Genomic DNA, 113736 nt, shown 5'->3' with positions numbered 1-113736 from the left:
TCAAAAAGGCCCGCTCCTCGTCTCCACAATATGTAAATGAACTTCCTAAAACCCCAAGGGCATGCCCCCAAAGCGGCTGCAAATATAAACCGGTTTTTTGAATTAAAAATGGTTTTTTGATTTTTTTTGCAGCTTATTTTTTCAACCCTTTAGCTGCCAATAAATTAGAATATTTTCCAGCCAAAAAAAGGATTTTGAAATTACTACATTTTGTTTGTTTATGCAAATAATCCGCCTATTCATTATACACAATTTTTAAGGACGGTAGGGGCCCATGCATAAAAGTGCAAACCTCCAAAAACATCCCCATATATTGTTAGCCTGATTATAAGATGTTATCTTTGCGGATCTATTGCCAAAAATTAGATATGATCAAGATAACGTTACCGGATGGCGGGATAAAGGAATATACCGAGGGAAGTACTCCAATGGATGTTGCCAAGAGCATTAGTGAAGGTTTGGCCCGAAATGTTATCTCGGCAAAATTTAATGAAACCACAGTTGAAACAACCACGCCATTGCACGAGGACGGCTCTTTGGTTTTATACACGTGGAACAATAAAGAAGGTAAAAAGGCCTTTTGGCATTCTACATCACATATTGTTGCGCAAGCCTTGGAAAATCTTTACCCCGGAATTAAATTGACCATTGGACCGGCCATAGATAATGGGTTCTATTATGATGTGGATTTTGGGGAACATACTATTTCCGAAAAGGATTTTCCAATGATTGAAAAAAGGGCCATGGAAATTGCACGTGGTAAGCACGATTACAAAATGCGCCCAGTATCCAAAGCCGATGCATTGGCCTTCTACAAATCACAGCATAACGAATACAAGGTAGAGCTCATAGAAAACCTGGAAGACGGCACTATAACTTTCTGTGACCATGACACTTTTACAGATCTCTGCCGTGGTGGTCATATCCCCAATACGGGCATTGTGAAGGCTATAAAGATACTAAGCGTTGCCGGAGCCTATTGGCGTGGTGATGAGAACAAGCCTCAACTAACCCGTGTATACGGGATATCTTTTCCCAAGCAAAAAGAACTTACCGAATATCTGGAGCTTTTAGAGGAAGCCAAAAAACGGGACCATAGAAAACTGGGCAGGGAGTTGGAACTGTTTATGTTTTCCAAAAAAGTAGGCCAGGGATTACCTTTATGGCTTCCCAAGGGTGCGGCACTGCGCGAACGATTAGAGGATTTCCTTAAAAAGGCACAAAAAAAAGCAGGGTACGAAATGGTGGCCACTCCTCATATAGGACAAAAGGAACTTTATGTTACCTCTGGTCATTATGCCAAATATGGCGAGGATAGTTTTCAGCCTATCCGTACCCCAAAGGAAGATGAGGAGTTTTTGTTGAAACCTATGAACTGCCCTCACCACTGTGAAATCTACAATTCCCGACCGTTCAGTTACCGTGATCTTCCTAAACGCTATGCAGAATTCGGTACCGTTTACAGATATGAACAGAGTGGTGAATTACATGGACTCACTCGAGTTCGTGGATTTACACAAGATGATGCGCATATTTTTTGTACAAATGACCAGCTGGATCAGGAGTTTAAAAATGTTATCGACTTATCCCTATATGTTCTAGGCTCTTTGGGGTTTGATGATTTCACCGCCCAAGTTTCCATACGGGATTTAGATACGCCTGAAAAATACATCGGTTCCATAGAAAATTGGGAAAAGGCGGAAAAAGCAATCATAAATGCGGCAGAGGCAAAAGGTTTAGATTTTGTGATAGAAAAGGGCGAAGCAGCTTTTTATGGTCCAAAATTGGATTTCATGATCAAGGATGCGTTAGGCCGAAGCTGGCAATTAGGTACCATCCAGGTGGACTATAATCTACCCGAACGTTTTGATCTCACCTACAAGGGAAGTGATAATGAAGAACACCGTCCCGTTATGATCCATAGAGCTCCTTTTGGAAGTATGGAACGTTTTATAGCCCTTCTACTGGAACATACTGGTGGGAACTTCCCATTATGGTTGATTCCCGAGCAGGCTATTGTACTGCCTGTTAGCGAGAAACACGAAAAATATGCGGAAAAAGTTTTAAATTCCTTGGAAAATAACGAAATTCGCGCGCTCATTGATAACAGGAACGAAACTGTAGGAAAAAAAATACGTGAAGCGGAAATGAACAAAATTCCATTTATGCTTATCGTAGGTGATAGTGAAGAAAAAGACAAAACCATCTCGGTCAGAAGACATGGCGGGGACGATTTGGGAACTATACAGATCAGTGATTTTACTCACTTGGTAACTAAAGAAATAAATAGTACCTTAAAGTCGTTTTAAAAAATTTAAAGTTTAATTAAAAAACACAAGTCATAGCAATACGAAAGAGATTTAGGCCCCAACCTAGAAGGGAGAACAAGAACCCCCACAGAATCAATGAAAAAATTTTAGCGCCAGAGATAAGACTGGTAGGTGACAACGTGGATGTTGGTATTTACCCTACTCGCAAAGCGCTGGACAAGGCCGAGGAAATGGGATTGGATTTGGTTGAAATATCACCAAAGGCTGAGCCTCCCGTTTGCAAAATAATGGAATACAAAAAATTCCTTTATGAGCAAAAGAAGCGCGAGAAGGCTATGAAAGCCAAGGCCTCCAAGGTAATTGTAAAGGAAATACGGTTCGGCCCCAATACGGACGACCACGATTATGATTTTAAAAAGAAGCATGCGGAAAAGTTTTTAAAGGACGGGGCCAAATTAAAGGCTTATGTTTTCTTTAAGGGCCGTTCCATAGTTTATAAGGACAAAGGCGAAATATTATTGTTGAAACTGGCCTCGGAACTGGAAGAAGTTGGCAAAGTTGAGCAAATGCCCAGATTGGAAGGGAAACGTATGACCATGTTCATAGCTCCTAAGACGAAAAAATAAAGAATAGTTGCCGTTTTATACGGTATTTAACGGATACTGAATCAAGCCCTTGTCGGCTTGTTCAGCATAAACAAGCGAGATTGTCTTTTTACAACCTTTCCAGTGCACTCAGAAAGGTCTAAATTCGATTATTAATTAAAAGAGTGCATTTAAATTAAATAGGAAGAAGATGCCTAAAATGAAAACTAAATCCAGTGCCAAAAAGCGTTTTAAGCTAACCGGTACAGGAAAAATCAAAAGAAAGCACGCTTTTAAAAGTCATATTCTGACAAAAAAATCCAAAAAGCGAAAGCTTGCTTTAACACATTCCACATTGGTACATGAGTCGGATGTGAACAGTATTAAAGAACAGTTGCGTTTAAAGTAAACTGCAATTGAGGTAAATTAATAGTAACCCTGGAGTCGGGCAATACAAAGTGTTTCAAATTATAGGTTCTAAATGTTGATTTAAAAAAATCATTCAATAGTTAAAACCGGATTCCAAGTAATTTTAAACCGCCTGCTACAAAAAATTAAACATTATGCCAAGATCAGTAAATTCAGTTGCTTCCAGAGCCCGGAGAAAAAAGGTGATGAAGCAGGCCAAAGGATACTTTGGAAGACGTAAGAACGTTTGGACAGTCGCTAAAAATGCGGTAGAAAAAGCAATGCTTTATGCCTATAGGGACCGTAGAAACAAAAAAAGAAATTTTCGCTCCTTGTGGATTACCCGAATTAATGCGGGTGCACGATTACATGGAATGTCCTACTCGCAGTTCATGGGCAAGGTAAAGGCGAAAGATATTGAGCTAAACCGAAAGGTTTTGGCGGATTTGGCCATGAACCATCCAGAAGCTTTTAAAGCCATAGTTGATAAGGTAAAATAATCCATTGAAAATATCTCGCTTTAAAACCGGTCCATAGGGCCGGTTTTTTTATGTTCCCATTAGAGTGATTACCAAATTCCTTCCAGAGGCATTGTTCCGATGTTCGCAAAGATAGATGCCCTGCCAAATGCCTAAATTCATCTTTCCATTTGTAATGGGTACTTGGACCGAAGATCCCATCAAAGAAGCCTTGATATGTGCTGGCATATCATCGGGTCCTTCATAGGTATGAATATAATAGGGCGTATCTTCCGGTACCATTACATTCATATGACTCTCAAAATCCATACGAACAGTAGGATCGGCATTTTCATTGATCGTTAAACTTGCCGAAGTGTGTTTGATAAACACTTGTAACGTGCCAATTTTTATACCCTGAAGCCCCGGAACGGCCTTTAAAATAGATGCCGTTATCAAATGGAATCCTCTAGGAAACGGAGGTAGTCGTATTTCATTCTGAAAAGACTTCATGAATACTCAAATATAAATTAAATGTAAAACTTTATGACCACAAAGCATAATTTGAATCCTTTGGAATACCTTTGCAGCTTTAGCATTTAAGGCATATGGATTTATCACAGATCAAGATGGTGGTTACGGATATGGATGGTACCCTATTAAACTCCAATCATGAGGTTAGCGAACGTTTTTTTGACCTTTTTCAACAGTTGCGCAAAAAAGGGATTCTTTTTACAGCGGCCAGTGGCAGACAATACAATAGTATTGTGGACAAATTGGATTCCATAAAGGAAGATATCATCGTTATCGCCGAAAATGGAGCCCTTGTCAGGGAACGGGAAACCGAATTGCTCGCCACTCCCCTATCCCCAGGGCTAAAGAACAGCCTACTTACAAAAATTGAAGAGATAGAAGGGGCACATGCCATGCTCTGTGGCAAATACAAGGCCTATTTTGATGGAAGGTCCACTCCTTTTTTAAACGAGCTTAAGGAATACTATGCCAATTTTGAAATCTATGAGAATCTGAATGATGTTGCGGACGAAATCGTTAAAATCGCAGTCTATCACAACCGTAGCGCCGAAGAATTCATCTATCCGGAAATGAAAGATCTGGAACATTTGGTGAAGGTAAAGGTCTCAGGACAGCATTGGGTAGATCTGAACCATGTTGATGCCCATAAAGGGCACGCCCTTGGAAAGCTTATGGAGCGTTATGAGCTATCTTCAAATGAAGTTATGGTCTTTGGCGATTACAATAACGACTTGGAAATGTTGGCCCTGGCGGATTATAGTTTTGCGATGAAAAACGCCCATCCTAGGGTCAAGGAAATTGCCAAATATTCAGCTGGCGGCAACAATGATTTTGGAGTAGAACGGGTTTTGGAAAGATTGTTGGATGCTTGATGTTCGGTATTCAAAGAAAAGTTTGTGGTCTTTCCATACTACTATTTTTCCCTTTGAAGTCCAAAAACTTAGTGCTAAACAAAGTCTATTACGTTTTTTGTTTCTTTTTCCTTGCAGCGGGAAATAGCACGTTGTTCAAAATTAAGCGATACCCTGGCGAAGTAGGATGTAATTCCAATTCAGTTTTTGGGTCACCTACGCGGTGTTGATAGTCCTCGGGATCATGGCCCCCATAAAAGGTAAAAAAGCCTTTCCCTTTTATTCCATGTATGTAACGGGCCTCCCCATTTATCTTGTTCTCGCCCAGTACCATAACCGTAGGCTTCACCTCATCCCTTGTAAACGACGTGGTCTGTCCCATAAATCCCTTGACCAATGCCGTATGGTTCTGGCAAAGCATGGTGGGTACAGGATCCCATTTTGCGGAGAAATCCATTAAGGAAAAATAATCGGATTCCTTGGGCACGTTGCCCCGCTTATTGGTCATGTCTATGGATGAAAACTCGTAGCGCAATGGACTGCGTTCCAACGTAAAATCCTTGAAAGCAAAGGTTTTTCCAAAATCCAACTTGCTTTGATAGTTGGCATCGGAAGGATCGCCATCGAACATGGGTTCACAAATATCGATCCCATCGGCCGCAAGGGCAATATCAAAACTGTCTGTTGCCGAGCACATGGCAAACATAAAACCTCCTCCAATTACATATCTCCTTATTTTAAGGGCTACAGCCCTTTTTGCTTCCGAAACTTTGGTAAATCCCAATTGAGAGGCCAACGATTCCGCCTCTTGCTTTTGTTCAATATACCAAGGTGCGGCGCGATATGCCCCATAAAATTTACCATACTGCCCGGTAAAATCCTCATGGTGCAGGTGAAGCCAATCGTATAGCACCAATTTATCACCCAAAACTTCCTCATCATATACGGTTATATAGGGAATCTCGGCATATGTAAGTACCATAGTCACCGCATCGTCCCATGGCTGGTTACCCTTGGGGGAATACACGGCAATTTTAGGTGCCTTCTCCAATATCACCGCCTCCTGATTTTGGGAAGGGCTACTGATATCGTCTAGAATGGCCTGGGCCTGATCATCGGACAGAATCTCGAAGGATACGCCCCTAATCTGGCATTCCTTACGTATGCTTTCACCATCAGGCAACAGAAAGGAACCTCCCCTATAGTTCAAAAGCCACTGTACTTTTTGCTGTTTGGTAAGGACCCAATAGGTTATTCCATATGCCTTTAAGTGGTTTTTTTGTCCTTCGGCATCCATGGGAATAAGAATGGAAGAGGCAGAAATCTGAAAAGAAAAAAGAATGAAAATAGAGGAGAACAGAATCCTATTCATACTACGGCTATTAGATTCCAATCAAAGTTAAGCGAAAAATCGGGGATATCCCTTAGGTTATACGTTAATCATTCCTGAAAAACGCTCTTAAAGCAACCCTTTAATACTGAATTTTTGCCTAAAAAGGAACGTCGTTATCATCCTCTGGATCTAGAGTATCGTTCATGGAACTTCCGAAAGCTTGGTTGGCATCGGGTAGGTTTTTGGTCAAAAATGGATTCTCCTCATCCGCATTCATTTTGGATTGAAATTCAAATGGTGAATCAAAATCATCCAAATTATCGAATTTACCCAATTGTCCGATGAACTTCAAGCGAATGTTGTCCAATCCGCCATTTCTATGCTTGGCCACAATGAACTCCGCTTGACCTTGAGTAGGTGTACGTTCTTCATCGTCCCATTCATCTATTTTGTAGTATTCCGGCCTATAGATAAAGGATACGATGTCCGCATCCTGCTCAATAGCTCCAGATTCCCTTAAATCCGAAAGAATGGGTCTTTTGCTGCCTCCTCTGGTCTCAACGGCCCTTGAAAGCTGGGACAGTGCAATGACAGGCACGTCCAATTCTTTTGCCAAAGCTTTTAAATTTCTGGAAATAGTTGAAATTTCCTGTTCCCGGTTACCCCCCTTTTGGCTTCCACCGGCAGTCATTAGTTGCAGATAATCTATAATAATCAGCTTTATTTTATGCTGTGACGATAACCTTCTTGCTTTGGCCCTTAGATCGAAGATGGAAAGAGATGGCGTATCATCAATAAACAACGGAGCTTTTTCCAAGGCCTTAACCTTAACGTTCAGTTGTTCCCATTCATGCTTTTCCAGTCTTCCGGTCCTCAATTTTTCCGAAGATAGGCCGGTTTCCGAGGATATTAACCTTGTAATCAATTGTACGGAGGACATTTCCAAAGAAAAGAAGGCCACGGGCACATCCGCATTAACCGCTATATTCCGGGCCATGGAGAGTACCAAAGCGGTTTTACCCATACCAGGTCTTGCCGCAATAATCACCAAATCGCTGGGTTGCCACCCGGATGTGAGTTTATCCACCTTGTCAAATCCCGAAGGAATACCACTTAAACCCTCTTTATTGGCAATCTCTTCTATGCGTTTCTTGGCCTGTATGACCAAATTTTGGGCGGTTTCCGCTGAACGCTTTAGGTTCCCTTGGGTAACATCGTACAACTTGGATTCTGCATTGTCTAGAAGGTCAAAAACATCCGTCCCATCATCGTAGGCCTCCTCAATAATTTCATTGGATATTTTGATAAGACTACGTTGAATGTATTTTTGAAGGATTATTCTCGCATGAAATTCAATATGGGCCGAAGAGGCCACCTTTTGGGTCAATTTTATCAGATAAAAATCCCCTCCAATGGACTCTAGCCTACCATCTCTCCTTAACTGGGTAGAAACGGTTAATAAATCCACAGGTTCGGACGTTTCGAATAATTTAAAGATGGCTTCGTAAATGAACCGGTGGGCATCCTTATAAAAAACCTCAGGATGTAGGATATCGATTACTTCGTCCACACCTTTCTTATCGATCATCATAGCACCAAGAACAACTTCCTCTAAATCAACGGATTGGGGTGGTATTTTACCCCTTTCCAAGTTGATTATGGTAGTTTTGTCTATTTTACGTCCAACAATCGGATTCGGTTTTTCCATGGCTACGAAAATATAGAATTAACCTTAAGTTAACTTTACAAATGGAGAAACGATATTCACCATTGGTTAACATTTACCTTGTTTATAAGTTACGAAAAAGTGTTGATAACAAAAAAAAACCGGAGACCTGGGCCACCGGATTTTTTTTGGTATTATAAATCAGCATATCAGCCGTTAAACACGCCCATATTTGCATATTTTTCCATGCGGAGTTTTACCAATTCTTTTGGTGATAACTTTTCCAATTCCTGAAAATGGGAGGTAATTTTATTTTTTACAATCTCAAATGCCTTGTCACGATTTCCATGGGCACCCCCTGCAGGTTCCCTCACAATTTCGTCGATCAGCTTTAGTTTTTTCATGTCGGTCGCAGTAAGCTTTAGAGCCTCCGCAGCCTGTTCCTTATACTCCCAACTTCTCCAAAGAATGGATGAACAGGATTCCGGAGATATAACGGAATACCAAGTATTCTCCAACATTAAGACCCTATCCCCTACTCCAATTCCCAAGGCGCCTCCAGAGGCTCCTTCACCGATAATCACTACAATAATTGGAACTTTAAGTCGGGTCATTTCCAAGATATTTCTTGCAATGGCCTCACCTTGTCCCCGTTGCTCCGCTTCAATCCCCGGATATGCCCCAGGCGTGTCTATAAAACAGACCACGGGTATACCAAATTTTTCAGCTGATTTCATCAACCGTAATGCTTTACGATATCCTTCAGGATTGGCCATACCAAAATTTCGATATTGTCTGGTTTTGGTATTGTAGCCCTTTTGTTGACCTATGAACATAAAACTTTGATCCCCGATTTTTCCCAGACCGCCGATCATGGCCTTATCATCTTTTACATTTCTATCTCCATGCAACTCCAGAAAGGAATCCCCACAAATGGCCCGGATATAATCCAAGGTATAGGGTCTATTGGGATGCCTTGATAATTGTACCCGCTGCCAGGCGGTTAGGTTTTTATAGATATCCTTACGAGTTTGGGTCAACTTTTTTTCAATCTGTTTGCAGGTTTCGCTGACATCCACATCGCTTTCCTCTCCAATGACCAGACACTTGTCCAGTTGTTCTTCGAGTTCCTTGATCGGTAGTTCAAAATCCAAATACTCCATGATTCCAGTTTAGTTTGTTAGGCAAATATAAAATTTTATGATCTATAGTTTTGAAGTGGATTTATTTTTGAATACTACTCAAAAAATTGGACCAATACCTACCTTTTAGCTTTCTGTAACAAATAGAAAGCCAAAATTCCAAAAAGCAGATTGGGAATAATCACCGCTAATATGGGAGAAAAACCGGATTGTTCCGCCAAGGTACCGAATACCCTATCGAAAAAAATGTAGATAAAGGCCACTCCAATACCAAAAGCTAGGTTAATGCCCATTCCACCCCTTCGTTTTACCGAGGAAACGGCCACCGCTATTAACGTTAGGATAAAGGCACTTATGGGCATGGCCCATCGCTTGTATTTCACCAAAATATAGGAGTTGATGTTGGAAGCACCTTTCCTTTTTTGATCATCTATAAATTTATTGAGTTCTGCCAAGTTTTTGGTCTCGGCAATATAGGATACCGGGGTCAAATCATCGATTTTAAAAGTGAATAGAGTGTCCAATCTCCGTTTTGATTCTATGATAGCGGTATCTCCCTTTACTATTCTTTTTCTATAAGAGGTCAGTCGATACAAACTATCTATCCACCGAATGTTTGTCGCGGAAATCTTAAATTCCAATTGGTCCTCATCGGTAAATCTTTCAAAGGTAAAGTTATACCCTATTTTCCGTCCCGGATCAAAGCTGCTTACATAGATAAAATCATTTTCATTCAATTGATTAAAGATATTGCTGGTAACCCTGTCCTGCTTCCCTTTCTTCAGATATTTATACTTAAACTCATTGAATCCTTTGCTAGCGTTGGGCACTAGAAACATCCCCATGGTCAACATAACGAAGGCTATAATGGTGGCACCTATGAGATAGGGTCTAAGAAAACGTCCATAAGACACCCCAGAACTTAAAATTGCAACTATTTCCGTATTGCTGGCCAATTTGGAGGTAAAAAAGATAATGGAGAGGAACAGGAAAATAGGAAACAATAGACTGCCAATGTAGATGGTAAAATTGAGATAATAGATCAGAATCTCGTTCAGTGGAGCCTCATTGTCTATCATCTTACCGATTTGTTCCGCCAAATTGGCCATGATCCCGATAGGGATAAACAATAATAACATCACCACAAAAGTGACCAAATAGCGTTTTAGTATGTATCTGTCTATAATGGTCACCTTATAGTCTTTTATCCATTTGCTTCACCATTTTGTTCTTCCATTCCATAAAATCACCCTTTAAAATATGCTTTCTAGCCTCACGTACCAACCACAGATAAAATCCCAAATTATGAATGGTCGCTATCTGTTTGCCCAAATACTCATTGGCCGCGAACAAATGGCGTAGATATGCTTTTGAATATTCCAAATCTACAAATGTAATTCCCATACCGTCTACCGGAGAAAAATCATTTTCCCATTTTTTGTTCTTGATATTAATAGTTCCGTGAGCCGTAAAGAGCATCCCGTTCCTGGCATTTCGTGTAGGCATAACACAATCGAACATATCTATACCCAAGGCAATGTTTTCAAGAATGTTTATCGGAGTACCAACGCCCATAAGATATCTGGGTTTATCCTGGGGAAGAATAGCGCAGACCACTTCTGTCATTTCATACATCTCTTCAGCCGGTTCGCCAACGGAAAGCCCACCGATGGCATTGCCCTCAGCATCAACATTGGCAATATATTCAGCAGATCGCTTTCGAAGATCTTTAAAAGTAGACCCCTGTACTATTGGAAAAAAAGCTTGATCAAAACCATATTCTACAGGAGTTTTTTCCAAATGTGCCAAACAACGGTCCAACCATCTGTGGGTCATTTTCATGGATCGTTCGGCATACGTATATTCACAGGGGTACGGCGTACATTCATCAAAGGCCATAATGATGTCAGCACCTATGGTCCTTTGAATCTCCATTACGTTTTCCGGTGTAAAAAAGTGCATGGACCCATCAATATGAGATTTGAATTTTACACCTTCTTCCTTGATCTTTCGGTTGGCAGAAAGGGAATACACCTGATACCCCCCACTATCCGTCAGAATATTTCTGTCCCATCCCATAAATTTATGTAGACCACCGGCCTCTCTCAAAATATGTGTTTTGGGCCGTAAAAAAAGATGATAAGTATTTCCCAGGATTATATCCGGGTCTATATCCTGTTTTAATTCCCTCTGGTGCACTCCCTTTACGGAAGCGACAGTACCCACTGGCATAAAAATTGGGGTCTCGATCACGCCATGGAATGTGGTTATCGTACCGGCCCTTGCCTTACTCTGGGAATCGGTATCATGTAAAGTAAACTTCAAAATTCACCATTAAAGTGGCAAATATAGTCATCTGCCCTGCATAATGTCCTTAACAAAAAAATAAAGTTCCTTGTATTTGTCCCAGTTGATAAAATATTATAATTACCGTTTGGATACCCAAAAGATTGCTCCTACTTTTGGAATCATTAAAAAAATGACCATGTCAGACATTAAAGCTTTAGAGGACATTGTTGTCCAGACCCGTAGGGATATCCTCCGGATGGTACATAAGGTAAATTCCGGCCATCCTGGCGGCTCTCTTGGTTGTACCGAATTTTTCGTTTCCCTATACCATGAAATTATGGAACTCAAAGAGGGTTTTGATATGGATGGTGCAGGTGAGGATCTTTTCTTTTTATCCAATGGGCATATTTCACCGGTTTTTTATAGTGTACTTGCCCGCAAAGGCTATTTCCCTGTGGAAGAGCTGAATACTTTTCGTTTGATAGATTCTCGTTTGCAAGGACATCCAACTACGCACGAGGGCCTTCCCGGTGTTCGGGTAGCCTCAGGATCCTTGGGACAGGGAATGTCAGTGGCCATCGGCGCTGCATTGGCCAAAAAGCTTAACGGTGATGGTCATCTCGTCTACAGCCTACATGGCGATGGTGAATTGCAGGAAGGCCAGAACTGGGAGGCCATTATGTACGCGGCGGGAAATAAGGTGGACAATTTAATCTCTACTATTGACCGCAACGGACAACAAATCGATGGCCCTACGGCAGAAGTTCTACCCTTGGGCAATCTCAATGAAAAGTTTACTGCCTTTGGTTGGGATGTCCTAGAGATACAGGATGGTAATAACTTGGAAGAAGTTATTGACGGGCTTCAGGAAGCAAAGAAGCGAACCGGAAAAGGAAAACCTGTTTGTATTATAATGAATACGATAATGGGACATGGGGTGGATTTTATGATGCATACCCATGCATGGCATGGAAAAGCACCCAACGATGACCAACTGGAAACGGCATTGGCACAAAATCCTGAGACATTGGGAGATTATTGAAAGTAAATCCCCGTTATCAAGACGCCCGCTTTTTCGGGTACAACAAAAAATTACATTTCGATGAAAAAATATATAGACCAAGGGAAAAACGATACAAGAAGCGGATATGGTGCAGGAATGACCGAATTAGGGAGAAGCAATCCAAATGTGGTGGCCCTATGTGCCGATTTAGTAGGGTCATTAAAAATTGAGACGTTCATTGCTGAAAACCCAGATCGTTTCTTTCAGATCGGGATAGCCGAAGCCAATATGATGGGGATAGCTGCCGGGCTCACTATTGGTGGCAAAATACCCTTTGCCAGTACCTTTGCCAACTTTGCCACGGGTAGGGTTTACGATCAAATACGGCAATCCATAGCCTATTCCGGGAAAAACGTGAAAATATGTGCTTCACATGCGGGAATCACCTTAGGGGAAGATGGGGCCACACATCAAATATTGGAAGACATCGGGTTGATGAAGATGCTTCCCGGCATGACTGTCATAAACCCTTGCGATTACAACCAGACCAAGGCTGCCACATTAGCCATTGCGGATTATAATGGTCCGGTTTACCTAAGGTTTGGTCGACCTAAAGTGGCTAATTTTACTCCGGCCGACCAAAAATTTGAAATCGGTAAAGCTTTGCTTCTAAATGAAGGAACCGATGTTACCATACTTGCTACCGGACATTTGGTATGGCAGGCGTTAATAGCCGCGGAAAATCTGGAAAATCAAGGGATCTCCGCAGAGGTTATCAACATTCACACCATTAAGCCACTGGATGAGGAAGCCGTGTTAAAGTCTGTTAAAAAAACAGGTTGTGTAGTATCTGCGGAAGAGCATAACTATTTGGGTGGTCTGGGGGAAAGTATTGCGCGAACCCTTGCTTCTAATTATCCTACGCCACAGGAATTCGTTGCCACTAAGGATACTTTTGGTGAAAGTGGCACTCCAGATCAGTTAATGGACAAATACGGCCTGAACAATAAAGCAATAGAGGAGGCCGTTTTGAAAGTGTTGAAAAGAAAGTAACAGTGGTATCGTTTTTGATACCACTTAGGTATTAAAAAACGAACACTATGAAACATCTACTTATTTGCGCAGCGTGCCTTTTTTTAGGTACTGTTGCATTTGCTCAAAAAGATTCGGGGTACGGTATAAAAGCCGGATTAAACTACAATGCCAATGGCGATTATTTCGAATCGGTCGGGGATGCAGCCCGAGATCCCGATAGAAATGTAGGCTTCCATATTGGGTTGTTCGGCAAGTTGGAAATCAGCAGACTTTATTTAAGGCCAGAATTGGTGTATACTAAGACGAAGTCTGACTATGACGGGGGTGATTTTAATATGAGTAAGCTAGATGCCCCTGTACTCCTTGGTGCTAAAGTTATTGGTCCCTTACATGTTTTTGCAGGACCGTCTTTCCAGTATATCCTTAATACGGAATTTGACGGTATCGATATCGATGATGTGGAAAACGATTTTACCGTAGGCGTCAATATCGGTGCTGGGGTAAATCTGGGTAAATTGGGGGTTGATGTAAGATACGAAAGAGGGTTCAGTAACAATGAGGCTGAATTTATTAATACCAATATCACATCGGTGGGGCCAAGTAGGATAGATACCCGTCCCGACCAGCTTATTGTAAGTCTCTCCTTGAAATTGTAATAATAGCTTTATAAAAAAGGCCCGCTAGTTTGAACTAGCGGGCCTTTTTTAATCCCTTTTTTCAAAAACTTGAAGATTTATTCGTCATTGTCCAAATGGTCCCATATCCCATCGCCATCCGTATCTCGAAAGGTAACATTCCCCTCGTCATCAATATCGATTTCATCACGCGTGGGTATACCATCGCCATCATCATCCGTGTCATTATGGTTAGCTAAGAATACGCCAAAAGGTTCTGTATCTGCGTCCGTATTATCGTTATTCAAATCTCCATCTCCATCTACATCTTCCAAAATAGAAGGAATACCATCACCATCAAAATCGGTATCCGGCTCAAAGGACAAAACATCGATTTTAAATATCAGTGGCGCATATTGAGGAATACCTGAACCAGACGGCGGCCTGTCAAAATATCCTAGACCGGAGGGTATAAAGAGTATGCCGATACCATAATCCTCAAAACTGACGGTCCCATCGCCATTATCAAAAGGACCTTCCCCCGCATTGAGTTTTTCCACACCAATGGCATACCCTGGAATGAGGTTCCCGGAAAGGTATTGATTTACAGGGCTGTTGGAAGCATCAAAGGCATCACCACTTAATAGGGAACCTTCATATCGAAGCACTGTATTATCCGCAAACGTAGGGCTTCCGCCCACACCTTCCCTAACAACCACATAATATAGATTGTGTTGAATTTCTTCCTCATCATCTAATCCATAATCCGCCGATTCTACAACTATGCTTTCCGTTTGAACGTCTTCCCAAAGTGGTCTTTTATCGGCATTGTCCCCTGCAATCGTATCGATTCGAACAAGCATATCAAAGCCAGGATCGATTGGTTCCTCAAAATCTTCGTAGTTGTAAAAATGGGACTTAAGAAATTCCTGCAATTCTTCTTCATCCTCAGTGGCAACTTCGCTCAACAGTCTAGGGGGCACTATTTCCGCTTCCGGTCCATTGTCGTCGTTCTTACATGACCCCAAGAGAATCAGCACCAACAACGGTACTGCAAGTTGAATTCTTTTCATTAGGCAATCTTTAAGTGGGGCAAGATACAATTTTCCCGTATTTTTGCAGGAATCGTTAACAAACAATTTTGAAGGTATATGCGCATTGACAAGTTCCTTTGGAGTACCCGTTATTTCAAAACACGGAACTTGGCGTCCAATGCCTGTAAAAAGGGCCAGGTAAAGGTTAATGGGCATAGCGCAAAACCTTCTAAAGAAGTATATCCGACAGATGATATTATAGTCCGGAAAAACCAAATCGATTATCAATTACAAATCCTGGAAATCCCCCCTTCCAGGGTAGGGGCGAAATTAGTGGATATCTATAGAAAGGACATTACGCCAAAAGAGGCTTTTGAAACCAACGAATTATTGAAGTATTCCAAGGACTATTATCGAAAGAAAGGAACGGGCCGACCTACAAAAAAAGATCGCAGGGAAATCGAAGATTATTTGGATACCCCCTCCCCTTTCCTTGAAGATGATGAAAGCGATAATTAAGACTTAATGTACCGGCAGTTTTTTTATATTTGAAACACAAGCTATTGTTCTATGCAAAATAACATCTTATCCCATCTCCAAATACAACATAAAATACGGCGAATCGCCTACCAAATCTATGAAGCCAATGTAGATGAGCAAGAAATCATTGTTGCCGGCATAGAGGGTGGTGGGCTTGATTTTGCAAAAAAAATACAGATGGTCCTCAAAAAGATAACTACTGCCAAGATTCTTTTATGCAAGGTACAGATGGATAAAAGTAATCCCTTAAAAAGCGGAGTTATCACTTCCATCCCGGAAAAGGAATACTTACAAAAATCCGTTGTTCTGGTGGATGATGTATTGAACTCCGGTACCACTTTGATCTATGGGGTACAGCATTTTCTCAAGACTCCGCTAAAACAATTGAAAACGGCGGTCCTGGTGAACCGAAACCATAAAAAATATCCTGTAAAGGCCGATTATAAGGGTATTTCACTTTCAACATCCTTACAAGAGCATGTTCATGTAAAATTCGAACAGCAGAATGACCGGGTTTATTTAGATTAGAAAAGAACGGATTTCCTTGTCAATCTCTTCTGCTTCCTTCTCGTCGCAAAGTATACTATGCCATGCCCGTTCGTAGAAAAATCCTCTTTCAAATAAATGTTTGCCGATAAATTCGGGCAAATTGGAATCCGGAATATTCTTGATTAGAGGTCGCTCCGATTTTTGGGTGGACAATCTTTTTACCAGCTCCCCAACGGACACCTTGAGGTAGAATACGTTTTTTGTTGCTTTCCGTATAATTTCCATATTGTTCCCATAACACGGGGTACCCCCTCCAGTTGAAAGTACAAAATTGTGCTTTTCCTTTAGTAGCCGATCAAGATGTTCATTTTCTTTTTTACGGAAATGGATTTCTCCCTTTTCTTCAAATAATCGTGGAATGGTAGAACCTTCGGAATATTCTATATACGCATCCAAATCCAAAAAGTCCAATCCCAATTCGTCTGCCAATATTTTACCGATGGTGGACTTGCCACTTCCCATATAACCTATTAAAACTATTTTCAACCGGAATGTTTATTTTAAAAAATGTTCTATTTGCTTTTGAAGGCAAAGAAAAGGTAAATTTCTCCTAAAATCGACTTGTTAAATAAATTAATGATCTTATATTTGCACCCTCTTACGCAATACCGTTGGTATTGCTTCGGCGGGCAGGCCCGCCAAACCTACAAATTATGACCTGGTAGCTCAGTTGGTAGAGCATCTCCCTTTTAAGGAGAGGGTCCTGGGTTCGAGCCCCAGCCAGGTCACTTTAAGACCTTCATAATTATTCAAAAAGTCTGTAAATCGTTGATTTACAGACTTTTTTATTTTTTCTAATCTCATTTGATATCAAATAAAAGCAATTATCGCGGTGCGCACATCGGTGCGCACTTATGGATTTCGCAAAGTGCGCACCGAGAGCCTGTTAAAGTAATTGATTGTCAATTATTTACAAATAAATTTTAACATTTTAGATAATAGAAAAAAGTAGTATTATGGAAACAAATTCGTTCTCAGTTTTATGCTATATCAGAAATAGCAGATTAGATCAAAAAGGAAAAGCTTCTTTATTCCTCAGAATAACAGTGAATATGAAGCGAGCAGAGTTCAGTATTAAGCGAAAAGTGAAACCAGAAAACTGGAATTCTATAAAAGGCAGAATGAGAGGTACCAGTCAAATGGCAAAAGTTCTAAATCACTATATCGATGAACTAGAGTCTAAGGCATATGCTATCCATTCGAAACTTGTAAAGAAAAAGAAACCCTTTACTTCAGAATTGATTAAAAACAAACTTCTAAATAAAGAAGAAAGCTATAAGACCTTACTAACCATTTATGATGAACATAATTCACAAATCGAAGAACTTATAGGTTTAGATTATTCGTATGGTGCCTACAGAAGACATATAAGAACCAGAAACCATCTTCAAGACTTTGTCAAACAGGAATACAAACGAGACGATTATTTTGTAAAAGAAATCGATTTAAAATTCATCAATCGATTTCATCACTATTTGGTGACAAAAAAGATTGGCAATCAAAATACCAAAACCAAATATGTGGTCAACTTTAAAAAGATTATGCGAATTGCTTTTGCCAATAACTGGGTTAACAAAGACCCTTTCTTTCATTGGAAAGCCAAATGGAAAAAAGTAGAACGAGAGGTATTGACCGAATTGGAACTGTGCACTATGATGAAAAAGGAGTTTAAAATGAAGAGGCTTGAACAGGTTCGGGATATTTTTGTTTTCTGTTGTTTTACTGGATTGGCATATACGGATGTCCAAAAATTATCTCAAGACCATATCGTTTTGAAAATGAATGGAACTCGATGGATAAAAATAAATCGTTCTAAAACAGATTCGCGAAGTACCATTCCCCTACTCCCTGCTGCAGAAGAAATCATAAAAAAGTATGCCGACCATCCTATTACTTTGCAAAACGGCTTGTTACTACCAGTGATTAGTAATCAAAGGACAAATGCTTATTTAAAAGAGATTGCCGAACGCTGTGACATAGAAAAACATCTGACCTTCCACTTGGCCAGACATACCTTTGCGACTACGGTAACGCTTGCTAATGGAATTCCTATCGAATCGGTCAGTAAAATGTTGGGGCATCAATCGTTAAAGACCACACAGATTTATGCAAAGGTCATTGATCAAAAATTAAAACAGGATATGGATACCATTAAAGATAAATATAAGTTGAGTTGAGATTAAAATAAGTCCCAATTCTTACCCCTAACTTTTGCGCATGGTTCCTGTTGGGTTTTTGTAGCGTCCCGATAGGTAAGCGTAAATCAAAAATCCAATAGGGCTCAATCTGCTTTTTTGCTTAATTGATGTCTTTTTTAGGGTATTCACAACTTAGGAGTGAAACGAATAAGATTGAATAGCAAGACGGTAACGCGCTAAAGCGACGTTACGAGGTTTGATTTTGGCCCCGAACATCAATAAAACTTAGACTTTTTAACTATATCGCTTTTTTAATACTTAACTTTTTTTGATACAAAAACTCTTGAACAGCCTGTATTTGTTAAATTTTTTTGCTACAAAACAATAGTTAAATTATAAAAAATCTGATAGTCATTTATTCAAACTCTTGTGACCTAGAGGAAAGAACTGAAGAAGTGTTTTTGTGAAATTTTATTGAAAAACACATCTCAGACCCTATAAACATTGAAAAAGTTTATTGAAAAAAGTACTTTAATACCTCGCAAGCAGATTAGTTAGGTAAGGATTTGGGACTTGCAGCACTCCACTTCGTTTCGTTCGCTCTGTTCTTGGTCAAATAAATGTTCTATCTTTTTGCGACCTTCGGGAGAAAAAGCAAGATTGTCATGACAATGACACATCTTGAATTAAACGAAATTAAATTTCATTTAATGCTATAAGTCTAAATAAAGGTGGAATTATTTGCCCTTGATTCCATTAAGGAACAGTCTCAAAAAAAGTTGGTTTTATCGTACCGCTTGAAATCAAGGGTATTTTTTGTAAGGATTGAGGCTTTTGCAACAGAACTAGACTTGCCCTGTCAATTGCAATTGCTATATTCGAAATTAACTTGGATTTCCCAGTAGTTAAAATTTCCCTTCACCATCATCAAAATCCTCTTAATCCTATCCTTCTCGTTTTAATATATGCAAAAAAAACCATTGATAAAAATAGCGGATTGGTAGAGTCAATTTCCTTGGTCGTTTATTTCGTTTTGCCACAGCCGATGTCCGACTGATATTTGATCTTGATTTCCTTAGAAAGGATTGTGACCATGAAAAAAGGTATCGTTTTGGCATTCGCTTTTCTAGCGGGTTTCATTCGTGGACAGGAGCCCGCCGTTTCCACCCAAAAAGTTTGGACGTTGGAGGAGTGCATTTCCTATGCCCTGGAAAACAATATTACAATCAAACAGGCCGAGCTGGAAAAAAAAAGTAGCGAAGTCGACTACATGGCCGAAAAGTCATCAAGATTGCCCAACTTGACTGCTAGCGGATCCCAAAATTTCACGAATGGTAACTCCATCGACCCTATTACGAGCGACTTTGTATCGCAACAAATCAATGCCACTAGCTTGGGACTCAATACCCAGATTACCCTTTTTCAGGGAAACCAGATCAACAACCAGATTGAGCAGCGCAAACTTTTGGTCGATCAATTCGGGTTTTATGAAAAAGAGGCCAAGAACGATATCACATTGCGTATTACCGAAAGCTTTATTCAACTGCTGTTCAGTAAAGAGAACATTGTAATTGCCCAGAACAACCTAATTACTTCACACAAAGAGGAGCTTCAGGCCAAGGCCCGTTTTGAAGCGGGTTCCATTGCGATCAAGGATTATACCGATGCACAATCGCAAACTGCCACGAACAAATACACCCTGATAACGGCAAAGAACGATTACGCCCAACAGCTATTGACCTTAAAACAACTTTTGGAATTGCCCCCCGAACATCCCTTGGAAATTGACGATTCCGAAGGTATCGACCTAAAACTTATCCCGAACTTGGATGACCTATACAAGAAAGCCTTGGAACAGCTCCCTGAAATAAATGCAAGTAAAGTCAATGTATCGGTAGCAGAAAAAGAGCTCGATATAGCCAAAGGGGGATATCTGCCCACCCTTTCCCTAATAGGAAGTATTGGTAGTGGCTACACCTCTACACGGGAATTTACTTTTACCGATCAATTGGATTTGAACTTCAACCAAAGGGCGGGACTCTCATTGAGCGTTCCAATTTTCAATAGAAACAGAACGAAAGCGGAAGTCGAAAACGCCAAAATAGATATCGAAATCGCTGAATTGGCCCTCGCACAAGAAGAGAAAGATCTGTACCTGAAAATAGAAACGGCCTGGCAAAACGCCACCGCGACTCAAGCCCAGATGCAGGCCGCCGATGTCGCCAGAAATGCGGCAATTGAATCGTACCGCCTGGCACAAAAACAATATGAACTGGGTGCCTTGAGTACTACGGATCTTGTCATCAGCCAAAACACCTATACCAATACCGAGCAAAACTACCTACAGGCGAAATATTTAAGCCTGTTGTACACACAGTTGCTGCAATTTTATCAAGGAAACGAAATCAAAATATAAGCCATGCAGAGCAAGAAAACCAAAATAGGAATAGGGATCGGGGCCTTACTTGTCGCCGTTGCTCTTGGCTACTTTCTGATGTCAACAGGGGCAAAGGAGCAGTTGACCGCTGAATTTGTTATGGCAAACAAAGGCGATGTGACGACTATGGTAACGGCTACAGGTACGATTCAGCCTGTAGAACAGGTCGATGTGGGTACACAGGTTTCTGGCGTGGTCGAAAAAATCTATGTCGATTACAATGGCGTAGTCACTGCGGGGCAATTGATCGCCGAATTGGACAAGACCAATCTAAGGGCTACCCTGGCACAACAACAAGCGGCCTATAACAATGCCATCAATTACAGGGACTACAAGCAGAATATCTATAACCGTCAAAAGACCCTTTACGACAATCAAGTCATCAGCAAATCCGATTATGACGATGCGGTCTACGAACTCAACAATGCCAAGAATACCGCGGCCGAACGTCTTTCGGATTTGCAAAAGGCAAAGACCAATCTGAGCTATGCGAACATCTATTCCCCCATTGATGGGGTCGTACTCTCAAGAGATGTTGACGAGGGCCAGACCGTCGCCGCCAGCCTGAGTACCCCGACCCTTTTTACAATAGCGAAAGACCTCAGGCAGATGCAGGTCGAGGCCGATGTCGACGAGGCGGATATCGGGCAGGTAAAAGAGGGGCAACGAGTTTCCTTTACCGTAGATGCCTATCAAGGGGAAGAATTTGACGGGGAAGTTACCCAAGTACGTTTGAACCCTACCACGACATCGAACGTGGTTACCTATACGGTAGTGGTCAAGGCTGACAATCCTGACCTGAAACTCAAACCAGGACTGACCGCAACCATAGCCATCTACACCGTAGAACTAAAGGATGTATTGACCGTTGAAGCCAAAGCTGTAAATTTTAAACCGAACCGGCAACTCTTGATGGCCTACAATGCCGAGGATACGGACGAAAACCCTCCACCTCGGCCTGACCGAAGTCAAGCGAACAACGATAAGAAGAGCACCTTGTTATGGATGGACGATAATGGTAAGATAAGACCTGTTGAAGTGGAATTGGGCACCAGTGATGGCGTAAACGTGCAGGTGATGAGCGGACTCAAGGAAGGTGATCGCTTGGCCTATCAGATCAAGGCCTCTGAAGGTGAAAAAGTTTCCCAAACCGAAGAAGAAGGCGAAAGTCCGTTTATGCCCTCACGACCACCAGGAGGGGGTAGGCCGAGATAGATCTATTTACGATGAAGAACAATATCATTCACATAGAAGACTTGAAACGCAACTTTGTAATGGGCAACGAGACCGTGCATGCCCTTAAGGGTGTTTCTTTCGATATCGAAGAAGGGGAGTTTGTGACCATTATGGGCTCAAGTGGTTCCGGCAAGAGTACGTTATTGCACATTGTCGGATGTTTGGACCAACCTACCTCTGGTAGTTATGCCATCAACGGGGTGGCGGTCAGTTCCTTCAACAAAAATGAGCTCGCGACAATACGGAATGAAAAAATCGGCTTTATCTTTCAATCCTACAATCTGTTGCCAAGGACGACCGCTTTGGAAAATGTGGAACTGCCCTTACTCTATAATAGTCAAGTAAGCACCCAAGAACGAAAGAAAAGGGCTTTGGAAGCCTTGGAAAGAGTGGGACTTGCCGATAGGATTCAACATACCCCTTCGGAATTGTCGGGGGGGCAACAACAGCGTGTCGCGATAGCCCGTTCGTTGGTCAACGACCCAGTGGTCATATTGGCCGATGAGGCCACCGGAAATTTGGATACGCGTACGTCGTACGAAATTATGTCTCTTTTTCAGGAATTGAACGCCCAACGAAAGACTATCGTTTTTGTAACCCATGAACCCGATATCGCCGGTTTCAGTAAGCGAACGATCGTACTAAAGGATGGCAAAATCCTTAGGGACGAAAACAATAATAAGGTAAACCAGGCTGCCGACATGCTACTGGCGATGCCCGTAGAAGACTGATATGAGAATCTTAAATCTACTCAAGATTGCATTGAAGGCCATATCCCTCAATAAGGTCAGGGCCTTGCTTACCATGCTAGGTGTAATCATCGGAGTAGCTTCGGTCATAGCGATGTTAGCCATTGGCGAGGGTTCCAAGGAGAGTATCCGTGCCCAGATTTCAAGTATGGGATCTAATATGATTACCATTCGGCCCTATGCTGAAAGACAGGGTGGTGTTCGGTTGAACCGAAACGACATGCAGTCGTTGACCATGGACGATTTTGGGCAACTGGAAGGAAAAACCAGCTTACTGAGCTATATTTCGCCCCAGGTCAACGGCAGCGGGCAGGTTATCAGCGGTTCCGAAAACTGGCCCTCCAGTATTTACGGGGTTGATCCTGATTTTCTTTCCATAAGAGTCTGGGAGGTAACCGATGGCAGTATGTTTACCGATGCCGAGGTCAAGGCGGCATCAAAGGTGGCGGTGATCGGGCAAACCGTAGTAGAAAACCTGTTTACCAATGGTGAAGATCCCGTTGGACAGATGATCCGTTTTAATAATATACCTTTTAAGGTCATCGGGGTTTTGGCAGAAAAGGGCGAGAATACGTTCGGGCAAGATCAAGACGACGTGGTATTGGCACCATATACAACTGTCCAAAAAAGAATCTTGGCCATAGATTACCTACATTCCATAGTCGCATCGGCCGTAAGCGAAGAAGAAGCCGAGGCGGCCGTAGCTAATGTTACCGAAATTATGCGTGATGCACATCAGCTTAGCGCAAACGCTACTGAAGATTTTGAGGTGCGCTCGATGGACGAGCTTATTTCTACTTTTAGCTCAACGAGTGACATGATGACCATTTTGCTGGTTGCCATTGCCAGCATTTCCCTGTTGATCGGGGGTATCGGAATTATGAACATTATGTATGTCTCGGTAAAGGAACGCACTCGGGAAATAGGGTTGCGTTTGGCCATAGGTGCCAAAGGATTGGATATATTGACCCAATTCTTGATCGAAGCCATCCTTATAAGTATAACAGGAGGAATAATTGGCGTAATTTTAGGGCTAAGCGCAACTTACGTTATCGAGGAAATCTTGAGGTGGCCAACAAGTGTGACCAGCTATTCGATTGCCATATCCTTTGCTGTCTGTGCCATAACGGGTATTTTCTTTGGATGGTATCCCGCAAGAAAAGCGTCGGCTTTGGATCCGATAACGGCCTTGCGGTATGAGTAAAAAAGTTGATGCAATTGAAAAGAAAAAACGTGTAGTCCCGCTACTTCACGTCCTGACGCGGTTCCTATTGATTGGCATGCCTTACTTTTTATCGCTGGGGCAGTACCAAGATCAAATCCTTTACCGAACACTGGTCCATTTTTGGATGCCGCTAGTCCCTTATGAAATCATTTTCTAATTGAACTGCCTCTATTTTATGGACACTTTTCTTTTCCTGAAACGAACACTCATATTCACCTTGATCGGTATCGTATTGATTGTATTCAATTAAGTAAAGAACAAAAACGATTCATTCGCTTCTGTTCTCCCATTTTAGATCACTAAGGATGGAGCTTTTTATACCGATAAAAAAATACCAACGTTCGTAAGTTCCAAAGGGCGTCCAATTAAAGCGAAGGTCAAAACTTTTCAAATCCCGTTCAAAACGAAGTTGGGTGAGGGTGAAACCCTTATTTTTAAAATCATAACCAGATGACACTCCGACCTTCCACATAGGAGTCAACGATACATCTCCCGAAAACATCAGCGAATGGCTACTGAATTCATTTTGTCGCACAGTGTTAGAATACGTGGCAGAGTAAGCCAGTTGAAAGTCCCAAGGTACTTTGGTTCCATAGACAGGATTTTCAGTAACTTTTTCACCTTTGCCCTTTTCTTGGTTGCTATTTCGCAAGCCATTAAAATCATTGGCCTTTCCGAACAGATCATCTGTTCTTCCACCGCTTTGTGCGACATAGCCATCCTTTTCTGCTCCTTCATCCTGTTTTTCCCCACTTTTTTTTCCAAAGGTTTCATTGCTGATCGAATAACCAACATTCACATTGGCATTGGTCAGCCGAAATAGGCTGCCCCCGTTGTCGATATTGAAGGTGTTGATGCGCGTGCCGTTATTATCTATGGCATAAGGGTCAAGGCCGGCAGAGAAGTTGATCGACATTTTATTGTCCACGATACTGGTGCCACCATTGATGCTCAACGGACTAAATTTTAAGGAATCTGCCTCGAAACTATAGTCCGTCGAGATATTGAAATTACTTAAAATGGGCACTTTCTTTGGTTCGGCGTTGATAGAGTCTTTGCTCTTTACCTTGGCCTCAAGGGTATTGGCCAGGGATAGGCTCAAACTATTCGATTGTCCCAAACTCGGGGCCCCGTTAAGGGTGCCCTCGAATTTACTGTACTGAACAAGCTCTCCATCGCCATCGATGTATTCGTCATAAAACTGTTCAAAAGAGGGTGCGTAGCCATAGCTTAACGAAGGTGTTATAATATGCCTAATGGCCTGTATTTTTTTGTTTTCCCCAAAATTGAAAGTTCCATAAAGCGTTGTGCCGATACTGGCACTCAAGTTGTATGTGTTGTAACGGGAGAAACCGCTTAGGGTATCGGTCACCACCGTATTTTCATCGCTATCGAATCGCTGCCTATAGGTTTCCAGGGACCAAACATCTTCGTAGTTGCCTCCAACGGTAACACTGAAAAACTTGGCAACCTTAAAATTGGTACTAAGGGGGATACTGTGCTTGGCACCCACTTGGGCACTGTCGAACATCCTGCTGGTCAAAAAGTCATCATCGTTGGTGGACAGCTTGTTCTGGGCATTGAAATTGTATTGAATATTCATGTTTTGGATGATTCCCTTTTTGACACCATCCTCTTTTGCAAATGGAAAGATACGTTCTACGCTGGCCTGAAATGTGGGAAGTGTAATGCTAATCAATTCCGTATTGGTATTTTGGCTATGTGTCGCCGTCAAACTCATATTTACGGATGGATATTCTGGAAAGGTCTTGGAATAGGAGACCGAAGAACTCAATGTGTTGTTCAGGACATTCGGTAAATTCTGCTGCAATAAGGAACTTTGATAGTACGTACTACTTCCTAAATTGACCGAGGCCGAAAACAGCGAATTCGGGTTGGCCTTTGCATCCTGTGAGTGCGATACCTGTAAATTATAGATTGTGCTTCTTGCATAATCGCTGAAACCTCTTTGGCTGGTCACCAAATTTTCGTACCTGAAATTGATATTACCGCTATAGCGATAACGTTTTGCATAAACCGACTGAATTTGCAGACCGTAACTGCCATTTGTATACAGATCACTGATCAACGTCAAGTCGGTATAATCATCAATGGGTAAATAGTATCCCAGATTCTGCAGAAAGTAGCCGCTATCGGGATCATTGCCAAAAGTGGGCATCAACAAGCCAGCAGTCGGCTCTGTGGATAATGGGAAATATGCAAAGGGCACAGCTATGGGGGTCGGAACATCCGCGATATAAAGATTACTTAACCCAGCGACCACCTTTTTATCCGGAATAAGCTTTGCCTTTCTTACCCGAATGAAATAATCAGGGTCAATGGTATCTTTGGAAGTGGTCAATTTGGCCTCGCTCAAAAAATAGACCGAATCGTTTTCCTTTTTGACAATCTGGGCGTTCACCCGCATCACATCGCTGCCCAACTGCCCCAGACCGGCCTGCTGCTCCGTACGTGCGTTGTATATCAAAGTCTTCCGTGTATCAAAATTGAATCGTATCGAATCGGGAATGACCTCGTTCTCTCCTTGTTTAAAAAACGGGAGTTGTTCGTAATTCCCCAAGGAGTCTTTGATACCCTCTGCATATACTTCATTTTTAACATAGTCCATGACAATGATTCCGGCCTTCAATTCAATATTTTGATAATAAAGTTCCGCTTCATTGTAGAGGTATATCTTGCGGTCTCTTTGGCTGAGCTTCACATAATCCTTTGCCTTATATTCTAGGGTTTCACCCAGAATCGACGGTTTGTTGACAATGGAATCGTTACGCGTAGAATCGGCCATAACACGATGGGCTCCTAAACTATCAAGTAGCAAGGGGGCGATTATAGTATCCCTTTCTGATTTGATGGGCAAGGGAACGATTCGGTCTTCTTGACCACATACCGAGAGGATGCGAAAAAGCAAAGTTACCAAAAGAAATATGTAGTATTTGTTGCATGGACTTTCCAAGTTTTACATTCGTCGTTAGTGTCCCATTTGACGTCTAATGAACCCTAAACCCTTATACAGAAACAGTGGACTATCGCTCCTTCTGTTTAACCTTTTCATCTTCGAGTCCATAACAAAGTGCGGCTTTTTTCATCCCAAAAATTCTACCTTTCCTAGCTTCGTAATTGGCATACAAAACGCCGTTTTTTCTAAATGCCTGTTGAAGGCCTTCTTCTTTCCCCTGGTTTAAGTGCAATTTTTTATAGAGTTCACCACTTGTATACCATTTTTTCTGTTCCCCATGGGCCTTTCCCTCAACGTAATTAAAATGGGCAATGAGTACATGTTCCGAATCTGCACACCATATCTTTTTATCTCCGTGTAATTTCCCTTTATAATAGTTTGTGACAATTTTCAAATGTCCGTCAGGGTACCACTGAAGAGCTTCGTTCTGTTTTCTACCTTGCAATATTCCAAACTTTTCCTTCAGGGTACCATCTGGATAATAGCTGACGGCAAAACCGGAAAAGGGTCGATTGTTCAACGTCCATAGCGATATGTTGTGCCTGTATTGTAATGCCGATTTTAAAACTATGGTTTCCGGCACTTCAAGTGCATTTACGGTAGTATTGCCTTGAACTGGGTTGTGTTTTCGTTGCGAACAACCCATTATAAGTAGGTATACAATGAAAAGCGATCCAAATTGGGTTTTCATGTTATCAATTTTTACTGGTAGTTGATCTTAAAAAGAAACTACTTCGAATCAGAAGAAAGTTCGAGTGATGGTTTCTTTACCAACTCTAAACCAAAGCTTTGCTATAAAATGCTATTGGGAGTACCCTGCAAGTCAACGGCAAAAAGAGCGATAATGTTCCCTAAATAAAATTCATTGACAATATGGTAGTGATAAAATTCCTCCCCATTACTGTGTTGTGTCACTCCATAATGCCCACCCGATTCGTCCAGATCTGTTGGATAAGAACCATCCATTTCCCTTCTTCCATATAACAAAAAACCATCGGCCATAATGCCTACTAACTTTTCATCATCAAAGGAAAGCACTGTGTTTTCGGGAACATCGGCAGATTCTACGTGATAGTGATACCCTGAAGGACCGTTGTGGGCCCCTGCATAATCAAAGGTTTCGGCGATTTCTTCTTCCAACGGCCTGTTAGGCCCTTCCGTATCATTGAATATGGGCACACCGGTAACGGATATACCTATCGGTCCCAGACCGGTCGCCGTACTCGATGCCGCAATTTCAGGCGCTGCGGAAACGGTAAGGGTTAGACTACGGTCACCGCCGATACGACCTGGGGTTTGGGCAACGGCTACAACAGGTTCGATATATAAAGGATGTGTCTCTTCCCAATAAGGGGAAGTATGGTTGGGCAAACCATTCGTATCGATTGTAATTTCATCCCCGTCAAATGAAATGGTTACCGCATCAAGATTAAACTCATCAAATGCGGAAAGTGGTGTGTTGACACCATCAGATCCGCCATCGGTGTCATCGGTATTCTCTGTGTTTTCTGAATCGTTACTACAGGAAATCGTAAAGGCAATTGTCCCTAAAAGAGAAAAAAACATAAATTTTAAACACTTCATTTTTATAATTTTTAGATTAAAAAGATTTAATTACACTTATTCATCTTTAAGTGTTTTAATGTCAGAAATCAGTTGGTTGACTTTTGCTCAGTCCGTTATAAAGACCCCTTATAACGAGGTCTTTTTGTTTTTTCCTGGAACCAAAAATTTTCTTCGGACCTTTCTGAACAATATCATTGTCGAAATTTTACTTTTTATTATCGAACGGTTTCATCTGGAAAAAGCCCCACAATTGCTTATGGAGCTTTCCATTAAACAACCCAACCAATCATCAACCAAAAAACTATCTCTCCTAGCGCGGCCCGCGACGCTTCGGTTTTGGTGCCTTTTCCACTTCTTCTTTAGACAAAAAGCCATCTTCATCGGTATCGATATCCGTGAACTTATCTTTCAAAGGCCCTTTGACTTCTTCTTCTGATAGCAGCCCATCCTCGTCCTCGTCCATTTGCTCAAATATTTCATCCACAGATGGCGGTCCTTGTCTTCTTTGGCGATCATTTGACTGTGCTTTGCACGAAACAGTAACTAACGCGATAGCGGTTAGACCGAGTACAATTGATTTTGTATTCATCCTGATTCCATTTTTTTAATTCAAGATGAAATTATCTCAGACTAACATTTCAGAAAAAGCAAATCAATGGGACAAGGGTAATTGTCTACAACGAGGAAAGTTTTATCAACAAAGGTTTTGAACGATTGGTCCAATAAACTCCTGCAACAGTAGGCGAGCCTTGATTTTGGGCTTGGTCAATAGCCGAAACTAGTTGTCTTTGCGATTTATAGAGAGGAAAGAATATCAGTATCAAACCAAAAAGTTGTCATCGAGGTATTTTTGAAACTTTGGTTTGTATTGTTCGCTTACGGGTATATAGACCTTCTCATCGAAAACGATGCGGTTACGCTCAATTATAGTGATTTTGTCCAAACTCACGATAAATGACCTGTGCACCCTCATAAATTGTTCCTCTGGAAGATATCCTTCCATTTTTTTCATGCTCATCAAGGTCATTATGGGCTTCTCTGTCTGTAAATGAATCCGAACATATTCACGCATACCCTCAATATATTTTATTTCTGACAAATTGATGCGCAAAATCTTGTATTCCGATTTTATGAACAGAAATTTACCATCACCATGCACCTCAGTACCCTCGGATTCATTGGGCCGTATTCTGTACCTAGCTTTCCCGGCGGCTTTTAAAAATAGGGGGTAATCAATGGGCTTTAAAAGATAATCGATGGCATTGACCCGAAATCCTTCCAATGCATATTCACTATAAGCCGTGGTAAAGATTACTTTGGGCGGATTGTTCAACGATTTGACAAAATCCATTCCGCTAAGGTCGGGCATATTTATATCCACAAACATTAGATCCACCTCATTTTTCTGCAAAAAGGAAATCGCCTGTAAGGCACTTTCAAATTGTCCACTCAATTCTAAAAAGGGGGTTTTGTCAATATAGTCTACCATCTGCTTTAATGCAAAGGGCTCATCGTCTATGGCAATACTTCGTATCATATCGGAATACTTAAATTTACGGCATATTTATCCCCATGTTCTGTAATGGTCAGGTCATACTCCTTTTTATAAAGTAAATCCAAACGTTTTCGTGTGTTTTCAATACCTATTCCCGAGGGGGCTTTTGTATTTTTGGAATGATTACTGTTTTCCACATAAAAATTCAACCGACTTTCAGCAAATGACATTACAATTCTTATAAAAGAAGGGTTGTTGTAACTTATACCATGCTTAAAAGCATTCTCCAACAATGAAGTGAACAACAAGGGTGGTATGGTATTATCCGGTATTTTGCTGGGGATGTCCGTTTCTATTTCTACCTTATCGGTAAATCGAAGCTGCATCAGTTCGATATAACTTAGTATAAATTCCACTTCTTTTTTAATGGGGTTTTGTCTTTCTTCGGAGTCGTACAACAAATGCCGCATCAAATTGGAAAGTTTTACAATGGACTGTTTGGCTTGTTCCGAATCAATGTCGACCAAGGCATGTATATTGTTGAGCGTGTTCATAAAAAAATGTGGACTTACCTGGTTTCTTAAAAATGCCAATTGGTTTTCGACACTTTCTTTTTGAAGCCTGAATTTCTCTTGTTCCATACCCATCCAGCGTATTGATATATTGAGGCCAGCGTCAAAACCTATCAATAAGATGGCCAATATCAAAAAATTGGCATAAAATGGAATTGGTCTTCGGTTGTTTCGTCTCGGCCGAACATCAGGTGGTGGTTTTTGCCCTAAAACTTCCTTGGAGAGATTTTCCAAGGGTCTCTTCGTCTGTTCATTTGGTGGTAACTGAGGTCGTCCCATTCTGTCATCGAAGGAGTAAACCAAAAATGTTGTAACTGATAGCATCGCTAAAACACTGGCAAAGTATATGGTTCTTTTACCCTTAAAAAAGAGTAAGGGCATTAATACCAACCGATGTGACAAAAACACTATGAGTAGTGACAGATGGCTTTTCCAAATATTAAGGATATGGTTCCAATCTAACACGCCATCCTGAAATTGACTGAATAACAGAGGTGAAGCAAACAAAAGCACCCAAAAGGCAATAATAATAAAGGGCTCAAAAAAAATAATCCCTTTTTGGAAAAGGCTGTTGTTCTCGTTACGGTCGGTCAACTTTATTGTTTTTGTTATAAGATTTTCTTTGAGAGGATACATATATGTGGCAAGATAAGGATCTTGATACCGTTTATCCCCATTCCATAGCTCCATTGTTTGGTCCATGCCCAAACTTTTTTTAAACTGCAAAATGCCATCATCTCCTTATGGATATTGATTAAAACCTACCGGCCTTCATTGACCAGATCTGGGCAGTTCAAGTAATAACATCCGCAGCAGCTCTCCGCTAACATGAGATATATCCGACTATACTTTTGATGGGATTGCACATACATTTTTGAAGATTCAATTATCGTTTAAATAGCAAAGGAAACATGCCTTTAATGCTTTCGAGAGAAGGAATCAATGAGCTATGTGAGTTTATCAACGAATTAGATCATTTTCTCTATTTGCGAGCAAATCTAAAATGTATGGCGGAGAGAATAAAAAGCCCATAACATTTTAATAGGACCGCTACCAACGTTCTTTCGACCATTGTTACAGCTAAAATTAACCATCACTAATCTATTTTCCATTTTCTGAACCAGAGATTTTCTAAGCTTACATTGAGAGTGAGCAGGTGATAGTTTTCTTTGACTAGTATGTTCTGGACCTTACCTTTGAAGCCGTAACCGTACGATAGGTTCAACATGGAACTGCTTCTATTGCCCATGAGCAAACTAATTCCTACGGTAATCGCATATCCGTCTATTTTTGTGTCGTTTAGGGCCAAGTAGCCATTGTCATAATTAAAACACGCCCTGTATCATATTCTGTCGAAATATTTATAGCCGGATGGATTTTTGACGTACTCCAGTCCAAAGGCATAGATATTCTGGTGCGCGTATTTCCCTATGGACTCTTGCTGTCCTGTATCGGATCAGTAGTTTTTCTTGTAGTCGGCATTGAAGGTCTGGGAGTTCAAAAAGGTACCGCTTATACCAAAACCCAACTCAAAAGGTATTTTTAAATCTACCGCCGTGTCGGTTTCCGTATTATCTACCGTTACCTCGCAACCATCCAACGTTTTGAGCACGGAGCGTTCCAGGTTGCCGTTCAAACTTGTTGGAAACCGGACCGCACTACAAATGGTGAACCTATGGGTGAGGTCGTATTGTATGCCAAGGCCCAAGCGCACACTGCTATACTTAGTGGTTTGCATCAGTTGAAAGCTGCTGTTGTCCATCACAAAAGCTTCATCTTCTTCTATTTTACCAAAGAGTACGGAGAGATCTATCTCCAGCGGTAGGTTTTCGATTACGCTATAGCCAATGTTCAATCAAAGATAGCTCAGTCCGCCCAGTCCATTACACCGCTTTCAAACGTTTCATTGGAACCTTTAATATTGGTCTGCATACCCCCAAGGAGATATGTGATGAATCAAAAAAAACAACGATGGAATCGAACCTTGTAGAAGTATTTTCAAAACTGGTTGAAAACTATCGGGCACGGATAATCAAGGGGGAACGAACGTTCAAGTTCTTTTCCCAAGCGTATCAAGCTCACCCATGATATTCTGAACGGCCGTGACGCCATTCTGCAATTTGCCCTGAAAATGTTTCCATCTGGTAGTTAGTAACTCACAAGGGAGGTCTGTCGTATGTTTATTGACAGTGTCATAAAGTGAACATTTTTAGGGAATACTTCTTCTTTTCCAATTTGTCTTATAAACTCGCCGATTGAAAGAACGGAATGGAGAAAATTTATGAAGTTCCGAGAAACGTTCGATTTAAGGAACAGATACTAAATTTCCCTTTCCGATGTAACATTTTGGATATTCCCAACTCTTTAAAGGTAAGGGGAAGGAATACTAATGGTTCCGATCAACGACACCGAAAACAAACGCTCTGCCATAGCTATGACATGACTCCAAATATGGAACACTATGCTGAAACACAACCTTCTACTGGCCTTTAGAAACATCAAAAAGTACAAAAGCTCTTTCTTGATCAACATTATCGGACTGTCAACGGGCCTGACCAGTGTACTGTTGATCTTCCTATGGGTCAACGATGAACTGGGCATGGACCGGTTCCATGAAAATGACGATCGGCTCTATCAGGTCTTGCGCAACCATCCCGTGGGCGACGAGATCGTAACCCAGGAAGGGAACCCGGCATTATTGGCCGGGGCATTAAAGGAAGAAATGCCCGAGGTGGAACATGCTGTGGCCGTGGTTCCCCCATTTTGGTACACCGGTCAGGGCATCATTGCACACATCGATTCACGGTACAAGGCGGATGCGCAATTTGTTGGAAAGGACTATTTCAACATGTTTTCCTGGAAGTTGTTAAAGGGGAACAAAGAGAACGTACTGACCGATAAGTACGGTATCGTCATTTCGGACGAGCTTGCGGGCAAACTGTTCCCGGATACGGAAAACATCCTTGGGAAGACCATTGAATGGGAATATGAGGACTACAGCGGGGTATATCATATCGCCGGGGTGTTTGAAAAACTTCCCCAGAATACCACCGAGAAATTTGATGTCCTGCTCCCCTATGAACTGTACTTTCAAATCAATTTGGAGCGAATGAACTTGGAAAACTGGGGCAACAGTACCCCTAGGACCTATCTTACGTTAAAGCCCGGAACGGATGCATGGGCGTTCAACAAAAAAATCGCAAGTTTTATAGGTACCAAACACGAGGGTTCCAGCTCCACATTGTTCCTTCGGAACTATTCCGATAAACACCTGTATGGCCGTTACGAAAATGGCAAGCTCACGGGGGGGCGGATAGATTACGTATATCTGTTTTCGGGCGTGGCCCTGTTCCTGTTGCTCATTGCCTGTATCAATTTTATGAACCTTTCCATCGCCCGTGCCTCCCGTAGGATAAAGGAGATCGGTATAAAAAAAGCTGTTGGGGCAAACCGCGGAACATTGATATTCCAGTTTTTGGGCGAATCGATTCTGACCGCCTTTTTTTCACTTGTCCTGGCCCTGTTGTTCGTTTTTTTGCTGCTTCCCAGTTTCAACGCCACTGCCGGAAAGCAATTGGGACTTGTATCGGTACTGGACTTTGTCTGGCCCGCTCTGGCCATTACGTTGATTACGGGACTTGTTTCCGGGAGCTATCCCGCACTCTATCTTTCCGGTTTTAGGCCGGTGGCCATTTTAAAGGGCACTTTGAAAACATCTTCGGGCGAGCTATGGACGCGCAAAGGACTGGTGGTCTTTCAGTTCACCGTCTCCATCATATTAATCGTATCTGTCCTGATCGTCCGGGGCCAGACTGAATTTATCCAGTCCAAGAACCTGGGATACGATAAGGAGAACATCATCGTCTTTAAAAGGGAGGGAAACCTGGAAAAGAATTATGGGCCTTTTATGGACGAATTGCGGAGTATGCCCGAAGTCGTGATTGTTTCCAGCTTTTGGCATAATCTCTTCGGCCTCCATGGAGGTACCGGGGCGATCCAATGGGATGGAAAAGATCCCGAGGAACGTATCGAGTTCAAAAATCTCGAAGGCAGTTACGACCTCATGCAACTTTTGGGGGTGGAGATGGCACAAGGACGTGCGTTCTCCAGGGAATTTGCATCAGACACCCTAAAGGTCATCTTTAACGAAAAGGCCATTGCGGCCATGGGGCTCCAAGATCCGGTAGGCAAGACCATACAGCTCTGGGGCCGAGACCGACAGATCATAGGCGTGGCCAGGGACTTTCATCTGGAATCCCTATATGAGCCCATAAAGCCCTGCATTATTCAGTGCTATCCTATAGGCATCGATATTTTGGTAAAGATCAGACCCGGTATGGAACGACCAGCGATCCGGCGTATCGGGAACCTTTACGATGAATATACCCAGGGGCTCCCATTTGATTTTAGGTTTATGGATCAGGATTACGAAGCATTGTATGCCGCTGAGACCAGGGTCGCGGTATTGTCCAAATACTTTGCGGGGCTTGCTATATTGATTTCCTGTCTCGGACTTTTCGGGTTGGCCGTGTATACCACCGAGCGTCGGAGAAAGGAGATAGGCATCCGAAAGGTGCTGGGGCAGAGTGCAGTACAGGTCGTGGCTATGCTCTCCGGCGACTTTGCCAAACTGGTACTGGTATCCATTTTAATCGCATTCCCGATCGCCTACCTGTTGGCCAACGATTGGCTCTCCGGCTTTGCGTATCGGATTCCCTTACATCCGGGATACTTTTTTTGGGCCGCCCTGGCCGCCCTGTCCATTGCCCTGTTGACCGTTGGCAGCCAGGCCTTTTGTGCAGCGAACAAAAATCCGGTAGAGGCCTTGAAGGAGGAATAGTTAAAAATGGACAATCCCGGAAAACCTTTATAAAAACCGGTAAAAGAACATTGAACAGGATCGATACGGCCCAGGCCCTTGGCTTACAGGAAGGTTTTGTGCTCCATGGACAAATCAATTTTTGAAGCGCGATCAAATCGTTGGGGTGTACATTTATTGGACAGGACCTGTCAATAAAATTTACACCCTCGTATATGAATAAGTACTTAATCTAGATATATTTATCTGAATAACAAATAGATATGTACATTGGCATGGAATTGGTACAATTTTAAGATAATAGATTCTTTTTTAAGCTCTAAAAAGATTCATCAAAGATTATATCGTCCAATTACCATAATATGCTTATCAATTATTTTAAAATAGCTTGGAGAAACCTTCTCAAAAATAAAGTGTTCTCCTTTGTCAATATTTTTGGTCTTTCCATCGGTCTTTCCGCGTGCTTTCTCTTGGTGCTGTACATTACCGATGAGTTGAGCTACGACAAACATCATGATGCCGCTGAACGTTTATATAGGGTGGCTTTGAACACCGAAAGTGAAAAATGGGCGGGCACCCCGGGCGTTATGTCCAAGGGATTAAAAAACGACTTTCCGGAAGTCGAACAGGTGACCCGTGTATTGAATTTCCCCAATACGGGAAATATGTTGTTGAAAAATGAAGAACGTAATATTCAGATTTACGAGCAAAAAGGTTATTATGTAGATTCAACTTTTTTTGAAATTTTCACATACAACTTCAAATACGGGAATATTGAAAATGCTTTGAATAGTCCGAATACGGTGGTGATTTCCGAAGAAATCTCGGAGAAGCTATTTGGAGAGGAGAATCCCATCGACCAAATTGTAAGTATCGAAATTCCTTATGGCAAAATCGACTATACCGTGAAAGGGGTCTTCGATAATTCAAATAACAAATCACATGTTGACCCTAATCTGCTTTTATCGATGCAGAACGGGGATATCGGGCAGTGGGTCAATAGTCAGACCAATTGGGCGACAAACAGTATATTCCATACCTATATCAAATTGAGACAAAGGAGCGATCCCGTTGCGTTCGAGAACAAATTGCCGGCATTCCTTGAAAAGAATGCGAGTAACGATTTTAGGGAGGCAGGACTGAAGAAAAGCCTTTTTTTACAGCCCGTCAAGGATATTTACCTGAAATCATCCATAGGCCATGAAATATCAAATAATGGTAGCATGCTCTATATCTATATATTCAGTTCCATAGCCGCTTTCATATTACTGATCGCATGTGTCAATTTCATGAACCTATCCACCGCTAAATCGGAGAAACGGGCAAGCGAGATAGGGGTTCGGAAAGCAGTCGGTGCCACCAAGACATCCCTGATCAACCAATTTTTGGGAGAGTCGATGTTCATGTGCCTGCTATCATTGTTGCTTGCACTTCTTATCGTAGTAGCCTGTCTTCCGGCCTTCAACACATTGGCACAGAAAAGCCTGACCGTTACCGGGAATCCTGAAATACTTTTGTGGATCGTTGGCCTTGCAATCTTTACCGGATTACTTTCGGGAAGCTATCCGGCCCTGTACCTCTCATCGTTCAAGCCTGTCATGGCCCTGAGAGGAAAAGGTGGTGGCACAAACACCGCGGCGACCATAAGAAAGGGGTTGGTGATATTTCAATTTTGTATTTCCGCCTGCTTGATTTTGGTTTCCATTCTTTTTTGGCAACAAATGAGTTTTATCGATGGTCGCGATCTTGGGTTCAAAAAGGACGGTCAGATTGTCATTCCTTTTCGCAACGCATCAACGGCAGGGAACTATTCCGGTCTGAAGAGCGAAATTCTTCAAATCCCGAATGTGGTATCGGCATCGGCCGGATCGACATATCCGGGATTTGAATTGGTACAGTCCAATATGTTCTTCGCAGAGGGAAAGACCAAGAACGAACAGGTAGACGTGCGTTTGGCCCAGATAAGTGATGATTATGTTGAAACCTTGGGGTACGAACGGTTATATGGAAGAACCTTATCAAGGAACGATGTAAATCGTGATAATGCCATAGTCCTTAATGAAACTGCCGTGAAGCGTCTGGGATATGCTCCCGCCAATGCCGTAGGTCAAAATATCTACTATGTGAGTTCCGGTGAAAGGAGGTCCTATGAGATAGTGGGTGTGGTAAGGGATTTCAACCATGAGAGTTTGCACAAGACCATTACACCTTATGGACTGGTCGGATTGAACCAGGCCCAACCTGCTTATTTTATCGCCAATGTGAGGCAAGGTGATCTGGATGAAGTGATCTCAAAAGTAGAAAACGTTTGGAGCAATGTGAACAAGGGCATTCCCTTTGAATATTCATTTTTGGACGACGATTTCCAAAAAAATTACGAAAAGGAAAAGCGGACTTCGACCGTTACCATAGGTTTTACGCTTATCGCAATATTCATCGCCTGTATCGGACTGTATGGACTGGCCTCTTACACGACCGAACAAAGAAAAAAAGAGGTCGGGATAAGACGGGTATTGGGAGCATCGGTTTTGAGTATTACGATATTGCACCTTAAGAACTTTCTAAAACTTGTCCTAATCGCATTGCTGATTGCCAGCCCCTTATCATATTTTCTGGGCAATACTTGGTTGCAGGATTTTACATACCGTATCGATATAGGTTGGCAGTTGTTTCTCATTGGCGGGCTCTTTGTTATTTGCATAGCATTTTTTACGGTTGGCTCCCAAGTGGTAAAGGCCTCAATGGCCAACCCCGTAAAGAATTTGAAAACGGAGTAGCCTCGCAAAACGAACGATTAAATATATAATTAATATATGATCAATGACCATGTATTTACGTTAGCCTAGATACCTTTCACATTTGAAACATATCTCATTATTTGTACTATTAATTCTCTCTGGCAGCTGTAAGGAAGCTAAAGAATTAAAACATCCAATAGCTGACCAGTCTACAATGAGTGTAGCCTCCAAGGACTCCGCATATCATCAAATGATTGATACTCTAATAAAAAGAGTAGTTGGATTCGAGGCAGAGGAAAACAATGTTTATTTTAAAACTTCAACTAGCCACAGTCTGGTCCTTGAAAGACTACTAAGAGATAGCCTCCCGTTAAAATCACTTAATGACTCACAGAAGAGTTTGATATGGAAGTCTATTGATAAATCTGATACTATCAACTTTTCCAAAGAACTATTAAGTCGGTCGGCAATCAAAGTTTTAGATAAAAAAGAGGTTAATGACAAAATAATAATTGGTGTATCGAATGCTTACATCAGTAGGGATAGACAGGGAGCTGTCTTACTGGTGAGTAGAGCATATTTATATGAAGACCGTGGAGGACATAGAGGTGGCTGGGAAGAATTTGATTTCTTTGAAAAGGAAGACAAGTGGGTTTTGAAACAATCAGTACGATACGTTGAATATTAACAACGTTGGCCAACAACGCCTCTAACACATCGTTCCCTTAGGCTTGCGTCAATTGCCTATCTTAGTTTCTAATAAATAAGGTTCGCTGGGGCCTGCGCGCTGAAGCGTCGTGTCATAGCCGAGGCTGTTATCAAAGTTCAAAAAAACGATTCAATAGTTGGATAGAGATAGAATAATAAAAGTCGAAATCGATAGCCTCGGATGCTTACATATTAGCCCGAATATGAAAAAGTTCACACTTGTATATCGTACTGCAAAACAAGTACATTGGAATCAAGAAAAACAAACTGTCTATTCACCAAAACCCACAGATTGGACTTATGTGGATTGGTACAATCATATACTTAAAGTTGTCAAAGAAGAATGTTTTTGTGAACTTTATTTAACAGACGATACAAACTGGATTAATGTATCAGAGCACATAAAGAGTGAAATCACCAAAGTTTAATAAAACGATGATTCTAGAAACAATTAATCCGGGTGTCCATAAGGTAAAGCTGAAAATTCGTGAGATTATTTATGGCAATGATGTCATTGATAGGTATACAGGATGGGATAAAGTCAATCCCACTCTGATAAAAATTCGTTGTGAAGATTGTACATTAATGGTATTTGGCGAAGAAGATATGAGGTTGTTTAAGAGTATGATTCCAGGAGATACTTTTGAAGCCGTTGTTCATGATGGAAAATATAACAACGTTTATAAGTTTAAATACATGTCAGAGACAAGAAAGAAAAAGACAAATCAAGACAATTCTGATTTTAATTCACAGTTAGATGGAATGTTTGATTTTCAAAAGCCCAAATGAACGATAGTGTTAGAACATTTCTTAAAGTATAATTAAACGATTCGAATATACTATGCTCAAATACATCGATTTTATTACAATTTGGGAGTATAGCGATGTATTTTGCATCGCTATAAACAAGTTTTACATAATTAAAAAAATCACTCAATAATGAAAAGAAAATCTGTGACAATTAGAGCAGCTTGGATTGGAGCAGGTACAACAATTTTTACAACGCTATTAGTTTTTGTTTTTGATGTGTCTTTTAATTCGGATAATTCTTCATCAAATGGAAATTCAGGAGAACAGAACATTGAAACCGCTGAAGGTGATGTTATAAATGGCAATAAGATTATAAACGAAACAAATGTCTTAAACGAAAAAGAAGATTTCTCTGAAGATGAATCGAATTTTGATAAAGTTCTCAATAGTGACGAATTAAATCTATCAGGTTATAAAATAAATCAGGCTATAAAACTCAATGATTTCTCAAACGGTTTAAATGGAGCTTTACTACTGCTAACAGATGAAAGATTAGAAGGTATTTCAGGAGATTTAGAGTTTTATGGCCATACCAATACTTTCTTCCCTACTTTTGAAACAAAAGATGTTGATCCTTTAAGTGAGGAGAGATATAAACAAGCAATTATTGTTTTAGTCAACGATAGATTAAAAATCTTATATTTTGAAGAATTAGGTAGAGAATCTGCACGAATTGATAGAATTTTTCCTTATGCAAAAAAAAATAAGCCTGTATTTTTAGTTACCGTAGATTATTCTGTTGGTTGGGGCTCATATAATGGCCCTATTTCCTACTTCCTAGAGATCAATGAAAATGGAATAAATTATATTTTAGATAAAAAAGGGTTTATGATTTCCCTTAAATCCATATGGTTAATAAATAATAGGAATGGTAAAAGCGAAATTTTGGATATAGATTGCAGACCAGATTTCGACAAGAATTCTGAAAATCCTGATGAATTTCATTTTAAACTAATTTACTCTTGGTACTTTTTTGAAAACAATGAGTGGAAGCGACTTAGAAAAGAAAAACCAGGTTGCATTGAGAATGATTGGACAATATCAAGCTTTGATATATATGAATTTTACGATTTCATGGATCCACCTGAAAATCTAAGAAAATCAATTTAATCATACTGGGTAGAATGACTTGTATAATTCACTTCTTCGCAATGATTTCAAAATAAAAATTCTGATAATATTAATATCTTTAGCTAATTGAGAATAGTAGGGCTAGCCTTACTCCTTTTCCAATACGATTTCTGCCTGCCTGACGGCTGATTCGGCAGAAGCCGTACTTAACTCTCAAAGCTGAAACCGCAGCGAACAATACAAGAACGTGTTTCCATAGTTTAACTAAACGATGATTGAGAAACCAATATATATCAAATTGAATTTGGAATATGATGCAGAACCTAATGCTCCAAGTCCTGAAATTTCAATAAATGATTCTACTCTGAATTTGAAGTTTTTACTGAATCCATTTCTTTGGGATAATGTAGAAGATGATGAACAGGCTGAGTTACTTTTCTACAATGCTATAAAATATAGACTTGGTGGACCTGGTTCAGATAATTTTAAGGACTATCGATATTATGATGAGGGAATAGATAATTATGGGTTTTATCAAATAAAAAGATCCGATTGGAAAAAAGATTTTCCTATTGATGAAAAAATTATCTCCAAAAATCCTATTGGCAAAAAGGATAATTTTAAACATTATGTTTTCTTCTTTAGAGACAATACATTTGAATGCGTTGCGGAGGATTTCAAATTTGTGAAAACAGGCAAAGTCATAAAGTTTAAATAAACGATATCATTGGCATAGACGACAAAAGAGTTACTGTTGGAAAAGATATAAATAATAGGAATAGAATTCTTTCGTTTAAAGTAAGCATACTAACCCTAATCTCAAAATTGATATGCAACGGTTCGTTAAGTTCAAATTCCTATTAATCTTGACTACTTTATTTTGGAACTGCTCTTCCGATGAAGAGGATTGTACAAAAACCATAACCTTACTACAAACTTATGTTTTAGGAAATCAAACCTACAGTTATAATAGGATTCAAGAAGTCCCATGTGACTTCCCAGAATCTGAAGACCCCATCCAAATTGACCCTCCTATACTGGAAAACTTCTCTTTTGAAGTTTTAAATTTTAGTTATACCGAGAATAGTGAAACCAATACATCGCGTTTTCAATTTGAAATTGAATTAAACAATCCCAATGACTATGATGTTGTGGGAGTACCCATACTCACTGTCAATGTAAATGGATTGGAAACAAAAAACAACTATTCCAATACTGCCTCAATTCCTTGTAATACAATTGATGCAAATTCAAACTGTATATTGACATTTGACCAGGAGAGCTCACTCGACCTAGGCAGGATCAATTCCATTGAGTTGGTAACCGTGGAGTATTTTTTAACCAATTAGAACGCTAGACGCTTATATTGAAAAAACTACGGCCCAAAAACTTCCTGTGAATAGCTTTGGTGAACTACTTAAAATTGTATTTGACGTTCCTAAGTACTTTTTTACAATATTGCGTTATCTGATAGAATCTCTTTTAGAATTGAAGAAGGGGATTTAACGCGAGGGCCGCAGAAAATTGTTCCTGCAACAATACAACTGGAATTGTTGCAACAAGATTTTAATTGAAAACTGACCGGCGAAGAAATGACCAGACCAAAGTTCAAAAAAACGATGAACCTAATTCGAGAGGGTGCTTTTATAACGGAATTAATTTTCCAAGCTGAACTTGTGTCATATTCTCGCAAGCGATTGAAAGAATCTGTTGATGACTTTGATAAAATTGCTGTTTGGTTAAGTATTCAATCCATTTTAATATCATCAGGTAACATTTCTAAAATTCTATGGCCAACATCAAAATATAAAGAAAGGGGAGAACATCTTAGGGAACTTCTGAAAATTGATTCTAATAGTGTTTTAAAAAGTAGAAAATTCAGGAATAAATTTGAACACTATGATGAATTATTAGATGATTTTTTTAAGGACAAGGATATTTACTCTTATACTGATTTAGCAATGAATCCATCTTTAAGTTCATCAATTGGAGAATCTTGTCACAGAGGGTATAACTCTTATAATAATACTCTTGTGATTCATGGAGAAATTCTAGACTTAAATGATATTGTAGACGCTGTTGAACAATTAAAGCTTAAATGTGAAAGCTTATTCATGTAAACTGTTAAAATTCAAATAAAGGATACATTTTGGAAAATCGACATGGGTGATTTTTACCCTCAATATTCAAACAAGAGTAATTTTTCTTATTTTTTACCCTCGTTCAGAATTTATTGTAAATAGTGTCAAGCAGGAAACAATTCTTGACAATCGATTAGAATTTACCGACATTTGAATACAAACAAGTTCTTTTAAAATACAAGTACGTTCCGGTGCGCTATTCGGTGCGCACTTTGAAAGTATTAATTTTAACTTTTTGAATATCAAATTATTACAACTGAGGTTCGAGCCCCGGCCAGGTCACAAGGTGACATGGAACCCTGACATTTATGATCAGGGTTTTTTTATGGTGTAAAATCGGGGTGAGAAGCCTGTCCTGAGCCAAGACGAAGGGAGCCCCGGCCAGGTCACCAGTAAGCCCAACGGAAAACAAATTCAAAGCGAGCAATACAGGAGCTCACTTTTTTTGTAAGCTAACGCGTTTGTTGAGCACAGCAAGCCCGAATGGGTTTTGAGCTTTGGAGCGCCGGGTCAAACGAGCATAGCGAAATTAACCACAACCAAATCCCCAGAGTAAGCCACCCTATTTAATAAAGGTTCTTTGTTTCAGAGAAAATCCGAGCTTTCCTGAGATGGTCGGAAACATAGAAATATGTTCTATCAGATTTTTGCTTTACGCTTTTCTATGGGAGCTCTACAAAAACTGGTCAGAAAACATGTGAAAAGTTTTTTGAATAAAATCTAGGACTCAAACAAAACTGTGAAAACAAGAGTTTGTTGGTTCCAAAAAACTTTCTGTTTAGGGGGTATTTGGAATGGTCTATAGTAAGTCGTCTTTATGGATTTGTAGACCATAACGCGGCACTTTTCAGCATTGCCCGTCTTGGAAGTTTCAAACCTGTGAGTATCAATTCAGCAAAGTCTTCTGGCTGGAGTATACTGCTTTCAGAACCTTTGGTCGCAATACCCAACTCAATGGTCATATCGGATTCAATGGTACTGGGTGTTAAGGTATTTACTCGAATATTATTTTTTCGAACCTCCTTCATTAAGGATTCCGACATGCCTATAACCGCAAATTTTGAAGCTGAATAAGCAGATATATTGGCATTTCCGTTTAAACCTGCAGTGGAAGACACATTAATAATATCGCCTTCATTTTTATCCAGCAAATAAGGCAAAACTTCCTTGGTTACATAATACATGCCCATAACATTGGTTTGAATAATTTGACTCCACTGTTCAATTTTCATATCATTAAAAGACCCTATGGCCGCAATACCAGCGTTATTTACCAAAATATCGACCGTTCCCAAGGTTTTCACGATGTTTTTGATGTTGCTTTTGACATCTTCGTAGTTGCCAACATCAAATATCGAATACATTGCTTTTATTCCAAAAGTTTTTAATTCGGCTACGGTTTCCTTTAGTTTATCTTCGTTTCTACCCGTTATGGCAACGTCAATGCCTTCTTTTGCGAAAGCTATGGCAGTAGCCTTTCCCAACCCTCTGCTACCTCCGGTTATAATGGCCTTTTTATATTTTAAATCGCTCATTTCCTTAGTGTTTATTTTTCCGTCCAATAATCCATCACAAAAACATCTTCTATTATGGGGCCTACTTTGCTTACCAAATCCAAATGCGCTTTATGGAACAGGTAAATTTCCCTGGCATGTTCATCGTTAAAGGTTAGGGTAAAGCTATGGGTAAAGCCTTTACTGGCCCCCTCTGTGCTGTTGTTTATCCCCCATTCAATACTGGCGATTTCAGGAATATCATTTTTGATATCTATAAAGGTTTTGATGGCTTCCTCTATCTGTGCTTCACTAGCCTCTGCCTTATATTTTAGGTTTACGACATGCCGCAGTACTTTTCCTTCCGTATCAATTTTAGGGGCCACTTTGTAACTGGCCACCTTATGCAAATCGAATCTATTCGAACCGGCAATAAGAAAATCAGTGCTATCTATGTTATGGGACCTTAGACCATAGTAAATCGAAAAGCCTGTTTCCAAATAATTCAGGGGGCTTAAAACACCTTCTTTATTAAGTCTACAAAGTTGAATACTGGCATCGTCTCTGGTACCAACCGCTAAAATGGCTTCATCCTCGGTTACCGAAACCACTTCAATCCTAGTCTGCCCCTGTAACTTGGTGTGTTCGTCATCCTTTAAAACGAAGTGAGGCACCAAAGCCCCTTTTGTATTTATTTTGAAAACACTCACCCCATCACCGTGGTAAAAAAAGTCGGTGTTTTTGATAAACCCGTTTCTTTCATAATATTTATGATGTCTGTGACCTACAATTACATAATAATTGCCTCCCAATTGCACACCGGTTACAGGGTAAGCACCGGTTAAAAACCTATCAGTTTTGTTATCACCTATGTTGTTGATATTTTTGAATTTCCCATTTTCATAGACCCTAAAACTACTCACTCCATTATCCTGAAATCCCCCTGTGTATAAAAAAGTTTTTCCGTTAATTTTATGAGTGTACATTCCGATTATACCATCGGTAAAAATGGTTTCATCATCTTTCATGGACTGTACATGTTCTAGTTTGCCATCGTTCAGTATTTTAAAACAGCTTAATCCGGGAGTTTCTTCCAAGCCTCCTATAAATAGATAGGATGATTTTTTCATGTGGACAACTTGAAGTGTAATGGCCACACCAAGGTGAGTTTCATCGGTATCTTCTACCAGGGCGACCCGATCCAAAGATCCGTTATCCAAAATTTTAAACGTCTCGATAACGTTTCCATATTTGTTGGCCACGAATAGAAAATCGGTACCGTTGATGTGATCGGCGACCATTCCTCTTGCAGGTCCCTTTTGCTTGTAAAGTTCATGGTTACTTATTGGTGTTAGTAAACCTTCTTTATTTAGGCTGAAAACATCAATGTTGCCAAAACCACCAACAAATACGTAATCTCCACCATTTTTTTTGTAGCTGGTTATTGTAACGGTATTGTTGGCCGAAATTTTCTTGAAGTCCTGTCTGTATAGCATTGGTCCATCCGAAACTTGCGCTAAACAAATTTGCGACATGAACAATGTGATACTTAGTATGAAACTTTTTGTTTTATTCATAACCTTCACTTTTTCAGATGTACTGAACTATTTTAGAATTGATTGAACCCCCGCCTTGGCAATATCCCTGTCTTGCTCTATGGTGCCGCCGCTTACACCGATAGCCCCGACAATTTTACCGTTTTTGTTCTTTATAGGTAATCCGCCAGGAAAGGTAATTAAACCCTCATTGGAGAGTTCTATATTGTATATGGCACCTCCCGGCTGCGTTAATTCCCCCAATTTTCCAGTATCTATGTCAAAATATCTTGCTGTTTTTGCCTTCTTAATGGCTACATCAATACTCCCTAGGAACGATTCGTCCATCCGTATAAATGCCTTTAGGTTGGCACCGGCATCAACTACCGCAATGTTTACCAAAACATTGGAATCTTCGGCCTTTTGCTTTGCGGCCAGGAGTGCTTTAAAAGCATCGTCATGCGTAATGTCATGGGCTATCTGTGCTTGCCCGACGTTGAATCCCAAAATTAGGCCCAACACAATAATGCAAATTTTTGGTCTCTCAAATAAGTTCATAATTCCTTTTTTAGTTAGAGTACAAAAATTATAAACTGTTTTGAGAAAAAAATTGAACAAGTTCAACTGGCCCCTTTTGAGACTATAAATTAAGACCGTTTTTTTATTTTGCTTAAAAACTCATGGGTTATGCCGAGATAGCTGGCAATCTGTTTGTCCGTAAGTTTTGATACAATGTTGGGGTAGGTATTCGTAAAATAATGATAGCGTTCCTTTGCGGTCTGGCAATGGTTTCTAATTAGGCGACGTTGCCATGAGATCAATGCTTTTTGGGACATCACCCTAAACAGTTTTTCTACCATCGGAACCGATTCGTAAAGTGAAAGTTTGTCGGTTCTATTGATCAACAGCACCTGGCTATCTTCCAAAGCTTGAATGTTCAAATTGGAAGGGGTTTGATTCATGAAACTATCAATATCCATCAACCACCAATCCTTGGCCGCAAAATATAAGGTATTTTCATTTCCTTTGGTATCGATCGTAAAAATTCTAAAGCAACCTTCCAAAACGAAACCCTCGAATTTGAAAATACTGCCCTGTCTTAGTACGAAATCTTTCTTCTCAATAAAACTTGGATTAAAATAACTACAGATCGTATCCAAGTCAAGGTTTGAGATTTGGATGTTTTTTTTAATCTGTTGTCTTAATAAATCGTAAGCCATTATTCACCAGTGGAGTTTCTGTCATATGCACAATGGCCATGCATCGGCATATTCCAAGGTTCGTGCCTTTGGGTTATACAAATATAAAAGAACATAATTCGCCAAGTCATGCTACTTTGTGGCATTTTCAATAAAAAGGGTGTTCTTATTTTACTTTGAAGCCCTACCTACTTCCTTTTGCGCATCAAATGGACTCTCAATGGTAGTTAAGAGAAGTTTTTGGCCTTGTACGGACAAAGTCAGGTTCAATTATCGCCTATTCTCACAACCTTATGTATTAATTATGTATTTTAGGAGTTGTACCATTTTCAACATGAAAACCCATGACTAAAAGAGCTATCGTAAAATACTGGGGGCTGACGCTCCTACTATGTACTATCGGATTGACTTCCTGTAAAGAGAAAAAAGTTAAAAAGGCGGAGGCTAAAGAAGATACCTTGGCCGCCGACTTGAGAAAGGCACTTACTTTTTATGCCTCTTTTGACACCGGGGTCAACGCTGATTTTGCAAGTGGGGATTCCCTACTCTATACCGTTTCCAATAGGAAAGCCCTCGATTCTTCCAGAGTAGGCCTTCACAAACCAGATATTACGCGCCAGGAAGGAAAAGGCAAATATGGCTATGGGCTTCAATTTACCCAACGTAGTGAAGGATACATCTATTATGCCAGTGCAGGGAACATAGCGTATAGTAAGGAAAATTGGCAAGGGGCCATTTCTTTTTGGTTAAGTCTTGATCCCGCTACCGATCTGGAACAAGGCTTCTGCGACCCCATTCAAATTACGGACGTTAGTTATAACGATGCCGCCATTTGGGTAGATTTTACCGAAAATAACCCTAGGGATTTCAGATTAGGGGTCATCGGAGATCGAAATATCTGGAATCCCGAGGGATTGGAAGACGAGAACGATCTTTTTCTACCGCAACTCGTACCTGTGGTCAACCCGCCTTTTGGCAAAGGGGAATGGACACATATACTCATTAATTTTTCCGGATTGAATACCGAAAAAGGCCAAGCCTCCCTATACATCAACGGGGAATTAAAAGGGACCAGACCGGATATTTCGGATTCTTTTACCTGGGAATTGAATCGGTCCAACATCTATTTGGGACTAAGCTATATTGGATTTATGGACGATTTGTCCATTTACAATAGAGCGCTGACGGAAAACGAAATCAAGGCACTTTATTCCACGGAAAATGGGGTTAAGACGATTTTGGATTAAAAACGTTTTTTGAAACTTTGCTTTCTCCTTAATTTCTTTTCGTTAATCGGCCAACTAGTAAGATTGTAATTTATGAATCCACCTTAACGAACAAAAAACCAGCCCCGTCCCAGGGTCGTGCGTCCGAAATTAGTTCCGTATCACAAACACGGATCGAGCCATTTAAATACGCTGCATTTTTTGGTTCAATCGATATAAAGAACCCTCCATAGGATTCCAAAAACTCCCAAGTCCCTTCTTCTATGGTCTCCGAATCTTCCTTTACCGAAAATGTTCCGTCAGCGGCAAAACTAGCCATGATATTTTTGTCGGCTTCACGTATCCCCGGATTGGCACAAAGTCCGCAATCGCTTTTAGTCCATTTCCAATTTCCTATCAATCTGGCAGTGGTACGTTCAACATCAGTGAAAGTTCCGTCCGCATCACACGTTCCGAAAGAATTCTCGTTTGAAGATTCCTTTTCACATGAAACAAGGATAAAAAGTAATAGAAAAAAAATTCGCATAAAAAAGCAATTATTCCTTTTTCAATAGATACTTCCAAGGCTTATGGGTTGCTTCAAAAATTTCCTTTTCCATGACTTAAAAAAGGAGTTCAATAGACTGCAGGAATTTAAATGACACGGCATTGTCCGCTTCGTTTTGTCGAAAAGTCTTATAACCCTCTGCCTTTTAGACTGAATTTCATCGAATGTTTCCATGCTCGGACAATATGGATTTCGCTTTTGGCGTTGTCCAGTCAAAACCCAAGTTATGAGAACCCTACTTATCCTATCCTTGATTGTCATATTCGCCTTCCCTTCCTGTAGCAATGAGGAGGCTTCCTTGGAGGAACAGTTAACGGAAGATGGTACGGAACAGGAAGATGTGCAAGAGCTTAAAGAACCCGAAAATGATTGCCCTGGTTCCGTTGGTTTCGTTTTCGAGGAAAAAGACGGCATCCTATCCATTGAATTTGAGGACAACGATTTCCCGGAAGGTTGGGTATTGAAAGATGCCATTGATGGTGTTTCCGGCCAGGGTTACATGCAATGGGAGGGTGATGCCAGTATGGGCAATCCAGGTAATGGTATGATTACCTTTCCCGTTAGGATAACCGATACCGGCACCTATCGATTCACGTGGAAATCATCGTATCGAAAAGGAGATAACGGCACGGAACACAATGATTCCTGGTTGCGTTTTCCCGATGGCCAAGACTTCTTTGGAATGAAAAACGACGGCAGCAAAGTCTATCCGGGTGGTTCCGGAAAAGAGCCCAACCCAAATGGGGCTTCCAAGGAGGGTTGGTTTAAGGTGTACCGAAGCGGTAATGACAACAGTTTTAAATGGCAGGCCCGGACTTCGGACCATGATGCCCATGATGTTTATGTAACCTTTGAAGAACCTGGTGTTTATCTTATGGAAATCTCGGCCCGTTCGGACTTTCATGCCATAGATCGGCTATTGCTGCATAAAGAGGACATTTCCCAGAATGAAGCATTATCCCAGGCGGACGACTTTAGTGCCAAGAAAAGCTGTGATTAAGAAATGTACGTCCATAGACCCAAAAAGGATGGTGTTCCTATGCATCTCTTAACTGCATTCCAATACAATTCTTTCACCCATCTTAATTCAGTTTGTTCAGACTTTTAGATGGAGAAACACCATAACGGTACCCTTTTCAGTTTTTTAATTCTTCCGAAAGTTGAATTATCTCTTTACAAATAATATCGGCATTTTTCTTTTCGGTAAAAATGGTAACATGACCTCCGTCAAGGAAAAAGACTTTACCATTTGTTGAAAGATTTGCCATTTCTTCCTGCATCTCTACCCGTTCAGCTCTCATCTTTTCTGGATTAAGACCCATGCTTCTAACTGCCTTTTCATTTAAATGTGTTCCTGAGAACACCCGAATCGGCAAAGAATCGAATTCGCTTGCATTTCTAGACATCTCCACCAAATCCCTATACCATTTCTCTTCTTCCAAATAACCCCAAAGGTACTTTCCATTTAAAGTGTAATCCTGATAACGGTCGGTAACTTCTTCGGGTAGCCCGGGAGCCCAAAGTATGGATCGTTCGACTATTCTGGTATATAAATCCAAGACACCCAAATCTCCTAAAACGGCTCCTGTATAGTATATCGCGCCCATGTAACTAGGTGGTGGTGGCAAGTTGTGTCTCTCATCTATATCTGGATGTGGGGCGTCCAAAAAAACCATCGCGGCCACTTCGGTGGGGTAGAGTTGAGTAAACACGCGAATGTAGTGCCCTCCATAGGAATGACCGGCCATAATATAGGGTGGTGATTCTCCCACTTCTTTCAATAAGGTATGCAGTTCGCGCGCAATGGTTTCCGGGTCTCGCGGACCATCACTAAGTTCGCTATAACCGATACCGGCCCTATCATATCGAACTACGCGTAGACTATCCTTAAGTCCTTCACTCAACCAATAATAGTATTCGCTATGCCCACCTGCCCCTGCCTCAATGACCAAAGTAGGTTTATTGTTTTTTGCTCCAGTACTATTGATATGTAGTTTAAAACCTCCAATATCAACCAGTTCCCCGGGGGGTTGCGGTTTGGAACTGAACAGACGCAGACATAGGCCAGTTAAAATAATGAGCAACAACAATGATCCAATAAATATGCCGATCCACTTAAAGATTTTCCAAATAATTCTCATAATGATTTACAGTTTGATTATGCGATTCAAACCTAAAATCATTGAAAAGTCTCTTGAAATTATTTTGATGAACACGCTAAAAGAGGATATACTTATAGCTAAATCGTGGGCTAATAGGATTCGATCAAAAAAACATGGTGTTCGACACAAAATGTACAGTGTTGGTCAAAGAGATTATAAGACGCGTATCAATAATGCTAAGTTTGCATTATGGATGGTTTTGTTCAAAAAAATTACAAAGCTTTTATCAAAGGGGGAATCACTGTTATTTTCCTGGCTGTACTGTTTGTTATACCCCATTATACCGGTATTTGGGATAGTTCCCTTACTGTTCCGCTGTTGATTCTATTTTGGTTAGGGGTTGCTTACCTCATTTTGCCCGAATTTTTCAAAAAATATCGGATCGCCATTCTTTCCGTATACGGGTTGGTTATCGCTTATAATTTTTTCTTTTTTACTACCACACCCGATCACGTACAGGATTATCGTCTGAATTTGGTAAATTTTATGCTCCTTCCGATTCCAGTTTTTGCTGCTTTGTGGGGATATGAACAATGGCGTTGGTTAAAAATGCTAAAGGCAGATAAGGCAAGGGCGGAATTGGCTTTGCTTACAAGTCAAATCAATCCCCATTTCTTTTTCAATACGTTGAATAATCTTTATGGTTTAGTGGTAGAAAAATCCGAAAAAGCCCCGGAAGTCGTTTTAAAACTGTCCGATATGATGAGGTATACCATCTATCAGGGAAAAGAGGATTTAGTGTTATTGAAGGATGAAATCGGTTATCTGGAAAACTACATCGAACTACATAAAATCCGCTATCAAAAAAAAGTTGAAATTCGGTTTAATCATACTATTCGGGAAGGTGTAAAGGTTGCCCCATTGCTCTTTATTATTTTATTGGAAAATGCGTTGAAGCATGGTGTTGAACCATTAACGGAAAACGCCTATATCCATTTAGATCTGAAAACGCCGGGCAATCAGATATTTTTTACCATTGCCAATAATTACGACCCCAATGCTCCCCACGAAAATGCAGGTATCGGGCTCGATAATCTGAAGAAACGCCTGGCGCATATCTATCCGAATCGGCATGAATTGAAGATTGAAAAAATGGATGCCACGTATACAGCTCACTTAAACCTATTCCCAAACCCATAAGCGTGCGAATGATAACCTATTGCATTATTGACGACGAACCCATAGCACATCGCATCATAGAAGGCTATTGCAAGGAGTTGCTCCACTTACAAAAAATCGGTAACGCCTATAATCCCATTGAAGCTTCTGTAATCGTTACCCGGCAAAAAGTAGATTTAATTTTTTTGGATCTTAATATGCCCAAAATGACCGGCTTCGAGTGGCTAAAAACTTTACCAAAGCCTCCACAGATCATCGTGACTACGGCACATAAAGAATATGCTTTAGAAGGGTACGAATTGGATGTACTGGACTATCTGCTCAAGCCTTTTTCTTTTCCGCGTTTCTTAAAGGCAGTAAATAAAGTGAATGCATCGGAGCAAGTAAGTCCGGCGAAATCTCCTGGCAACCCTAACTTGGAGAACGGTCGCTTCTTCCTGAAAGGGGATAAAAAATACCATCAAATTCACACTGATGATATTCTATTTATTGAGGCCTACGGCAATTATACAAAGGTCTTTTTAACCGAGGAAATGATAGTTAGTCATGAAAAAATATCCACTTTGGAGAATTTACTACCCAAAGAAAGCTTTTTACGTATCCATAAATCCTTTGTGGTCGCCACCGATAAAATTAAGCGCATACAAGGAAACTTAATCTATCTGCAGGACTATAAGATTCCCATCGGTCAGACCTATAAGAGTAAAATCCATCATTTATTGGGTGGGAAGTGATAGTTGAGGTCTATCCATACTATGAAGTTTACTTAAACGACTGTTGTTTATCAACTTACCTTACCAAAAATGTTTCGATATGAAAAAATCATTTTGTCTAGGCAGGATTGGACTATTACCGTGGAGGAGCTAGAACTTTCAACCGATATTTGGACGGAAACCGTTGAAGTTACCTTGAACGGAAACGGCAATTCGTTGAATTTTGATTACGGTTCATGTAACGATACAGCAAACTGTATAGGTACCCTTACTTTTTAAGTTGTGTGATTCGCTCACTTTATTCAAGAGAAACGAGTTATATTTTTTCAAACAGAATGCTTTTTTTACTAAAATCAAAAGCTGAATTAACCACTTTCTTATAGGCCTCGTAATGCCCCAAGTTCATTTTCAATAAGCGATAAGCTTCACTTGCTTCTATAATGATTTTATCATGCTGAACCTCATAAGAAGAAATAAAAGAACAGGCCTCTATACCATCAATCATCACTTTTTCATTAATCTCTAAGCTTTCCATTCCACTAGGTCTGTACCCTTTGGGAATCGTAATTTCAAAATGATAGTTATAGGTATTTGGAAATCGTATCTCCACAGGATTTACCCTATCCACTTCTTGATAGAACTCAATTTGAGTCCCAATAACCCTTCCAATGTTAAACAACAAATCATCATCTCCAATTTCCTCTACCAAACTTTCTGCAGTATAGGTCCAATTGATTTCAAATGTGGTATTATCTGTAATTAGTTCTAGATTTTCATTTGCAACATCAAACTTTATAATTTCAGCATCTTCAATGCCCGACGTAGCGGTGATATTCTTGAACTCATTGTAATCTTCTTTGCTAAAGTATTTGTGAGCACCGCGCATATTAGAGGCTTTATAACCCGAAAGCTTTTGCTGACACTGTACCCATCCCACTTTGTGTTCATTAATTGCCAATGTAAAATTCCGAATTGTTTGTGTGTGCTCGACCGGTGGTATGGCTATCTCTTCAAAACGATAATTATGATCAGTTACAAAAAATCCTGTATTGGATATATACTCTAGAGGTGCATAATCCAATCTGGAATTTACATGGCTTGGCACAATGTATTTTTCATTCTCCGGAAAATAAATCAATAATTCCTGAAGGTTAAAACTTGAATAGAACGACTCATCAAATTTATGATGATAACGATTAGAAGTTAAAACCAATTCATAAGAAATACCGTAATGATTGAATAAGGCAGTATATACTTTAACTATGCCTTGTTCCGTGGCTTGTTTTTTGGCTATGATTGTACTGAGATCATCATATTCGGGAGTATTACCTCTTACAATATGGTATCTATTGTGCACATAGTTCGAGATCGTATTGATAATACCATTGTCATCGTCAGCTTTGTACTTTTCAAAATCCGCAACCAAGGTTTTTATTTTTCTAGACTTTATCTTTATATAATTACGCTGTAATACGTTTTTCAAGTTTTCCCACATCCCATTGCCATTGGTGCCTCTTACCACGTAGGATACTTTCATCCTGTTGGCATCCGGGGTAGCAGACTCCTCGTCTATCATCGCAGGGATATTATTGACCGTTGCCGTATAAGCCTTTTTATTACCTTCTACAACTTTTCTGGTAAACTCTGGGAAGCCATTATAGGGCTTAATCTCCGAGATAAGTGAAGTCGGTCTCCTCAAAATAACTTCCGCCTTCTTTACCTTGTAATCTTTTTGGACAACGACGCTACCTACGGAACTAATTTGCCTTTCCAAAGTATAAATGAATTCCAATTGAGAATTTTTAGTAACTCCTTCCATTGCAAAAATTTTAAAATTCCCATAGTTTTTCACATTCTTGAGTTCTTTAATATTCGTTTTATTGAGTAATTTAACCTTCCCATCCTTAGTTAGTACCCTTGCTTTGATATCTACTACTCTGCGTATATTCCGTATAGGAATATAAACCCGATTATGCCTTTTCACTCCTTTTTCCGTATTCACGCGTATAATACTATGTTTGGTTTCAAATAATTTATAAGCATTTCCCAGAACTGGCTTGTAGTACTGAATTAGATATTTTTCTTTGATTGCCACAGAAGACAAGGTTTCATCTTCGGAGTCAATTTCATGATATACAGGATTAACCTCCCAATCATGACTTTTGTAAAGCTGGGTATACAAATTGCTGGAAAAAAGAACAAATAGAATGAAAAGCTTGAAATTGTCTAACATAAGCCCTAGGTTTTGGGATGAAGGATAATGTTTTTTTTGTTTGCCCTGAGTAGGGATTTTATAAATGTATTCCAGTTTGGAATGGCTTCGGAAGTTACTTTTAAAGTATTCACTAGAATTTCCTTCCGAATAATAATCTGATCGTGTTGTTTTTTATAAGTGATATTGAATTCAAAATCGTCACTTTCAAAGTTGTCATCATCCGGTAATGAGCCTAAAACATATCCATCTGGAATATGTATGACCGTGTGAAAGGTTTTATGGTATTTGTAATCAATCTTTTTGTCATAAATCCTACGTTCGTCCTTTACCAGACTATTTATTAAATAACGGTCTAAATTCGGTTTTATATACAACTTATTATTAATCCTTTTTATATACCCCCGAGTTTCAGAATCAAAAGAAATTGAAAGGCTATCCCGTTCTCTCTCCAAATTTTCGTAGTTGATATCTTTAAATGATGTCTGCTTCGTTCCTATTCGAAGGTTCTGATATATGAAATCAAGATCTTCCTCACTTTTGTTTTCAATTTTGTGCATAATTTCTAACTTCTCATATCCCCATAGTTTAGCTGAATGCCGTCCACTAAGTTTTTCATCCTGTATATGTAGTACGCTGGAAACACGGATACCGTTGTTGGTTGCAGCAACTTCTGGAACTTTTTTTATAGAGTAGGTAAAAGGCGATATCCCAATTAGTGCCTCCTTTCCTTGAATAAAAGGTGAAGGATAGCCATAGGCCAAATACTTGGCCGTTGCATCTAGGTAAACCGTGTCCTTATTTGGTGTTACTACCGTGGTAATCATATGGTTGTCCGTAAAGGGGGTAGGAACTTCTTCATAAGAATACGGTTTGGCCCTAGTACCTATCCAGGTCAAATATGAATCAATTCCTGCATACCGCAACATTTCGTTAAGGATGTTGGCCATATCCTTACAGTCACCATACTTATTTCTATATATTTGAATCGCATCTCTTGGAATAAATCCGTTTAGCCCATCTTCGAATGCTATGTAGTTAATTCTGTCCTGGACGAAATAATAGATTTTTTTTATTTTTTCTTCTTGTGTATTAGAGTTTTGCACCAAAGCATTAGTAATACTTCGGAGTTCCTCCTGTTCATCCTCGTTTATCCTGGAAATCAAGGATCTGTACCATTGATACAAATCCTTTGTATTCTTTAAAATTGAAATGGTCTCTCCCCGATGTTTATAGGAGTGAACATAAATAATAACCTGAGGAATATAATACAGTGGAGAAAAATCATAATATCGGTCAACCTCGGGAACTTCATTCAAAATCCATGAGTAGGTTGTAATCCCATCTTCACTTTCTTCTTTGAAGTTTACATCGATAGTGTTTAAATTCAGTTCATGAAAAGCGACTTTGACATGGTTGGGAAAACTCACGGAAACCCTCGCTTCTACGATTGGGGTTTTGCTCCAAAAAATAAAGGGTGGAATAAAATGAGGATCTTTGATTCTCATTCTATAGCTTAAATCAGTTATCGAATTTTTGGTTACATTCGAATAGATAACCTTCTTTTCTTTTTGATCATTAAAGAAAACATTGTTTAGCAATACATCCTTGTCTAAAAAGTTAGTAACCGGATAGTATTTTATCTTTCCATTCTCTAAATTTTGGGTATTTGCGCTTATGGCCGTAATCTGATTGAACGTGTTGTAACTAATCTCATCCTCAGTAAATTTTAGTGTGTTTGTGGAAAGGAAAAGATTTTTTTTACGGACGTTTTGGGTAATTATCAGTTTTCCTCTTGATTCTCTAATCTGAATTCCTTTCTCTAGCTCCAATGTAATAACATCTTCGCCCGGATAACTTTCGTCATAGTTAGTCGCTTGTGCAAAGCCCGCACATACCGTTAAAAAGAATAGAACCAGAAGGGGGAATTTCATTGAGTTCATAATCCGAATAACGTGAGAAAATAAGAAATATTTTGCTTCAGTAAAACTAGATGGACCGGGAAGCATAAACATCTGGATCTAAACTTACAACTCTATTTCATTCAAAAATTTATAATATAGCTTTAGATATTATTCTTTATCATGATTGTTTTCTTTGATCTCCTCCCACATTTAGGAATCGGCCCATGTGATTGTTCCCAAACTGTTTTTGCTAGGAACCTATCTTCCGGAACGCTACAAAAATCGGACAGCAATCCTGCGCTAATTAATAATGCGTTGGTCTAGAAGGAAATTAAAACAAGTCGAAATTTCCATTTAACACATATTCCACTTTACCGGTTTGCCAACGGTTTTTCAAATCTTTGATCACTGGTGATTTGTCCATTCTATAGCGTCTTACAACTTTTGAAATACCGGATTTTGAAAATCTGGTCAAAATTCCCGTAGTATTAATTGACCTATGATCTTCATTGGTCATGGTTATTACACTTACATTAATCCTTGTCTTGATCATGTCCTTTTCCTTGGAACCTCGGTTTTCAAAAACGTGATAGCCAGATTCTGATTTTAAAAGCGAATATGCTCCAAAACCGACGATCGAAAAAATAAAAATGCATTCTCCTGACTCAGATGATTCTTTTATCAATTCCATTTTCATACCTCTATGCTTTGACCAAGAACTGTACATATTCTCAATTTTCTTTCCATGCTCCCTATCAGACTTTTTGTACTTAATTCTTATCAAAGCATCCTGAGGCTCTTTATTTACATAGGAATTCACGGCCTGATTTAGTAAATATAGGCGCTGCGCTAGTTTCCTGATTAATTTGGAATCATAGGAAAGTCTTTCTTTGTTGCGTCCCTTCAATCTTTCCAATAAACTGGTCGTGGTTTCATAAGCACTCTCAAATCGATCTATAAATTCTATTTCTGATAGTATTTCATATCGTTCCGGTTTGGACCAAAATTCGGTTGAGCCCATCTCTCCTAGATAATCCTCTTTAACTTGTAACAAATGCTCTTTGGAAATAACCTTTTGTAATTCTATCAATCTTCTTTCAATCAGCTTAAACTCGGACAATACTCCTTTGGGATTGGCTACTATTTCTTTTAAATTAAGTACTTTGGATTGGGCCTCTTGCTTCTCAAGTATCTGTTTTTTCTGATTCCACGTAAAATCAGGCTCATCAGGGTCGATGAACTCCACTTTGAGTTTTTGCTTAGCCGGACTAACCAACAAGAATTGATTCCCTTTTGGATAATCGTGATTGACTATGGTTACCGCCAAAGGAGCCAAAAGGAATTTTTCTATTGCTCTCTTCAAAGGCCTTGCCCCCAAAGAACTCGAAAAACCCTTTTCCAATAAAAACTCCAAGGCCGAATCTTCAAAATCCAATTCCCAAGCCCTTCGCCGAAGTCCCCTTCTTGCCAAAACTTTTCCCAGTTCATTTTTAAGGATTTGTTTTGCGATCGCTTTGGTCAAAGGATTGAACATGATAATCTTATCGATTCTATTGACAAACTCCGGCCGAAATGTTTGGTTGATCGCCTTGAGCATATTGCCATCGATCCGTTCATCCTCAGAGGTATTGAATCCTACTCTATTGGTCACGGGCAGACTGGCGCCAATGTTAGACGTAAGAATGATAATCGAGTACCTAAAATCTGCGATGGATCCCCTTTGGTCCGTTAGCCTTCCGTCATCAAAGACTTGAAGGAAAAGATCCCAAATGTTTGGGTGTGCCTTTTCAAATTCATCAAGTAGAATGACCGAAAAAGGTTTTCTTCGTATCGTATTTACCAAAGCCGTATTCTCTGCAGTATCCGAAGCATCTCCCAAAATTTTATACATAGATTCCTGGGTTTGAAATTCGCTCATGTCAAGACGTATAAGCTTGTTCTCCGAACCGAACAGATATTCCGCCAATGCTTTGGCCACTTCTGTCTTTCCTGTTCCGGTAGGCCCCACGAACAGAAAAACTCCTGCCGGTCTACTTGGATCGGTCAATCCGGCCTTTATCATGGCTATTCTTTCTATTATGGTATTCACCGCGTCCTCTTGACCAATTACCTTTTGTGAAAAGTGGTTTTTAAGATGTTCAAGGTCCAATTTCTCGGTATCGTCCAGAATCTTTTTGGGTAATCCGGTGATGTTTGAAAGGGCGTCTAAAAAGTGGGCCAATTGAATCCTTTTGCCTTCTTCACTTCCTAATTGAATAAGCTTTTTGGTTTGCTTCAGGAGATCGAATAGACATCCAGGATTTTCCTTAAAGGAAAGATACTGATTGGATAAAAAGAATACTTCATCCAAGTCCTTTGCAGAGAAACTATCCCATAGTCCATTCTTGTCATCCTTTTTAATCCATTCACTGGCCAAAGCGAGTGTATTTTCCTTGGATAATGGGCTTATCCGTACAATTTCAAAACAACTTAGTATCTGTGGCCGAAATTGAATGACCTTTTCTAAACTGTTTGTGTCTACTTCACCGATAATTTTTAATTCCCCACTTTCTACAAAGGGTAGAATTTGATCTAATATACTTACGGGGGAGTATTCGTGTCTACCCCCATAGTATAATTCCTGAAATCGAGGAACAATCCATAAATTCTTTTTGCCATCCGTCAGTTCGGAAAGTACATTTTGGATACTTTGTTCCAAATCCCCAATGTATCTTTGACCAGCCATAATGTTACCAGCCGTTGCCGTGAAAATAAACCAACCATGGGCTTTCAGTTTTTTGGACACTAGATTTATAAGGGCAGACTTGCCCACGCCCTTATCTCCAGATACTAGGATAGACTTTGGACTGGAATTAGTTAGGTAGGCATAAATGGAATCTACTGCATCACTAATAGCTTCACTATCCACCATGTTAGCTGGTACATCTTTTTTAGTCCATATTTTGCCTATTCCTTTAAGATAGTCTTCGTCCATAATCCATAATAAAAGTTGAATCTCAAATAAATGAAATTAAATAGAGCCAAGCAAAAGTTATATTGGTTGTAGGTCTATCTAAAAAAGCTATAAATGTTGAGAGAACCAGAGCGGGTTTGGCATTTACCTGCCCTTTGTGGAAAAGTTTTGGAAACCTCCAAAATGAATGGATAAGAAAAATCTACAAAAAGCTGTATTTTGAAAGGTGTATTTTACGAACGGAGGTACGTACATCTGTAGAGGAATGGTGTATAAAGATGTATTTTATAGCTATATAAACAAGTTAGCAACAAGCTAAAAAAATGGATAATTGGTGGCTGAAATCTTATAGTATCGAAATAATTGGAAGTTTGGTAATATTCTTTATAATTGGTATAGCTGGAATTTATCGTTATTTCTTTTAAAATAGACTATGACTTCTCGGACAATAATAACCGTTTTATCAATAACTCTTCCTTTAATTGGAGCAGGAATTGGCTATCTAATCAAGAGTAATATTGAAAAGAAAAAAGAGCTTACAAATGAAATAACAAAAGAGAGACGTGAAATTTATCAGTAATATGTTAATTTAATAATCGGAATTTTTGCCAATACAAAAGAAAATAAAAGGAATAACCCGAATAAAATGTTGACAGACCTGTACGAGTTTTATAAAAAATATGTGCTTTATGCATCTCCAAAAGTTATAATTGCATTTTCAGATTATTTTCAATTTATGTATCAGCAAAATGAAGATGAGAAAACGGACTCAAAACAGCACCTTTTGTTGATGACCAAAATTATGGTAGAAATGAGGAAAGACCTTGGACTTAAAAATAAGGACCTTGGAAAAAATGGACAAAAATTAATGAGGGCATTAATTAAGGATTACGATGTTATCATTGGATAGAAAGAAAAAGCCAGTAGCTAACAATACTAATAGCAAATAGGGCAAAAATGTCTGAATCTAAAGGCTTGGGTGCGTTTGCTGAGTCCGCAAAATCTTTTGGATTTGGCAATTAAAAGATAAAAATAATTACAAAACAAAAAGCTCTGGCTAAGTGCACAGACAGAAAGGAAAAGTTCCCTTGCCTGCCCTACTTGCCATAGCCGAACCGTTGGCAACAATATTGAAAGACGAAATTGAGATTTAGAATAACTTATTACTTCTTATTCTTTTTTTGCATTTTTTCCGCATCTGGACAACAGACTTTAAGTGGTAGGACTGTCGACCAATTTTTGGAAACTGCAATTGGAATAACGGTATTTAACAAAGACACAATTGAAATTGAAAAGACTGACCTTAATGGTTATTTCCAAATTGAACTACCAAAAGAAACGGATAAACTTATTTTCGCAGGACTTGGCTATGAATGGGCAACAATTACAGTTCCAAAGGAATGTGAAACACTAGAAATAATCTTGTTTTTGGCTGCCACCTATGATTTCATGTCACCTAGAAAGGTTGATAGGCTTCGTAAAAAAGAATTTGATAAATTACCCGAGTTACACTCTCAAGCCTTCCAGAAAGGACTTTTCAAAACCGAAAAAACTTGTGTTAGCCGAAGGTTTGAACCTGACTTTCCAGAACTTGACGAAATTCGTCGACAACATAAATTGACCAAGAAACAGATTAAAGCAAAATTTAAAGAACTTGAAATCGGAGATACTGTAAAAGTGCCGTCAGAGTCTTGGTCAGCATATACAGATAGTACCGCCTTTGGTTGTCTTGTTACAGGAACGATAATTGGAAAAAATAAGAAAAAGCGTGGTTACAATTTGATTTTAAAAGTGAGTAATAGCCTTTGCGAAAATGGACAAGCTACATACAATGGAAAAAAAGTAGAAATTGGAGAATCTATTACACACAATATGAAATATTTCAAAATAGTAACCGAATAAATACTGTTGCCAACACGGTGTATAATTCATTGCTAGATTCTTACTAATTTTAAAACTAATAACCATTTAATCCGCCACGGTAGGGGGAAAAGCCGGCCAGACTACGTTTTTAACTATGTTGTAAGGGGAAAAATAAAAACTGCGACCCAACAATTGCCATAACCCATTAAAACGGGCCATAGCTTTAGCGTTGTGCCTAATTGAAAAAATGATTGCTGATATAAATAAAGCCTGGAATTGGAAAGGATTTAATGCCATTGAACTTATTCGTACAAATGATTTCGGAAATGTAATTTTCAAAACAGATAAGAACGAATATTGGAGAATCTGCCCTGAAGAAGTGACTTGTTTAAAAATAGCGGAAAATCAATCCGATTTTGAGCATTTATTGGCTGATTCAGAATTTATTGAAGATTGGGAGATGGCAAATATTATTGAATCAGCAAAATCAGTAGTAGGCGAATTACAATCAGATGAAAAATACTGTCTTAAAATGCCAACTCTAGTAAGCGGACAATATGAAAAATCGAATTATGGAAAAGTCCCATTCAAGGAATTAATTTTATTTTCTGGAAGTTTAGGAAAACAAACGGAAAACTTGAAGGATGGACAAAAAGTGAAATTTAAATTCAAGAAATAGAAGCATTAATGGAAGAAGTCAAACAAAAGAAAGTTTTATTCAAATACCATAGCAATGTTTTGGACGAGTTGACTGTGGAAACAATGTGGGCAGAGGAAATTGACAAAGAAAATGGAATCTACAAACTGGACAACATTCCGTTTTATGGACCACTAATTGCGACTGATGATGAATTTTATGCGGAATTTGACGAATCGGAACAAATGCTGACTTACCAAAAGACAATAAAACACTCTGGAAACTCAATTGTTTTAGTCATAATAACTAAAAACGGATTTGACAAAGAAATTATACGAAACCGATTTAAGGAATTGAATTGTACATCCGAAGGAATGAACGACTCTTATTTTTCAATGGAGATTTTAAAAGATGTAAACTATTCTGAAATCAAAAAAATATTGATAGAATATGAGAATGATGGAGTTTTAGAATATGCCGAACCGTGTCTTTCGGAAAAGCATCAAACGGATTTAAAAAACAACTAGACACAATAATGGCTATAAGTAATTGCTAGTTCTCGCCCACTTCCGAAAATCCTCACGGATTTTCAGCTTTGTGTATACCTGCCTGCGGCAGGCGGGCTTGTAAAATTAATCCCTAAAACAAGGAACTAACCATAGCCGAGATCGCTGTGTGTAATTATGACAAACCAAAAAGTATACAACATTCGAAAATCCGTATAAGGAAACAAGACTGCCTATAACCGACCTTTGTCCTATTCTTTTAATCTTTAAAAGAGGAACAAAATGAATACAAATCAGTTTGGTAAAAAAGGTTGGACACCGGATAGAATTGGAAATTTGCATGGAAAAACATACGTGATAACAGGCACTACAAGTGGAACGGGATTTGAAGCAACAAAGATATTGCTGTCAAAAGGAGCAAAGGTGGTAATGCTTAATAGAAACCCAAAGAAAGTTGAAGAAAGCATTAAAACATTAAAACTAGAACTTGGAAACCCTATAGAAGTTTTAGCAATTAAAATGGATTTAGCAGAACAAGCTTCCGTAAAAAAAGCGGCCGAAGAAGTTATTAAAAATGCACCTAAAATTGATGCTCTAATTTGCAATGCTGCAATTGCCCAAGTACCAAAACAAACGCTTACTGTTGATGGCTTTGAAAGTCAGCTTGGTGTAAACCACTATAGTAATTTCTTGTTACAGGCCCTGCTTTACCCACGAATTGAAGCATCAAAAGGACGAATAGTTGTGGTAGGTAGTATGGGTTATAATTTAGGGATTAAAACCATACAGTTTGACGATATGAATTGGAATAAGAATTATAATCCCAATGCTGTTTATAGCCAAAGTAAATTAGCACAAATTATGTGTGTTTACGAATTACAGGATCGCTTAAAAGAAGTCGGAAAATCCGATGTAAAAGTGTATGCCTGTCATCCAGGAGCTTCCCGAACATCATTGATTAGAACAAGCGGTAGTATATTGACTCGATTTGTTTGGCAACTTATAAAATTGTCACCGTTTGTACAATCGGCTGAAAAAGGTGCTTACCCTCAATTGATGTGTGCAACAGAATCAAATTTAGATCAAAGTAGTTTTTACGGTCCAACAGGAAGGAACAATTGGACAGGTCCAGTTGGAGAACATAAATTAGAGCCACACGCAAAAGATAAAGCCATTGCCAAAAGACTTTGGAATCTTTCCGAAAAAGAAACGGGTGCAAGGTGGAATATCTAAATTTTGGTATGCAACATTTTAAAACTTTAGTATCATATCTAAATTATTTAGAACTACCTCGACCAGAACATCCTATGTTGAGTGTATTTAACTCAAAAGGTGATGGTAACTTGCCTTGCCCAAGAGAAAGTTCACCACCAATAATGAATGATTGTTATTCCATTAGTTTAAAAAAATATGTGAAAGGAAATTTAAATTACGGACGTACAAAATACGATTTCACTAATGGTGCTATGATTTTCATTGCACCAAGACAAGTTTTACAATGGGACAACAGTGTGGTTTTTGAGCAAAAAGGCTTTTCAATAAACTTTCATGAAGATTTTCTGAAAGGAACTGAACTAGCGCAACAAATAAAAAAATATGGGTTCTTTTCTTATTCAATAAATGAGGCATTACACCTTTCACCCAAAGAAGAAAAGCAAATAGAATCAATAGTAAACAATATTGAAATTGAATATCAAAACAATCAAGATGCCTTCAGTAAAGAAATCATCATCTCTCACTTAGACACGTTATTGAAATATGCCGATCGATTCTATGAAAGACAGTTTTTAAACAGAAAAGAATTATCCAACGATTTGTTAGAGCAATTTAATCAGTATTTATCCGAATATTTTGAATCAGGACAACTGCAAGAAAAAGGTATTCCAAGTATAGAACAAATCGCTGATAAAATGTCTATTTCACAACGTTACTTAAGCGATACTCTGAAAAAAGAAACAGGTAAAACCACAATGGAACATTTACACTTGCATTTAATCGATGAAGCAAAGAATATATTATTACAGCCAAATAAGAGTATTTCAGAAGTGGCGTATGAATTGGGATTTGAATATCCACCTTATTTTTCTAGGTTATTCAAAAAGAAAGAAGGTATAAGTCCAACGGAATATAGAGGAAAATACAAATTAAATTAGACCATGGAACTATTAAAGCTAGCTACAGAATGGGCGAAGGCCGAAGTCTTCTCAACACGTTTCTTCATCTTTTTTGCAATTTTATTTTTAATCGCCAGTATCGGATTTTGGCAGTTGGGAAAAACGGATTTGGCAAAGGCATATATCATTCCAACCTTGGTAGCAGGTTTATTGCTTATGACAATAGGACTTGGTTTGTTTTTCACAAATAAATCAAGGATTACCCAATTTGAAAATGCGTTTAAGGCAGATGCATCAGCCTTTTTTCAGTCCGAAATTGAACGTTCTGAAAGCACAATGAAAGAGTACACAGTTGTATTTAAGATAATTCCAGTTTTAATTATCATAGCCACATTACTAATTTTATTTATTCATACTCCAACTTGGAGAGCAATTAGCATTATAACAATTGCTATGTTGATAGTTATCCTATTAGTTGACGGAACTGCACACGCAAGAATTGAAGCCTATCATAAAGCATTGGAGTTGGTGGATATAAAAAAATAACTACATGCAACAATGTTGTAGGCAATAGCAGTTTGAATGCTTACTCGAACCGCTTTTGATCAAATTAAAGTATATTATAATCTGAAAAGTAGTCCTTAAAATTCACTACGGCTCATATACAAAACCATTTGCAGCATTGTAAAAATGAAACGAATAGTATTCATACTCCTTACAATATCACTTCAATATTCCACTGTTCATGCCCAAGGTATGGTGCATCAAATAATCAAGGAAAGAATAACGTCCAAAAAAATTCCGGGAATGGCCTTTCTGATCGCAAAAGAAGGAAAAGTAATTGAACAGGGGTATTATGGTAAGGCAAATCTAGAAACAGATACGGATGTAACCAATGAATCAGTTTTTGCCATAGCCTCTATGAGCAAAACATATACTGCAGTCGCGATCCTGTTAATGGCGGAAAAAGGATTAGTAGATTTAAATGATACTATCACGAAGTACATACCCGAAGCACCCGACTCTTGGGGTTTAATAACCATTAAACATCTTCTAACCCATACCTCTGGTTTGGTGGATGATTGGGCACTTTATGACTGGAATAAATCAAATCAATTGTTCCTTCAAACGCAAACCGGTGGCCTATTCCTGAAGCATTTGTTTGCCCAGGAATTACTTTTCAAACCTGGTTCAAGCTACTCTTACTCCTGTGGCCCGTTTGTGCTGGGACTTATTATCGAAAGAGTAACAGGAGAGCACTATGGACAATTTCTAAAGGAAAACATTTTTGTTCCCCTAAATCTGACAGAAACCTATGTAGACAATCCATACAAGATAATACCAAACCGGGTTTCGGGATATTTCAATTATGATTCCAATACGTTAAATAGTGGAGTCTCTGGCTTAGGCAATGGCCTATTAATTGCCCCAAATGCATACGGACGAGCGGATGTTGGTATTCGTACAACAACAATGGACGCAATGAAATTTTACAATGCCCTACTTTACAATGAGCTTATTAGCGAACCATCAAAAAAAATTATTTTCGAACCATCTACGCTTAACAATGGAGAATTTGTTCCAACTGGCGCCGGTTTAATGAACTGGCCTTTGGGTGGCATTGCCATATCCGAACACAGTGGTGGTTTCAGAACCGGATTTAGTAGTCAAGTCATTGTTATACCAAAGCACAGATTCGTAGTTATCGTCTTAAGCAATTTATACGGTGGAGCTAATTTTTCGCTAGCACAGGAAATCGCATCTGTATACTATCCACAATTGCAACAATTATCAAATAAAACACCTGTTACGGATGAAGAAACGAAATTGACAAATATTCATTTGAATTTCTTTCAAAACATAAACTCGAATCAAGAGAATGAAAATGTTAGTAAGTCATTTCCTTTTTCTTACCACTCCAAAAAAGTAAAAGAATCGATTTCCAAAACCAAGTCAATTGTCTATTTAGGAGAAAAAAACATTCAAAAAGAAGAAGTAATTTTTTTTAATGAAAAAATCCACACTTTAAAATACTATAGATTGAACAGTATTAAAACCCTATTTACTACGGTTTATCTTGATGAGAACGATAGCATAGTTTTTTTTGATTACCCCGAGACCGAATGAATGCAAAAAACGACCGTCAAACTTGTATTTAGGCAACGGCGGTTTAATTGACTAAACCAAAACATAGGTAAAAGGATACTACAAGCCTGAAAAAATTGTTATTGGTAATGCGCAACTAATCATACACAAAACCGTTAGTTATACTATTGTTAGTAACAATACTATACGAATGAAGAATACCATAGTTGCGACTTTAATTATATGCCTTCTCACCCACTGCTCCAAGGATGAGCCGGGTGTTGAAATAGCATCGGACAGGGACTTTAAGATGGGATTTACCACATGGAGTTATGGGCCCAATCTGCAGGATGTAAATGACACCTATTCATTTATTGGAGGTAATGCCGATATATACGCTGAACATATAGATAACAACATTCCTTGGAATGCATGGATCAACGACCTGGCATTACCATCGGAATTCACCAACGAAATGATTGGGCGCGCCAACAGAAAAATTTCCGAAAAATCCTTATTGCTTTCCGTCAGCTTATTGAATTCGAACAGGGATGAACTGGCCTCGGATTTTGACAATACGATACCTGCCTACGATAACCTTGATGATACTCATATCAGGGAGGCGTATTTTAAGCATATCAGCTACTTATTGGATGCATTTGCACCGGATTATCTGGTTATCGCTATTGAAGTCAATGAGCTTCGGCTTAGGTCTCCAGAAAAATGGGACTCCTATACCAACTTGATTTTTGATGTTAAGACAAGAATTAAGCAGTCCTACCCTGATTTAAAGATTTCAGAATCAATTTCATTACATAATTTGTACGAACCCGAAGTTTCAGATCCGCAAACCTATATTGGGGACATCATGGATCATGTAAATCAAAATGACTTTGTCGCGATCAGCTTCTACCCTTTTTTGAAAAATCTAAGCTCAAAAACCGAGTTCCAGGAGGCGCTGGACTTTTTACACAGCCAAGCCGTCCCTCCGATTGCCTTTGTAGAAACCGCCCATATTGCAGAAAACTTAGTGATTCCAAATCTAAATGTATCCATTGACGGCAATGAAAACGAACAAAACGTTTATCTCGAAACTTTGTTGGAGCATGCCGACACCCAAACTTACGAATTCATTATTTGGTGGGTGCACCGGGATTATGATGCCCTTTGGGAAACTTTTCCCGCAGAAGTTAAGGATCTTGGACAGCTATGGAGAGATACCGGTCTTCTGGATGAAAATGGAATGGAAAGGGCTGCTTTTTCCGTGTGGCAAAACAATCATGGAAAATAATTACAATTAAAGTTAAAATAGAGGATTGATTCGAAATATGCCAAGACCATGATTTTAAAAATACATTACAGACACATTTTTTCTTTCACTATTTACCAAGAAAACATAGTTGCCCATGTCAAAAAATTGTATTTGTTCTTGTAATTTTACTATGAATAATTAAATATCAGAATGACTAAGTTCATGAGAAGTTCCTCTATAAAGTCATTTTTTTTACTTTCCCTATTTGTCACCTCAGTTCAGGGAATCGCTCAGAACATATCTATAGAAAATAGAGTAGAGGATATCATAATAAAAAAGGACACTTCTTTTGTGAAACATGTGAGTGTAGTGATAAAAGAGAGTGAGCAAGAAGTTTTGTATCCAATTTTTTATGATAACGAACTTGAAAAAATATCTGATATACAAGTCTATTCCAAAAAGGGAAAACGCTTTAAGCCTGTAAAAGATAAAGTCATCATAGAAGATGATGTGGAACTTGAATATATTGCAAGCAAAAAAGTAAAGACAATCATTATCCCTCCGGGGTCCAAGTCAAAAATCTCATACACTGTTGACTGCGACGAGCTGATGTATTTTTCAGATCTTCGATTTTTTTCATACAACAAAGTAGATACCCTAAAATATAAGCTACAAGTCCCTGACACCTTCCAGTTCGTTCATAATGCAATATATGAGGAATCGCTCGAATATGTCAGCATGGATTCCATCAGTATGGATAGTACGACCAAATGGAACATTGAAGTTGTTCCAGAAAGGATAGAACCCGACCCCTTGGCGTTTTTTGGAATTTATCGAAACAAGAAATCTCCTTTGATGAGGACCATCGTGGTACCAGCTTCATACAAAGACAATGCGACGAAATATCTGAATGATTGGTATCTGCAAAAAGTACAAGCGAAAAGAGGACTTAGCCCAAAAGTGATACATAAGATTAACGAACTAACCAAAGGAAAATCAGAACCTTCGGACATACTTGACATTCTATATAATTATGTGAAGAATAATTTTAAATATGTAGCCATTGAAATAGGAATGGGCGCTTTTATCCCTACTCACGCCAATGAGGTTTTTTCACAAAAGGAGGGTGATTGCAAGGATTTATCAAACTTTCTTTCGGAAGCATTAAACTACAAAGGGATAAATAGTCATATTGCTCTTGCTGCCACCTATGATCATATCAGCGATTGTGATTTTCCTTCATTGAGTTCTGCAAACCATGTGGTATGCATGGCATACTTAAATGATATCCCAATTATTTTGGATCCGACGGACCCAATTCACTCTCCCAAAACACCTGTTCAAAGCATACAAAATCGGTCAATACTGATTGTTAATCCAAGTGGTGGAGAGTGGCACAAAGCACAGGGGTTTACCCCCCGACAGAATTTAATAGACTATAACATAGAATTAAAGGAAGGTTCGGATAAAATTTTGGTAGGTGGGTTTCAAGTAAGCTATAATGGAATTTCAGGTAATTTTTTAAGGCGTGGGTTCATTCACTTGGATGAGAAAAAAACAAATGCTTCAATAGAAAAACATTTCACATCGGTTTTTGGCAATCAGTCCATTGAAGATTTCAGTATATCTCCTCAAACCAATATGGTCGACGCAAAAGGAAAGCTATCAATTAATGGAAAAATATTCAATGATTCGGGAAGCCGAGTTCTATTCCTTGATTTTTTACCCATACCCTTGGAAACACAGGAAAGGGGAGAACTGCTGGAGGGAACCCACTTGGGAAGCAATTTAAGTAAGAGAGTGCATTTAAAAATTGAAATGAACAAGGTATTTGAGGCTTTTAAACCAATTGAACACATATTTTCCGACGAAAGAGTTTCTCTAAAACTAAAAATCACCAATCCAAGCGATTTCATTATATGGGTTGAATATGAATTTGAATGTGATTACAATTTAGTCAACAAGGAAAATTCTAAAGCTATAAACAAGATTTTGACATCCTTCAAAAATGTTATAAATGACCCTATCATTCTTAAGAAAAAAGGTTGAAAAGCATATTGCTTTCTGTGTGCTGATTTTGCTACCAACAGGCATTTTAGCAAATGATAGCATTCCTAATTCCAACTTTCTTGAATATTGCAAAAAATCTGATGCTTATCTAAAGTATTCTTACACAGATGTTGCCTACGCCAAAGCATGGGGAAGCTACAGAAGATATGTTTCGATAAACAACAAATTGGTTGTTAACAGCAGAGCTGGGGTTAATAGGTTTGCATACTTAAACTTGAATGAGTACATAAGTAATAACTTAGATGAGATTGAGGTTAAGACCTTAAAAGCCGATGGCACAGTTATAGAGCTGGACTCTAGTAAAGTGTTTCAAACCAGGTCCGGTGACAGGAAATTAGGCCCAATAAACTATCCCATTCCAGGCGTAGAACCTGGAGATACTATTGAAACCTCCTATACCTATAGAGACTACGTTAAAGTGCCGGAGATGACGGATTTCGTGAATTTATATTCGGAAGTACCAAGCTTGAACACGGAATACTCAATTAAATCGGACCCGGAACTCCTTGTACGATATAAGGTATACAATAAGTTTCCCGAACCTCAAATAATATCAAACGATACATTGATTTATTGCTTGTTTAAAATGGAAAAAATCAAGGGCCTAGAGGAAAACAACAACTCCTGTATACCCTGTGAGTTACCATACATGTATTATTCAATGGAAAAACGGGATAGCGAATTTAGAAAATGGAAAGATGTATATAATCAGGAATTCAATCTTATAACGCAGCCCGTTTCGTTGGACAATAAAAACTCATCTTATTATAATAGATGGAAAAGGAGTGTTATTGGTGAAGCCAAAGACAGTAGTAAATACCATAAATTCACTCTTTTGCACCAGGATGTTCTGAACAACATCCAAATGGAACCGCCTAAAAAAGACGAATTGTTGAAATCCAACGGTTATTTTCTAAAGGAAAAACGATTTAACCCACTTGGCATCCGTAGGTTGTATAGGCAATTGTTAGAGGATTTGGGGATTGAATATTGGGCCGTATTCGCCAGAAGTAAGCGAGCTGGGAAAATAGACCCTCATTACATCAGAAAAGGAGAATATGATCATATATTTTTTGCTTACAACGATGATAAAGGCGTTATGAACCTGCTTTATCCTCACGAAGCTTACTACAAGTATCAAATTAACGAAATCCCGACTTCAATTTATAATACCGATGCTGTTATCGCTAAGCCCTATTTGACAAAAAAAATTAAGAAAAAAGACAGATTCATTGGTTATGACCTTGAATTGGCAGTTGCGGATTCAGTTACGGTAAACACGGTCAAACTACCCGGAACAAGCTCACATCATAATTATGTAAAACAAGTTTTTTACAGTAATGTGAATTTGGAAAAAAAAGAAACACCAATCAAATATAGATTTTCTGTGTCCGGGGGATTATATACGGAGTTGAAGGCGTTTTTTGAGCTATTGGCACAAGACGAAGAAGTATATGATTTTTACAATGCATTGGAAGAATTTGAGGGTGATGAAGACTTAATAGAGATTGATACAGTTACCAAAACCATCCTAAAGAACGCTAAACCTTTTAGTTTTAGAATGGAAGCCGAGGGAACTCTTAAAGGTGCCATGTCTTTTTTAACTGATAATATGGTGAGTATTTCTCTTGATAAGTTGGTTCAACATAATCAGATTGAAACTGAACACGACACTGCCGATCTTAATTATTATCTCGATTATGGGTATTCAGATTATCTAATGGCAATATTTAAATTTCAAAATAATATTGAAATATTGGATATTGATGGGTACAACATCGATTTTAAAAATGATTTTGGAGAGTACTTTTTTAAATTGGAGTTGGTTGGAAAAAATCAGGTCACACTTCAATCAAACTACGAAATCAATAGGGAAATGATCCCTAAAGATGAATACGCACACTTGAAAAAAATAAATCAATTGTTACAAGAAACCAAGAACAAACGTATTCTCGTAAAGATAAAAAACCTGTAGGTTCAGAAACGTTAGTACCAACAAATGTGTTAAGTGAAAATGCAAAAAAACGATTGGATGACCGGAAGCCTAGTACACAAAAATTAAGAGGTCTGGGGCTACAACTACCTGAGGTCTCAACACCGGGAGGGAACTATCTTTCCGTTACTATTCGAGGAAGTATCGCCTATGTTGCCATACAGTTCCCGATCTTGAACGGTGAATATTTCTATCTGGGCCGTTTGGGCAATGATTTAACAACCCAAGAGGGTATCCAAGCCATGGAACTTTGCGCACTACATGTATTGGCGCAAATAAACGATAAAATAGGTTTTGAAAACATACTGGGGTTAAATCGTGTCGACGCCTATTTTCAGTCCGGAGAAGATTGGGACGATTCACCCCTAGTTGTGGACGGAGCGTCAAATCTATTCGTAAAGGTATTGAGAGATGCGGGACTTCATAGCAGATCTATACTTGGTGTGGAACGTTTACCTCGGAATTTTTGCGTCGGGTTAACGGCATCGCTAACCCTAAAAGGGTAATTAAATGATAAAAGCCCAACGCTCCGTTCAAATACGATAGCGTACATTTAGGTGAAACTCTAAAAATTTAGAACAATCCCATGAAGTCCAATGCGCGAAGCAAAACCCAGGTAAACTGGTTGCAGAAGGCCCGCGAGGGCTGGAGCCACAAAGGTGAAAAGAGACCGCCTTTCGCCATTGAACCCCAAAAAGGACAACGATCCGTTTGGGACTTTGCCCGCCCACCTATTATCGAAAAAGTCACCAAACCGGTAACGATCCACCATAAGGGCACACGTATTGCCAATTCCCAAGATGCCCTGGCCGTGCTGGAGACCGCCAGTCCGCCAACATACTATATCCCAGAGCAGGATATCGACATGAGTATGCTTAGTAGCATGCCCAGAAAAACCTCATTATGCGAATGGAAGGGCAGTGCCGTCTATTGGGCACTGAAAGATATGACGGACCTACCGGTAGCCTGGTCATATCCCAAACCTTTTAGTGAGTTTGAGGGACTAAAAGGTCATTTGGCCTTCTACCCACAGTATCTGGATTGCAAAGTGGATGGGATAAAGGTCCTGCCCCAACCCGGTAGATTTTATGCGGGATGGATAACACCCGACCTAGTTGGACCTTTTAAAGGGAATCCAGGAACCGAACATTGGTAAGCCCTTTCTAAAGATCCACCTTTAAAAATTTAGATACGGGATTGTAATTCACTAAATTTAGATACTGAAACTATTTTGATATGCAAAAGTTCTTTTATCTCACCGCAATGGCATGGTTGGGTGTTTATCCTATGCATGCCCAGGATATGCAAAAATCCGAAGATACAAATCGGGATAATACCAAGGTTGAGAAACACCGGAGCGATACAAGTACAGAACCCTCTACCCTATTGAAAAGAAAATCTGAGAACACTATTGGGCCACAAAGGCATCTCTCCGAGGCCATTGGCAATTCCATGGGCCAATATCCACATACCGATAAATTATCAACCTCAAACCTACCAGAAATGACGGTATACGAACCAAAGGGTAATTATAAAATGAGGGTTTTTGAAGTGGATAGCACGAAACAATTCCACCTCAAGATATATAAGGCCCTATAAGTTTTCGGCTTAAATCCCATATGTGAAATTATGGATAAGGTTGGATTTATCTCATCAATTCTATTTGGAATATCGTAATTGTATCTTTCGTTGCCATAACTTTGTTACACGCAAAAAAATAGTTGTGTTGAAATGAGAAGAACATATACCGCCTTTATTCTAGTAATCCTGTACTTACTTTTATCATCCCACGAACTGTTCCTGAAGTCCGACCGTTATTTTTTTGAAGAAAATAGCCAGGAGGAACTTTACCTTTTTAATGGAACATTTGATAAAAGTGAAAATGTGATTACCAGAGACCGAATCGTTAATCCAAAAATACTCGGTCCTGATTACAATTTTATACCCACCTCCGATGATTTTTATGATACCGATGACATCACCTATTTAAAATTCAAAACCGGCAAAGCCGGTACTTATGTGGCAGGAATATCTACCCTCCCCAGGGCTATTGAACTCAGTGGGAAGGATTTTATGGCCTATCTGGAACACGAAGGATTGACCGGGGTAATTTCGGATAGAAAAAACAAAGGAATCTCCAACCGCACCGCCAATGAAAAATATTCCAAGCACGTTAAGGCCCTCTTTCAAGTGGACGATACAAGAACGGACAACTTTTCAACCCAACTGGATTACCCCATTGAATTCATCCCTTTGAAAAATCCGTATGAACTATCGGTTGGTGATGAAGCATCATTCAAACTTGTATATGAGGGTGAGCCACTTGGCAATCAAACCGTTCACGTAAGCTCACGTATAAACTTGGAAGAGCAGGACAAGGAGGAAACTTCCTTAAAAACCAACGAAAAAGGGGAGGTCAGCTTTACCATCGCTAACTTAGGCCAATGGTATATTGCGACTATTCACATGCAGGAAAGTAAAGAGGAGGAATTTGATTATGAATCCAATTGGGCCACGCTGACCTTTGAAGTAAAATAGAGCGGGACATGGTAAGGCAAACGTCAAGAAAAGCCCCAATACGTAAGTTTTGCCAAAGTTCAAATCAAGGATTCCCAACAAAATTTCCTATGGGGGTATATAACTCCTCCATCAGACAGGTATTCAAAGTAATATCCCGGATTTAAAGCTAAAAGAAAAAATGACCAACGCACAATTCACCAATGAATTTGAACAGGCAAGACCACAACTTAAGGCCTATATACTAAGAATTACAGCGAGTGTTCAAGACTCGGAGGATATTGTTCAGGATACTTTTATCAAGGCCTCGGAGAAAATTGATACGTTCCGTGGCGAAAGTTCTGTGAGGACATGGATCTTTACCATTGCTTCAAACCTTGCAAAGGACAATCTACGCGCAAAAAAACGTTGGACCGAAAATGTTACGGACATTTGCCGCGAGAAAGCATTGTCCAATCCCAACTATTTTCCGGAAATAATGCAAATCCAACAAACATCGCAGCAAGCAAAATTTGAGATCAAGGAGCATATAAATTTTTGTCTTACCTGTATTTCAAAATCATTACCGCTTGAACAACAAATCTGCCTCCTGCTAAAAGAAGTCCATGAATTCAAGGTATTGGAAATCAGCAAAATTTTGGATATCACCGAGGCAATGGTCAAATATTATTTGCATACGGCACGTGCCAAAATGGTCAAAATTTTTGAAGGGAGATGTGCCTTGATCAACAAGAAGGGAACCTGTCATCAATGTTCGGAACTCAACGGTATTTTTAATCCGAAACAGAATTTTGAGGAGGAGAAGAATAAAATAGAATTTGCAAAAAAAGCGAATGATCCCAACAGAGAGCACTTGCTGGATTTACGACTTGAAATCGTTAAGAACATCGATCCCTTTAATTCCAATGGCTCAGACCTTCAATTACATCATTTAGAGCATAATAGAAAGGTGATGGACGATGTTACCAAAAAAAAATAACAAATTGCCTATCGTTATATCCTGTTCAAACGTCAAAAGAATATAAATAAAACGAAAAAGAACAGAAAATGACAAACATGGCATCAGACGGCAAAGCCGTAACCCGTAAAAAAGTCTTTAGTAGAGAAACCGCAGTACGTATCGACATCCAAGCCAACAAGAGTATTATTTGGGCATTATTGACCAATGCAGAGGATTTTAGCCGTTGGAATAGCACTATACTATCCATTGAAGGCGATATAACCAAAGGCGAAAAAATTAAACTCAAATCAGTACTTGACCCCAAAAGGACCTTTAAGCTAAAAGTAAAGGAATTTGAGGCTGAGAACCGCTTGGTCTGGGGCGATGCCATGGGCAAACGTACGTACACCTTAAAAACAGTCGGTGACGAACTTACCAACTTTATGATGACAGAGAAAATAGGCGGCCCTATGTTTCCTTTGTTCGCCAGAATGATACCACCCTTTGACCAATCCTTTGAAAAATTCGCCAAGGACCTTAAGAAAGAAGCCGAATTCATCCAAAACTCAAAATAACAACGAAATGAACTACAGAGAAAAAATCGGAACAAAAGAAAATCCAATGGTGCTTAAGACACCTCCGCAATCATCGGAATACACCATGCATGTAGACGAAAAAGATGGCAGGGAAATACTGGTATGCACTGTAAAATCAACCGTGCTGCACTATGATATACGCTGCATTGAGGACTTGCATCAAATGCTCAAAAAACGTGGAGATTGGATAGAACTTGGCAGCAAAGATGAGAAAGTGGAAACAAAACCCGATACTGTTGAACATTGGGGTCGGTCTCCTGAAAACCCTGTTGGCGGTTGGTATGGCCTGAGAAAAGGATTTAAGGGTCGGTTCGGCATGTATATTCCACCACTTATGGAGGCTCTGGGACTTGCCGAAGTGACACATAACAAACGGGGAAACAAAATGAAGGCCAAATAAAAAATAGGCAACATTGGGTCTTATGAAGAGCCCCGGTCCGGCCTTCCAATATTTAATTTATCAATAATCAAATATTTAGTCCATACCCGGAAATTCTTCCTCATTAGCTTTTGCCAGGGATACCAATCCGCCTACGGCCCCAAGATTCATGGAATCCAATGCCGAACTGGGTACAATAACCATGGACCCCTTTTCTTTTAAACCTTCAAATAACATGTTCATTCCCCTAAGGTGCAAGGCAACGGGATTCTTTTTATAGCGTTCACTGGCTTCTGAAAATTTATGGGCAATTTCCGTTTCGGCCGTTCCAAGGATTACCCGTGCCCTACGCTCACGTTCCGCCTGGGCCTCCTTACTCATGGCATCGGCCAGAACTTGCGGAATGATTATATCCTTTATCCCAACCGTTTGGCAAGTAATCCCCCAGGGATTCGTATTGTGGTCCAAAACCTTTTGTAAATCCTCTGCAATTTTTTCCCTTTCCTGAAGAATGTCCGCCAACTCATGTTTCCCAATGATATCCCGTAATCCGGTCTGCGCTATATAGAAAATGGCCCTTTCATATTCCTGTACCTCCAGAGCTGCCTTTTCAACATCCCAAACCGTCCAATATACCACTGCATCCACATTTACCGGAACCGTATCTTTTGTCAAGGTCTGTTCCGCCTTAAAATCCGTGACCCTTACACGCTGATCAATGTATTTGTCTATTTGATCGATAATGGGAATAATGAAAAATATACCTGGACCCCTTAGGCCTTGGAATTTGCCCATCCTTAATACGACGGCTTTTTCCCACTGATCGGCTATGTGGATGGATCTTGATAACAACAGACAAGCCAACAATAGTAAAGCCAGTAGTTGGGAGTTGACCACATCAAAGTAGTAAAGCGCAACGCAAATACTTGATGTGGTTATCATTACGGTCGCGGAAATGGGGTTCCAAAATTTTTTGGTGATCGCTTTCATATTATTTTTGATTTTGTAGTTGATCGATTATCTCGTCTATGGTAAATCCATAGCTGTAGGCGATGGAAGAAAACTCGTTGCATATTTCACCAAGTTTTTGCGCCCTTTCCTTTGCCGATATCTTGATTTTGTTCTCGTTGATAAAAGTACCCGTACCCTGATGCGTCTCCAGTACATTTTGGATTTCAAGTTCCTTATAAGCCTTTGCTATCGTATTTAAATTAACCTTCAAATCCACGGCCAAAGACCTAACCGTAGGAAGTTGTTCACCTGTTTTTAAGTTTCCGGAGGCAATACCAAACTTAATTTGATCAATGATTTGCCTGTAAAAGGGGATTCCGGTCTTAGGGTCCAATTTAAATTTGATCATTATACTATAATAATATTGTACTATACATATATTACAAACATACAATAAATTTTTTAAATGCTCTTATTCGATAAGGCTACCTTACAAAAAATTATCAAATACACGGGAGATTAAGATGGTCATTTAATTTGTAAATTGAAGCAGAGCCCAAAAAAACGATGAAAGAAAATCTAATAGTAGCACTGTTCATTGTCATACTAAGTTCATGTAAGCAAAAACCTCATGTAAATTCATATCGCCCGTACTCAAACGACCATACCATTGTTCGCGACGGGTTGGGAAAACGTGTTGATTCGCTACTGTTGCGAGAAATCGCTGTCGGATTTTCAGGATCCGTTGTGGTTTCTGTAAATGATACTGTTATTCTTCAGAAGGGTTATGGTTGGATCGACTCTTTAAAGAGCCACAACGTAAAGCCCTCGACCCAGTTTTATTTGGCTTCCACTACCAAAGGTATTACTGGCGTATTGACCCTAGTGGCCCAACAAAAAGGAATCTTCAAAACATCCGATTCGCTATCCATGCTCGATGAAAATTGTCCAACGCATTTCGGGAACATTTCCATTCATGATATGCTTGTTCATACATCAGGTTTAAGCAATGAATATGAGACCTATGGAGCAACTACTAGGGAGGCCAATATGGAACTTTTATACCAAAGACCCTTGGGGCCAAAAGGTGAATTTAAATACTCCAGTGCCGGTTATTGGTTAACCGCAGCCGTTATTGAGAAAATATCAGGTATCACCTATGAAGAATTTGCTCGGGAAAACCTATTTAAAAGGGCCATGATGAAGAACACGGATTTTTGGTTCGAGGCGGATGAACAACATAAGGACGCGTTCGCACGGAAGCTGAAAAAATTCCCACCTGGTGATTTGCACCCCAATTGGGGTTACCGAGCGTCCGGGGGTATTACGACCAACATTATCGACCTCAATACTTATTTTAAGGCCCTGACGACTTTTCAAATCCTAAATAAAGGGTCATTGGATCAGTTGTTCGGCCCACATCTTACACTGGAAAGCGGTATAGGTATTGGATATGGTTGGTATACGACGACGACATCAAGAGGGACCAGAGAAATATGGTCCCGCGGTGGCGAATCATTTGGACATAATAGTGCCATCAGATGGTTCGTGGACGAAGATGTTGCCATTCTAATTTTAACGAATTGTGGTGAAATCGAAAGCGGCGGGGAAGCCAACAGAACGGTAAGTGACAAAATTGAAAACCTTATTTTTAAGGTTTCATAAAATAAATTGCACCCTCAAGCTTTTGGTTGGCTAAAGTTTTAATAAAGGATGATTTACTTTTCTGGGAATTCTTCAGCACTACAAACAATTATTCAAGAGCTACCGTTAATTCAAATAATTGTACTAAAGACCTACGAAGGTCATTTTTATACCCTTTCAGCGAAAGAGGGCAAATAATCAGTGAATTTACCCTCGCACACAAGGATTATAGTCAAATCTATTTGTTTATGATTCGATATCGAGTTATATTGCACCAATAGTATTACGATTTAATTTTATCCATATGGCAACAATTCGAAAATCCATAACATTTACCGAACAACAAGACGCTTGGATAAAGCAACAAATTGAAAAGGGCGACTTTACCAATGACAGTGAATACATTCGAGATTTGGTACGACAAGATCAAGCTAAGCATCGACAGATAACGGAGTTGGAAACCGCACTACAGGAAGGTTTGGATAGTGGTATTAGTGATAAAAGTGTGTCTGACATTATGCAAGAGGTCGAGGATAGAATGAGAGCCGATGGCCGACTGTAAGCTCTCAAGACTTGCCACCGATGATATAGCCGGTATTTATGAATATGGTATTCGTAACTTTGGCCTTAAACAGGCTCAATTATACTTGAGAGAAATGGAGATGAGTTTAGAAGTACTCGCCCAGCGACCTGATTTTGGCATTGATTCTTTTTTCTTGAGTATACGCCTATTTCGGTTTCGTCAAAAGGCATATGTCATATTTTATAAAAAAGAAGAAAACGGTATTGGAGTCGTTCGAATCTTGGGAAGCAAAATGGATTTTATCCGTCATTTGTAATACAAGTACAATCCGTTGCGCTATTTGGTACGTACTTTGAGAACACGAATTTGCATTTTTTTAATTTCCCCGCATTCCCTTGATATAAATGAAGTTATTGTGCCAAATGCACTTTTAGGACTAATCATTTTTGTCAAGTCCCCTCAAATCACTTATAGATAGTCCTTTAGGATCCAGAACTATGGATTGGAATCTCATTTCATGAATTAGCCCTTCTGGGGTCGGCAAATATCCCAAACGATGTACGAAGGGAATTACCATACCATCAATCTCCCTAAAATCATCAAAGACAACAAACCCCACAGCTTTGGGGTCTACTACCCGTACCGTGTATTGAACAATTTCCAGCAGTTTGGTCCTCTGGTTTATCCAATAGACGTACTGGTCAAATGTAGAGTTGGCCTTAGGGGTTTCCCAAGTCCCAAAAACCAAGTGATAGGCCTTATCTTGAAGCACGGTGTCCCTTACATGAGCGACTATAGGAACCTTTTTTATCCAATAGGGTAACTGAATAAAATACTCCTTTCCAACCAGCGCCGGAACCATATTCGAATCGTCCACTTGTCTGGCCTTTCCATCAATTATCTTGTATGGAACATTATGGTCAATACCCCATATTTCGTTCTTGGAAGGGCCATTAAGTAATCGGACCCGGGAATGTCCCAACCGAAAAGACAGAAAATCGTGTTGTAAAGCTTGTTTTAAATGAGGCCAATTGTTGTACTTGCGGAGGGGTTCTGGAGCTACTGACCAATCATCGATATAGGTCGCAGAAATGATGCTTGAATTTCCCTCAACCCATCCGTGTGCATCAAAACATTCATTTAAAAGCAGTCTTCCCTTTTTGTCCCTGTCCGAAATCTCAGTAGTATTACCATCAACCAAATCCATAATTTCCTTTGGCCTAATATCAATGATATCCGCAACAGACTGCCCAGAAGCATTGACCAAAACGCACATGACCAGTGCAAGGAAAAACCCAAGACTTTTATGTATTTGAATCTTGTTTTTCATGCTATTGTTTTCGTATTGAATATTACTTTTTTGAATTTTCTATTCCGTAATCGTTTTCAATGATTTTCGATACCTGATTATTCCAATAGTTTGAAAAATTGCAAATAGGGCAACCATAACATTCGTAACAATGATCAATAGCTTGCCTCCTGTGCTTATCTGGGAGGCTATGGCAAAAAGATTGTAAAATCCGAGAAACACATACAAAATGTCCAGAACGATAATTATCCAAACAAGAAGTGTGGACACTTTTTGTCTATAGGCCGAAATCAAAACTACAGCGGCAAATACAAGCAGTTGAATTGAAAAAGCCGTAGGTTGGCCATTGGCCATTTCATTGATGGCCGTTACCGATTTGCCCAATAACAAAGTGAGTGCAACAGTTGCCAAAGAGAAAAAACCGTTCCCTTTAAGGGCGGTTCTCAGTATAGTTAATCCTTCCATAGGGTTTTTGATTTATTCCGAACAAGATTACTTCAAATACATAAGTTTATGGTATCCGTAGATTGAGCGTGACCTATTTTATGGGCCTACCTTGAACAATGGTTGCCAAGACATTACATTTGTATTCTTAAGACGTATTTTTGAATATGGAGCATCAAACGGATATCACTTTTAACATCTGGTCGGTACTTCTACTTTTTGGGTTTTTACAAGGTTTATCTCTAAGTATTGTACTCGTCACCGGGGTTTCTAAGAAGAAGTCCAAATACTTCTTGATTTCACTTATTGTAATCCTCTCATTGAACTTGCTGAATTACCTTGCCATTAACTCTACCCTATACATCAAGATTCCCCATTTTACCCATTTAAGCCTCCCTTTTCTCTTTCTAATAGGGCCTCTGTTCCTGTATTATATAAAATCTATCTTAAGCACTCGCCTTACATTGAAGCGCTCTGATTTACTGCATACTTTACCTTTTTTATTGGCCGTTGTATATATGCTTCCATTTTTTATGCTTCCGGGTGATGCAAAAATCCTGTTGATCAAAAATCAAATACAGTCCAATAGTCAGGTTTTAGATTTGGGAACCCAAATATTCAGTGTAACGCAAATACTACAATGCTTAGTTTATATCGTTATTTCTTTGAGGCTACTTTCCAAAAAATCCCAGACGAACATAGGTAAGGTCTATAAAAGCAAACTAATGTGGCTAAAGAAATTTGCCCTAGGATTTCTGGTATTTTGGCTGATTGATTTTTTGGCCTTGCTGTGGTACTTTCAAAAAGGATTTATCGATATTAGGGCTTATTACCTAACCATGTTCTGTTGCGCGCTGGCAATCCATACTTTAGTGGTCCTCGCCATTAAGAGCAATAAGGCCTTTACGGAGGTTTTTCTGGATACAACTGGAGAAAAGTACCAAAGTTCGGGTCTTTTGGAATCCGATCTAAAGCGATACCTTTCGGAAATCCTGGTTTACATGGAGAAGGAAAAGCCCTATTTAGATCATGACCTCTCGTTGTCCAAACTTTCCAAAGATATCAATAAACCCAAGTATTTGGTATCTCAGGTATTGAATGTTGAATTGGGAAAAAACTTCTATGAGTTTCTTAACGAATATCGTTTCAAGGAAGCCAAATCTCGATTGACCAATCCCGAATATCGTCATCTTACCATATTGGCGGTGGCCTATGATTCCGGTTTCAGTAATAAAAATACGTTCAACAAGGTGTTTAAAAAGCTCTCCGGTACCACACCTTCGGAATTTCTTAAATCGACTTCGCAGACAGATGTTTGATTGAACCTTATTTAGTAACGCTGTCCAGTTTTATGGTACCTTAAAACCAATCATAGTATGAAAGGACTACATCGGAACGTGAAAGTTAGCCCTTAACCGTTATCCTTGAAAAGTCTTGTGCACTGCTACGAAAATCTTTGAAACCAGCCTTTGCTTGCCATCAAATATCCGGTTTTATGGTCACGGTGACATCTACCGTTATACCCACCTTAAAATCTACAGGATTGTGCGAAAGTGTACCAAAGTAACCAATGATTATACTCGTTGAACCTGCTGCCAATCCTGCTTCTATAGGACTAAAATCATCCTCATGAAAAAAGGCGTCATTCCTAAAATCAGCTTCAGCTATCCGTATACCACTATCCAAAATTTCCGAAGTAAATATTGACATAGTATTTGGATCTGCAAAAGTAAATCCGGACTCAATCACAAATGCTTCTTCGTTACCTTCAAAATCTTTATAGGAATAGCGAACTCTATCAATGGTAACCTTGCTTATCTCGCCCCGATCGTTGATGGCATTGGCAATATCAGGATCAGATTCAATTCTATAGGTAGCTAACTCAGTTGCTACCGTAATGGGATCGGTTTCTTCACTAACTGCTGTTTCGCTTACAATCCCTAAATCTCCGGCAAAGGAAATCGAGACATCAAATTCTTCCTCGATGAGCTCTTCCAATTCTTCACAGCCCATTAAGGGCAATAGCAATGCTAGATATAAAAAAGGCGTTAATGCTTTCATAACTTCTTGGTTTTTAGATTCAATCGAAAAGTACAAGCTCTACAAAAGACTTAAAATACCTAACGTTAGGTATTTGTTTAAAAATAAAAGGGGGGTAGGTTTGACTCAACCTTAAAAAGCTGACAATCATGAGAAGAACCTTGTTAATTCTGTTATGGCCCATTTTTTCCATGGGGCAATCGGTCAGGTTCATTGAAGTAGTACATGAGAAAAAAAATGAACCCTATATTGAATTGAGTGCCAACAAAAATGGTGGAACCGCAGTTTTTAACCGAACGTATCGCTCAGGTTGTATTGGGGCCTACGAAATTCGGTGGACATTTTCAAAAGATTTAAGTCTGCTCCAACCTGGTGAGACCTTCGGGGTTACCCTTCAATGTGCAAGTTGCCGGACCCCTTGCGGTTATAAATGGGGCATCGCCGATGTCATGGCTTCCAACAACGTGCTGAAGATACCAGGCTACCCAGAGTACACCTATAATGGCAATATAGGTCTTGTAGGTACATCTGGAAGTAGTTCCGGGGTTTTTGATTGGCAGCCCGCGCAGTTCTCAAACACATATACCTTTACTTATCAACCCAAAAAGTCGGCAAAATTTACAGCAATTACATTCTCCATTGCCGGACATCGTATCTATTACGTGTTTGGTGAAGCCACAAGGCCTACTTCAAACGGCATAAATTGCCACACCCTCTTAGGTCTGGGTAAACTAGTCAATAGTCTGGAGCTTGGTGCTTACGAGGGGTACCCTTGGGATTGGATGGACAAGACTATAGACTATGCCCTAAATCATATAAGTGCTTCGAACTGCCTTAGCGGCACCTATTTAAAAGGTTTAAAATCAAGAATTTACGGGGCTGATGATACCAATCTATTCTATACGGAAATACGGACCTATTCACAGAAGCTTGAATCGGAAGTGGCGTCCTCATGTTCGGCCTGTTCAAGCTGCGCCCAATAAAGAAGTCATTGCGCAATCAACCTCATCGTTCAATCGGCTAAAAAAAATAAGGCAGCGCTATAAAGCAAAAAATTGATAACTTTAAAGTAATGACCGCCAAGCAATTGCATATCATTACCATTTTCCTATGCCTGTTGATGTCCGTCCAGGTTTTTGGCCAGACGGCCCGGATAGATAGCCTGTTGACCGCGTTGCAACAGACCGATTCAAAAGAAGGGAAGGCCAAACTTCACATACAACTATCGAAAATTTTTGAGCGCACCGAAATAGCGCAAAGCAAGGAATTCGCAAAAAAAGTATTGCTTTTTGATAACGACTCCTTAAAAAGTGAGGCACATAACCAACTGGGCAGGGCCAACTTCTATCAAAATCAGCTGGATTCCGCAGCGTTCCATTTCAAAGAATCCATTAATCTGCTCAACGAATTGGGTCATCAAGACCAAGCCGCCTCCGTTAGGATAAGCCTGGGAGCCGTACACCTCAGAAAAGGGGACTACAAAAATGCCGTGACCACCTTAATCCAAAGTGCACAGTATTTCGAAAAGAAAGGTGACAGCATTAATATGGCCAAGTGTTACAGCAATGTATCCTCAGCATTTGGTGAACTGGGAGACTCCCAGAAGGCTATTACTTACGGTGAAAGGGCACTAGTCATCTTTACCCGAAAAAACATGCTTCCCTTCAAGGCCGTCACATTGCCCAATCTTGCCGGCGAATTTTTAAAATTGGGGGATACCCTAAGGGCAAAAACCTATTTTTTGCAAGCGGAAGCCTTGGCAAAACAACGTAATGATCAGTTCTCTCTGGCCAGAGTTTACAACAACCTTGGCAATATGTACCTTGAGACCGATCACGACCAATCCGAAAACTATCTCATGAGGTCGCTTGACCTACGGAAGGAAACCAAAAGCAATGACGGAATCGGAACTTTATACAACAATCTTGGCTATCTACAATTAAAAAAGGGAAATACGCAAAAAGCCATCCCTCATTTGAGAACCGCTCTGCAGTATGGCAAAGGTTCGAACGCTAGTACCACTTATAACAATTTGGCAAACGCCTATCAGCAACTGGGCGACTATAAAACAGCACTATTCTTTGAGGAAAAAAAGAGTGCCTTGAACGATAGTATCCTAAAAATTGAGAACCAAAAGGCCATTGCCGAGATTTCAACCAAATACGAAACTGAAAAAAAGGAAAAAGAAATTTTAAATCTGCAGAACGTCAATCTACAGACTGACATCAAAAGGAGGCAGAACAGAAACCTTATGTACACGGCCTTTGCCCTTCTGCTCATTGGCGGTATCCTTACCTATGCATATATCAAAAACTCAAGAAAAAGAAGAGTGATTGCCGAGCAAATGCAAGATCTGGAAAGCCAAAAAGTTGAAAAACTTCTCAAAGAACAGGAATTGATTGGAATCGATGCAATGATCGAGGGTCAGGAAAAAGAACGGCAGCGCATCGCTGAAGATCTGCATGATAGTTTAGGTGGAAAACTTTCGGCCCTGAAATTATTCGTTGAGGATATCAAAAAGAGTGACCAAGCACTTTATGACAAAATAAAGATGGTTTTAGATGAATCCTATGACGATGTGCGCCATATTTCACATCAAAAGAATGCATCGGCCATGATAGAAAAAGGGCTCATTCCTGCAGTCAATAGGGTAGCTAACCGATTGAAATCGACCAAAAAACTACAAGTTGAGGTCACCAATATCGATTTTAAAAAGAAAATTCAGAACTTCATTGAATTACAACTTTTCAGAATCATACAAGAACTGCTGACGAATACCATAAAACATGCCAAGGCAAAAAATGTAAACATTCAGTTTTCAGAAGAAAATGACACCTTGAACGTTCTATATGAAGATGACGGGATTGGTTTTGACAGTAAAAAAACCAATTTCGGGGTTGGCCTGAAAAACATTGGAAACCGAATTCAAAAAATGGGGGGTTCGTTAACAGTTGATTCGAATCCCGGTAACGGTACCACCGTCATTTTAAACGTACCCATATGAGTGTGAAAATCATCCTGGTCGATGATCATAAATTGTTTTTGAATGGATTGGAATCCATTTTGAAGAATGAGCTGGGCATTGATGTAATCGGTACAGCCACCAATGGCCTTGAATTGTTGGAGCTTATGGAAAGGCATAGCCCACAAATTATCCTTACCGATATCCGGATGCCCATCATGGACGGTATTGCCATCACCAAACTCTTCCAAAAAAAATACCCCAGAACATCGATTATTGCCCTGAGCATGTTCGACCAGGAAGACGATGTTGTTGAAATGTTGGATGCCGGGGCCAAGGGCTATGTTATAAAGAATGCCGAGAAGGAAGAACTGGTAGAGGCCATTCATACAGTTTCAAAAGGAAGTCATTATTTTAGCCCAAAATTTAAAGGAATCCATGAAAAGTGGACGGCCATGGAGAGGCAAACCAAAGATTTGAAACTGACACGGCGGGAACGACAAATATTGGCACTGCTCATCCGGGGAAAAACAAGTCAACAAATGGCCCAAGAATTGAACCTAAGCCGGTTCACCATTGACACCCATAGAAAGAACATTCACAAAAAATTGGGCATCAAGAGCAATCTGATCCTGGTTAAAGAAGCTAGTAAGTATCTTGACGATAACTAGATTAGGAGCAAAACAAACTGGCTATGCCGCCAATGAAAACCGTTTAGGCCCTAACGGAATTGTTCGTAATCATAAATATCCCTCAATACTTTTTTGTTTCCATTTTCATCCTTAACTTTTAAATCATAACGGATAGTTATGGGGGTACCAATTGGTGCGTGATAATAGATGATCCATGCATCCGCCTCCTTTACTCCGATACATCCATTTGAATAAGCCTTTCCCAAAGTTTCAGGATTAGTGGTAGGATGTATCATCTGCCCATTCCGGTTTCCATTGATCTCGGTTTCCAGCCAAGGTATTTGGGGCATTAAGGTCGTTTTTTCATCGTCCCTTTTGGTGAGATAAAATCGTTTACCATCCACGGGATTATAGAAATCAGGATCTCTTACGTGTTTTATGATCACACCTTTTCCCCGTTTTGTGCGCAAATCCGTTCGTCTATCGCCCATGACCAAATAACGCTTCCTGTTTTGCCCCACCCTTATGGGAAATGTATAAAGCAGTTCGGAGTCTTGATAGATCCGTAATTTGAATTCGGGAATATTCACATCGATGCTGGTATTTTCAAAATTCTGTAAGAGATTACATGCCATTAAGGAATCAGGAACTTTTAGCACATTCCCTTTGGGCAATACGATTAGTTGTTTTTGGTCATATACAAAGGAATCCCGCGCTGACATTCTGTAATAGTCCGTATTTGCCAAAGTATCGATGATCCATGGATTGGCCCTTACCAAAAGATGTTCCGATATCGGATATTCAGTCAAATCATCATAGGTGGCGACCAACGAATCCATAAAACTGAAATAACCCCGTATCCGAACGGTATCCTTTATATAAATCTGTTTGGAAGAATTTTGTTTTCGAACCGTTTCTAAAAAATCGTAGGCCATCACAAAACCATCTTTGGAGATAGTTCCGAGTAAAGCTACCCTTAACAGTAGCCCTAAAATAATCATGAGTTTTAGGCAATTACTCATTTTTAAGGGGGGGTTAAGGATGGTTCTCAGGGATATCGAAACGACCCGTATCGTTAATCACCGAGCATCCCAGCTCATGAAGTTCCCTACGTACGACCTCCAAATCGCTGGTTGTTAGATATTCAAAGGAAATACTTGCATTATCCATATCCAGCGTAGTATTCCAGATATTGGGTAGATTATGCAACTTGTCCAATAGTGCTCTTTCGTTAATCCCTGATTTTTTAGGTTGAAACTCAAATGTCGTTCGCATGATTCCCTCGGTTTACTTTCTAAAATTAAGCAGCCTCACATCCATTAAAAATGAGCAGGATCAGTCTTCTCTAGATACCACCTACGGGTATGACCGCCGTCATTTCCAATAATCCTATTGCTTTTTAATTTTAAGGTAGGACAAGTCCACGAAAATTGAGATATGGCACAAGTATTTCATGTACCAAATAAAATACGGCGGTTCTTTATCGAAATCGGGGAGCTTTCCTTTTTTGCAGGTCGCTTTTTTAAGGAAGCCCTAAGACCCCCTTTTGAAATCAGGGAACTGCTACGGCAATGCTTTCAGATGGGAAACCGCTCCCTGGTCCTGGTCCTGGTCACAGGTTTTATCATTGGATTGGTATTGACCTTACAATCAAGGCCCACCATGATCCAATTCGGTGCCGAATCATGGATGCCCAATATGGTAGGTATTTCCATTGTTAGGGAATTAGGTCCTGTAATTACGGCCCTTGTATGCGCAGGTCGGATTGCTTCTGGAATTGGGGCGGAACTGGGTTCTATGCGGGTCACCGAACAGATAGATGCCATGGAAGTCTCCGGCACCAATCCCTTCAAGTATTTAGTGGTTACCCGAATCTTGGCAACGACATTGATGCTTCCATTATTGGTTATTTTGGGCGATGCCGTGGCCCTTTACGGATCAGCTTTGGTAGAATATTTTAAAGGTGAGGTTTCCTTTCGACTCTATTTCAATACGGTTTTCGATGCCTTGTCCTATGGCGATTTGATACCAGCCACCATAAAGTCGTTCTTTTTTGGGTTTGCCATTGGGCTGGTGGGATGCTTTAAGGGGTATTACTGCAAAAAGGGAACTGCTGGAGTGGGTTTGGCAGCAAATACGGCGGTGGTTTTCACATCGATGCTACTTTTTGTCATCGATTTTATAGCAGTTTTCATATCCGATATTTTTTATGAACTGTGATGGAAGCTAAAAAGGAAAAAACGATACACGAACAAGGAGTCAAGGCAAGGAAGGTAATGCTGGAAATTAAAGACCTATACAAAAGTTTTGGCGACAATCATGTACTAAATGGGTTCAACCTAAAGTTGTACCAAGGGGAAAATTTGGTAGTCATGGGAAAATCGGGCTCTGGAAAATCGGTCATGATCAAATGTTTGGTCGGTTTAATGCAACCGGACAAGGGCTTCATCTCGGTTATGGGACAGGAAATAAAAACCTTGGATCGCGAAACCTTGGATGCCTTACGTTCCGATATTGGTTTTCTATTTCAGGGAAGTGCCCTCTACGACTCCATGACCGTACGTGAAAATCTGGAATTTCCTTTAAGAAGACATACCGAAAAAGTGGGCGTGGTTACGGACACCAAACCTTTGGTGCTGGAAGCCTTGGAAAGTGTGGGTTTGGCCCAAACCATGAACTTGATGCCCGCGGAGCTTTCGGGCGGCATGAAACGCAGGGTAGCCCTGGCACGTGCTTTGATCCTAAGGCCGAAAATTATTCTTTACGATGAACCTACGAGCGGATTGGATCCTATTACGGCAAAGGAAATCATTGAACTTATGCGACACATACAAAAAAAGTATGACACGTCATCCCTAATCATTACGCATGATGTGGATTGTGCTAGGGTCATCTCGGAACGGATGATTTTATTGGTAGATGGAATCAATTATGCCGAAGGTTCCTATGAAGAACTTATAACATCAAAAGATTCAAAGGTCGAGGCATTTTTTAAAAAATAAATCATGGAAAAGACTACTTCGGAAAAAATCAGATTGGGCATTTTTGTCATTATAGGAACCATTTTATTGGTAGTTGCCGTCTACCTTATTGGCAACCAGCAAAATCTATTCGGTAATACCTATACCATCAATGCGGTCTTTAAAAACGTTAACGGACTTCAAAAAGGCAACAATGTAAGGTATGCGGGCATCAACATCGGTACAGTAAGCGGTATTGAGATGCAGAACGACACGGCCATACGCGTTTCCATGTTGATACAGGAAAAAATGCGAAAACACATTAAAACGAACGCAATTGCCACTATAGGTTCCGACGGACTTGTGGGCAGTATGGTCATAAATGTAGTCCCGGGTAATGGTACGGCACCCTTGATACAATCCGGTGATGAGATTCTTGCCATGAGCAAGATTGCCACCGTTGATATGTTGAATACTTTGAGCGTCACCAATGAAAACGCGGCCCAACTTACCCAAGACCTGCTTAAGGTAACCGCTTCCCTTAACCGAGGGGAGGGCACTTTGGGACGGCTGTTGAACGATACCCTTATGGCCAACGATCTACAACAGATGTTGGTTAATCTTAAGAATGCTAGCCTTGGAGCGAATGCGACTATAAGTCAACTCAACGACATAGCCGAAAAATTCAATTCCGATGAAAGTGCAATGGGCGTGCTTTTCAACGACAGTATTTCTGCGGTTAAAATACAGAACACTATTGCACATTTGGAAACTTCGAGCATCGAAATCAGAGATATGACGAAGGACCTCAACATGGTAGTAGGTGATATCAAGGACGGAAAGGGAACCCTCAATTATTTGGCAACGGATACCATTTTGGTCTCTCAACTACAAAATACCATACAAAATGTGGAACAGGGCGTGGAACGGTTCAATGAGAATATGGAAGCCTTAAAGCATAACTTTTTGACCCGGGGGTATTTTAGGAAGCAGGAAAAACAGCAGAGAAAAGATAAAAGCGCGGAATAATCTTTCAAAACAAAACCAACTATTTTAATTCAATTTCAATACTACTACTGCACTATCGTATGATAATATTAAAAATCCCCAAGGAAAAACCGTTCATGATTTCCGAGGTTGAAAGACTTGTTGGCTATTCTTGCTCCTCTTTAAGGAAAAAGTCAAAAAATCGATGTTTGGCATGGTCAAGTTCTTCCATGAATATGGAGGATTTCCTCGAAAGGCCATCTTCCATAAGATAGCTCAAAGGTGCCAGGGCATCAAAACTTCTGAACACTTCCTTTGAAATGGCCAAAATGGGCAGTGCCAGTATCATTCCGGAAATACCCCACATAATCCCTCCTAAAAAAAGTCCGAGTATGATGAACAAAGGATTAATCTTAATACTTGGTCCCATAACATTGGGCGAAATCAAGTTACCTTCTATTTGTTGTATTAAAACATACAGACCTAACACTGCCCATGGTTGCCATAGGGTATCGGAAATCATCAGCATGTAGGTAAAAGGTAAAATGCCCCCGATCGTAGTACCTACATAGGGGATGATTTCAAGAAATCCTGCCAAAAATCCCCAAAAAAAGGGATATGGAACACCGATCAACCACAAACCCGACCCAATAAGAACACCCAGAATAATGATGACTAACCCCTGCCCTATCATATAGCGTTTGGTAAGCTTTTGTACCTCGCCGAACAACTGTTCCAATGCTCCCCGCCTCTCGGGATTTACTTGGGACAAAATGTAGTTCTTAAACGCGGTCCGGTACAATAGGATAAAATAAGTCATGAGGACAACCAATACTATATTTGCCAAAACCGTTGTACCTGATTGGAAACCCTCCTGTAACAGACCCATGGGAATATCTAGTGCCTCGTTCAAATTTTCGGAGACCCAACCCAATGAAGTTTCCGGGTCCAAACGGAATTTCTGATCCAGCCAATCCATAAATTGGTCCGTAAGCCAGCCTATTCTTTCTTTGGCCGAGGGCAACTTTCCAAACAAGATCCGAGATTGATTGAAGAAAAAGAAAAGAAGAGTCAACAATGGTACAACTGCAATAAGGTAAGAGGTAAATATGGCCAATATCCTATTATGAAGTTTAAGCTCCAAAAAAGAAACCACAGGTTTTAGCATTAGCGCAAAAAAAAACTAAAGCATAACGGTACAAGGACAATTTTGGCCGCAATAAGTATATATACCGTTAAAACCAATATGCCAAAGAAATAAAAAACATTGGGAAGGTTTACGGTATATCTTTTCATGTGCTGCTACATTCGGCTTATTGAAAAAGGGCTTAAACCCTATTGAGGCTTTTGGATTCCCGTCTTCAAAATCTGTTACCCTTTGCTCTTTTTTTGAAGAGCTTAAGGCAAAACATACGGATATGACTTGAAAATAAAGCTCTACCTTCTATAGATTTTACCCTAAAGAGCAAGAGAATACGAATTGTTTTTCTGTTCCTTCATTTCTAGGCAAATCCTTTTTTGGTTGAACGCCAATAACGGAATGGACACCTCACCTTCCATTGTACGTACCAAATCCCTATGGAACAGTTTATCATATATTGAAGAATGTTCCCGTTCCATCATCACCAGCATATCGGCACGTTCTTTTCTAATGTAGGAATGTAATCCGGATTCCACATCCTCTGCTTCGGACATGCTAAAGACAATTTCTGGATACGATATTCGTTGTCTTACCTTGCGTTCAAACCATTTCATATACTGATCTGCAACGGCTTCGGTCTTAAGTGGTATATGTACTACTTTGATGAGAGCACCATAGGACTCTGCAATTTTCACTAAACTACCTAGTGCGTAAATATCGGCTTCTTCAAAATCCGTAGCATATATAAGTGTAGACAACCCGTGATAGTAAATATCATTTGGCAATACCAGTATGGGAATATCTATTTTGTTTAGAAGTTCGTTTGCAATGTTTCCCGAAAAAATCCCCCTAAGTGTATATTCATCTTTCATGCCCACAATAACAAGATCCGGTTCCAGGGTCCATGCGGCCGATAGTATGCTCTTGGCCACAAAATTACTTTCAACAACCTGTATCTTCACAGGATTTAGATACAATTCATTTTTTAAATGGGTGCTACAGTAATTTGTAACGATTTCCTTTTGTTCTTGATGTAGTCTTTCTTTCAATTGCTTAGGAGGTCGTATCGTCGCAACTGTAACGGGAGGAAGCTCGTATACATGGAAAACATGTAGCTCAGCGTCCATAGCACTGCTAAGACGGTACGCATAGCGTAGTGCAGGAGCGGAATTCCGGGTACAATCCGTAGCGTATAGTACTGTTTTCATTGCTGACATATTTAAGTACTACAAAATTATGCCACAGCAAACTATCCGTAAATGACCATGGTCATTTAAACGCATTTTTTAGGTTGACATCACCTATCCGTTAATCAACAATTCCAGATAACTTTTCATAAGGTCCAAATATTTTTTGACCTCGGCTAGTGCCTTCTTTTTCTCTTCTTCATTCGATGCGCTCTTGGCTCTAAGACTATTGACCTTTGCCCGTATATTGGCACGGTAACATTTATAATAAATAAAAAAATTACATTCTTCCTGTGTCCTCATTGCTGGAAACTTAAGGTTGTAGTGTTCTATACATAGATCGGACAACTCCCTTTTACCAAACGCATCAAGGTCCATACATAAAAAAGCGATTTCGTTCAGCACATCAATATGGCGGTAATCATCATTGAACTCCAAACAGTCAAACGGTTGTGGAGTAGGCAACAAAAAGATATTCCGGCTGTGCAAGTCGCCATGGCAATCCCTAAAAAACCCGGAGCTCAACCTATTCTCCAACAACTTTTTGTTTTTGTCAAGGAAGGTATTGGAAGTTCCTATCGCATGGTCAATAACCCCTACTTTATCAATACCGAAACACGCTGACAGGAATTTTTTCTCCGCCACCAAATCATTGAATCTTTGCTTAATATCCAATACATTTTTTTTATAAATTATCTTTGCGTTCCCATGAAATTGTGCTATCCGTTCGGCCAAGTTTCTTATGTCGGTCGGTGTTACCTTGTCCTTTGTTAAGAGTACATCCATTTGCTTATCAGGATTCATTTTACGCATCTTTACTGCATAATCCAAAATGGTTCCTTTAGTACCTCCTATTGCCAAATAGTCCTGTATTTTAAAGATGGGCAAAACCTTGAGATATACGTCCTTTGCAAATCTTTGGTTCAGTTCAATTTCCTTGTGGCAATAGTATTTTCGAAGTTCAAGTGTGGAAAAATCAAGGAAGGAATACTGAATGGGTTTTTTAATCTTGTACACAAAATGGTCACATACGATTACCCAGGATATATGGGTTTCGACCAATTTCCGTTGACCTGTAACTTCAGGAAAATTGCCTGTGGAAAGCAAGATATCAATCTGTTTTTTTGTCATCGTCCCATCCGAGGTATTGTGCAGCTTTTTGAAGCATGCTATGGATATTCCCGTCCGTGGATTCCAGTAGCAAATGGGGTTCCTCCAAAGGCTCCCATTCCTGTTGTAGGCGTTGATACACCTCAAAATCGGCATCGCTATAGGGCCTATTTCTTTTTAACCGTTCCTTGATAATGGATTCATCGGCCCATACCTGGACAAAAAATAGGTTCTCTTTTTCCTGCGTAACAAAAGGTTTTCTGGTTTCATTTTTATGAAACGTGGCATCCAGTACCAAATTTTTATGGTGTTGGATGGCGTCTTTCATTTTTTGAAGCATCATATCATAGACCTTCGCTTTTTCCTTGTCCGAATACACGCATATCAGGAATATTTCTTTTCGCAACCGATCACTATTGATGTATTCGGCATCAATCATTTTTGCCAGCCTTTCAGCGAAATAGCTTTTTCCGGAACCGGGTAGGCCCAAAATGATTACAACCATAATATTGTTATTTTATAGGGTATTTTCCACTCGCCGTTTATCCTTAAATGCCCAATAAATGCCTTTTACATCCTCCACCCAAACGTCGTACATAAAAATAAGCGTGATTTCCTCTATGGTTTCCAAAACCCCGATGACGATCATGACGTAAAAAAGCCAATATACGGGTCCCAAAAACAGGGTCCATAAAATAAAACCGGCCTGTATCACAGCGGAAGCTTTTGCCAAATAGGTATGAAAGGCCGTTGCCTTGCCATACTTTTTCAAGGCAATCAACATTTGGATAATATAGGGTACGAAAGCTACAGCGATAAGCAACAGATTGTCCCTGATAAATGTGTTTTCAAAGACCCATAGCCCGATTAGGCCCAATACAAGGGTGATTTGATCGCCTATGGAATCCAATTGTGAACCTCTGGCACTTGTAATCTTCAATTTCCTGGCCAAATAACCATCAATAGCATCGGTACTATAGCTTATGAGCAAAAACCAGGTGAACAATCTCCGCTCCTCAAACCAAATGAGCAGCAGTAACAAAGGCACTGCCAAAATGCGGTAAAATGAAAACCAATCGGCTATATTGAAATTTTTAAATGCGGACATTTTCATTTTTGGATTCTAATGTGACACCTACCTTTTTTTGACAAATTATGGGCCTTCACGATGATGGATTCTCCCGCCAAGGCATCCCAATAAATGTGAATATGTTTAAAGGTAATTGAGGTAGTCTTCAATCAAAATGACCAAAATCATCCGGATAATTATTCCCAAACTGATACCTATCATTTTCATCTTGACATCATTTTTTTAGCTTCATACTAAATTTAGAAGTGATGAATACTATTCTATATGCCACCGACTATTCCGAGAATTCCATAGCGGCCCTGCATTTTGCCTACGCGTTGAGCAAGGAACTGAATGCAGAACTGATGGCCCTTCATGTATTTGATTTACCCCTGACTTTGGCCAGTACCATCTCCTATACCTATTCACGTAGGGAAGTAAGGGCCTTCGGGGACCATCGTGAAAAATTGATCGCTTTTTGTAACGAACATCTAAGAAACGAAAATGAACCCCTGGCCATTACCTGGAAAGTGGACGAAGGAAAGCCAGTCTCCGAAGTCATCATTAAAAACGCCAAAGAACTGGAGGTGAACCTAATTGTAGTGGGGACCAGAGGTGGAAGCCGTATCAAGGAAGTATTTTTGGGAAGTACCACCAGCGCATTGATCAATTCTGCTCCCTGTCCTATTTTAGCCATACCCGAAGATGCTGATTTCCATGGAATCAGAAAAATGGTATATGCCACTGATTTTGAGGGAACCGATATTTTCGCCATCGAAAAAACAGTAGAATTGGCAGAACCTTTTGAAGCCGATATCCACTTGGTGCATGTATCCACAAAGCCCCGTCATACCAGCGAGGACCAAATGGAATGGTTCAGGAACATGTTACGACATAAAGTTACCTATGAGAACATCCAATTTGAACTTCGTTTTGGTGATGATGTTTTCTTGACCCTACAAGAATATGTCGATGAAATTGCGCCCGATTTGGTCGCTATGTTGGAACGGGAAGGTCATAGCCTTATTAAAAGCCTCCGCCATCGTGACTTGGTGAAACGTATGAAAAGTGAAGGTCATTTACCACTATTGAGCTATCATAAGAAGAATGTTGTGGTTTAATACTTTTCCATTCAACAGATTGAATTGGTAAAGTCTTGATCTAGAAAATATACCAGCATAAAACTATAAGACTTTTTGTTTTAAACAAGATCGTAAATATGTTCAAGAATAGAATTGACGCGGGAATTCAATTAGCGGAAAAATTGCTAAGATTCAAAAATGAAAATGTAGTGGTCTTGGCCATACCTAGAGGTGGACTCCCTATTGGTTCTATTGTTGCCAAGACCTTAAACGCTCCCTTGGACGTGGCCCTGACCAAAAAAATAGGACACCCGGACCATAAGGAATACGCCATTGGGGCGATTAGCTTGGACGATGTTATACTTACCAATGCCTTTGGAGTACCCCAAGATTACCTTGATAAGGAAATTGTACGAATACGGAAAAGACTTGGACAACGCTATGAGCAATATTATGTGAATAGGTGCCCACAAAGCCTAAAGGATAAAACGGTAATCATTGTCGATGATGGTGTAGCAACGGGTAATACCATTCTTGCCACAATAGAACTGGTAGCTCATCAAAAGCCCAAAAAAATAATAGTCGCCATACCCGTGGCACCGAGCACTGTCATCAGAAAATTTGAAACTATTTCCAATGTTACCGAAACCATTTGCTTACGGACGCCCTATGATTTCCAGGCCGTAGGGCAGTTCTATAAAGTGTTCGGGCAGGTTTCCGATCAAAAGGCCATACAATTGTTGGAAGAAACTAATACCATTAACCTTTGATAACCGCTACCGGTTTCAATTTTGCCACTTTTTTTGCAATCCCTGAGGCACTTACGACATCAACTACCGAGCCTACGTCCTTGTAAGCTATCGGAGCTTCTTCCGCAATGCCCCTAAAGGAACCCGCTTCGACAAAAATACCCTGTTCCCTAAGCTTTTCTTTTAACACGGGAGCATTTGCCTGTCGTTTGGCAGCACTTCTTGAAAGTCGTCTTCCCGCACCATGACAACAGGATCCAAAAGTCATTTCATGACTTTTGGAAGTGCCCGCTAGAACATAGGAACAAGTGCCCATGCTTCCTGGAATGATTACCGGTTGTCCCACTCCCTTATACTCAGGCGGTAACTCTTTAAATCCTGGACCAAAGGCACGTGTTGCGCCTTTACGATGTACAATGACCTTTCGGGACGTACCTTCGATAGTATGCATCTCAATCTTTGCAATGTTATGTGCCACATCATAAAGCAATCTCAAGTCCCCTCCCTCTTTACCAAAAATGTTTTCCCAGGCATTTTTAACTTCCCAAGAAATGATTTGTCTGTTGCACCAGGCAAAATTAGCCGCTGCACACATTGCCTTGAAGTATTCCTGTCCTTCCTTTGAATTAAAAGGAACACAGGTCAATTCCCTATCCGGTACATTTATCCCATAGTGTGACATGGCCATCATCATTTTACGAATATGGTCCGTTGCTACTTGATGTCCCAAGCCACGGGAACCTGTATGAATCAAAAGGACTATCTGACCTTTTTGCAAACCATAAGTCTTGGCAATTGTGTTATTGTATGTTTTTTCAACAAAATCGACCTCCACAAAATGATTGCCCGAACCTATGGTCCCTAATTGGTCCAACCCTCTATTTTTGGCCATTGTGGAAACAAACGCGGGATCTGCATCGTTCAATTTTCCATGACTTTCCATATAGGATAGGCTTTCCCTTGTTCCATATCCATGATTCACGGCCCAATTGGCACCCTCTGCAAGTACTTCGTCCAGTTGTTCGGTGGTGAGTTTAATTGTTCCTCCCTTTCCCATTCCGGCAGGAACGTGTGCATGCAATTCCTTCGATAGCGCTTCTACGGCATCCCTATTGTCCTTTATCTGAAGTTGCGATGCTAGCAGTTGTACCCCACAGTTGATATCATAACCTATTCCTCCAGGCGAAATAACTCCTTCCGGGTAGTCCATTGCCGCCACCCCTCCAATCGGAAAACCATAGCCCTCATGTACATCCGGCATCACCATCGATGCTTTTTTTATGCCCGGAAGTGTGGCAACATTGACCAATTGATTAAGGGATCTGTCCTTGATAATGGCATCAAGAAGACCCTCAGAGGCAAGGATTTGGGCAGGGACACGCATGTCCTCCCGAAAGGATTTTGGAATCTCCCACAGATAGTCCTCCAATTTTGTTATGTGCGCTTTTTGGACTTTTTTCACATCTCTAAATCCTATTACTTCTTTAAAGAAAAAGTGTACCTAAATAGCGTTTCCGTTTTTGGCATCGAAAGCTTAAAGATCAAAAATGATATTAGTTTCCAGACAGCCCTGGGCGTTTCTTGATATAGCCGCTTCGTGATAGGTCACTCCCTTGATTTCCTCATCAAAATGGTCGAACCATATGCCATATAACTGAGCATCGACTTTTGTAGCCGAGAGTTCTGAAAAGTAAACATGACAGAAAAGGGTCTTCTGTATATAGGAAAGGGCCAGTACGTCGGATAAAAAATCGATCAATAGGCAGGTAGTATCATTGGAGGATATGACTATCCTCATAGAACAATCGTAATGATCAACGCCATCGCAACACCCCTCCTTGAGAATTTGGGCCATTTCCTTTAGACTGTTCTTAAAAAGTTCTTGGAGCGTATACCCTCTTACCTGTATCCCAATGTCCGCTATATGTTCCATGGATTGTGCCATTGTTCCATTTGTTTTTATTCACAATATTTGATTTCCGCTTTGTATGAATATGACAAAATGTATTAAACCCACAATGATCCAAATCAGTCTTAAAAATTTTAACGTTTGGCCATACCTTTTTTGGGAAAAGCTCAAATTCTATGAATTGTAAAATAAAAAAGTACTGCCAGTGGAGGGATACGTAGTTTTGGCAGTACTTTTAGGTATTCCTTGTTCAAAAAAGGATTATACCTCTACAATACCAAAAGTGACTTTGGCATTTACACGATATTCAACAATCTGATTATCGCTTACGGTCACCTGCATATCTTGGATATAAACAGATTTGATGTTCTTTACGGTTTTAGATGCTTCGTCAATGATATTTTGGATGGCATCTTCAAAATCCTTGGTGCTATTGCCCAAAACTTCGATTACTTTTAAAACGGACATAATATGCTTTTTAAGTGAATAATAATTTATATGGACCGGTAGGCATGTATTATAAAAATTCTCCAGTTTCATCAATTTTTACACGTATGGTTTCGTCCCCGTTTTCCAGTTTAAGCTTGTATTTTTTGGCTGCACCTTTTTTCTTATGGTAGCTTACCGAATAAACATCCTTGGTTACGGTCCATCCGGGGAAACGTTTTAGGATCGCCTCCCGTATTGGGTTTGGTAAATTAATGTCCTTGAACCTTTCGGCTGTGCGAATCAAATTTCCATCCTTGTCATAAGCTGCAAGAATTTTACCTTCCGGAAGGTAAAAACTGATTTGGTACAGATCATATTCGTCCTGATAGAAATCGGAACCTTTTGGATTATAGGCAGCTACTTTGCGCTCTAACAATTCAACAGGAATGGAAGCTACTTCTCGTGTGTTTACATCCTTTAGGTATTTATAATTCGTCGCATATACTATTACCTCGGAGAGTTTTTTCGTATCGACGGTCTGTGCATAAGTGGGGAAAGCGAAGCCGATGGCCAATAGGCCCAAAACAACTTTTTTCATAACTATGGATTTATGTTAATACTACTTAAGTGAATACTGGATGAACGTTCTTATCATGTTCGCCGGATCAAATGTATTCGGGTTATGGTGATTCCACAATGACTTGGATCATTCCGGTCGTTATTCCCTTATCATGATAAAAAAGAGGTGAAAAAATCAAATGTTTTAAAAAGCTATTGAGGAAAGTTTAGGAAAGTTTTTTCCTTCGTAAACACTTTTTAATCGAGGCCAAAAGGTCTTCAAGTTCCAAAGGTTTTACCAAGTAATCGTCTGCACCCAAATCCAATCCTTTTTTGATATCCATTTTTTCTGCCTTGGCGCTAAAAAAAATGAAGGGGATTTTCTTATAATCAGGGTGCTTCCCTAACATGGCTAGCAATGTAAGTCCATCCATTTCCGGCATTAACAGATCACATATAATAAGATCAGGAATAAAACTGGCCAGTTCTTTAAGACCTTCCTTTCCGTTTTTGGCCTTAATGACCCTATAACCTTCAAGTTCCAAAAGCTCGGCAGTATTCTCCAATATACCAATATGATCTTCAATAAGTAAGATAGTGGTCATTGGCCGTTGATTTTGACGAAATCAAATCCTAAGAAAGTAAGTAGCATTCCATAAATATAATATTTCCCGAAAGAATAATCCTTTGTTTACGTAAGACTCCTTGACGGAAAATCGTACAATACCAAAATACGACTGAAAATTTCTTCCTCAAAGAAGCTATTTTCCTGATCTAGGTCATATTGAAAGAAGTTCTTCTCCCCTACTTTTATTCTACGTATACTACAACAGTAAATGGGTTATGATTAAAGATTTAGGTTTTGGGGAATGCATTCAACTGCTATGCAACAACTACATTGGCCATTTGGCCTATATTGCCGGTGAAAGTCCTTTTGTAATTCCCATTACATATTATTATGATCAATCGCACAACAGTATTATCAGTTATTCCCAGGAGGGCCATAAAATTGATGCTATGCGGAAAAACCGATCAGTATCCATGGAGGTAGATGAAATTGAATCGGTAAATCGTTGGAAATCTGTCTTGGCGCATGGAAAATTTGAAGAACTCAGTAGCATCAATGCCAAGCACCTACTGCATGAATTTTCAAATGGGGTAAAGGAAATCATTAACCGTAAGCAGACAAAGAAGTTGCAATTTATTTCTGAATTCTCAAGCAAACTTGGGGCAGAAAGAACCTCTCCGATAGTGTATCGGATTCAACTCTTGGAAATCACAGGAAAACAAAGATCAGGTTCATAGGGTTTGACGATCAATACCCCTCATCTTAAAGGTCTATCCCATAAAATTGATGGACAATTCCAGTACAATGTTCTTTTCCATAGGCTCTGCGGCAGAGGTGTTGCCCTGATTTTGGGAAGGTCGGGAAACATCAATTATTCTGGGCATGACACAGGTCATTGTACAAAATCCCCGTCCCATTTTCCTTTGCAGAAGCGTTTATGGTAAACTAAAATCCAAAACAATGAACACTTTAAAAATTATAGCAATGCTGGGGATACTGGTATTGGCCTCTTGCGTAAGCCAGAAAAAATATATGGCCCTTCAGGAAAAGGCAGAAGTATGCGAAAACACATTGGGCGACAGCCGGAACGAGGTTGCCGTGCTTGAAAACAATTTGGCGAATGAAAGAAATCGATTAAAAGCACTGGAGCAACAAATGGAATATTTTAAAAGCACCAATACCGATTTGTTGGCCAGACTATCCGATCTTTCCGTGGTAAGCAAATCCGGAGCGGAAAGCATCAAACAATCCTTAGAGGCCTTGAACGAACAGAATAAATACATTAAGGATCTCACCACCTCAATGCAGCGCAAAGATTCCATTAACTTGGTGCTGGTCATGAATCTAAAGCGTTCCTTGGACGATTTTAACGATGAAGATATCGATATCGAAGTAAAGAAAGGTGTGGTCTATGTGTCCATTTCGGATAAGATGTTATTCCGTTCGGGAAGTTACCAAATTAGTAATCGGGCCGAGGAAGTCATTGGTAAAATAGCCATGATTATAAACGACCACAACGAACTGGATATTTTGGTAGAAGGCCATACGGACAATGTACCCATTGCCAACGAATGTATGGTAGACAATTGGGACTTGAGCGTTAAGCGGGCCACTTCCATAGTTAGGTTGATGCAAAACAAATTTGGTGTGCAACCCTCTCGAATGACCGCTGGTGGCCGTTCCGAATATCTCCCCAAGACTACGAACGAAACTGTGGAAGGACGTGCCAAAAACCGTAGAACGGAAATCGTAATCCTGCCCAAACTGGATCAGTTTTTTGAGCTTTTGGAACCCCCTACAGCAAGTATTCAAGAAAACGGATAATAAGTTGGAATGCACAAAACCATAACCCTGTACAGAACCATACAACAAAAAATATGTGGAGGTGCTATACGATTGGATAGAAAAAAATTGTGTTAAAAAGGCAAAAAAAGTTCCAAACTGACCTGGGTCATTTTGAATAGAGGTTCACTACCCTATCTTAGCGTTCGATTAAAAGTGATACAGTTCTTTGAAAATGGCAAACATACTTACTATTCGTGGGGAGTAGTGAGATGAAGCAAAGGAAGAGGTTACAAATACCCGTTATACCTTTTGAGTGCTGAAAGAATCTAGCAATAGATTCAAGTAAGGGCCAGTGTAAGTGGTCATCAGGTTGAATAACATCTTCTAGGGGACCGGAATATTTCGGTATTCCGGTCTCTTTTTAGACATATAAGGCATTGATCGGCAGCATCGGCAGATGGTAACGATCATAGTAGAGAAAAGGATGCTATCAGTACCCAAATTAATAGGTTAACCCATTTTAGTGATAAAGTGGTTTAAAAGATTGATAGAAAGTATTGATGAATTTCATTTTTTTATGGGAAAACAGGAAGTTTCGGCTTCCTGTTTTTTTGGCTTTAATTAAGATCAAATGATAACAGTTTCCCAGTGATAATGTCTTGCAACCATAAAATGGGTGCTCAACGACTTCCCTAATCTTCAAATTCCGGACTCTTATGTAGTTAGTGCATTTTCATAGAGATTTCATTCAAAACTGAGGATAGTTGAATGCCGGATGAAGGTTTTTGGGGAAAGGTCCTTATAGTCGCATGACGATAATGGCCGGAAAGGTTCGAGTTATTCTTTACCCAAATCTTACCCCGTGGCATTCTTAGTGATAAGATGACCTAAGGATAAATTGGAAGTATAGAATGAATCGAACATTTCAAAAGAAGACAGGAGGCCTTAGGCCTCCTGTTTTTACCATTTGGTTTCCTCTAGCCTCCACAGGATAGGGGACCTGTCCTAAAACTAAAAATGTCCGATTACGAAAAATATATAAAAATGGGCTACTATTTTAATAAAACAATCACGGATACCACTTTTAAGGAAGCTGTTGAAAAAACGACCCAGGCCCTTAAAAAAGAAGGCTTTGGAATTCTTACCGAAATAGACATCAAAACTACTTTGAAGAAAAAGCTGGAGGTAAATTTCCCCAACTACATAATTCTAGGGGCCTGTAATCCGCCATTTGCCCATAAGGCCCTTCAGGTGGAGGATAAAATAGGTACCATGTTACCCTGTAATGTCATTGTCCGTGAAATCGCAAATAGTAGTGTTGAAATAGCCGCAGTAAATCCTATTGCATCAATGATGGCAATAAAAAATGAGGCATTGACCGGAATCGCCGAAGAAGTTCGGGATAAACTAAAAAAGGCGATCAATAGTCTTTAAGTCATAGGTCGTTAAAACCGGTCTTCCAAATTTGGGGCAAGATTTTTATCCCCCTTACAACCTGACCAAAATCATTACAGAACCCCGTCCATAGCCATAATTTCATGGTATGGAAACATTACAAAAAGACCGATTCACTTCCTTGGATTTGAATCTCTCCATTTGGGAACGTGTATTTACGGTTGCTCCATTAGTCATTATAGGCACCAAGGAAGATAAAGGATATAATCTCGCACCAAAACACATGGCCACTCCCTTGGGTTTTGGCAACTATTTTGGTTTTGTGTGTACCCCAAGGCATGGCACCTATGACAACGTAAAAGAAAATGGAGAATTTACCGTAAGTTTTCCCAAACCGGACCAAATCATAACTACTTCTTTAAGTGCATCCCCGAGGAAAGATAATATTTCAAAATCACAGGGTATCGTGGAGGCACTACCCATTGTAAAAGCCAACAGTATGGATGCTCCGTTAATCAAGCATGCCTATTTATATTTAGAATGCGAACTATACATAATTATTGATGGTTTTGACCATAATAGCATCATTACGGGCATGGTAAAGGCGGCCTATATCGATAAGGATTATCTACGGATATCGGAAAGGGACGAACAGGAGCAATTATATAAGCATCCTTTATTGGCCTATATAGCTCCTGGCCGTTTCGCCAAGGTTTCCGACACCTTCAATTTCCCATTTCCCAAAGATTTCAAAAAATGAAAGGTATGACCGTAGATATCGCCTCGGAAGTGCTAGACTATCTTAAAACGCACCAGAATGAACAGATTGAACTGCTCGAAAAATTGGTGCGTTTGGAATCACCTTCAGATGATGTCGGATCCCAAAGGGAAATCTTGAAATTCCTTGGCAAAAAACTTGAGGAGCTTGGCTTTGTTGTCCATCACGTTCTGGGCAAGGAAACCGGTGGTCATCTCTACGCGCGTCCCAAAAAAAGAGATAGAAGCAAACCGTTACAACTGCTATTGGGACATTGTGATACAGTCTGGAAAAAAGAAACCCTCAAAACAATGCCCATTTCCAAAAATGATGATAAAATGAAAGGGCCGGGCGTCTATGACATGAAAGCAGGGCTTTCGCAATTGATCTTCGCTTTAAGGGTCCTCAAAGAACGCAACATGGAACTACCCTTAACACCCATTGTTTTCATCAATTCAGATGAGGAAATTGGAAGCTATGAATCCCGCGACACTATAAAGCGATTGGCAAAAATTTGCGAACGGGCATTTGTTATGGAGCCTCCTTTGGGCATTGAGGGAAAACTTAAGACCGCTAGAAAAGGACTGGGTCGTTTTACAATAACCGTTAAAGGTAAGGCGGCCCATGCAGGACTAGATCCCGGTAAAGGTATCAATGCAATTGTAGAGCTTTCACATCAAGTACTACAACTGTATGCCATGAACGATTTTGAAAAAGGTATTACGGTAAATGTGGGGACTATCCAAGGGGGTATCTCCCCTAACGTAGTGGCCCCGGAAAGTAAGGCTGTAGTTGATGTTCGTGTGCTCAATAGAGAAGACGGTGAAGTCATTACCGAAAAAATATATAGGCTTAGACCAAGTATCCCCAATGTACAGGTTATAGTGGAAGGGGGGATGGGCAGACCTCCCATGGAACGAACACCCAGAAACCAAAAACTATGGCGAATGGCCAAGGCCAAGGCCCTGCTATTGGGCCTGGAACTGGAAGAAGCAATAGCTGGCGGAGGTTCCGATGGTAACACAACCAGCGGTTATACGGCAACTTTGGACGGATTGGGTACAACTGGCGATGGCGCCCATGCCGTTCACGAATTTATTTATATGGAGCAACTACCGCAACGTACCGCTCTGTTGGCTTTATTATTAGTATCCAAATCGACAAATTGATTTAGTCATGGACCAAAAATATATTTATACCTCACTTACCCGTATTTCCGATTTATCGGAAACAGGTTTCCGTACCCGGAAACTCCCTAGAATGAAATGGGAAACCGGTGACTACGTCGTCTGCAAAATTATCGATGCCGGTAGCAATACCCTGAATCTTGAACTTCCCAACGGGCGGATGCGCGGTGTCATCGGTGGTGAGTTTATTGTAGGGGCATTGGGTGAGCGCTTTGCTACCTTGGAGGCCACAGGTACTTGGCGGGAGGTAGAAAATGACCTTAGAATGCATGTGTTGACCGGAGCTGGACTGATGGGAAAACTGACCTCAAAATCGGCCTTTATCCCCAATATGATAGAAGTACAATATCAAGGTCATGTCCAGAGACAAGGCAAGAAATTGAATATGCAGGATTTTGTGGAGCCCATAACAGAAATTCCATTCAACACCCCCGTTGTTCTTTTTGTGGGTACCTCTATGTCCGCCGGTAAGACCACCTCTGCCCGTATCGTTACCCACCTCTTTAAATTGGCCGGATATTCCGTAGTGGGCGCAAAACTCACCGGGGCAGGACGGTTCAAGGATATTTTGGCCCTAAAGGATGTTGGTGCTGATGCCGTAATGGATTTTGTGGATGTGGGACTTCCCTCTTCTATTTGTCGGGAAGAAAAGTACCGGACGGCATTGGGGCAACTACTCAGCAAAATTGAATTACAAAAATCCGACATTGCCGTTATCGAGATCGGGGCTTCTCCATTGGAACCGTATAACGGGGATATCGCTATCGATATGCTAAGGGAGCATATAAAATGTACCGTATTAGCTGCTTCAGATCCCTACGCCGTGTATGGGTTGATGAAAGCTTTTGAAGTTGTTCCTGATATTGTGACAGGAATTGCCTCCAATACTTTGGCAGGAATTCAAATGGTACATAGGCTTTGTGGAGTACAGGCATTGAACCTCATTGATTGGAATACCACCGAGGAGCTAAAACAAATACTGGCGACAAAAACGGGACTTTGGCTCTAGGAGTGATGCTTAAAGATTTTTTGGTTTGCCATTGTAAATAAACCGTTCTCAATTTATTTTTAAGTACGTTTACTGGAAACCGGACTATCCAAATCGTTATGGTTTTCGCAAGTTTCCCAGATTCCCGTTCCAAACCATTGTTGTTTACAATGAATTTTAGAATAGATGCACCCAAACCGTTTATCCTGTTGCTTCCCTTAGTGGGGATGGGCCTGTTCATTGTTTTGTACGTCATTGCCGCCTTAAACTATCCAGGAGGATCTTTTGCCATGCCCAATAAAAATGGCTTTAGTTTTTGGAACAATTACCTCTGCGACCTATTGGATCACTACGCAATTAATGGAGAACTAAATTCGGCGCGATACTTTGCAAGGGCCTCGTTAGCGATACTTTGCGCTAGCCTACTCTTGTTATGGGCCTATTTACCCCTATTTTTTCCGGTCAAAAGCTATAATAGAAGCATTATGTGGCTATCGGGTATCCTGTCCTTGGGGACTACTTTTTTCTTGACCTCCGGAACCCATGATATTACCTTGCGAATAGCGGGTATTTTTGGGGCTTTGGCATTTATTACTTGTTTTATAGAGCTTTTTAAGATAGGGTACTTCAAGCTTTTCATATTTGGAGTTGTCTGCCTATTTATTTTTATGGTGAATTACTACAGTTATGAAACCGGTGCCTTTATACGTCTGCTTCCCATTATCCAGAAATTGACTTTTATCTGTTGCATTCTTTGGTTTTTGTTTTTGAATATTTCCTTTTACAAAAGGCTAAAGTCCATTTCCAATGAGCACAATAACACAGAATGACCTATCCTAGGCAACATCTTTCCAAACCCCATAAAATAAGTGATTTTATTAGTTTTTTAGTGTCCGATTTTTTTGTTCTCCTACCTAATTTTCGTAACTTTAAAAGACCAACCCTCCTACCTATAAGGACAGTGTTACGACGCTGTTCCTAAATACAGAATCCAAGGCCAAGGCCTCCATTACATGAGCATTCATTTGTTCGGAATTTTCGTAAAAAATTGATTCATCTAACTAAAGCATATCGTTATGAACCCTTTGTTCTTGTTTTCCATCATTCTTGGCCTGTTCCTATTGGCAGGTATACGCATTGTATTCGAATATAAAAGGGCCTTAAAATTCCGTTTTGGTAAATATATCAAAACGTTACAACCCGGATTTCGATGGATCATTCCCCTTGTGGAGACCATACAGGTTGTGGATATTCGAGTAATTACCATCAACATTGTTTCCCAAGAAGTCATGACCGAGGACAACGTACCTTGTAGTATTGACGGTGTGGTCTTCTTTAAGATCAACGACCCCGAAAAAGCGGTATTGGAAGTGGAGGAGTTCTCCTTTGCCATCACGCAGCTCTCCCAAGCTGCCTTGAGGGACGTATGTGGAAAGGTAGAGTTGGACACCATCCTTTCCAAAAGGGAAGAAATGGGCAAGAACATCAAATCCATAGTGGAACAGGAAACCCATGAATGGGGTATAGAAATAATCGATGTAAAAATAAAGGACATCCAATTGCCTGAAAACATGAGACGGATGATGGCGAACCAAGCCGAAGCAGAACGATCTAGAAGGGCCAGGATCATTTTGGCAGTAGCCGAAGAACAGGCCGCCGGGAAATTATTGGAAGCCGGAAAACTTATAGACCAATCTCCCTCTGCCATTAAGCTAAGGCTATATCAGACCCTATCCAATATTGCCGCCGAAAAGAATTCCACGATTCTGTTCCCATTTCCAGAGGAAGTGCTTCCCCGGAAGCCAAAAGAGAAGGTTACTTGAAATCTTTTTTCATTTTTGAGGTATTCATGCCGATGGAAAGCCTTCCTTAAATGACAAGTTGTACCTCATATTCATCGGTTTGTTTTTCTCCTATCCACTCCAGAATAGGTCCTATGCTGGATTTATCCATATAGTCGAACCCCTCGGACATCCGTTTTTTAATGTCCGGGGCTTTTTCGACTCTTGCCGCAAATTTCAAGGAAAATCGAATGTACCAAGGTAACTCTTTCAATACTAACCTCCCTCGTAAGGGCACATAGTCTATTTGCTTTAAAATTTCCTGGGAAAAACTGTTTTCCAGCCATTTTCGCAAATCGGGATGTCCTGGTTCGGCACCAGAGACGGTAAATAACAAAATGGGCTTGTTCTTGATCTTGGGCCAATTCTTATTTAGCCATTTTTGAATTGTAGGCTTCGAGATCATAATGGAACTGCCTAAAACAAGAAGATCATACGCCTCGGGGTTTGGGTTTTCCTTTTTCAAATCAAAAACAGGAAAACTACATCTTTCATTTATCCAATAGGCGTACTTTTTTTACTTCCGAACTTTCCGGTATAGAATATCGCTGCTTTCATCCTTTTGATCTTATGATTCAATCGCACAATATATTGATATCCGTTTACCTTTAAAATGACCCTGATCATCCAAACCCACTTATTTGCAGTTGATTAAAGGTCATTGACCAAAATCATTTCAAAGGCCCCAAAATCAAATTACATTGCTGCAAGTAGATCTGTTCCTATAAACAGCAATGATCAAACTGTCGGAAAAAAATTTGAATGCACTATTTATCCGACTCTGACACGAACAAGGATAGTACCGTAAATACCGATTCTTGCAATTGCAATATTTAATCTTTGGAGTTAACGAATTGTAGTATGATTTTGGAAAAGAAAATCGACATATTTATGAGTGTTACGGAAATTATCAAGCCTTATCCAAAACGAATGAGGGCGATTCACATAGTCTTATTTTTTGTCTTTTTTATTGTCAGTTGTGGACCCAATACTTCCGGTCAGTACAAATATGAACCTCCGAAATCAAGCAATGACGGGTTAAATACCGGTCACTTAAATGAGGTGGGTATGGATTCGGTCATAATGGGGAAAGCGATCAAAAAAGCACAACAAGGCAAGTTTAGGCAAATCCATTCGATCCTTATTTATAAGGACAATACATTGGTATTGGAGGAATATTTTCCTGGGCATAAATACCAATGGGATGCCCGTAAACATGAAGGAGAATGGGTGAATTGGGACAGGAATATGCTCCATAGTATAATGTCGGACACCAAGAGTATCACCTCCGTCTGTATCGGTATTGCCATAGATCAAGGTTTTATCAAAAGTGTACATCAATCTATTTTCGATTATTTGCCGGAGCATCAGCATCTCAGAACGGGGGACAAATCCAAAATTACCATCGAACATCTTCTCACCATGACCTCGGGTCTTGAATGGTCCGAATGGCAGTCTCCCTATAGCAATCTGGAGAACCCGATAATTGCCATTTGGTATTCCAAAAAAGACCCCCTTAGCTTTATATTAGAAGGACAACTTGTACACGAGCCCGGGACATCCTATTCGTACTATGGAGGAAACATGATCATTTTGGGCGAAATCATTCGGAATGCCACAAAAATGGCAATAGACGAATTTTCCGCAAAGTATTTATTTGATCCCTTGGGAATTGAAGTATTCGATTGGTCCGTGCAATTTAACAATGGTGTATTTGAGGCAGCCGGGGGATTACGGTTGAAGCCTAGGGATATGCTAAAGATCGGGATAACCTTTCTCCATAATGGTGTTTGGAAAGGCAATCGGATTATTTCCGAACAATGGGTGGAAAAAATTACGACCCCATTCCACGGTAATACCGCAATCAAAGTTCCTGGCGAGGATTCCGATAAAATTGCGTATTCCTATTCTTGGTGGATAGACCAATTTTCCTACTCTGGTAAAACCGCAGAAGGTTTCTATGCCGGTGGCTGGGGTGGCCAAAAAATCATAGTGATTCCGAAGTTGAATACCGTAGTAGTCTTCACGGGCGGTAACTACACTTCAAAACTTAGGCAATTCAAACTTCTTGAAAAGTATATTTTGCCCTCCATGTCATGAAACGAATCCAAAAAAGTCTTTGGTAACAACAAATATAGATTTGCAGATCAACTTATCTGGCACGGTAAAATCAAATTGAAAATCCGTCCTCCAATAACGAGGGTCCCGAAGAAAAAAAAATGAAGGACTTGATTATTATTTTGCCTGCACCAACTACAACAACCTAAACCGTTCCTTTGCCTTGAATAATATCCTTTGTATTACCTCCTCCGGCACTTCCAATATCTGGGATATCTCCAAAGTGTCCTGGTCACCGAAGACAAGCAGTTCCACCACCAATTTACTTCTCGGCGGTATGGTTGAATACAAAAATCCCAGTAAACGTCTTTTTTCTTCGGAAAGCAAGGAGGCTTCATTAAGCCCAAATCTCTGGACCATCAACTGTTCCAGGGCGGCATCCAAATATATTTGTTTTGACCAGCCTTGTTTTTGTTGATATGAGATGTCGTCCAATTCCTCATTAAGTATCAGGTCGCCATCGCCATCAGTGGTGAAATCTTCACTCAATAATTTCATTTCCGATTTCAGTAGGGCATGCGTATTGACATCATCGGGAATCTCCTGGGCCCTTTTCTCGTCCATTTTTTGAATGGCTTTCTTAAAAAGTGATCTGCGCAATCTTTTGTCGTCCATCTCTCCAGAAAAAGCTTTAAAGGCATCCAAATAAACTTCATTTAGCATGCCCTCGGCATCATAAAACCCTACATCCAAATCGCCTTGCTTTTCTGCAGCTTTGAGACTTCCGGTCATGAACTTCTTCAATTCCGGAAGAAAAGCCTCCAATTTTTCATAAAACTGTTCAAAATCATTTTCTTGCTTATGCCTATACAGTTCTTTAGTACTCATACTATTTAAAATTAATAGGTTGATGACATATATTTATCCGCTATAGTATTATATCAACTTTATACACTTTTACCCTTTTGATTTGAATCCCTATTTTTTCGTTCAAATAATCAAATATAATTCTGGAACTTGACAAAACAAATGTCCATTGTCATAGGTTAAGTGGAAAAAATCACAGTTTGATTTTCTATACTGTTTTCTGTATGTCTTACCCTATTCCTTCACCTTGGCAAACAACACCATATAATTATGTCCCTTTTCTTTTGCACATTTTGGGCAATAGGCATAATGCACATAATAGTTTTTTGCCTTTTCTCCGGATTTGTCCAAGTAAGAATCCATCTGTTTCATGAATTTGGGAACCGCATTAAAAGGCCCATCAAAGACCTTGCTAACAAAGGTTCCGGATAGTGTTGTATTTTCAGCATCAGGTACGGTATCGATAACGGATAGATGCATTTCCGTTTTAAACGCGTTTGGATCCATGAACAACAAAAGGATATCTTCTTTATCCTTTGACAATTTTTGGGCCTCTTCGGCTAGCTTCATCATCTTGGTAACCTTCTTTCCTATCATAGGTGGTAGGGGAATATGAAAAAGTGTAGGTGCCGATGCCTTGATAAATTTCTTACGGTCCCAATTAAATGTTTTTTCTTCCCATTTTTCCGGATGAAAGGTCGGGCAACATTCCTCTTTAACTTGTTCCATGGTTCATGTTTTAAAACTTAATTTGCTTTTCTGGTATCAATTGATAGAGGCACTTGTTTACTATTCAAACCGTTCCTTGCCCTTGAGTTCTTTTTTTAGAATATTCCTGAATCGTGTTGCACTGATGTAGTGGTCTTCAAGCAGCTTCCCGTCATACAGTAGATTGAATACTCCATAGCCCGAAGGGGCATTTTTCGCTTCTTTGGCCGTTTTTATTTTAGTCACTTTTAAGTGGATATCAAAGTCCATTGCCATATGTAACAAAGCCTCGACCGATTTCTCGTGCCAAGGGCATTGGTCTGCATATAGCAAATGCCAACCTTGGTATTTTTCCTGTTGCACGGTCCAATCCAAAAATTTGGGATCCGGCGCCAAAGCCTTCCATTTTTTGGATAGCAATTCAAACCTTCCTTTCCGATCTACCTGTCCAAACCCATTTTTCTCGAAAATACTTTTTTCCGCCAGCCAGCTGCCCTTACTGGTCATTACACAAACTCCGGACTTATTTTGGTACTTGGCCTCTTTCTCGGCTTCCTTAATGAGCATAGATCCGTAGCCTTTGTTCCTGTCCTTTTTGGAATAGACATACATGCAATGGATAAACATATAGTTGTCCGCATCTACAGGTCGCCAGGCATTCTCGGCATGTGTGTATTCCACAAACCCTATCATTTGGTCATCCCCGTTTTTTAGGATTTTCAACTTTAGGCCTTCTGCGTGACGTTTTTCAAACCATTTTCGTTTGCTTTCAAACGCCGGATTGGTAATATCCTTAACACAAAACAGGGTTTCCCTTTGGACATTTTCCGGAGTTACCTCCATTATTTTTAACGAATCCATCATTGCTTAGAATTTTTCAGTTTTCACC

Annotated in this window: 113 protein-coding genes, 1 tRNA gene and 2 pseudogenes (1 of these 116 cut by a window edge); 70 read left to right on the top strand and 46 right to left on the bottom strand. The window is 39.9% G+C overall.

Translation table 11 applies throughout. From position 1 onward, the window contains the following. Window positions 1-368: 368 nt before the first annotated feature. From thrS to rplT, 4 genes are all read left to right on the top strand, one after another. Complete coding sequence (gene thrS / locus D7Z94_RS18995) at window positions 369-2309, top strand: threonine--tRNA ligase (protein ID WP_120713118.1); 1941 nt, start codon at window positions 369-371, stop codon at window positions 2307-2309. A gap of 32 nt (window positions 2310-2341) precedes the next feature. Beyond that, window positions 2342-2896: a translation initiation factor IF-3 gene (infC, locus tag D7Z94_RS18990; RefSeq protein WP_120713117.1), complete on the top strand. Its 555-nt coding sequence runs from the start codon at window positions 2342-2344 to the stop codon at window positions 2894-2896. Between the two features lie 169 nt (window positions 2897-3065). Further along, window positions 3066-3263 carry a 50S ribosomal protein L35 gene (gene rpmI / locus D7Z94_RS18985; protein ID WP_120713116.1) on the top strand — a complete coding sequence of 66 codons (198 nt, stop codon included), beginning with the start codon at window positions 3066-3068 and terminating at the stop codon, window positions 3261-3263. A gap of 154 nt (window positions 3264-3417) precedes the next feature. Next, window positions 3418-3762, top strand: coding sequence for a 50S ribosomal protein L20 (gene rplT, locus D7Z94_RS18980; protein WP_120713115.1), 345 nt, complete (start codon window positions 3418-3420; stop codon window positions 3760-3762). Between the two features lie 48 nt (window positions 3763-3810). On the opposite strand, the gene D7Z94_RS18975 is transcribed toward rplT, so the two are convergent. Continuing rightward, on the bottom strand, window positions 3811-4233 hold the full coding sequence (locus D7Z94_RS18975; RefSeq protein ID WP_120713114.1) for a secondary thiamine-phosphate synthase enzyme YjbQ: 423 nt from the start codon (window positions 4231-4233) through the stop codon (window positions 3811-3813). A 95-nt stretch (window positions 4234-4328) separates the two neighbouring features. On the opposite strand from D7Z94_RS18975, the gene D7Z94_RS18970 reads away from it, so the two are divergent. Continuing rightward, a complete protein-coding gene (locus D7Z94_RS18970; RefSeq protein ID WP_120713113.1) occupies window positions 4329-5126 on the top strand; it encodes an HAD family hydrolase in 798 nt (265 codons plus the stop codon). Between the two features lie 88 nt (window positions 5127-5214). Here the strand turns inward: D7Z94_RS18970 and D7Z94_RS18965 are convergent, their stop codons facing one another. From D7Z94_RS18965 to tgt, 5 genes are all read right to left on the bottom strand, one after another. Further along, a complete protein-coding gene (locus tag D7Z94_RS18965; RefSeq protein ID WP_120713112.1) occupies window positions 5215-6477 on the bottom strand; it encodes an asparagine synthetase B in 1263 nt (420 codons plus the stop codon). Between the two features lie 118 nt (window positions 6478-6595). Then, entirely contained in the window at window positions 6596-8146 is a 1551-nt protein-coding gene (dnaB, locus tag D7Z94_RS18960) for a replicative DNA helicase (RefSeq protein WP_120713111.1), read from the bottom strand. A gap of 167 nt (window positions 8147-8313) precedes the next feature. Further along, window positions 8314-9267, bottom strand: coding sequence for an acetyl-CoA carboxylase carboxyltransferase subunit alpha (locus tag D7Z94_RS18955; protein WP_120713110.1), 954 nt, complete (start codon window positions 9265-9267; stop codon window positions 8314-8316). Between the two features lie 98 nt (window positions 9268-9365). After that, window positions 9366-10439: an LptF/LptG family permease gene (locus D7Z94_RS18950; RefSeq protein ID WP_120713109.1), complete on the bottom strand. Its 1074-nt coding sequence runs from the start codon at window positions 10437-10439 to the stop codon at window positions 9366-9368. Window position 10440: 1 nt separating this feature from the next. Next, the gene (tgt, locus tag D7Z94_RS18945; RefSeq protein WP_120713108.1) at window positions 10441-11571 is read right to left on the bottom strand and encodes a tRNA guanosine(34) transglycosylase Tgt; all 1131 of its coding nucleotides are present in this window, start codon (window positions 11569-11571) and stop codon (window positions 10441-10443) included. 160 nt (window positions 11572-11731) lie between these two features. Between tgt and D7Z94_RS18940 the strand changes: the two genes are divergently transcribed. From D7Z94_RS18940 to D7Z94_RS18930, 3 genes are read left to right on the top strand one after another with little or no spacing between them, the layout of a single operon-like run. Further along, complete coding sequence (locus D7Z94_RS18940) at window positions 11732-12577, top strand: transketolase (RefSeq protein ID WP_120713226.1); 846 nt, start codon at window positions 11732-11734, stop codon at window positions 12575-12577. 60 nt (window positions 12578-12637) lie between these two features. Next, complete coding sequence (locus tag D7Z94_RS18935) at window positions 12638-13591, top strand: transketolase family protein (protein WP_120713107.1); 954 nt, start codon at window positions 12638-12640, stop codon at window positions 13589-13591. Between the two features lie 47 nt (window positions 13592-13638). Then, window positions 13639-14229, top strand: a complete 591-nt coding sequence (locus D7Z94_RS18930) for a porin family protein (protein WP_120713106.1) — start codon at window positions 13639-13641, stop codon at window positions 14227-14229. 77 nt (window positions 14230-14306) lie between these two features. Here the strand turns inward: D7Z94_RS18930 and D7Z94_RS18925 are convergent, their stop codons facing one another. Then, on the bottom strand, window positions 14307-15260 hold the full coding sequence (locus tag D7Z94_RS18925; RefSeq protein ID WP_147415934.1) for an FKBP-type peptidyl-prolyl cis-trans isomerase: 954 nt from the start codon (window positions 15258-15260) through the stop codon (window positions 14307-14309). 78 nt (window positions 15261-15338) lie between these two features. Here D7Z94_RS18925 and D7Z94_RS18920 point away from each other — a divergent pair, with 78 nt between their 5' ends. Together D7Z94_RS18920 and D7Z94_RS18915 are read left to right on the top strand one after the other, a co-directional pair. Continuing rightward, a complete protein-coding gene (locus D7Z94_RS18920) occupies window positions 15339-15740 on the top strand; it encodes an RNA-binding S4 domain-containing protein (protein WP_120713104.1) in 402 nt (133 codons plus the stop codon). Window positions 15741-15791: 51 nt separating this feature from the next. Then, window positions 15792-16289, top strand: coding sequence for a phosphoribosyltransferase family protein (locus tag D7Z94_RS18915; protein WP_120713103.1), 498 nt, complete (start codon window positions 15792-15794; stop codon window positions 16287-16289). Here the strand turns inward: D7Z94_RS18915 and D7Z94_RS18910 are convergent. Continuing rightward, on the bottom strand, window positions 16281-16796 hold the full coding sequence (locus D7Z94_RS18910) for a shikimate kinase (RefSeq protein ID WP_120713102.1): 516 nt from the start codon (window positions 16794-16796) through the stop codon (window positions 16281-16283). The two genes, D7Z94_RS18915 and D7Z94_RS18910, sit on opposite strands and share 9 nt — an antisense overlap. Before the next feature lie 169 nt (window positions 16797-16965). Here D7Z94_RS18910 and D7Z94_RS18905 point away from each other — a divergent pair. The 6 genes from D7Z94_RS18905 (at window position 16966) to D7Z94_RS18880 (ending at window position 24074) form a co-directional block, all read left to right on the top strand. Beyond that, window positions 16966-17038: transfer RNA gene (locus D7Z94_RS18905), tRNA-Lys, on the top strand. A 228-nt stretch (window positions 17039-17266) separates the two neighbouring features. Next, window positions 17267-18487, top strand: a complete 1221-nt coding sequence (locus tag D7Z94_RS18900; RefSeq protein WP_120713101.1) for a site-specific integrase — start codon at window positions 17267-17269, stop codon at window positions 18485-18487. 1054 nt (window positions 18488-19541) lie between these two features. Then, a complete protein-coding gene (locus D7Z94_RS18895) occupies window positions 19542-20864 on the top strand; it encodes a TolC family protein (RefSeq protein ID WP_120713100.1) in 1323 nt (440 codons plus the stop codon). Window positions 20865-20867: 3 nt separating this feature from the next. Further along, a complete protein-coding gene (locus tag D7Z94_RS18890) occupies window positions 20868-22100 on the top strand; it encodes an efflux RND transporter periplasmic adaptor subunit (protein WP_120713099.1) in 1233 nt (410 codons plus the stop codon). Window positions 22101-22111: 11 nt separating this feature from the next. Further along, complete coding sequence (locus D7Z94_RS18885; RefSeq protein WP_120713098.1) at window positions 22112-22852, top strand: ABC transporter ATP-binding protein; 741 nt, start codon at window positions 22112-22114, stop codon at window positions 22850-22852. Between the two features lies 1 nt (window position 22853). Further along, the gene (locus tag D7Z94_RS18880) at window positions 22854-24074 is read left to right on the top strand and encodes an ABC transporter permease (protein ID WP_120713097.1); all 1221 of its coding nucleotides are present in this window, start codon (window positions 22854-22856) and stop codon (window positions 24072-24074) included. Between the two features lie 289 nt (window positions 24075-24363). Here D7Z94_RS18880 and D7Z94_RS18870 read toward each other — a convergent pair whose 3' ends face one another. From D7Z94_RS18870 to D7Z94_RS18840, 7 genes are all read right to left on the bottom strand, one after another. Next, window positions 24364-27069: a putative LPS assembly protein LptD gene (locus D7Z94_RS18870; protein ID WP_245967247.1), complete on the bottom strand. Its 2706-nt coding sequence runs from the start codon at window positions 27067-27069 to the stop codon at window positions 24364-24366. Window positions 27070-27139: 70 nt separating this feature from the next. Further along, window positions 27140-27763, bottom strand: coding sequence for a toxin-antitoxin system YwqK family antitoxin (locus tag D7Z94_RS18865; RefSeq protein WP_120713095.1), 624 nt, complete (start codon window positions 27761-27763; stop codon window positions 27140-27142). A 101-nt stretch (window positions 27764-27864) separates the two neighbouring features. After that, window positions 27865-28656: a YHYH protein gene (locus tag D7Z94_RS18860; protein WP_120713094.1), complete on the bottom strand. Its 792-nt coding sequence runs from the start codon at window positions 28654-28656 to the stop codon at window positions 27865-27867. Window positions 28657-28948: 292 nt separating this feature from the next. Beyond that, a complete protein-coding gene (locus D7Z94_RS18855) occupies window positions 28949-29227 on the bottom strand; it encodes an EF-hand domain-containing protein (protein ID WP_120713093.1) in 279 nt (92 codons plus the stop codon). 231 nt (window positions 29228-29458) lie between these two features. After that, window positions 29459-30175 carry a LytR/AlgR family response regulator transcription factor gene (locus tag D7Z94_RS18850; protein ID WP_120713092.1) on the bottom strand — a complete coding sequence of 239 codons (717 nt, stop codon included), beginning with the start codon at window positions 30173-30175 and terminating at the stop codon, window positions 29459-29461. Beyond that, on the bottom strand, window positions 30172-31407 hold the full coding sequence (locus D7Z94_RS18845) for a sensor histidine kinase (RefSeq protein WP_120713091.1): 1236 nt from the start codon (window positions 31405-31407) through the stop codon (window positions 30172-30174). Before D7Z94_RS18845 ends, D7Z94_RS18850 begins: the two co-directional genes overlap by 4 nt. 754 nt (window positions 31408-32161) lie before the next feature. Beyond that, complete coding sequence (locus D7Z94_RS18840; protein WP_120713090.1) at window positions 32162-32560, bottom strand: hypothetical protein; 399 nt, start codon at window positions 32558-32560, stop codon at window positions 32162-32164. A gap of 413 nt (window positions 32561-32973) precedes the next feature. On the opposite strand from D7Z94_RS18840, the gene D7Z94_RS25680 reads away from it, so the two are divergent. The 10 genes from D7Z94_RS25680 (at window position 32974) to D7Z94_RS18795 (ending at window position 42971) form a co-directional block, all read left to right on the top strand. Then, window positions 32974-33198 (top strand): hypothetical protein, encoded by a 225-nt coding sequence (locus D7Z94_RS25680; protein ID WP_158594687.1) that lies wholly within the window; start codon window positions 32974-32976, stop codon window positions 33196-33198. After that, the gene (locus D7Z94_RS18835; protein WP_120713089.1) at window positions 33167-35545 is read left to right on the top strand and encodes an ABC transporter permease; all 2379 of its coding nucleotides are present in this window, start codon (window positions 33167-33169) and stop codon (window positions 35543-35545) included. Before D7Z94_RS25680 ends, D7Z94_RS18835 begins: the two co-directional genes overlap by 32 nt. 341 nt (window positions 35546-35886) lie before the next feature. Further along, the gene (locus tag D7Z94_RS18830; RefSeq protein ID WP_120713088.1) at window positions 35887-38301 is read left to right on the top strand and encodes an ABC transporter permease; all 2415 of its coding nucleotides are present in this window, start codon (window positions 35887-35889) and stop codon (window positions 38299-38301) included. Between the two features lie 82 nt (window positions 38302-38383). Continuing rightward, entirely contained in the window at window positions 38384-38950 is a 567-nt protein-coding gene (locus tag D7Z94_RS18825; protein WP_120713087.1) for a hypothetical protein, read from the top strand. 157 nt (window positions 38951-39107) lie between these two features. Continuing rightward, window positions 39108-39398, top strand: coding sequence for a hypothetical protein (locus D7Z94_RS18820; protein ID WP_147415933.1), 291 nt, complete (start codon window positions 39108-39110; stop codon window positions 39396-39398). Window positions 39399-39405: 7 nt separating this feature from the next. Further along, complete coding sequence (locus tag D7Z94_RS18815; protein WP_120713085.1) at window positions 39406-39759, top strand: hypothetical protein; 354 nt, start codon at window positions 39406-39408, stop codon at window positions 39757-39759. A gap of 150 nt (window positions 39760-39909) precedes the next feature. Further along, window positions 39910-40890: a hypothetical protein gene (locus D7Z94_RS18810; RefSeq protein ID WP_120713084.1), complete on the top strand. Its 981-nt coding sequence runs from the start codon at window positions 39910-39912 to the stop codon at window positions 40888-40890. Window positions 40891-41122: 232 nt separating this feature from the next. Next, window positions 41123-41569 (top strand): hypothetical protein, encoded by a 447-nt coding sequence (locus D7Z94_RS18805; protein WP_120713083.1) that lies wholly within the window; start codon window positions 41123-41125, stop codon window positions 41567-41569. A 148-nt stretch (window positions 41570-41717) separates the two neighbouring features. Next, entirely contained in the window at window positions 41718-42200 is a 483-nt protein-coding gene (locus tag D7Z94_RS18800; RefSeq protein WP_147415932.1) for a hypothetical protein, read from the top strand. A 270-nt stretch (window positions 42201-42470) separates the two neighbouring features. After that, window positions 42471-42971 carry a hypothetical protein gene (locus D7Z94_RS18795; protein ID WP_211341809.1) on the top strand — a complete coding sequence of 167 codons (501 nt, stop codon included), beginning with the start codon at window positions 42471-42473 and terminating at the stop codon, window positions 42969-42971. Window positions 42972-43807: 836 nt separating this feature from the next. Here D7Z94_RS18795 and D7Z94_RS18790 read toward each other — a convergent pair. The 4 genes from D7Z94_RS18790 to D7Z94_RS18775 form a co-directional block, all read right to left on the bottom strand. Then, on the bottom strand, window positions 43808-44527 hold the full coding sequence (locus D7Z94_RS18790; protein WP_120713224.1) for a 3-ketoacyl-ACP reductase: 720 nt from the start codon (window positions 44525-44527) through the stop codon (window positions 43808-43810). Window positions 44528-44538: 11 nt separating this feature from the next. Further along, a complete protein-coding gene (locus tag D7Z94_RS18785; RefSeq protein ID WP_245967246.1) occupies window positions 44539-46020 on the bottom strand; it encodes a Dabb family protein in 1482 nt (493 codons plus the stop codon). Window positions 46021-46089: 69 nt separating this feature from the next. Further along, window positions 46090-46578, bottom strand: a complete 489-nt coding sequence (locus tag D7Z94_RS18780) for a GlcG/HbpS family heme-binding protein (RefSeq protein ID WP_120713079.1) — start codon at window positions 46576-46578, stop codon at window positions 46090-46092. 89 nt (window positions 46579-46667) lie between these two features. Next, the gene (locus D7Z94_RS18775; RefSeq protein ID WP_120713078.1) at window positions 46668-47240 is read right to left on the bottom strand and encodes a Crp/Fnr family transcriptional regulator; all 573 of its coding nucleotides are present in this window, start codon (window positions 47238-47240) and stop codon (window positions 46668-46670) included. Between the two features lie 323 nt (window positions 47241-47563). Between D7Z94_RS18775 and D7Z94_RS18770 the strand changes: the two genes are divergently transcribed. Next, window positions 47564-48466, top strand: a complete 903-nt coding sequence (locus tag D7Z94_RS18770; protein ID WP_120713077.1) for a LamG-like jellyroll fold domain-containing protein — start codon at window positions 47564-47566, stop codon at window positions 48464-48466. A 70-nt stretch (window positions 48467-48536) separates the two neighbouring features. Here the strand turns inward: D7Z94_RS18770 and D7Z94_RS18765 are convergent, their stop codons facing one another. Continuing rightward, window positions 48537-48971 (bottom strand): hypothetical protein, encoded by a 435-nt coding sequence (locus D7Z94_RS18765; RefSeq protein WP_120713076.1) that lies wholly within the window; start codon window positions 48969-48971, stop codon window positions 48537-48539. Window positions 48972-49218: 247 nt separating this feature from the next. Between D7Z94_RS18765 and D7Z94_RS18760 the strand changes: the two genes are divergently transcribed. Then, window positions 49219-49992 (top strand): hypothetical protein, encoded by a 774-nt coding sequence (locus D7Z94_RS18760; protein ID WP_120713075.1) that lies wholly within the window; start codon window positions 49219-49221, stop codon window positions 49990-49992. 136 nt (window positions 49993-50128) lie between these two features. Here the strand turns inward: D7Z94_RS18760 and D7Z94_RS18755 are convergent, their stop codons facing one another. Further along, window positions 50129-51133: an alpha/beta hydrolase gene (locus D7Z94_RS18755; protein ID WP_120713074.1), complete on the bottom strand. Its 1005-nt coding sequence runs from the start codon at window positions 51131-51133 to the stop codon at window positions 50129-50131. Between the two features lie 210 nt (window positions 51134-51343). Between D7Z94_RS18755 and D7Z94_RS18750 the strand changes: the two genes are divergently transcribed. The 3 genes from D7Z94_RS18750 to D7Z94_RS18740 all read left to right on the top strand — a co-directional run bounded on the left by D7Z94_RS18750 (window position 51344) and on the right by D7Z94_RS18740 (window position 53265). After that, window positions 51344-52294: a sensor histidine kinase gene (locus D7Z94_RS18750; protein WP_120713073.1), complete on the top strand. Its 951-nt coding sequence runs from the start codon at window positions 51344-51346 to the stop codon at window positions 52292-52294. An 8-nt stretch (window positions 52295-52302) separates the two neighbouring features. After that, on the top strand, window positions 52303-53007 hold the full coding sequence (locus D7Z94_RS18745) for a LytR/AlgR family response regulator transcription factor (RefSeq protein ID WP_120713072.1): 705 nt from the start codon (window positions 52303-52305) through the stop codon (window positions 53005-53007). 69 nt (window positions 53008-53076) lie between these two features. Next, entirely contained in the window at window positions 53077-53265 is a 189-nt protein-coding gene (locus D7Z94_RS18740; protein ID WP_120713071.1) for a hypothetical protein, read from the top strand. Window positions 53266-53302: 37 nt separating this feature from the next. Here D7Z94_RS18740 and D7Z94_RS18735 read toward each other — a convergent pair whose 3' ends face one another. From D7Z94_RS18735 to D7Z94_RS18725, 3 genes are all read right to left on the bottom strand, one after another. Next, entirely contained in the window at window positions 53303-55219 is a 1917-nt protein-coding gene (locus tag D7Z94_RS18735; RefSeq protein ID WP_120713070.1) for a DUF3857 domain-containing protein, read from the bottom strand. Between the two features lie 5 nt (window positions 55220-55224). Continuing rightward, window positions 55225-57132 (bottom strand): DUF3857 domain-containing protein, encoded by a 1908-nt coding sequence (locus tag D7Z94_RS18730; protein ID WP_158594686.1) that lies wholly within the window; start codon window positions 57130-57132, stop codon window positions 55225-55227. A gap of 301 nt (window positions 57133-57433) precedes the next feature. Next, window positions 57434-60076 carry an AAA family ATPase gene (locus D7Z94_RS18725; protein WP_120713068.1) on the bottom strand — a complete coding sequence of 881 codons (2643 nt, stop codon included), beginning with the start codon at window positions 60074-60076 and terminating at the stop codon, window positions 57434-57436. A 625-nt stretch (window positions 60077-60701) separates the two neighbouring features. Between D7Z94_RS18725 and D7Z94_RS25975 the strand changes: the two genes are divergently transcribed. The 18 genes from D7Z94_RS25975 (at window position 60702) to D7Z94_RS18635 (ending at window position 77028) form a co-directional block, all read left to right on the top strand. After that, window positions 60702-60965: a hypothetical protein gene (locus D7Z94_RS25975; protein ID WP_245967245.1), complete on the top strand. Its 264-nt coding sequence runs from the start codon at window positions 60702-60704 to the stop codon at window positions 60963-60965. A gap of 329 nt (window positions 60966-61294) precedes the next feature. Next, a complete protein-coding gene (locus D7Z94_RS18715) occupies window positions 61295-61957 on the top strand; it encodes a peptidase associated/transthyretin-like domain-containing protein (protein ID WP_120713067.1) in 663 nt (220 codons plus the stop codon). A 208-nt stretch (window positions 61958-62165) separates the two neighbouring features. Continuing rightward, complete coding sequence (locus tag D7Z94_RS18710; RefSeq protein ID WP_120713066.1) at window positions 62166-62597, top strand: T6SS immunity protein Tdi1 domain-containing protein; 432 nt, start codon at window positions 62166-62168, stop codon at window positions 62595-62597. An 8-nt stretch (window positions 62598-62605) separates the two neighbouring features. Continuing rightward, on the top strand, window positions 62606-63082 hold the full coding sequence (locus tag D7Z94_RS18705; RefSeq protein WP_120713065.1) for a DUF4265 domain-containing protein: 477 nt from the start codon (window positions 62606-62608) through the stop codon (window positions 63080-63082). Between the two features lie 261 nt (window positions 63083-63343). Further along, window positions 63344-64294 (top strand): SDR family oxidoreductase, encoded by a 951-nt coding sequence (locus D7Z94_RS18700; protein WP_120713064.1) that lies wholly within the window; start codon window positions 63344-63346, stop codon window positions 64292-64294. Window positions 64295-64302: 8 nt separating this feature from the next. Further along, window positions 64303-65214: a helix-turn-helix domain-containing protein gene (locus D7Z94_RS18695; RefSeq protein ID WP_120713223.1), complete on the top strand. Its 912-nt coding sequence runs from the start codon at window positions 64303-64305 to the stop codon at window positions 65212-65214. Window positions 65215-65217: 3 nt separating this feature from the next. Beyond that, window positions 65218-65721, top strand: a complete 504-nt coding sequence (locus D7Z94_RS18690) for a hypothetical protein (protein ID WP_120713063.1) — start codon at window positions 65218-65220, stop codon at window positions 65719-65721. Window positions 65722-65865: 144 nt separating this feature from the next. After that, on the top strand, window positions 65866-67302 hold the full coding sequence (locus tag D7Z94_RS18685; RefSeq protein ID WP_120713062.1) for a serine hydrolase domain-containing protein: 1437 nt from the start codon (window positions 65866-65868) through the stop codon (window positions 67300-67302). 169 nt (window positions 67303-67471) lie between these two features. Beyond that, entirely contained in the window at window positions 67472-68551 is a 1080-nt protein-coding gene (locus D7Z94_RS18680; protein WP_211341807.1) for a hypothetical protein, read from the top strand. Window positions 68552-68734: 183 nt separating this feature from the next. Beyond that, the gene (locus D7Z94_RS18675) at window positions 68735-70561 is read left to right on the top strand and encodes a transglutaminase-like domain-containing protein (RefSeq protein ID WP_120713061.1); all 1827 of its coding nucleotides are present in this window, start codon (window positions 68735-68737) and stop codon (window positions 70559-70561) included. Next, window positions 70530-72557: a DUF3857 domain-containing protein gene (locus tag D7Z94_RS18670; RefSeq protein WP_120713060.1), complete on the top strand. Its 2028-nt coding sequence runs from the start codon at window positions 70530-70532 to the stop codon at window positions 72555-72557. The genes D7Z94_RS18675 and D7Z94_RS18670 overlap by 32 nt, the downstream gene beginning before the upstream one ends. A 26-nt stretch (window positions 72558-72583) precedes the next feature. After that, window positions 72584-73081 carry a RidA family protein gene (locus D7Z94_RS18665; RefSeq protein WP_245967244.1) on the top strand — a complete coding sequence of 166 codons (498 nt, stop codon included), beginning with the start codon at window positions 72584-72586 and terminating at the stop codon, window positions 73079-73081. Window positions 73082-73161: 80 nt separating this feature from the next. Continuing rightward, entirely contained in the window at window positions 73162-73731 is a 570-nt protein-coding gene (locus tag D7Z94_RS18660) for a DUF427 domain-containing protein (RefSeq protein ID WP_120713059.1), read from the top strand. Between the two features lie 80 nt (window positions 73732-73811). Continuing rightward, window positions 73812-74174 (top strand): hypothetical protein, encoded by a 363-nt coding sequence (locus tag D7Z94_RS18655; protein WP_120713058.1) that lies wholly within the window; start codon window positions 73812-73814, stop codon window positions 74172-74174. 132 nt (window positions 74175-74306) lie between these two features. Further along, window positions 74307-75113: a DUF4198 domain-containing protein gene (locus tag D7Z94_RS18650; RefSeq protein ID WP_120713057.1), complete on the top strand. Its 807-nt coding sequence runs from the start codon at window positions 74307-74309 to the stop codon at window positions 75111-75113. A gap of 160 nt (window positions 75114-75273) precedes the next feature. Further along, a complete protein-coding gene (locus tag D7Z94_RS18645; protein WP_120713056.1) occupies window positions 75274-76071 on the top strand; it encodes an RNA polymerase sigma factor in 798 nt (265 codons plus the stop codon). Between the two features lie 68 nt (window positions 76072-76139). Further along, a complete protein-coding gene (locus D7Z94_RS18640) occupies window positions 76140-76607 on the top strand; it encodes an SRPBCC domain-containing protein (RefSeq protein WP_120713055.1) in 468 nt (155 codons plus the stop codon). 7 nt (window positions 76608-76614) lie between these two features. Beyond that, the gene (locus D7Z94_RS18635; protein WP_120713054.1) at window positions 76615-77028 is read left to right on the top strand and encodes a DUF6855 family protein; all 414 of its coding nucleotides are present in this window, start codon (window positions 76615-76617) and stop codon (window positions 77026-77028) included. A gap of 75 nt (window positions 77029-77103) precedes the next feature. Here D7Z94_RS18635 and D7Z94_RS18630 read toward each other — a convergent pair whose 3' ends face one another. Together D7Z94_RS18630 and D7Z94_RS18625 are read right to left on the bottom strand one after the other, a co-directional pair. Beyond that, window positions 77104-77997 (bottom strand): slipin family protein, encoded by an 894-nt coding sequence (locus D7Z94_RS18630; RefSeq protein WP_120713053.1) that lies wholly within the window; start codon window positions 77995-77997, stop codon window positions 77104-77106. Window position 77998: 1 nt separating this feature from the next. Further along, entirely contained in the window at window positions 77999-78367 is a 369-nt protein-coding gene (locus tag D7Z94_RS18625) for a GntR family transcriptional regulator (RefSeq protein ID WP_120713052.1), read from the bottom strand. Between the two features lie 158 nt (window positions 78368-78525). Between D7Z94_RS18625 and D7Z94_RS18620 the strand changes: the two genes are divergently transcribed. The 3 genes from D7Z94_RS18620 to D7Z94_RS18610 all read left to right on the top strand — a co-directional run bounded on the left by D7Z94_RS18620 (window position 78526) and on the right by D7Z94_RS18610 (window position 80441). After that, window positions 78526-79623, top strand: coding sequence for a serine hydrolase domain-containing protein (locus D7Z94_RS18620; RefSeq protein WP_120713051.1), 1098 nt, complete (start codon window positions 78526-78528; stop codon window positions 79621-79623). A gap of 283 nt (window positions 79624-79906) precedes the next feature. Further along, the gene (locus tag D7Z94_RS18615; RefSeq protein ID WP_120713050.1) at window positions 79907-80164 is read left to right on the top strand and encodes a type II toxin-antitoxin system ParD family antitoxin; all 258 of its coding nucleotides are present in this window, start codon (window positions 79907-79909) and stop codon (window positions 80162-80164) included. After that, a complete protein-coding gene (locus D7Z94_RS18610; protein WP_120713049.1) occupies window positions 80151-80441 on the top strand; it encodes a type II toxin-antitoxin system RelE/ParE family toxin in 291 nt (96 codons plus the stop codon). Before D7Z94_RS18615 ends, D7Z94_RS18610 begins: the two co-directional genes overlap by 14 nt. A gap of 120 nt (window positions 80442-80561) precedes the next feature. Here D7Z94_RS18610 and D7Z94_RS18605 read toward each other — a convergent pair whose 3' ends face one another. Next, a complete protein-coding gene (locus D7Z94_RS18605) occupies window positions 80562-81455 on the bottom strand; it encodes a DUF6503 family protein (protein WP_120713048.1) in 894 nt (297 codons plus the stop codon). Between the two features lie 39 nt (window positions 81456-81494). Continuing rightward, window positions 81495-81899, bottom strand: a complete 405-nt coding sequence (locus tag D7Z94_RS18600) for a hypothetical protein (protein ID WP_120713047.1) — start codon at window positions 81897-81899, stop codon at window positions 81495-81497. Between the two features lie 146 nt (window positions 81900-82045). On the opposite strand from D7Z94_RS18600, the gene D7Z94_RS18595 reads away from it, so the two are divergent. Then, a complete protein-coding gene (locus tag D7Z94_RS18595; protein WP_120713046.1) occupies window positions 82046-83197 on the top strand; it encodes a helix-turn-helix domain-containing protein in 1152 nt (383 codons plus the stop codon). 160 nt (window positions 83198-83357) lie between these two features. On the opposite strand, the gene D7Z94_RS18590 is transcribed toward D7Z94_RS18595, so the two are convergent. Then, window positions 83358-83939, bottom strand: coding sequence for a hypothetical protein (locus D7Z94_RS18590; protein WP_147415931.1), 582 nt, complete (start codon window positions 83937-83939; stop codon window positions 83358-83360). A 128-nt stretch (window positions 83940-84067) separates the two neighbouring features. Between D7Z94_RS18590 and D7Z94_RS18585 the strand changes: the two genes are divergently transcribed. The 3 genes from D7Z94_RS18585 to D7Z94_RS18575 all read left to right on the top strand — a co-directional run bounded on the left by D7Z94_RS18585 (window position 84068) and on the right by D7Z94_RS18575 (window position 87551). Further along, the gene (locus D7Z94_RS18585; protein WP_147415930.1) at window positions 84068-84901 is read left to right on the top strand and encodes a hypothetical protein; all 834 of its coding nucleotides are present in this window, start codon (window positions 84068-84070) and stop codon (window positions 84899-84901) included. A gap of 89 nt (window positions 84902-84990) precedes the next feature. Next, window positions 84991-86922, top strand: coding sequence for a tetratricopeptide repeat-containing sensor histidine kinase (locus D7Z94_RS18580; RefSeq protein WP_120713043.1), 1932 nt, complete (start codon window positions 84991-84993; stop codon window positions 86920-86922). Continuing rightward, window positions 86919-87551 carry a response regulator transcription factor gene (locus tag D7Z94_RS18575; protein WP_120713042.1) on the top strand — a complete coding sequence of 211 codons (633 nt, stop codon included), beginning with the start codon at window positions 86919-86921 and terminating at the stop codon, window positions 87549-87551. Before D7Z94_RS18580 ends, D7Z94_RS18575 begins: the two co-directional genes overlap by 4 nt. 50 nt (window positions 87552-87601) lie before the next feature. Here D7Z94_RS18575 and D7Z94_RS18570 read toward each other — a convergent pair whose 3' ends face one another. Continuing rightward, complete coding sequence (locus tag D7Z94_RS18570) at window positions 87602-88534, bottom strand: L,D-transpeptidase (protein ID WP_120713041.1); 933 nt, start codon at window positions 88532-88534, stop codon at window positions 87602-87604. Window positions 88535-88547: 13 nt separating this feature from the next. After that, window positions 88548-88787: a hypothetical protein gene (locus tag D7Z94_RS18565; protein WP_120713040.1), complete on the bottom strand. Its 240-nt coding sequence runs from the start codon at window positions 88785-88787 to the stop codon at window positions 88548-88550. Between the two features lie 162 nt (window positions 88788-88949). On the opposite strand from D7Z94_RS18565, the gene D7Z94_RS18560 reads away from it, so the two are divergent. From D7Z94_RS18560 to D7Z94_RS18550, 3 genes are read left to right on the top strand one after another with little or no spacing between them, the layout of a single operon-like run. Then, window positions 88950-89732 (top strand): MlaE family ABC transporter permease, encoded by a 783-nt coding sequence (locus D7Z94_RS18560; protein ID WP_120713039.1) that lies wholly within the window; start codon window positions 88950-88952, stop codon window positions 89730-89732. 56 nt (window positions 89733-89788) lie between these two features. Continuing rightward, window positions 89789-90514, top strand: coding sequence for an ABC transporter ATP-binding protein (locus D7Z94_RS18555; protein WP_211341815.1), 726 nt, complete (start codon window positions 89789-89791; stop codon window positions 90512-90514). Between the two features lie 3 nt (window positions 90515-90517). After that, window positions 90518-91501 (top strand): MlaD family protein, encoded by a 984-nt coding sequence (locus D7Z94_RS18550; RefSeq protein WP_120713037.1) that lies wholly within the window; start codon window positions 90518-90520, stop codon window positions 91499-91501. Between the two features lie 124 nt (window positions 91502-91625). On the opposite strand, the pseudogene D7Z94_RS18545 reads toward D7Z94_RS18550, so the two are convergent. From D7Z94_RS18545 to D7Z94_RS18525, 5 genes and pseudogenes are all read right to left on the bottom strand, one after another. Then, window positions 91626-92630 (bottom strand): annotated as a pseudogene (locus D7Z94_RS18545) (AI-2E family transporter); the annotation flags it as partial. A 287-nt stretch (window positions 92631-92917) separates the two neighbouring features. Further along, the gene (locus tag D7Z94_RS18540) at window positions 92918-93808 is read right to left on the bottom strand and encodes a universal stress protein (protein ID WP_158594684.1); all 891 of its coding nucleotides are present in this window, start codon (window positions 93806-93808) and stop codon (window positions 92918-92920) included. A gap of 93 nt (window positions 93809-93901) precedes the next feature. Then, entirely contained in the window at window positions 93902-94918 is a 1017-nt protein-coding gene (locus tag D7Z94_RS18535; protein ID WP_120713034.1) for a hypothetical protein, read from the bottom strand. Further along, window positions 94899-95402, bottom strand: a complete 504-nt coding sequence (locus D7Z94_RS18530; protein ID WP_120713033.1) for an AAA family ATPase — start codon at window positions 95400-95402, stop codon at window positions 94899-94901. The genes D7Z94_RS18535 and D7Z94_RS18530 overlap by 20 nt, the downstream gene beginning before the upstream one ends. A 12-nt stretch (window positions 95403-95414) precedes the next feature. After that, complete coding sequence (locus tag D7Z94_RS18525; protein ID WP_120713220.1) at window positions 95415-96005, bottom strand: CDP-alcohol phosphatidyltransferase family protein; 591 nt, start codon at window positions 96003-96005, stop codon at window positions 95415-95417. Window positions 96006-96235: 230 nt separating this feature from the next. Here D7Z94_RS18525 and D7Z94_RS18520 point away from each other — a divergent pair, with 230 nt between their 5' ends. Beyond that, complete coding sequence (locus D7Z94_RS18520) at window positions 96236-97087, top strand: universal stress protein (protein ID WP_120713032.1); 852 nt, start codon at window positions 96236-96238, stop codon at window positions 97085-97087. A gap of 98 nt (window positions 97088-97185) precedes the next feature. Beyond that, window positions 97186-97818 carry a phosphoribosyltransferase gene (locus tag D7Z94_RS18515; RefSeq protein WP_120713031.1) on the top strand — a complete coding sequence of 211 codons (633 nt, stop codon included), beginning with the start codon at window positions 97186-97188 and terminating at the stop codon, window positions 97816-97818. Here D7Z94_RS18515 and D7Z94_RS18510 read toward each other — a convergent pair. The 5 genes from D7Z94_RS18510 to D7Z94_RS18490 form a co-directional block, all read right to left on the bottom strand. Beyond that, window positions 97808-99259, bottom strand: coding sequence for an RtcB family protein (locus tag D7Z94_RS18510; RefSeq protein ID WP_317125787.1), 1452 nt, complete (start codon window positions 99257-99259; stop codon window positions 97808-97810). The genes D7Z94_RS18515 and D7Z94_RS18510 overlap by 11 nt on opposite strands. 72 nt (window positions 99260-99331) lie before the next feature. Beyond that, window positions 99332-99742, bottom strand: a complete 411-nt coding sequence (locus D7Z94_RS18505) for an archease (protein ID WP_120713030.1) — start codon at window positions 99740-99742, stop codon at window positions 99332-99334. Window positions 99743-99967: 225 nt separating this feature from the next. Further along, a complete protein-coding gene (locus tag D7Z94_RS18500; RefSeq protein WP_120713029.1) occupies window positions 99968-100174 on the bottom strand; it encodes a dodecin family protein in 207 nt (68 codons plus the stop codon). Window positions 100175-100223: 49 nt separating this feature from the next. Further along, entirely contained in the window at window positions 100224-100733 is a 510-nt protein-coding gene (locus D7Z94_RS18495; protein WP_120713028.1) for a nicotinate-nucleotide adenylyltransferase, read from the bottom strand. A 187-nt stretch (window positions 100734-100920) separates the two neighbouring features. After that, a complete protein-coding gene (locus tag D7Z94_RS18490) occupies window positions 100921-101298 on the bottom strand; it encodes a response regulator transcription factor (RefSeq protein ID WP_120713027.1) in 378 nt (125 codons plus the stop codon). 238 nt (window positions 101299-101536) lie between these two features. Between D7Z94_RS18490 and D7Z94_RS18485 the strand changes: the two genes are divergently transcribed. From D7Z94_RS18485 to D7Z94_RS18450, 8 genes are all read left to right on the top strand, one after another. Then, window positions 101537-101998 (top strand): pyridoxamine 5'-phosphate oxidase family protein, encoded by a 462-nt coding sequence (locus tag D7Z94_RS18485; RefSeq protein WP_120713026.1) that lies wholly within the window; start codon window positions 101537-101539, stop codon window positions 101996-101998. Between the two features lie 223 nt (window positions 101999-102221). Next, the gene (locus D7Z94_RS18480) at window positions 102222-103085 is read left to right on the top strand and encodes an OmpA/MotB family protein (RefSeq protein WP_120713218.1); all 864 of its coding nucleotides are present in this window, start codon (window positions 102222-102224) and stop codon (window positions 103083-103085) included. Window positions 103086-104090: 1005 nt separating this feature from the next. Continuing rightward, window positions 104091-104480 carry a DUF302 domain-containing protein gene (locus D7Z94_RS18475; protein ID WP_120713217.1) on the top strand — a complete coding sequence of 130 codons (390 nt, stop codon included), beginning with the start codon at window positions 104091-104093 and terminating at the stop codon, window positions 104478-104480. 109 nt (window positions 104481-104589) lie between these two features. After that, window positions 104590-105201, top strand: a complete 612-nt coding sequence (locus D7Z94_RS18470; RefSeq protein WP_120713025.1) for a flavin reductase — start codon at window positions 104590-104592, stop codon at window positions 105199-105201. A gap of 5 nt (window positions 105202-105206) precedes the next feature. Then, window positions 105207-106367 carry a M20 family metallopeptidase gene (locus tag D7Z94_RS18465; protein WP_245967243.1) on the top strand — a complete coding sequence of 387 codons (1161 nt, stop codon included), beginning with the start codon at window positions 105207-105209 and terminating at the stop codon, window positions 106365-106367. Between the two features lie 7 nt (window positions 106368-106374). Beyond that, window positions 106375-107394: a hypothetical protein gene (locus D7Z94_RS18460; RefSeq protein ID WP_120713023.1), complete on the top strand. Its 1020-nt coding sequence runs from the start codon at window positions 106375-106377 to the stop codon at window positions 107392-107394. Between the two features lie 149 nt (window positions 107395-107543). Continuing rightward, window positions 107544-108203, top strand: coding sequence for a hypothetical protein (locus D7Z94_RS18455; protein WP_120713216.1), 660 nt, complete (start codon window positions 107544-107546; stop codon window positions 108201-108203). 246 nt (window positions 108204-108449) lie between these two features. Beyond that, on the top strand, window positions 108450-109196 hold the full coding sequence (locus D7Z94_RS18450; RefSeq protein WP_120713022.1) for a slipin family protein: 747 nt from the start codon (window positions 108450-108452) through the stop codon (window positions 109194-109196). 46 nt (window positions 109197-109242) lie between these two features. Here the strand turns inward: D7Z94_RS18450 and D7Z94_RS18445 are convergent. Then, window positions 109243-109719: pseudogene (locus tag D7Z94_RS18445) on the bottom strand (flavodoxin domain-containing protein); the annotation flags it as partial. Between the two features lie 386 nt (window positions 109720-110105). Between D7Z94_RS18445 and D7Z94_RS18440 the strand changes: the two are divergent. Next, window positions 110106-111314, top strand: a complete 1209-nt coding sequence (locus D7Z94_RS18440; protein ID WP_158594683.1) for a serine hydrolase domain-containing protein — start codon at window positions 110106-110108, stop codon at window positions 111312-111314. 153 nt (window positions 111315-111467) lie between these two features. Here the strand turns inward: D7Z94_RS18440 and D7Z94_RS18435 are convergent, their stop codons facing one another. The 4 genes from D7Z94_RS18435 to D7Z94_RS18420 form a co-directional block, all read right to left on the bottom strand. After that, window positions 111468-112160, bottom strand: a complete 693-nt coding sequence (locus D7Z94_RS18435; RefSeq protein WP_120713019.1) for an RNA polymerase sigma factor — start codon at window positions 112158-112160, stop codon at window positions 111468-111470. A 213-nt stretch (window positions 112161-112373) separates the two neighbouring features. Beyond that, entirely contained in the window at window positions 112374-112868 is a 495-nt protein-coding gene (locus tag D7Z94_RS18430) for a hydrolase (protein WP_120713018.1), read from the bottom strand. 60 nt (window positions 112869-112928) lie between these two features. Further along, on the bottom strand, window positions 112929-113711 hold the full coding sequence (locus D7Z94_RS18425; RefSeq protein WP_120713017.1) for a GNAT family N-acetyltransferase: 783 nt from the start codon (window positions 113709-113711) through the stop codon (window positions 112929-112931). Between the two features lie 3 nt (window positions 113712-113714). After that, window positions 113715-113736 carry the 3' portion of a GyrI-like domain-containing protein gene (locus D7Z94_RS18420; RefSeq protein WP_158594682.1) on the bottom strand. Its footprint extends 542 nt past the window's final position, so 22 of the gene's 564 nt are visible here — the last part of the coding sequence; its start codon lies off the right edge, out of view — the gene reads right to left on this strand; the stop codon is at window positions 113715-113717.

This window comes from Ulvibacterium marinum (assembly GCF_003626755.1).
GTDB lineage: Bacteria > Bacteroidota > Bacteroidia > Flavobacteriales > Flavobacteriaceae > Ulvibacterium > Ulvibacterium marinum.
This window is presented reverse-complemented; position numbering and strand designations above follow the sequence as displayed.

Coding starts and splice junctions, on each gene's coding strand:
- thrS (WP_120713118.1), top strand. CDS start 369: ATGATCAAGATAACGTTACCGGATGGCGGGATAAAGGAATATACCGAG.
- rpmI (WP_120713116.1), top strand. CDS start 3,066: ATGCCTAAAATGAAAACTAAATCCAGTGCCAAAAAGCGTTTTAAGCTA.
- rplT (WP_120713115.1), top strand. CDS start 3,418: ATGCCAAGATCAGTAAATTCAGTTGCTTCCAGAGCCCGGAGAAAAAAG.
- D7Z94_RS18975 (WP_120713114.1), bottom strand. CDS start 4,233: ATGAAGTCTTTTCAGAATGAAATACGACTACCTCCGTTTCCTAGAGGA.
- D7Z94_RS18970 (WP_120713113.1), top strand. CDS start 4,329: ATGGATTTATCACAGATCAAGATGGTGGTTACGGATATGGATGGTACC.
- D7Z94_RS18965 (WP_120713112.1), bottom strand. CDS start 6,477: ATGAATAGGATTCTGTTCTCCTCTATTTTCATTCTTTTTTCTTTTCAG.
- dnaB (WP_120713111.1), bottom strand. CDS start 8,146: ATGGAAAAACCGAATCCGATTGTTGGACGTAAAATAGACAAAACTACC.
- D7Z94_RS18955 (WP_120713110.1), bottom strand. CDS start 9,267: ATGGAGTATTTGGATTTTGAACTACCGATCAAGGAACTCGAAGAACAA.
- D7Z94_RS18940 (WP_120713226.1), top strand. CDS start 11,732: ATGTCAGACATTAAAGCTTTAGAGGACATTGTTGTCCAGACCCGTAGG.
- D7Z94_RS18935 (WP_120713107.1), top strand. CDS start 12,638: ATGAAAAAATATATAGACCAAGGGAAAAACGATACAAGAAGCGGATAT.
- D7Z94_RS18930 (WP_120713106.1), top strand. CDS start 13,639: ATGAAACATCTACTTATTTGCGCAGCGTGCCTTTTTTTAGGTACTGTT.
- D7Z94_RS18925 (WP_147415934.1), bottom strand. CDS start 15,260: ATGAAAAGAATTCAACTTGCAGTACCGTTGTTGGTGCTGATTCTCTTG.
- D7Z94_RS18920 (WP_120713104.1), top strand. CDS start 15,339: ATGCGCATTGACAAGTTCCTTTGGAGTACCCGTTATTTCAAAACACGG.
- D7Z94_RS18915 (WP_120713103.1), top strand. CDS start 15,792: ATGCAAAATAACATCTTATCCCATCTCCAAATACAACATAAAATACGG.
- D7Z94_RS18900 (WP_120713101.1), top strand. CDS start 17,267: ATGGAAACAAATTCGTTCTCAGTTTTATGCTATATCAGAAATAGCAGA.
- D7Z94_RS18895 (WP_120713100.1), top strand. CDS start 19,542: ATGAAAAAAGGTATCGTTTTGGCATTCGCTTTTCTAGCGGGTTTCATT.
- D7Z94_RS18890 (WP_120713099.1), top strand. CDS start 20,868: ATGCAGAGCAAGAAAACCAAAATAGGAATAGGGATCGGGGCCTTACTT.
- D7Z94_RS18885 (WP_120713098.1), top strand. CDS start 22,112: ATGAAGAACAATATCATTCACATAGAAGACTTGAAACGCAACTTTGTA.
- D7Z94_RS18880 (WP_120713097.1), top strand. CDS start 22,854: ATGAGAATCTTAAATCTACTCAAGATTGCATTGAAGGCCATATCCCTC.
- D7Z94_RS18865 (WP_120713095.1), bottom strand. CDS start 27,763: ATGAAAACCCAATTTGGATCGCTTTTCATTGTATACCTACTTATAATG.
- D7Z94_RS18860 (WP_120713094.1), bottom strand. CDS start 28,656: ATGAAGTGTTTAAAATTTATGTTTTTTTCTCTTTTAGGGACAATTGCC.
- D7Z94_RS18855 (WP_120713093.1), bottom strand. CDS start 29,227: ATGAATACAAAATCAATTGTACTCGGTCTAACCGCTATCGCGTTAGTT.
- D7Z94_RS18850 (WP_120713092.1), bottom strand. CDS start 30,175: ATGATACGAAGTATTGCCATAGACGATGAGCCCTTTGCATTAAAGCAG.
- D7Z94_RS18845 (WP_120713091.1), bottom strand. CDS start 31,407: ATGGACCAAACAATGGAGCTATGGAATGGGGATAAACGGTATCAAGAT.
- D7Z94_RS25680 (WP_158594687.1), top strand. CDS start 32,974: ATGGAGAAAATTTATGAAGTTCCGAGAAACGTTCGATTTAAGGAACAG.
- D7Z94_RS18835 (WP_120713089.1), top strand. CDS start 33,167: ATGCTGAAACACAACCTTCTACTGGCCTTTAGAAACATCAAAAAGTAC.
- D7Z94_RS18830 (WP_120713088.1), top strand. CDS start 35,887: ATGCTTATCAATTATTTTAAAATAGCTTGGAGAAACCTTCTCAAAAAT.
- D7Z94_RS18815 (WP_120713085.1), top strand. CDS start 39,406: ATGATTCTAGAAACAATTAATCCGGGTGTCCATAAGGTAAAGCTGAAA.
- D7Z94_RS18810 (WP_120713084.1), top strand. CDS start 39,910: ATGAAAAGAAAATCTGTGACAATTAGAGCAGCTTGGATTGGAGCAGGT.
- D7Z94_RS18805 (WP_120713083.1), top strand. CDS start 41,123: ATGATTGAGAAACCAATATATATCAAATTGAATTTGGAATATGATGCA.
- D7Z94_RS18795 (WP_211341809.1), top strand. CDS start 42,471: ATGAACCTAATTCGAGAGGGTGCTTTTATAACGGAATTAATTTTCCAA.
- D7Z94_RS18790 (WP_120713224.1), bottom strand. CDS start 44,527: ATGAGCGATTTAAAATATAAAAAGGCCATTATAACCGGAGGTAGCAGA.
- D7Z94_RS18785 (WP_245967246.1), bottom strand. CDS start 46,020: ATGTCGCAAATTTGTTTAGCGCAAGTTTCGGATGGACCAATGCTATAC.
- D7Z94_RS18780 (WP_120713079.1), bottom strand. CDS start 46,578: ATGAACTTATTTGAGAGACCAAAAATTTGCATTATTGTGTTGGGCCTA.
- D7Z94_RS18775 (WP_120713078.1), bottom strand. CDS start 47,240: ATGGCTTACGATTTATTAAGACAACAGATTAAAAAAAACATCCAAATC.
- D7Z94_RS18770 (WP_120713077.1), top strand. CDS start 47,564: ATGACTAAAAGAGCTATCGTAAAATACTGGGGGCTGACGCTCCTACTA.
- D7Z94_RS18765 (WP_120713076.1), bottom strand. CDS start 48,971: ATGCGAATTTTTTTTCTATTACTTTTTATCCTTGTTTCATGTGAAAAG.
- D7Z94_RS18760 (WP_120713075.1), top strand. CDS start 49,219: ATGAGAACCCTACTTATCCTATCCTTGATTGTCATATTCGCCTTCCCT.
- D7Z94_RS18755 (WP_120713074.1), bottom strand. CDS start 51,133: ATGAGAATTATTTGGAAAATCTTTAAGTGGATCGGCATATTTATTGGA.
- D7Z94_RS18750 (WP_120713073.1), top strand. CDS start 51,344: ATGGATGGTTTTGTTCAAAAAAATTACAAAGCTTTTATCAAAGGGGGA.
- D7Z94_RS18745 (WP_120713072.1), top strand. CDS start 52,303: ATGATAACCTATTGCATTATTGACGACGAACCCATAGCACATCGCATC.
- D7Z94_RS18740 (WP_120713071.1), top strand. CDS start 53,077: ATGTTTCGATATGAAAAAATCATTTTGTCTAGGCAGGATTGGACTATT.
- D7Z94_RS18735 (WP_120713070.1), bottom strand. CDS start 55,219: ATGTTAGACAATTTCAAGCTTTTCATTCTATTTGTTCTTTTTTCCAGC.
- D7Z94_RS18730 (WP_158594686.1), bottom strand. CDS start 57,132: ATGAAATTCCCCCTTCTGGTTCTATTCTTTTTAACGGTATGTGCGGGC.
- D7Z94_RS18725 (WP_120713068.1), bottom strand. CDS start 60,076: ATGGACGAAGACTATCTTAAAGGAATAGGCAAAATATGGACTAAAAAA.
- D7Z94_RS25975 (WP_245967245.1), top strand. CDS start 60,702: ATGTTGACAGACCTGTACGAGTTTTATAAAAAATATGTGCTTTATGCA.
- D7Z94_RS18710 (WP_120713066.1), top strand. CDS start 62,166: ATGATTGCTGATATAAATAAAGCCTGGAATTGGAAAGGATTTAATGCC.
- D7Z94_RS18705 (WP_120713065.1), top strand. CDS start 62,606: ATGGAAGAAGTCAAACAAAAGAAAGTTTTATTCAAATACCATAGCAAT.
- D7Z94_RS18700 (WP_120713064.1), top strand. CDS start 63,344: ATGAATACAAATCAGTTTGGTAAAAAAGGTTGGACACCGGATAGAATT.
- D7Z94_RS18695 (WP_120713223.1), top strand. CDS start 64,303: ATGCAACATTTTAAAACTTTAGTATCATATCTAAATTATTTAGAACTA.
- D7Z94_RS18690 (WP_120713063.1), top strand. CDS start 65,218: ATGGAACTATTAAAGCTAGCTACAGAATGGGCGAAGGCCGAAGTCTTC.
- D7Z94_RS18685 (WP_120713062.1), top strand. CDS start 65,866: ATGAAACGAATAGTATTCATACTCCTTACAATATCACTTCAATATTCC.
- D7Z94_RS18680 (WP_211341807.1), top strand. CDS start 67,472: ATGAAGAATACCATAGTTGCGACTTTAATTATATGCCTTCTCACCCAC.
- D7Z94_RS18675 (WP_120713061.1), top strand. CDS start 68,735: ATGAGAAGTTCCTCTATAAAGTCATTTTTTTTACTTTCCCTATTTGTC.
- D7Z94_RS18670 (WP_120713060.1), top strand. CDS start 70,530: ATGACCCTATCATTCTTAAGAAAAAAGGTTGAAAAGCATATTGCTTTC.
- D7Z94_RS18660 (WP_120713059.1), top strand. CDS start 73,162: ATGAAGTCCAATGCGCGAAGCAAAACCCAGGTAAACTGGTTGCAGAAG.
- D7Z94_RS18655 (WP_120713058.1), top strand. CDS start 73,812: ATGCAAAAGTTCTTTTATCTCACCGCAATGGCATGGTTGGGTGTTTAT.
- D7Z94_RS18650 (WP_120713057.1), top strand. CDS start 74,307: ATGAGAAGAACATATACCGCCTTTATTCTAGTAATCCTGTACTTACTT.
- D7Z94_RS18645 (WP_120713056.1), top strand. CDS start 75,274: ATGACCAACGCACAATTCACCAATGAATTTGAACAGGCAAGACCACAA.
- D7Z94_RS18640 (WP_120713055.1), top strand. CDS start 76,140: ATGACAAACATGGCATCAGACGGCAAAGCCGTAACCCGTAAAAAAGTC.
- D7Z94_RS18635 (WP_120713054.1), top strand. CDS start 76,615: ATGAACTACAGAGAAAAAATCGGAACAAAAGAAAATCCAATGGTGCTT.
- D7Z94_RS18630 (WP_120713053.1), bottom strand. CDS start 77,997: ATGAAAGCGATCACCAAAAAATTTTGGAACCCCATTTCCGCGACCGTA.
- D7Z94_RS18625 (WP_120713052.1), bottom strand. CDS start 78,367: ATGATCAAATTTAAATTGGACCCTAAGACCGGAATCCCCTTTTACAGG.
- D7Z94_RS18620 (WP_120713051.1), top strand. CDS start 78,526: ATGAAAGAAAATCTAATAGTAGCACTGTTCATTGTCATACTAAGTTCA.
- D7Z94_RS18615 (WP_120713050.1), top strand. CDS start 79,907: ATGGCAACAATTCGAAAATCCATAACATTTACCGAACAACAAGACGCT.
- D7Z94_RS18610 (WP_120713049.1), top strand. CDS start 80,151: ATGGCCGACTGTAAGCTCTCAAGACTTGCCACCGATGATATAGCCGGT.
- D7Z94_RS18605 (WP_120713048.1), bottom strand. CDS start 81,455: ATGAAAAACAAGATTCAAATACATAAAAGTCTTGGGTTTTTCCTTGCA.
- D7Z94_RS18600 (WP_120713047.1), bottom strand. CDS start 81,899: ATGGAAGGATTAACTATACTGAGAACCGCCCTTAAAGGGAACGGTTTT.
- D7Z94_RS18595 (WP_120713046.1), top strand. CDS start 82,046: ATGGAGCATCAAACGGATATCACTTTTAACATCTGGTCGGTACTTCTA.
- D7Z94_RS18590 (WP_147415931.1), bottom strand. CDS start 83,939: ATGAAAGCATTAACGCCTTTTTTATATCTAGCATTGCTATTGCCCTTA.
- D7Z94_RS18585 (WP_147415930.1), top strand. CDS start 84,068: ATGAGAAGAACCTTGTTAATTCTGTTATGGCCCATTTTTTCCATGGGG.
- D7Z94_RS18580 (WP_120713043.1), top strand. CDS start 84,991: ATGACCGCCAAGCAATTGCATATCATTACCATTTTCCTATGCCTGTTG.
- D7Z94_RS18575 (WP_120713042.1), top strand. CDS start 86,919: ATGAGTGTGAAAATCATCCTGGTCGATGATCATAAATTGTTTTTGAAT.
- D7Z94_RS18570 (WP_120713041.1), bottom strand. CDS start 88,534: ATGAGTAATTGCCTAAAACTCATGATTATTTTAGGGCTACTGTTAAGG.
- D7Z94_RS18565 (WP_120713040.1), bottom strand. CDS start 88,787: ATGCGAACGACATTTGAGTTTCAACCTAAAAAATCAGGGATTAACGAA.
- D7Z94_RS18560 (WP_120713039.1), top strand. CDS start 88,950: ATGGCACAAGTATTTCATGTACCAAATAAAATACGGCGGTTCTTTATC.
- D7Z94_RS18555 (WP_211341815.1), top strand. CDS start 89,789: ATGCTGGAAATTAAAGACCTATACAAAAGTTTTGGCGACAATCATGTA.
- D7Z94_RS18550 (WP_120713037.1), top strand. CDS start 90,518: ATGGAAAAGACTACTTCGGAAAAAATCAGATTGGGCATTTTTGTCATT.
- D7Z94_RS18540 (WP_158594684.1), bottom strand. CDS start 93,808: ATGAAAACAGTACTATACGCTACGGATTGTACCCGGAATTCCGCTCCT.
- D7Z94_RS18535 (WP_120713034.1), bottom strand. CDS start 94,918: ATGACAAAAAAACAGATTGATATCTTGCTTTCCACAGGCAATTTTCCT.
- D7Z94_RS18530 (WP_120713033.1), bottom strand. CDS start 95,402: ATGGTTGTAATCATTTTGGGCCTACCCGGTTCCGGAAAAAGCTATTTC.
- D7Z94_RS18525 (WP_120713220.1), bottom strand. CDS start 96,005: ATGTCCGCATTTAAAAATTTCAATATAGCCGATTGGTTTTCATTTTAC.
- D7Z94_RS18520 (WP_120713032.1), top strand. CDS start 96,236: ATGAATACTATTCTATATGCCACCGACTATTCCGAGAATTCCATAGCG.
- D7Z94_RS18515 (WP_120713031.1), top strand. CDS start 97,186: ATGTTCAAGAATAGAATTGACGCGGGAATTCAATTAGCGGAAAAATTG.
- D7Z94_RS18505 (WP_120713030.1), bottom strand. CDS start 99,742: ATGGCACAATCCATGGAACATATAGCGGACATTGGGATACAGGTAAGA.
- D7Z94_RS18500 (WP_120713029.1), bottom strand. CDS start 100,174: ATGTCCGTTTTAAAAGTAATCGAAGTTTTGGGCAATAGCACCAAGGAT.
- D7Z94_RS18495 (WP_120713028.1), bottom strand. CDS start 100,733: ATGAAAAAAGTTGTTTTGGGCCTATTGGCCATCGGCTTCGCTTTCCCC.
- D7Z94_RS18490 (WP_120713027.1), bottom strand. CDS start 101,298: ATGACCACTATCTTACTTATTGAAGATCATATTGGTATATTGGAGAAT.
- D7Z94_RS18485 (WP_120713026.1), top strand. CDS start 101,537: ATGATTAAAGATTTAGGTTTTGGGGAATGCATTCAACTGCTATGCAAC.
- D7Z94_RS18480 (WP_120713218.1), top strand. CDS start 102,222: ATGAACACTTTAAAAATTATAGCAATGCTGGGGATACTGGTATTGGCC.
- D7Z94_RS18475 (WP_120713217.1), top strand. CDS start 104,091: ATGGGCTACTATTTTAATAAAACAATCACGGATACCACTTTTAAGGAA.
- D7Z94_RS18470 (WP_120713025.1), top strand. CDS start 104,590: ATGGAAACATTACAAAAAGACCGATTCACTTCCTTGGATTTGAATCTC.
- D7Z94_RS18465 (WP_245967243.1), top strand. CDS start 105,207: ATGACCGTAGATATCGCCTCGGAAGTGCTAGACTATCTTAAAACGCAC.
- D7Z94_RS18460 (WP_120713023.1), top strand. CDS start 106,375: ATGGACCAAAAATATATTTATACCTCACTTACCCGTATTTCCGATTTA.
- D7Z94_RS18455 (WP_120713216.1), top strand. CDS start 107,544: ATGAATTTTAGAATAGATGCACCCAAACCGTTTATCCTGTTGCTTCCC.
- D7Z94_RS18450 (WP_120713022.1), top strand. CDS start 108,450: ATGAACCCTTTGTTCTTGTTTTCCATCATTCTTGGCCTGTTCCTATTG.
- D7Z94_RS18440 (WP_158594683.1), top strand. CDS start 110,106: ATGAGTGTTACGGAAATTATCAAGCCTTATCCAAAACGAATGAGGGCG.
- D7Z94_RS18435 (WP_120713019.1), bottom strand. CDS start 112,160: ATGAGTACTAAAGAACTGTATAGGCATAAGCAAGAAAATGATTTTGAA.
- D7Z94_RS18430 (WP_120713018.1), bottom strand. CDS start 112,868: ATGGAACAAGTTAAAGAGGAATGTTGCCCGACCTTTCATCCGGAAAAA.
- D7Z94_RS18425 (WP_120713017.1), bottom strand. CDS start 113,711: ATGATGGATTCGTTAAAAATAATGGAGGTAACTCCGGAAAATGTCCAA.